General features: G+C 46.4%; 88 protein-coding genes (1 of these 88 running past the window's edge). 39 read left to right on the top strand and 49 right to left on the bottom strand.

Annotated features, from left to right (window positions below):
- The 3 genes from QUA62_RS07295 to QUA62_RS07285 form a co-directional block, all read left to right on the top strand.
- A protein-coding gene (locus QUA62_RS07295) for a tetratricopeptide repeat protein (protein ID WP_333403262.1) crosses the window boundary here: on the top strand, window positions 1-3088 show its 3' portion. It extends 68 nt beyond the left edge of the window; 3088 of the gene's 3156 nt are visible here — the last part of the coding sequence; the start codon falls outside the window, past its left edge; the stop codon is at window positions 3086-3088.
- Window positions 3089-3255: 167 nt separating this feature from the next.
- Complete coding sequence (locus QUA62_RS07290) at window positions 3256-3972, top strand: Uma2 family endonuclease (RefSeq protein ID WP_333253895.1); 717 nt, start codon at window positions 3256-3258, stop codon at window positions 3970-3972.
- 192 nt (window positions 3973-4164) lie between these two features.
- Entirely contained in the window at window positions 4165-5514 is a 1350-nt protein-coding gene (locus tag QUA62_RS07285) for a 16S rRNA (cytosine(967)-C(5))-methyltransferase (protein WP_333403261.1), read from the top strand.
- A gap of 23 nt (window positions 5515-5537) precedes the next feature.
- Here QUA62_RS07285 and QUA62_RS07280 read toward each other — a convergent pair whose 3' ends face one another.
- The 7 genes from QUA62_RS07280 to QUA62_RS07250 all read right to left on the bottom strand — a co-directional run bounded on the left by QUA62_RS07280 (window position 5538) and on the right by QUA62_RS07250 (window position 13472).
- Entirely contained in the window at window positions 5538-8174 is a 2637-nt protein-coding gene (locus QUA62_RS07280) for a penicillin-binding protein 1A (RefSeq protein ID WP_333403260.1), read from the bottom strand.
- Window positions 8175-8416: 242 nt separating this feature from the next.
- Window positions 8417-9427, bottom strand: a complete 1011-nt coding sequence (chlG, locus tag QUA62_RS07275) for a chlorophyll synthase ChlG (RefSeq protein WP_006633316.1) — start codon at window positions 9425-9427, stop codon at window positions 8417-8419.
- A gap of 291 nt (window positions 9428-9718) precedes the next feature.
- Entirely contained in the window at window positions 9719-9961 is a 243-nt protein-coding gene (locus QUA62_RS07270; protein ID WP_333403259.1) for a DUF29 domain-containing protein, read from the bottom strand.
- An 82-nt stretch (window positions 9962-10043) separates the two neighbouring features.
- Window positions 10044-10781, bottom strand: coding sequence for a helix-hairpin-helix domain-containing protein (locus QUA62_RS07265; protein ID WP_333403258.1), 738 nt, complete (start codon window positions 10779-10781; stop codon window positions 10044-10046).
- A 90-nt stretch (window positions 10782-10871) separates the two neighbouring features.
- A complete protein-coding gene (locus tag QUA62_RS07260; RefSeq protein WP_006633318.1) occupies window positions 10872-11219 on the bottom strand; it encodes an NINE protein in 348 nt (115 codons plus the stop codon).
- A gap of 95 nt (window positions 11220-11314) precedes the next feature.
- Entirely contained in the window at window positions 11315-11527 is a 213-nt protein-coding gene (locus tag QUA62_RS07255) for a hypothetical protein (RefSeq protein ID WP_333403257.1), read from the bottom strand.
- Between the two features lie 352 nt (window positions 11528-11879).
- Window positions 11880-13472 (bottom strand): type II CAAX endopeptidase family protein, encoded by a 1593-nt coding sequence (locus QUA62_RS07250; RefSeq protein WP_333403256.1) that lies wholly within the window; start codon window positions 13470-13472, stop codon window positions 11880-11882.
- A gap of 322 nt (window positions 13473-13794) precedes the next feature.
- Between QUA62_RS07250 and QUA62_RS07245 the strand changes: the two genes are divergently transcribed.
- The 4 genes from QUA62_RS07245 to QUA62_RS07230 all read left to right on the top strand — a co-directional run bounded on the left by QUA62_RS07245 (window position 13795) and on the right by QUA62_RS07230 (window position 18085).
- Window positions 13795-15156 (top strand): histidine phosphatase family protein, encoded by a 1362-nt coding sequence (locus QUA62_RS07245; protein ID WP_333403255.1) that lies wholly within the window; start codon window positions 13795-13797, stop codon window positions 15154-15156.
- 441 nt (window positions 15157-15597) lie between these two features.
- On the top strand, window positions 15598-16911 hold the full coding sequence (locus QUA62_RS07240) for a dihydroorotase (RefSeq protein WP_333403254.1): 1314 nt from the start codon (window positions 15598-15600) through the stop codon (window positions 16909-16911).
- A gap of 180 nt (window positions 16912-17091) precedes the next feature.
- On the top strand, window positions 17092-17892 hold the full coding sequence (locus tag QUA62_RS07235) for a 4'-phosphopantetheinyl transferase superfamily protein (protein ID WP_333403253.1): 801 nt from the start codon (window positions 17092-17094) through the stop codon (window positions 17890-17892).
- 52 nt (window positions 17893-17944) lie between these two features.
- Window positions 17945-18085 carry a hypothetical protein gene (locus tag QUA62_RS07230; RefSeq protein ID WP_333403252.1) on the top strand — a complete coding sequence of 47 codons (141 nt, stop codon included), beginning with the start codon at window positions 17945-17947 and terminating at the stop codon, window positions 18083-18085.
- Between the two features lie 111 nt (window positions 18086-18196).
- Here QUA62_RS07230 and QUA62_RS07225 read toward each other — a convergent pair whose 3' ends face one another.
- Together QUA62_RS07225 and QUA62_RS07220 are read right to left on the bottom strand one after the other, a co-directional pair.
- On the bottom strand, window positions 18197-18937 hold the full coding sequence (locus tag QUA62_RS07225) for a response regulator transcription factor (protein ID WP_190658712.1): 741 nt from the start codon (window positions 18935-18937) through the stop codon (window positions 18197-18199).
- A 111-nt stretch (window positions 18938-19048) separates the two neighbouring features.
- Window positions 19049-19207, bottom strand: coding sequence for a hypothetical protein (locus QUA62_RS07220; RefSeq protein ID WP_015174720.1), 159 nt, complete (start codon window positions 19205-19207; stop codon window positions 19049-19051).
- 264 nt (window positions 19208-19471) lie between these two features.
- Here QUA62_RS07220 and QUA62_RS07215 point away from each other — a divergent pair, with 264 nt between their 5' ends.
- Window positions 19472-20218, top strand: coding sequence for a creatininase family protein (locus tag QUA62_RS07215; protein WP_333403251.1), 747 nt, complete (start codon window positions 19472-19474; stop codon window positions 20216-20218).
- 153 nt (window positions 20219-20371) lie between these two features.
- Here QUA62_RS07215 and ndk read toward each other — a convergent pair whose 3' ends face one another.
- Entirely contained in the window at window positions 20372-20821 is a 450-nt protein-coding gene (ndk, locus tag QUA62_RS07210; protein ID WP_333286302.1) for a nucleoside-diphosphate kinase, read from the bottom strand.
- Between the two features lie 637 nt (window positions 20822-21458).
- Here ndk and QUA62_RS07205 point away from each other — a divergent pair.
- The gene (locus QUA62_RS07205) at window positions 21459-22217 is read left to right on the top strand and encodes a hypothetical protein (protein ID WP_333403250.1); all 759 of its coding nucleotides are present in this window, start codon (window positions 21459-21461) and stop codon (window positions 22215-22217) included.
- Window position 22218: 1 nt separating this feature from the next.
- Here the strand turns inward: QUA62_RS07205 and proB are convergent, their stop codons facing one another.
- The 7 genes from proB to QUA62_RS07170 form a co-directional block, all read right to left on the bottom strand.
- The gene (gene proB, locus QUA62_RS07200) at window positions 22219-23328 is read right to left on the bottom strand and encodes a glutamate 5-kinase (protein WP_333403249.1); all 1110 of its coding nucleotides are present in this window, start codon (window positions 23326-23328) and stop codon (window positions 22219-22221) included.
- A gap of 10 nt (window positions 23329-23338) precedes the next feature.
- Window positions 23339-23860: a YqeG family HAD IIIA-type phosphatase gene (locus tag QUA62_RS07195; protein ID WP_006633331.1), complete on the bottom strand. Its 522-nt coding sequence runs from the start codon at window positions 23858-23860 to the stop codon at window positions 23339-23341.
- Window positions 23861-24002: 142 nt separating this feature from the next.
- Complete coding sequence (gene mltG / locus QUA62_RS07190; RefSeq protein ID WP_333403248.1) at window positions 24003-25127, bottom strand: endolytic transglycosylase MltG; 1125 nt, start codon at window positions 25125-25127, stop codon at window positions 24003-24005.
- Between the two features lie 247 nt (window positions 25128-25374).
- Window positions 25375-25953 carry a DUF3727 domain-containing protein gene (locus tag QUA62_RS07185; protein WP_333286294.1) on the bottom strand — a complete coding sequence of 193 codons (579 nt, stop codon included), beginning with the start codon at window positions 25951-25953 and terminating at the stop codon, window positions 25375-25377.
- A gap of 311 nt (window positions 25954-26264) precedes the next feature.
- Window positions 26265-26723: a Holliday junction resolvase RuvX gene (gene ruvX, locus QUA62_RS07180; protein WP_333403247.1), complete on the bottom strand. Its 459-nt coding sequence runs from the start codon at window positions 26721-26723 to the stop codon at window positions 26265-26267.
- Window positions 26724-26992: 269 nt separating this feature from the next.
- Entirely contained in the window at window positions 26993-28324 is a 1332-nt protein-coding gene (locus QUA62_RS07175; RefSeq protein WP_333286290.1) for a GNAT family N-acetyltransferase, read from the bottom strand.
- Window positions 28325-28515: 191 nt separating this feature from the next.
- Window positions 28516-29697, bottom strand: a complete 1182-nt coding sequence (locus tag QUA62_RS07170; RefSeq protein WP_333403246.1) for a F420-0:Gamma-glutamyl ligase — start codon at window positions 29695-29697, stop codon at window positions 28516-28518.
- A gap of 721 nt (window positions 29698-30418) precedes the next feature.
- On the opposite strand from QUA62_RS07170, the gene QUA62_RS07165 reads away from it, so the two are divergent.
- The 5 genes from QUA62_RS07165 (at window position 30419) to QUA62_RS07145 (ending at window position 38086) form a co-directional block, all read left to right on the top strand.
- Window positions 30419-31744, top strand: coding sequence for a DUF6861 domain-containing protein (locus QUA62_RS07165; protein ID WP_333403245.1), 1326 nt, complete (start codon window positions 30419-30421; stop codon window positions 31742-31744).
- 1309 nt (window positions 31745-33053) lie between these two features.
- Window positions 33054-33227 (top strand): BrnA antitoxin family protein, encoded by a 174-nt coding sequence (locus tag QUA62_RS07160; protein ID WP_333403244.1) that lies wholly within the window; start codon window positions 33054-33056, stop codon window positions 33225-33227.
- 322 nt (window positions 33228-33549) lie between these two features.
- Window positions 33550-33687: a hypothetical protein gene (locus QUA62_RS07155; protein ID WP_333403243.1), complete on the top strand. Its 138-nt coding sequence runs from the start codon at window positions 33550-33552 to the stop codon at window positions 33685-33687.
- Between the two features lie 211 nt (window positions 33688-33898).
- Window positions 33899-36703 (top strand): ATP-binding protein, encoded by a 2805-nt coding sequence (locus QUA62_RS07150; protein ID WP_333403242.1) that lies wholly within the window; start codon window positions 33899-33901, stop codon window positions 36701-36703.
- Window positions 36704-36808: 105 nt separating this feature from the next.
- On the top strand, window positions 36809-38086 hold the full coding sequence (locus QUA62_RS07145; protein ID WP_333403241.1) for a response regulator: 1278 nt from the start codon (window positions 36809-36811) through the stop codon (window positions 38084-38086).
- A gap of 59 nt (window positions 38087-38145) precedes the next feature.
- On the opposite strand, the gene QUA62_RS07140 is transcribed toward QUA62_RS07145, so the two are convergent.
- Window positions 38146-38886: an SIMPL domain-containing protein gene (locus QUA62_RS07140; RefSeq protein ID WP_333403240.1), complete on the bottom strand. Its 741-nt coding sequence runs from the start codon at window positions 38884-38886 to the stop codon at window positions 38146-38148.
- A gap of 286 nt (window positions 38887-39172) precedes the next feature.
- Between QUA62_RS07140 and QUA62_RS07135 the strand changes: the two genes are divergently transcribed.
- The 3 genes from QUA62_RS07135 to QUA62_RS07125 all read left to right on the top strand — a co-directional run bounded on the left by QUA62_RS07135 (window position 39173) and on the right by QUA62_RS07125 (window position 42930).
- Window positions 39173-39556, top strand: coding sequence for a YkvA family protein (locus tag QUA62_RS07135; RefSeq protein ID WP_333403239.1), 384 nt, complete (start codon window positions 39173-39175; stop codon window positions 39554-39556).
- Window positions 39557-39766: 210 nt separating this feature from the next.
- The gene (gene pcrA, locus QUA62_RS07130; protein ID WP_333403238.1) at window positions 39767-42133 is read left to right on the top strand and encodes a DNA helicase PcrA; all 2367 of its coding nucleotides are present in this window, start codon (window positions 39767-39769) and stop codon (window positions 42131-42133) included.
- A gap of 191 nt (window positions 42134-42324) precedes the next feature.
- The gene (locus tag QUA62_RS07125) at window positions 42325-42930 is read left to right on the top strand and encodes a hypothetical protein (protein ID WP_333403237.1); all 606 of its coding nucleotides are present in this window, start codon (window positions 42325-42327) and stop codon (window positions 42928-42930) included.
- Window positions 42931-42932: 2 nt separating this feature from the next.
- On the opposite strand, the gene QUA62_RS07120 is transcribed toward QUA62_RS07125, so the two are convergent.
- The 4 genes from QUA62_RS07120 to QUA62_RS07105 all read right to left on the bottom strand — a co-directional run bounded on the left by QUA62_RS07120 (window position 42933) and on the right by QUA62_RS07105 (window position 49838).
- Entirely contained in the window at window positions 42933-44258 is a 1326-nt protein-coding gene (locus tag QUA62_RS07120) for an FGGY-family carbohydrate kinase (RefSeq protein ID WP_333403236.1), read from the bottom strand.
- A gap of 313 nt (window positions 44259-44571) precedes the next feature.
- Complete coding sequence (locus tag QUA62_RS07115) at window positions 44572-46122, bottom strand: serine/threonine-protein kinase (protein WP_333403235.1); 1551 nt, start codon at window positions 46120-46122, stop codon at window positions 44572-44574.
- A gap of 195 nt (window positions 46123-46317) precedes the next feature.
- Entirely contained in the window at window positions 46318-48153 is a 1836-nt protein-coding gene (gene ilvB / locus QUA62_RS07110) for a biosynthetic-type acetolactate synthase large subunit (protein ID WP_333289197.1), read from the bottom strand.
- 386 nt (window positions 48154-48539) lie between these two features.
- Window positions 48540-49838 carry an MFS transporter gene (locus tag QUA62_RS07105; protein WP_190658754.1) on the bottom strand — a complete coding sequence of 433 codons (1299 nt, stop codon included), beginning with the start codon at window positions 49836-49838 and terminating at the stop codon, window positions 48540-48542.
- A gap of 353 nt (window positions 49839-50191) precedes the next feature.
- Between QUA62_RS07105 and QUA62_RS07100 the strand changes: the two genes are divergently transcribed.
- The gene (locus tag QUA62_RS07100; protein WP_006633346.1) at window positions 50192-50530 is read left to right on the top strand and encodes a P-II family nitrogen regulator; all 339 of its coding nucleotides are present in this window, start codon (window positions 50192-50194) and stop codon (window positions 50528-50530) included.
- Between the two features lie 156 nt (window positions 50531-50686).
- Here the strand turns inward: QUA62_RS07100 and rdgB are convergent, their stop codons facing one another.
- The 7 genes from rdgB to QUA62_RS07065 all read right to left on the bottom strand — a co-directional run bounded on the left by rdgB (window position 50687) and on the right by QUA62_RS07065 (window position 58041).
- Window positions 50687-51274 carry an RdgB/HAM1 family non-canonical purine NTP pyrophosphatase gene (rdgB, locus tag QUA62_RS07095; RefSeq protein WP_333403234.1) on the bottom strand — a complete coding sequence of 196 codons (588 nt, stop codon included), beginning with the start codon at window positions 51272-51274 and terminating at the stop codon, window positions 50687-50689.
- 213 nt (window positions 51275-51487) lie between these two features.
- Window positions 51488-52912, bottom strand: coding sequence for a phosphoglucomutase/phosphomannomutase family protein (locus QUA62_RS07090; protein ID WP_333403233.1), 1425 nt, complete (start codon window positions 52910-52912; stop codon window positions 51488-51490).
- A gap of 213 nt (window positions 52913-53125) precedes the next feature.
- Entirely contained in the window at window positions 53126-53860 is a 735-nt protein-coding gene (gene folE / locus QUA62_RS07085; protein ID WP_333403232.1) for a GTP cyclohydrolase I FolE, read from the bottom strand.
- Between the two features lie 111 nt (window positions 53861-53971).
- On the bottom strand, window positions 53972-54697 hold the full coding sequence (locus QUA62_RS07080; protein ID WP_333403231.1) for an SDR family oxidoreductase: 726 nt from the start codon (window positions 54695-54697) through the stop codon (window positions 53972-53974).
- A gap of 243 nt (window positions 54698-54940) precedes the next feature.
- The gene (accA, locus tag QUA62_RS07075) at window positions 54941-55921 is read right to left on the bottom strand and encodes an acetyl-CoA carboxylase carboxyl transferase subunit alpha (RefSeq protein ID WP_333403230.1); all 981 of its coding nucleotides are present in this window, start codon (window positions 55919-55921) and stop codon (window positions 54941-54943) included.
- A 252-nt stretch (window positions 55922-56173) separates the two neighbouring features.
- Window positions 56174-57199, bottom strand: coding sequence for a long-chain acyl-[acyl-carrier-protein] reductase (locus QUA62_RS07070; protein WP_006633353.1), 1026 nt, complete (start codon window positions 57197-57199; stop codon window positions 56174-56176).
- Window positions 57200-57348: 149 nt separating this feature from the next.
- Window positions 57349-58041 carry an aldehyde oxygenase (deformylating) gene (locus QUA62_RS07065; RefSeq protein ID WP_190738253.1) on the bottom strand — a complete coding sequence of 231 codons (693 nt, stop codon included), beginning with the start codon at window positions 58039-58041 and terminating at the stop codon, window positions 57349-57351.
- Between the two features lie 70 nt (window positions 58042-58111).
- Between QUA62_RS07065 and QUA62_RS07060 the strand changes: the two genes are divergently transcribed.
- The 3 genes from QUA62_RS07060 to QUA62_RS07050 all read left to right on the top strand — a co-directional run bounded on the left by QUA62_RS07060 (window position 58112) and on the right by QUA62_RS07050 (window position 59850).
- Window positions 58112-58303: a hypothetical protein gene (locus QUA62_RS07060; protein WP_333063540.1), complete on the top strand. Its 192-nt coding sequence runs from the start codon at window positions 58112-58114 to the stop codon at window positions 58301-58303.
- 235 nt (window positions 58304-58538) lie between these two features.
- The gene (locus QUA62_RS07055; RefSeq protein ID WP_333214856.1) at window positions 58539-59357 is read left to right on the top strand and encodes a carbohydrate ABC transporter permease; all 819 of its coding nucleotides are present in this window, start codon (window positions 58539-58541) and stop codon (window positions 59355-59357) included.
- Between the two features lie 244 nt (window positions 59358-59601).
- On the top strand, window positions 59602-59850 hold the full coding sequence (locus tag QUA62_RS07050; protein WP_190658766.1) for a transporter suffix domain-containing protein: 249 nt from the start codon (window positions 59602-59604) through the stop codon (window positions 59848-59850).
- Window positions 59851-59910: 60 nt separating this feature from the next.
- Here the strand turns inward: QUA62_RS07050 and QUA62_RS07045 are convergent, their stop codons facing one another.
- Window positions 59911-60939: a hypothetical protein gene (locus QUA62_RS07045; RefSeq protein WP_006633357.1), complete on the bottom strand. Its 1029-nt coding sequence runs from the start codon at window positions 60937-60939 to the stop codon at window positions 59911-59913.
- Window positions 60940-61080: 141 nt separating this feature from the next.
- Between QUA62_RS07045 and QUA62_RS29335 the strand changes: the two genes are divergently transcribed.
- Entirely contained in the window at window positions 61081-61317 is a 237-nt protein-coding gene (locus QUA62_RS29335; RefSeq protein ID WP_445301644.1) for a hypothetical protein, read from the top strand.
- Here QUA62_RS29335 and QUA62_RS07035 read toward each other — a convergent pair.
- The 7 genes from QUA62_RS07035 to treZ all read right to left on the bottom strand — a co-directional run bounded on the left by QUA62_RS07035 (window position 61234) and on the right by treZ (window position 76082).
- Window positions 61234-64440 (bottom strand): efflux RND transporter permease subunit, encoded by a 3207-nt coding sequence (locus QUA62_RS07035; protein WP_333403228.1) that lies wholly within the window; start codon window positions 64438-64440, stop codon window positions 61234-61236. The two genes, QUA62_RS29335 and QUA62_RS07035, sit on opposite strands and share 84 nt — an antisense overlap.
- Window positions 64441-64589: 149 nt before the next feature.
- Window positions 64590-66461: an efflux RND transporter periplasmic adaptor subunit gene (locus QUA62_RS07030; RefSeq protein WP_333403227.1), complete on the bottom strand. Its 1872-nt coding sequence runs from the start codon at window positions 66459-66461 to the stop codon at window positions 64590-64592.
- Between the two features lie 268 nt (window positions 66462-66729).
- Entirely contained in the window at window positions 66730-67338 is a 609-nt protein-coding gene (locus tag QUA62_RS07025) for a PadR family transcriptional regulator (RefSeq protein ID WP_333289174.1), read from the bottom strand.
- A gap of 722 nt (window positions 67339-68060) precedes the next feature.
- Window positions 68061-68573 (bottom strand): DUF4112 domain-containing protein, encoded by a 513-nt coding sequence (locus QUA62_RS07020; protein WP_190663856.1) that lies wholly within the window; start codon window positions 68571-68573, stop codon window positions 68061-68063.
- A gap of 198 nt (window positions 68574-68771) precedes the next feature.
- Window positions 68772-70685 (bottom strand): molecular chaperone DnaK, encoded by a 1914-nt coding sequence (gene dnaK, locus QUA62_RS07015; RefSeq protein ID WP_333403226.1) that lies wholly within the window; start codon window positions 70683-70685, stop codon window positions 68772-68774.
- A gap of 544 nt (window positions 70686-71229) precedes the next feature.
- A complete protein-coding gene (treY, locus tag QUA62_RS07010; protein WP_333403225.1) occupies window positions 71230-74025 on the bottom strand; it encodes a malto-oligosyltrehalose synthase in 2796 nt (931 codons plus the stop codon).
- Window positions 74026-74252: 227 nt separating this feature from the next.
- Entirely contained in the window at window positions 74253-76082 is a 1830-nt protein-coding gene (gene treZ / locus QUA62_RS07005) for a malto-oligosyltrehalose trehalohydrolase (RefSeq protein ID WP_333403224.1), read from the bottom strand.
- Window positions 76083-76398: 316 nt separating this feature from the next.
- On the opposite strand from treZ, the gene QUA62_RS07000 reads away from it, so the two are divergent.
- Window positions 76399-78459: an amylo-alpha-1,6-glucosidase gene (locus QUA62_RS07000; protein WP_333403223.1), complete on the top strand. Its 2061-nt coding sequence runs from the start codon at window positions 76399-76401 to the stop codon at window positions 78457-78459.
- Window positions 78460-78667: 208 nt separating this feature from the next.
- Window positions 78668-79708: a glucokinase gene (locus tag QUA62_RS06995; RefSeq protein ID WP_333403222.1), complete on the top strand. Its 1041-nt coding sequence runs from the start codon at window positions 78668-78670 to the stop codon at window positions 79706-79708.
- 175 nt (window positions 79709-79883) lie between these two features.
- On the opposite strand, the gene QUA62_RS06990 is transcribed toward QUA62_RS06995, so the two are convergent.
- From QUA62_RS06990 to QUA62_RS06960, 7 genes are all read right to left on the bottom strand, one after another.
- Window positions 79884-80333, bottom strand: coding sequence for an EVE domain-containing protein (locus QUA62_RS06990; RefSeq protein ID WP_333403221.1), 450 nt, complete (start codon window positions 80331-80333; stop codon window positions 79884-79886).
- Window positions 80330-80821, bottom strand: coding sequence for an SRPBCC family protein (locus tag QUA62_RS06985; protein ID WP_333403220.1), 492 nt, complete (start codon window positions 80819-80821; stop codon window positions 80330-80332). The genes QUA62_RS06990 and QUA62_RS06985 overlap by 4 nt, the downstream gene beginning before the upstream one ends.
- Before the next feature lie 59 nt (window positions 80822-80880).
- On the bottom strand, window positions 80881-83241 hold the full coding sequence (locus QUA62_RS06980) for an FHA domain-containing protein (RefSeq protein ID WP_333403219.1): 2361 nt from the start codon (window positions 83239-83241) through the stop codon (window positions 80881-80883).
- Window positions 83242-83318: 77 nt separating this feature from the next.
- Window positions 83319-85076, bottom strand: a complete 1758-nt coding sequence (locus tag QUA62_RS06975; RefSeq protein ID WP_333403218.1) for an ABC-ATPase domain-containing protein — start codon at window positions 85074-85076, stop codon at window positions 83319-83321.
- Window positions 85077-85198: 122 nt separating this feature from the next.
- Window positions 85199-86239, bottom strand: a complete 1041-nt coding sequence (locus QUA62_RS06970; RefSeq protein ID WP_333403217.1) for a M28 family peptidase — start codon at window positions 86237-86239, stop codon at window positions 85199-85201.
- A gap of 145 nt (window positions 86240-86384) precedes the next feature.
- On the bottom strand, window positions 86385-86561 hold the full coding sequence (locus tag QUA62_RS06965) for a hypothetical protein (protein ID WP_190663867.1): 177 nt from the start codon (window positions 86559-86561) through the stop codon (window positions 86385-86387).
- Window positions 86562-86596: 35 nt separating this feature from the next.
- A complete protein-coding gene (locus QUA62_RS06960) occupies window positions 86597-87175 on the bottom strand; it encodes a hypothetical protein (protein ID WP_190663868.1) in 579 nt (192 codons plus the stop codon).
- Between the two features lie 342 nt (window positions 87176-87517).
- Between QUA62_RS06960 and QUA62_RS06955 the strand changes: the two genes are divergently transcribed.
- The 3 genes from QUA62_RS06955 to glgP all read left to right on the top strand — a co-directional run bounded on the left by QUA62_RS06955 (window position 87518) and on the right by glgP (window position 93803).
- The gene (locus QUA62_RS06955; RefSeq protein WP_333403216.1) at window positions 87518-87865 is read left to right on the top strand and encodes a hypothetical protein; all 348 of its coding nucleotides are present in this window, start codon (window positions 87518-87520) and stop codon (window positions 87863-87865) included.
- A gap of 102 nt (window positions 87866-87967) precedes the next feature.
- Window positions 87968-90865, top strand: a complete 2898-nt coding sequence (locus QUA62_RS06950; protein ID WP_333403215.1) for an EAL domain-containing protein — start codon at window positions 87968-87970, stop codon at window positions 90863-90865.
- A 379-nt stretch (window positions 90866-91244) separates the two neighbouring features.
- Entirely contained in the window at window positions 91245-93803 is a 2559-nt protein-coding gene (glgP, locus tag QUA62_RS06945; protein ID WP_333287541.1) for an alpha-glucan family phosphorylase, read from the top strand.
- Between the two features lie 671 nt (window positions 93804-94474).
- Here the strand turns inward: glgP and mnmG are convergent.
- From mnmG to QUA62_RS06930, 3 genes are all read right to left on the bottom strand, one after another.
- Window positions 94475-96391 (bottom strand): tRNA uridine-5-carboxymethylaminomethyl(34) synthesis enzyme MnmG, encoded by a 1917-nt coding sequence (gene mnmG, locus QUA62_RS06940; RefSeq protein WP_333403214.1) that lies wholly within the window; start codon window positions 96389-96391, stop codon window positions 94475-94477.
- A gap of 78 nt (window positions 96392-96469) precedes the next feature.
- Window positions 96470-96814, bottom strand: a complete 345-nt coding sequence (locus QUA62_RS06935; RefSeq protein WP_333403213.1) for a transcriptional regulator — start codon at window positions 96812-96814, stop codon at window positions 96470-96472.
- A complete protein-coding gene (locus QUA62_RS06930; RefSeq protein ID WP_190663872.1) occupies window positions 96804-97175 on the bottom strand; it encodes a type II toxin-antitoxin system RelE/ParE family toxin in 372 nt (123 codons plus the stop codon). The genes QUA62_RS06935 and QUA62_RS06930 overlap by 11 nt, the downstream gene beginning before the upstream one ends.
- A gap of 154 nt (window positions 97176-97329) precedes the next feature.
- Between QUA62_RS06930 and QUA62_RS06925 the strand changes: the two genes are divergently transcribed.
- The 8 genes from QUA62_RS06925 to QUA62_RS06890 all read left to right on the top strand — a co-directional run bounded on the left by QUA62_RS06925 (window position 97330) and on the right by QUA62_RS06890 (window position 109981).
- On the top strand, window positions 97330-97659 hold the full coding sequence (locus QUA62_RS06925) for a hypothetical protein (RefSeq protein WP_333403212.1): 330 nt from the start codon (window positions 97330-97332) through the stop codon (window positions 97657-97659).
- Window positions 97660-97857: 198 nt separating this feature from the next.
- Entirely contained in the window at window positions 97858-99387 is a 1530-nt protein-coding gene (gene psbB / locus QUA62_RS06920; RefSeq protein ID WP_333287502.1) for a photosystem II chlorophyll-binding protein CP47, read from the top strand.
- A gap of 143 nt (window positions 99388-99530) precedes the next feature.
- Window positions 99531-99626: a photosystem II reaction center protein T gene (locus QUA62_RS06915; protein WP_006635641.1), complete on the top strand. Its 96-nt coding sequence runs from the start codon at window positions 99531-99533 to the stop codon at window positions 99624-99626.
- A gap of 194 nt (window positions 99627-99820) precedes the next feature.
- Window positions 99821-100378, top strand: coding sequence for a transcriptional regulator NrdR (gene nrdR / locus QUA62_RS06910; protein ID WP_333403292.1), 558 nt, complete (start codon window positions 99821-99823; stop codon window positions 100376-100378).
- 640 nt (window positions 100379-101018) lie between these two features.
- Window positions 101019-102146 (top strand): 30S ribosomal protein S1, encoded by a 1128-nt coding sequence (locus tag QUA62_RS06905; protein ID WP_333287504.1) that lies wholly within the window; start codon window positions 101019-101021, stop codon window positions 102144-102146.
- Between the two features lie 997 nt (window positions 102147-103143).
- Window positions 103144-104553 carry an adenylate/guanylate cyclase domain-containing protein gene (locus QUA62_RS06900; protein ID WP_333403211.1) on the top strand — a complete coding sequence of 470 codons (1410 nt, stop codon included), beginning with the start codon at window positions 103144-103146 and terminating at the stop codon, window positions 104551-104553.
- Between the two features lie 225 nt (window positions 104554-104778).
- A complete protein-coding gene (locus tag QUA62_RS06895; protein WP_333403210.1) occupies window positions 104779-108999 on the top strand; it encodes a chemotaxis protein CheB in 4221 nt (1406 codons plus the stop codon).
- 241 nt (window positions 109000-109240) lie between these two features.
- Window positions 109241-109981: an HAD family hydrolase gene (locus QUA62_RS06890; protein WP_333403209.1), complete on the top strand. Its 741-nt coding sequence runs from the start codon at window positions 109241-109243 to the stop codon at window positions 109979-109981.
- A gap of 293 nt (window positions 109982-110274) precedes the next feature.
- Here QUA62_RS06890 and QUA62_RS06885 read toward each other — a convergent pair whose 3' ends face one another.
- Both QUA62_RS06885 and tsaD read right to left on the bottom strand, forming a co-directional pair.
- Entirely contained in the window at window positions 110275-110763 is a 489-nt protein-coding gene (locus QUA62_RS06885) for an N-acetyltransferase family protein (RefSeq protein WP_333287512.1), read from the bottom strand.
- Between the two features lie 109 nt (window positions 110764-110872).
- Entirely contained in the window at window positions 110873-111946 is a 1074-nt protein-coding gene (gene tsaD / locus QUA62_RS06880) for a tRNA (adenosine(37)-N6)-threonylcarbamoyltransferase complex transferase subunit TsaD (RefSeq protein WP_333403208.1), read from the bottom strand.
- Window positions 111947-112276: 330 nt separating this feature from the next.
- Here tsaD and QUA62_RS06875 point away from each other — a divergent pair, with 330 nt between their 5' ends.
- The 4 genes from QUA62_RS06875 (at window position 112277) to ilvN (ending at window position 115007) form a co-directional block, all read left to right on the top strand.
- The gene (locus tag QUA62_RS06875) at window positions 112277-112765 is read left to right on the top strand and encodes a Photosystem I reaction center subunit III (protein WP_333214796.1); all 489 of its coding nucleotides are present in this window, start codon (window positions 112277-112279) and stop codon (window positions 112763-112765) included.
- A gap of 117 nt (window positions 112766-112882) precedes the next feature.
- Complete coding sequence (gene psaJ / locus QUA62_RS06870; protein WP_106151078.1) at window positions 112883-113011, top strand: photosystem I reaction center subunit IX; 129 nt, start codon at window positions 112883-112885, stop codon at window positions 113009-113011.
- A 259-nt stretch (window positions 113012-113270) separates the two neighbouring features.
- Window positions 113271-114083 carry a carbon-nitrogen hydrolase family protein gene (locus QUA62_RS06865; RefSeq protein ID WP_333403207.1) on the top strand — a complete coding sequence of 271 codons (813 nt, stop codon included), beginning with the start codon at window positions 113271-113273 and terminating at the stop codon, window positions 114081-114083.
- A 405-nt stretch (window positions 114084-114488) separates the two neighbouring features.
- Window positions 114489-115007 (top strand): acetolactate synthase small subunit, encoded by a 519-nt coding sequence (gene ilvN, locus QUA62_RS06860; protein ID WP_039887977.1) that lies wholly within the window; start codon window positions 114489-114491, stop codon window positions 115005-115007.
- Window positions 115008-115343 lie beyond the last annotated feature (336 nt).

Raw genomic sequence — 115343 nt, 5'->3', positions numbered from 1 at the left:
AGTACAGCGTCACGCACTGGCAGAACATTTAGTAGAGCTAATTCGGGTGAGCGCCCTAACAGATAACAAGCATTTTCAACTACTAATAGGGCCGCGCGGCATTGGCAAAACGCACTTGGTTTCCCTGATTTATCATCGCGTTGGTAAGATGGAAGATTTGCGGGATAAATTGCTAATTGCGTGGCTGCAGGAAGAGGAATGGGGGATTGCATCTTTTTTGGATTTATTGCGGGGAATACTCCGGGCAATTGCTAAAGAATATTCGGCTGCATATGAAGCTGAGTTACATGATGATGTTGAAAAGCTTTATGATTTGTCGCCGGAGCAAGCTGAATTTAAGGCCGCAGAATTGCTGAGAGACTTTGTTGGCAAGCGGGTGCTGTTGTTGATTGTCGAAAATTTAGAGGACGTGTTTAGCGGCTTGGGGGTTTTCGGGCAGAAGCAGTTGAGGGCGTATATTCAAACTTATTCATTTTTGACAATTTTGGCAACATCACAAAGCTTGTTTGATGGAGTCAAGCTCTCTAATAATCCTTTTTATGCTTTTTTTCATTTACATGAATTAGATGAGTTTAAGCTCGATGATGCTGTAGCTTTATTAAATCATATTGCCAAGTTAGAAGGGAATAGTGAATTAGCATCTTTTATTCAAAGTCCAACAGGGCGCGATCGCATTAAAGTTGTGCATTACCTTTCTGGTGGCAGTCCTCGCGTCTACATTGTTTTTTCTGCTTTTCTGATGACTCCTGAATCGCTAGATAAATTGGTAGAACCGTTCATGGAAATGCTGGATAGCCTGACGCCCTACTATCAGGATCGGATGAAATATCTATCAAATCAGCAGCGAAAGATTGTTGACTTTTTGTGCGATCAAGGTGGTGCCACACCAGTCAAAGAAATTGCTAAACGCTGTTTTATTGAGCAGCGAACTGTATCTAGCCAACTTAAAGATTTGCGAGATAAGGGTTATGTCAAAACTGAGGAAATAGGACGGGAATCGTGGTATGAATTGCGGGAACCATTGATGCGTTTTTGTCTGGAGGTAAAGAAGCAGCGCAATCAACCGATTCGATTAATTGTAGATTTTATTCGGGTTTGGTATACGCGGAAAGAATTGCAGCAACGATTGGGATTGAGGATGGCGGATGTTGATTTGGCGGAGAAAGAAAGTCATTTTATGTATCGGCAAGGTTTGAAACCGATTCCACCTGATGCTGTGATGGAACGAGAATATTATACGCGGGCGCTTGAGGCTATTGAGAGAAATGAGGAAGACCCGCGTTTGAAAGCTTATTTTGATGAAATTGGAAATTGTATTGAACAGAAAGACTATGTTTCGGCTTTAGAATATGCGGAAAAATTGGTAGCAAGTCGCGGCGAGGCAAGGGATTGGTCGGAAAAGGGACGTTGCTTAAATAGGCTGGAGCGTTACGATGAAGCTTTGGAATGTTTAGACAAAGCTATTGAAATTGACTGCAATTATGCGAGGGCTTGGGCTTATGAAGCTAATGTATTTAACAGTCTTAAGCGCTATGAAGAAGCTTTAGTATTTTACGATAAGGCGATCACACTTGACGACAATGATAAGTTAGCTTGGGAGTGGCGAGGCGATGTACTCGACAACCTCAAACGCTATGAAGAAGCCTTAGTATCTTACGCTCGGGCGCTCGAACTTGATCCCAATTATCAGTGGGCTTGGGCTAAGCGAGGCGATGTACTCAACAACCTCGAACTCTATGAAGAAGCCTTAGAATCCTTTGATAGGGCGCTCGAACTTGATGCCAATTATCAGTGGGCTTGGGCTAAGCGAGGCGATGTACTCGACACACTCAAACGTTATGAAGAAGCCTTAGTATCGTTGGATAGGGCGATCGCACTTGATGCCAATTATCACTGGGCTTGGGCTGTACGAGGCAATGTACTCAAAAACCTCAAACGCTATGATGAAGCCTTAGAATCCTTTGATAGGGCTATCGAACTTGACCCCAATGATAAGTGCGATTGGGTTCAGCGAGGTCATGTACTCGACGGCCTCAAACGCTATGAAAAAGCCTTAGTATCTTACGATCGGGCGATCGAACTTGATGCCAATTATAAGTTAGGTTGGAGTTGGCGAGGCCATGTACTCAACAAACTCAAACGCTATGAAGAAGCCTTAGTATCTTATGATCGGGCGATCGAGCTTGATGCCAATTATCACTGGGCTTGGGCTGATCGAGGCCATGTACTCAACAACCTCAAACGCTATGATGAAGCCTTAGAATCCTTTGATCGGGCTATCGAACTTGATGCCAATTATCAGTTGGTTTGGTTTCTTCGAGGTCTTTTACTCGATACACTCAAACGTTATGAAGAAGCCTTAGTATCTTACGAGAGGGCGATCGAACTTGATGCCAATTATCAGTGGGCTTGGGCTAACCGAGGCGATGTACTCGACAACCTCAAACGCTATGAAGAAGCCTTAGTATCTTACGAGAGGGCGATCGAACTTGACAGCAATTATGAGTGGGCTTGGTTTAGCCGAGGCTGGACGCTGGATAATCTCGGCCGCTATGAAGAAGCTTTAATATCTTGCGACAAAGCGATCGAACTTGGTGATCAATCTTCATCTGTCTTCTTCAACCGTGCCATTGCCATTCTCGGATTGAATCGCTGGGATGAAGGCATCGCCGCCTTAGACGACGCATTCCAACGCTTTGAACCAGGCGATGAAGCTGAGGCAGATGATGCCAAGTTAATTATCAACAACCTATTCGCGATCACGCACGATAAAGCGATATGTCAGACTCGCATCACCACCCTGATTGCAGTTTACAAAAAACACCAATATCTCTCAATCTTAGGACAGGGAATTGTGCGAAACATCCCCGCGCTCATGTCAGAAATGGTCAGCGACAAAGCCGCCCGCACTTGGTTAGAATTGTGGCAAGAACCAACCAGCAACTACGAAGAATTCAAAATTCCCATCCGCCTGCTGAATGCGGCAGTCCGCTATAAGGAAACAAAGGGCGACAGACGAGTTTTGCTAGAACTCCCCATAGAAGAACGCAATTTATTAGAACCATTGGTGTCAACCAAACCCGAATAAGTAAAACAGGACTTACGCACTCCCAAAAAGAAACCGGGGTTTTTACCTAATCTTCGAGTACGAACGAAGTCTTTTCGTAAAAAAACCCGGTTTCTGGGCCCCGTGAGTAAGTCCTATAAAATAGGTATAAAATAGAAATTGATGATACTAGCAAAGGACTCATCCCCATGACCGCAACAATTCCAACTAAAACCTCAGCAGAAATCATCTACCCAGACAGCGACGGCAAACCCATGTCTGACAATACCAAACAGTTTGAACTAATTGTCACCATTCAAGGCGGAATAGATGCCTTATACAAAGACAACGAAAATGTCTTTGTAGCAGGTGATTTGCTGTGGTATCCCGTCGAAGGCGATAACAAAACTCGCCAAGCACCTGATACGATGGTAGTGTTTGGCAGACCGAAAGGTTACAGAGGTTCCTACCAACAGTGGCTTGAAGATAATATCGCCCCGCAAGTTGTCTTTGAAATCCTCTCGCCGGGAAATCGAATCGGAGCACTGTTTAAGCTGTTTAATTTCTACCAGGATTATGGAGTCGAAGAATATTATGTCTACAGTCCAGAGGATAATGAATTAATTGGTTGGCTGCGTTCTGATGGAAAACTCAACTATATTGAATTAATGGATGGTTGGGTGAGTCCGCGTTTGCAGATCCGTTTTCAAACTGCATCGGGAGACTTGGAAATTTATCGGCCTGATGGACAGAAGTTTTTGTCTTATGTGGAGTTGTCAAGACAACAGGAATCAGCACAGCGACAAATGGAACTAACACAGCAACAAATGGAACAAGAACGGCAAGATAAAGAGTTAGCACAGCAAAAAGCCGATCGCCTATCCGAGAAATTGCGAGAAATGGGCATCAATCCGGACGAAATTTGAACAAAAAAGACCGGGCGGTTAAAACCGGGTTATTTTCTTCCGTCCGCAGAGGCGGATATCGTTTGTATAGGCGCGATTTCAATCGCCGTCTTATCTTTGTTTGTATAGATGCGATTTCAATCGCCGTGATTTCTATTTTTTATTTTCAATCCTCAAACAACCTATAATAACTTGACATATCAACAATTCCCCATGCAAAATCCCCGCCAAATAGCATTTCTCGCACTCCGCGAAGTCCACCGCCGCGGTGCATTCGCAGATGCCGCACTCGATCGCGCTTTCAGCAATTCTCAACTCAACGACCTCGATCGGCGTTTAGTCACAGAATTAGTTTACGGTAGCGTCAGGAGAATGCGATCGATCGACTTCATCATCGACAAACTAGCAACAAAAAAATCCTCCCAACAACCCCCCGAACTCCGCACCATCTTACATTTAGGGTTATATCAACTCGAATATCTCAACCAGATTCCCCCCTCCGCCGCCGTCAACACCACCGTTCAACTAGCAAAAGAAAACGGATTTTCAGGACTCAGCAGTTTTGTCAACGGTTTGTTGCGCCAATACATCCGTTTAACAGATAACGACTTAAACCCATTAACGGTTACTAATTATAAATCAACCGTTGAACGCCTAGGAATTTTGCACAGCTTCCCCGAATGGCTGGTAAAATTGTGGCTCGAACAAATAGGCGAAACCGAAACCGAACAACTCTGTGAATGGTTCAACCAATCTCCCACAATCCACCTGAGAATCAATCCTTTAAAAAGCTCGATCGCTCAAATCGAAGCTGCCTTCAAAACCCACAACATATCAACTAGCAGAATCCCCAACTTGCCACAAGCATTAAGACTAAATGGCAGCATCGGCGCAATTCAAAACCTCCCCGGATACAGCGAAGGTTGGTGGACAATCCAAGACAGCAGCGCTCAATTAGTCACCCATTTACTAGGGCCCCAGCCCGGGGAAACAATCATCGACGCCTGCGCCGCACCGGGGGGAAAAACCACCCACAGCGCCGAATTAATGCAGGATGAAGGCACTATTTATGCCTGCGACAAAACCGCCAGCAGACTCAAAAAACTTAAAGAAAATGCAGACAGACTTCAGATGAAATCCATTAAAATTCATACCGGAGACAGCCGCCATTTCCCAGAGTTTGTTAACCTTGCAGACAGAGTTTTACTAGACGCACCTTGTTCTGGCCTCGGAACCCTCCACCGCCGCGCCGACGCCCGCTGGCATCACACGCCCGAAAACATTCAACAACAATCTCAACTGCAATCGGAATTGCTAGCAAATGCAGCGACATTTGTCAAGTCCGGCGGCGTATTAGTTTATGCAACTTGCACAATTCATCCCTTGGAAAATGAAACAGTTATTCGATCGTTCTTAGACAGCAATCCTCACTGGCAAATCGAACCGCCAACAATTGATTTACCCGTACAGCCATCACCCGAAGGATGGGTGAAAGTTTGGCCGCACAGACATCACATGGACGGCTTTTTTATGGTGAGGCTAAAGCACTTGAAAAAGCAGTAAAGTCCTTACTCCAAACCGATAGTTTAATATCCCGGTTCTTGATAAGCAGGTTCTTCATAAGCAGGCTCTTGATAAGCAGGTTCTTGATAAGCAGGCTCTTGATAAGCAGGCTCTTGCGGTGGGTAATACTTCGGTTCAGGATTAGGATTGTAAGGTACGATCGCACCATCCTCATTCACAATCATCCCCCGAATAATCCTCTTAGGCTCCACCGGTTTTGCCTTAATACTGCCTTTGCGGCCCTCCAACTCCGGCAACTTCGGAAACTTCTCAACCGGCATTCCCTTAACAGCTTGACTCATAAAATCGCGCCAATTGTAGGCCGCCGTACCGCTAGTTCCCCAGGTGGGATAATTGTCATCATTCCCCAACCAAACGCCAGTCACCACCTGCGGAATGTAACCAATAAACCACAAATCCCGCACGTTTTCCGAAGTACCAGTTTTGCCTGCTACAGCGCGATCGTTTAAAGCAGCAGGCCCCCCCGTACCGTCTTGCACAACGCCCTCCAACATCCAAGTAGTAATCGCAGCACTATCCTTATCCAAAACCCGCTTCGGTTTAAATTTAGCCTGATAAATCACATCTCCCCGCTGATTAATCACCCGCTTAATTCCGTGGGCTTCAATAAAATTCCCTTGCGAGGCTAAAGTACCGTAAGCATTGGTTAACTCCAGCAAGTTTACCTCCGAAGAACCCAAAGCCAGCGAATAAATCGGACTCAATTTCGACTTAATTCCCATATCGTGGGCTAATTTGATCGCTGGTTCAAAGCCCACATCCATCAACACCTTCACAGCTACGACATTCACCGAACGTGTCAAAGCATCAGACATCGATCGCCAACCGCTAAATTTTTTGCCATAATTATTCGGTTGATAGCCGTCGATAATAATTGGTTCGTCTTCGTAACCGTCATAGGGAGAAAAACCAGCCGCCATCGCCGCGGCATAAACCAACCCTTTAAACGTCGATCCTGGCTGCCGCAAAGCCTGCGTAGCGCGATTAAATTGACTTTCCTTAAAATTTCCACCTCCTACCAGGGCTTTAACTTCCCCAGTCTTAGTGTCCATAGAAACTAAAGCGGCCTGTTCAAAACCCTGACGGCTGCCATCAACTTCGATCGCATTTTTAACAACCTGTTCCGCTATTTTCTGCCACTTCAAATCCACCGTCGTCTCAACAGTCAAACCGCCAGCTTCCAAAGCATCCTGAGAAACATAGCGCGGCAATTCCTTCCGAATGTAACTAGCAAAATAAGGCGCGACTACTTTAAATCGCTTCGGCGCACTTGGTTTAACCGCAATAGGTTGCGCCATCGCCTGCTTCGCCTCAGCCTCTGTAATTACCTTCGCTTCCTGCATTTGTTGCAGCACAAGATTGCGGCGTTTTTTAGCAATATCCGGATTAACCAAAGGCGAATATTCGCTCGGTGCCGGCGGCAAACCCGCCAAAGTTGCCATCTCTGCCAAAGTTAATTTATCGACTGTTTTGCTAAAGAAAACCCAAGCCGCATCTGCCACCCCGTAAGCATCCGAACCCAAATAAACCAGATTTAAATACCGTTCTAAAACTTGGTCTTTACTCAACTCTCGCTCTATTTTCTGAGCTAAAAGAGCTTCCCGGACTTTCCGCCTAATACTTCTTTCCTGATTAAGAAAAACAACGCGAGCCAATTGTTGCGTAATTGTACTGCCACCCTGCACTACATCTCTTTCTATCAAATTAGAAACAATGGAGCGCACAATACCTTGATAATCCACCCCGCGATGTTTGTAAAAACGGCGGTCTTCTATGGCAATAAAAGCTTTAACCAACTGTTCGGGAATTTCTTTAAGTTTCAGTTTATCTCTAGTTGCAGGCCCCGACTGCAACAAAATCGTATTATCTGCTGCCTTAATTGTCAGCGTTCCGTCGCGGTTAAAGGCTGACAAATCGTTAACATCCGGCAAACCTTTGTCTAAGGCGTACAAAATCCATAAACCGTAGATTAAAGCGCCCCCGCCTATACTGACAACACCTAAACTTATCCAAAATCTAGGGCGGCGGGAGATCCGTTTTTTAGTATTTTCCTGCGGTGCGCTATTTTCCTGCGGTGTGCTAATTTCCTGCGGTGCGCTAATTTCCTGGGGTGCGCTAATTTCCTGTAGTTCCGTATGTCTCTGCAGTTCGGTGTTCTGCGATGCCCTCTTTTCCGGCAATTTGCTACGATCGGATTTTTGGGGTGATTTAGTTCCCCCCAAACTTAATCCCGGCCGCAGCAATTCTTTTCCCTTGGTTTGCAAGCTAGTAACTTGAGGTTCAATTTCCAACCAAGCGATTAAGCGCTTCAACCCTTCCCAATCGCGCTTGACTATTGGATATCGAGCGTATTCTGGCTCTAAATATTCTGAGTCAGAATATTCTGACTCCAAATATTCTGAGTCTAAATATTCTGACTCTTCTAGAGGTGCAGCATCTTCTGATACCACATACTCCGCTCGCTCATCCCTTGTCCGTGTAGAAAATTCCGCCTCCGATTCCGGCGAGTTGAGCTTATTACCCTTCGCAGCCTTCGGCGGTTCTCGATCGGAATTACCGCTTATTGCGTTAGTGACTTTGCTCAATGTATCTTTGATATTTGAGAAAAATTCTGCCACGTTCAGACCTTCAAACCTCATCAAGTCCGATTAAAAATTAAAAATTAAAAAAGGTAGCTTTCTTAAATTCTTAATTTTTAATTCGACATTTTTTCTTGAATAACACGCTGCCTTGAATTAGGTTTTTTGAATTAAAAAATTTTTAATTCACCACTCAAAATTCAAAACTTTTCTTAACAACGCTGCAGAGCTTGGTATTTTTTTGAGAAGTGAATTAGATTTTTTGAATTCAAAATTTTTTAACTCAAACCTCAAAACTCTGCTTAACTCGCATGACCCAGTGCCAAGGCTGCTACCAGCATACCCAAAACCAGGAAAGGCTGAGCACTTGCCTGATATTTAACATCATTTTCCAGGGGATTACGCAAAAAGTACATATCCTGAAAAGTAATTTGGGGAATTATCAGCAGCAGCAGAATGACAGCGTAAAGGTTTTGGTGGATGCTGATCAGGTAGCCTGCAATCCCAGCTTGAAAGATGTCGATCATTAACACGCAAATCCAAGCTGCTGTGCTGATGCCAAACATCACTGGCAAAGATTTTAACCCTAATTGCCGATCGCCTTCGACACTTTTGAAATCATTGACGATCGCAATTCCCAGCCCTGCCAAACTGTAAAACAGGGTCAAAATCATAATTGTGGGATCTAGTGTACCAAACAAAGCTTGACCAGCCCACCAAGGCAGGGCAATGTAACTAGCACCCAGGGCATAATTTCCCAACCAGCCATTCTGCTTGAGTTTCAGCGGGGGCGCAGAGTAGATATAAGCTAGAAACGCGCCGCCGAGAGTCAAAACAGTCATTATCGGGAATTCATGACCCGCCCACAAGTCTAGAGCATAAGCCACCCCAATCCCAGCGGCTAATAATACCAAAATTTGCGTTACTACTTGGGGAATCGAGATGATACCGGAGGGAATTGGACGGTAGGGCTCGTTAATGGCGTCGATGTCGCGATCGTAAAAATCGTTCAAAGTTTGAGTGTACCCGGCCAGCAACGGCCCTGACATCAACATACAAGCTGCTGCGATCAAGAAATTCTCTAGATTCCAAACATAGTTTCCAGAAGACGCAGCCCCGCACACCACGCCCCAAATTAAGGGAATCCAGGTAATCGGTTTCATCAATTGCAAGCGAATCTTCCAGATAGAAGTTTCCCCGCTAGCGGCCCCTTTCATGCCCAACAGTTGCCTAGTTTTGGCACTGCGGTTTTCGGTAGCAGCACTTTCCGGTGCAGCTTCTGGGGAGATTTGGGATGGAGGAGAGTCAGACATAATTTGATGTTAGCGGTACTGCTACTATTGTGTCGTTTTGCATTTCAATAATAATTCAGATAGCTTACCACTGATATTTAAGGTAGATTCTTGAAAACTTACCCGGGCTTGGAGTTGATGCTAGGGAAAAGTAGGAGTTTCACAATATACTGAAATATCATTTTTTTGTGAAAATGTCAAGAGGATAAATACTTTTTTTATAATTTCGCTGAGCCCGCCTTCTGGGGGAGATTTTTGCCAGCCCGTGCATTTAATGTCAATTACCAGGAGGCGCTCGAGTTTTTTGCCCTGCTACCCTTGAATCATCTCATCTGGCAGAAAATCAGAATCTAGAACCTCGACAGAAGTGTAGATACATATTTGCGGAAACGTCTCTACAAGCAATCCAGTTTCAGCAGTTGCTTGTTCTGCTGCATCCGCATAGCATTCAGCCAACACCTCTTCAAGATAGGGTTTGAGACTGGGGGAATCTTTCAAAGCTTTGCGAATGCGTCTGCGATATTCGACAATGCTGCCTTTCCAACTACCGCCCATCGGAGGTAATCTGTATCATACACTTCTTCTCGGTCAACTTCTAATTTTTTTGTCATAATTTGTTCGTACTAACAACTGCAAATTAACAAATATGGCGATAGGAATCAAAAGGCAGTCCTGTCCGCCGCTTGACTTCGACAACTGATTTGTAAGCGCCTTTTCTCTGCCTTTCTCTAACTATTTTTTCCGCCACAGTCCGATCTAAACCGCTGGCGATCAACTCTTCCGGCGAAAGAATGTTTAACCGTTTCCAAGTAAACTGCAATTCTTTTTGATAATTGTAGCTGAAGCAAATCATCGGGGCGATGCGTCTGACGTGGCTTTCGGGAACTCCGGCTATTTCTGATAACTCTTCGGCGTGGGTAAAAATGTAGCCTTCGTTTTGCAAAGATTCAATATCGTTGGCGTAGACGATCGGCAAACCCAAGATTCTGACCATATCGTCTTTGGTACACTCGTTAATATCTATTTTGCCGCGCACGTTTGCTAGTTCTTCGGCATTCGTCGCATTTGCAGGAACCAGTATACCTCTGGGTGCGGTTTTGATCAGATAGCGCTTTTTCAAACTAAAAGCAGTAACAATTTGAGCAATCCACACGATCGTACCCAAATTAGTTGAAGAAGATACCGCTAGTGCTGCTAAAGTAATTGCAACACCCCATCCCATCCAACTACGAATATTTGACTTTTGGCCTGCATAGGCGATCGCCAATCCGCCGAAGTAGGGAATAAAAGCATACCACACCCAGTTGGGAGTTTGACGCAGCCAGTATAAATCTTGAGACACTTTAATTTTATCCTTAAATAGTTGTGTTCTCACACTTTCTTATGTCACTCCCACTTTTTTAATAGTGGGCTTTCTTCTTCCTTCTTCCTTCTTCCTTCTTCCTTCTTCCTTCTTCCTTCTTAATTACAATTCTCGCAACAGTTTTTGGCGTTTTTCTTCATATTCTTCGGCCGTAATTGCGCCCATATCGTAAAGTTTTTTCAATTCGCCGATCGCCCCAGTAACATCTTTTGCGGCTCTGAGGGCATACCCAGATGGCAAAGTTCCGCCATTGTACTGTACCTGAAAAGCTTGTTCCGACATCAGCAGCAGACCGATAAAATCGAAAAATGCGATCACTGACGGAATTAATGTCCAAGAAAATAGCAAGTATAATACCCCTGCTAAGTTATTGCCCAAATAAAATTTGTGAACTCCGAAACCTCCAACAAAGAAAGCTAACACAACTGCTACGCTTTTATCTTTTACCATTTTTACTTTCCCCAGTTTTTTTATTTTAACTTTCGCGATCGACCTTTAACTCTCGACATTTAACGAGCTAGCCAAGTAATCTTACTAATTTTTACTCATTTATGTGGGTTTTTGCGAAACTTAGACATCGCAAAATACACCAGAACTATACCGACTTGAGCCTGTAGAATCACCAAGTAGCCTCTCAAGAAATAATTGAGTTCGCTGCCTGAATTGAAAGAAAATATTAAAAGACCTAAGGCTGCGTAGGGTGCGAAACGCATCCAACTCGGCGTTCCCTCTAACTTGTGGCTGTTCAAATTGCTCATGGGTTTAAGCCTCATCCTAAATTAAAATTTAGCTATAAATTAGCCGGATTGTCAACTTCCCCTTGGTGCGATCGCCCGGGTCAGTTTCTCAATCATCAGCCGACAAGATATTACTTCCATGTTAAACCCTATTTTTCCGCTAAAGTGAGGGGCCCGGGCGGGCAGATCTGGATCTGTTGCTGATATTACAGATTAGGGTGAACCCGCCCCTATAGGAATTCGGGTTATTTTACCGGGCTAGATATAAGGGGCGCACCGAACACCCTAGTGCTGTTTTTGGCAAGAGTCGATCGCCCTGACGATCGCTCTCAAAAAAAACCGATTAATTCACAATTATTAACAACCGCCCAAATTAACTCGCGCCGCCGCCCAAAAGAAACAGACTCAGGAGAGTACCGCTGTTCCAAAGACTGTGGAGAAGCATAGGAGCAAGGAGATTGCGCGATCGCGTATACACAAACCCCAAAACCGCACCCAAAGTCGCCAAAGGCAGAATCTCAGAGACACTCAAGTGAGCCACCGCAAACAAGAAAGCAGAAGCTGCGATCGCCCCCCAAACAGGCAAATAGCGAGTCAGAGAAGGCAGCAGAAAGCCTCGAAACACGATTTCCTCAAAAACCGGAGCGGCGATCGCAGCAGTGCCGAAAAACACCACCAAAGCCACGTTGTCCCTACCTTCAAGAACGATCGGCAAAATCGGATTACTGCCACCTTGTCCCTGCCAAAATTGCTGATTGATCAGCGACACCAAAACTACCAAAGGCAAAGCAACAAAATAGCCGCCAAATCCCCACAAAAACCAACTTCCCCGCCAATTAATCCGAAACCAACCTTCAGGCAAAGGCAAAAAAGACTTGACCGAAAAATACAGTACCGAAAGCCCCCCACCCGACAGCAACAAATAAGTAGCAAAGATATAAAAAGCCTTGCCGCGGGGGTCAAAACTAGCAGGATTGAGTTTTAAAACAGCCAGAGAAACAGGCAGCAACAAATAGGGAATCAAGATTTGCCCGACAAAGAAAAAGCCGACCACAAGCACCTGCCAAACAATCTCGCCGTCCCAAGGCACATCCCAAGTCAAGCTCGCATTTCGCGCCAACACCGGGCCGGAACCTGCTGTATCTAACTGCTTCCGCTGCAACAACCACTGCACGGTCAAACCAACCAGCAAAACCGTGCCAATACAAAGTGCGATCGCCGGAACGCCAACTATAATTGCCAACTTTTCTACAGCTTGCTCAGCCATTACTTGCTCTGCTGCTTGCAGCGCCGCCAGCTCTTTAGAACGTTCTTGCAGCTTGTAAAGTTGAGCTAGAGCGCGATAGCGAAACCAGCCATCCAAAGACTTTTGAATGCGCGGCTCGGCATCCGGCAGCAGTTGAGCCGGATTGCTCCAAATTCCAGTTAAAACTTGAGCAGTTACCACCGAAGAATCGTAATCTATTTGAGTTTTGTAGCGCTCAACTAAATTTGTCCAAGTTTGGAGAGCCGCCTCAGTTTTGCCACTGCTTGCCTGCAAAATTCCCAAGCGCAAGTCAAGTTCGTTTAGCACCACTGACTGTTGATCGATAGACTCTGACAAAGCCTTGTTTTGAGCCAAATTCAGAGTATTATCAGCCGACTTGGAGGCGATGGCAGACTCAATTACTTTAAATTGTGATTGAGTTGTTTCGAGAGTTTTGCGAGTCGAGTCTCGCGCTTCTCGATATTGTGTCAAAGCCGTATTTAAAGGATCTGCACCGACAATATTGTTGCGCGCCGAACTTAAATTAGCACTTTGATTATTTTCTCCTTGCCACTCCGAGGCGTGCAGCAGCAAATTTGTCTGGTAGAGTTCCAGCCGACTTTGAATTTGCGGCTGATTCCAACTAGCAAGTAAAGATAAACCGACCATGGCGATCGCGATCGCCGTTAAAATACCTAAAATAACCCGCTTCAGTGTCATTCCTGCTTTTCCGTCCCGCGCGAATCCGTGGCTAAATCTTTTCCGTCTTTAATCATAGGTTGTTGCAGACGAGAGTATCCCGACAACTGGTAAAATTTCACTGGCTCATCTTTTTGACTCGCCTCAACAAGACTTACGCCACAAATCCTCGCTCCGCCATGTATACATAAGGTTCACACCTTAGCCCAACGGTGCTTATGGCGCACCCTACACGAGTAGTGCGGCATAAACACCCGCGATGTATGAGGTAATATCCGCACGGCGCAACCGCAGCGGGGTAGCAGGCTAAATCTAAAATCTAAAATCTAAAATCTAAAATCGAATGACTCGCATTATCTTAGTCCGTCACGGCAAAAGTACCTACAATCAAGAACGCCGCATCCAAGGCCGCCTGGATAAATCGATTTTGACAGAAGCAGGCCGCAACACCGCCCTGCAAGTAGGCGACACACTCAGCAGTATCGCCTTTGATGCCGCCTATACCAGTCCCCTGCAACGAGCCAAAGAAACAGCGGAAATCATCCTGTCGCGCTTGACAAATCCGCCACCACTCCAGCCAACTGATAATTTGATGGAAATCGATTTGCCTCTGTGGGAAGGAATGCTGCGCCAAGATGCGATCGACAAATTCCCCGAAGCATATCAGCAGTGGCAAAAACAGCCAGACAAATTTTCCATGAAACTGCCATCTGCTGACGGAGAAATCGAACACTTTCCCGTATTGGCAATTTTTGCTAACGCCCGACACTTTTGGCAAGAACTTTTATCGCGCCACCAAGACGGCACAATTCTAGTAATAGGTCACAACGGAATCAACCGGGCTCTCATCGCCACCGCGTCGGAAATTACCCCGGATTACTACCAATCAATTCAACAGTCAAATTGCGGAATTAGCATCATTAATTTTGGAACTTCCCCTGTGAGTAAGGACGAAGCAGGAGAGCCAAAAAAGAAAGTTGCAGTTCAATTAGAGTCGGTGAATTTAACTTCCCATACCGGGGAAATTTTCCCCAAACCGAGGGACGGACACCAAGGCCCGCGCTTGTTGCTGGTGCGTCACGGCGAAACCGACTGGAATAAAGCAGGTAAATTTCAGGGGCAGATTGACGTGCCTCTCAACGATAACGGCCGCGAACAATCCAGGCGAGCAGCAGAATTTCTCAAGGATGTAAAATTAGATTTTGCGATCAGCAGTTCGATGCTGCGCCCGAAAGAAACTGCAGAAATTATTCTCAAATATCACGGCGGTTTGCAACTGGAACTCCGCGATGAGCTAAGAGAAATCAGCCACGGACTTTGGGAAGGAAAGTTTGAATCAGAAATAGAAGAATCCTATCCGGGTTTGCTACAGGAATGGAAAACATCTCCTGAAACAGTGCAAATGCCCGAAGGAGAGAATTTGCAGCACGTTTGGACTCGGGCGATCGCAGCTTGGCGAGAAATAGTACAATCTGTTTCTGGTACTGGGATTGTCGTTGCTCACGACGCCATTAACAAAGCTATTCTCTGCCACCTATTCGGTTTAGAACCCGAACATTTCTGGAAATTCAAACAAGGAAACGGAGCCGTTAGCGTGATTGATTATCCCCACGGCCCCGATGGTTTGCCGGTATTGCAGGCGATGAATGTGACAACTCATTTGAGTGGCGGCGTTTTTGACCAAACAGCCGCAGGAGCACTGTAATTAGTAAAGTGCTGGGCGCGAACCCGTAGATGTAGTACCCGTCTGCTGTTTGACGATTAGGCCTTCGAGCCCCCCTAGCCCCCCTTAAGAAGGGGGGAAAAGAAGCCTTCTCAAAGTCCCCCTTTTTAAGGGGGATTTAGGGGGGTCGAGACTCGTGTCAAAGCGAAATTTATCCAAGCTTTTAGGCCTAAGTTAACACCAGTGCCCACCGCTACGAGTACCCACCTGAAAAATGTTTTAATTTTTATAGCAACTGCCAAGATGGTTAGGACGTTCTTAATTACTAAAACCCTTGCTTTTATTCCTTCTTCCTTCTTCCTTCTTCCTTCTTCCTTCTTCCTTCGTGTCCTTCGCGTCTTCGCGGTTCCATCTTCCATCCGTTACATCCATTACAGAATCCGTTGCCGAACTTTCTTCTTCAATATATTTAAATCTTAAGTTATGAGCCCCGAACTGCTACAAAATGTACGAGTGCTAGATCCAGTTTCAGGGAGCGATCGCATCGCTGATATTCTGATTGCTGAAGGTGATATCAAAGCAGTTGAGGAAAAAATTGCTGAGTTTCCCGCTGACACGGAAGTGCGGGATTGCCAGGGACTGATTTTGGGGCCGGGGTTAACTGATATCTACAGTCACAGCGGAGAACCGGGTTTTGAGGAGCGGGAAACGCTCGAATCTTTGATGCAGGCTGCGGCGGCTGGGGGTTTTACGCGAGTGGCGATTTTGCCGGATACCTCGCCACCTGTTGACAATTTGGCCGGTTTAGCTTTGTTGCAGCAACATATCCGCAATTTGTCGCCCGGGCTGCCCCGCTTGTATTTTTGGGGAGCGCTGACAGCGGGCGTGAAAGGGCAGCAGATGGCCGAGTTGGGCGAGCTGGCCTCCTGTCCAGTGGTGGGTTTTGCAGACGGTTTGGCGCTGTCTAATCCCGCTCTGGTGAGGCGTTTGCTGGAGTATATCAAGCCTTTGGGCAAATCTGTGGCTTTGTGGCCGTGCGATCGAACTTTGGCAGGAAATGGCGCGGTGAGAGAGGGTGCGATGTCGGTGCGCTTGGGTTTGCCTGGAATTCCGGCGAGTGCGGAAACTGCGTCTTTGGCTGCCATTCTGGAGTTGGTGGCATCTGCAGGCACTCCGGTGCACATTATGCGCGTTTCTACGGCGCGCAGCGTGGAATTGATTCGAGATGCCAAGGCGCGGGGTTTGCCGGTGACTGCGAGTGTGACTTGGATGCACTTGCTGTTGAATGTCGGGGCAATTTCAGGAAACTCTAAAGATTCCGGCGGGAAAAATGCTCTGACTGCTTCGTTGCCCTACGACCCGAATTTACGCCTAGAACCGCCGTTGGGCAATCTCAGCGACCAATTAGCCTTGATTCAAGCTGTGAAAGATGGCGTAATTGATGCGATCGCGATCGACCACAACGCCCATACTTATGAGGAGAAAACTGTGGCTTTTGCTGATAGTCCGCCCGGGGCGATCGGCTTGGAATTAGCTTTGCCTTTACTGTGGCACGGACTGGTAGAAACAGGGGAATTTTCGGCTTTAGAACTGTGGCGAGTTTTGAGCGTCGGCCCTGCCGTTTGTCTCGGACAAACCCCCCCCATGGTTGCACGGGGAGTCTCTGCTGAGTTTATTTTGTTCGACCCGAAAATGAGTTGGACTGTTGACGGGTCAAGTCTGAAGTCGCGATCGGCAAATACGCCTTGGTTGGGACAGCAATTAGCGGGAAAAGTTGTACAAAGCTGGATTTATTAATTCTTGCCATTGAAATTCATCTGTTGTAGAACAGGCATCTTGCCTGTTTCTAAAAGTAGAACAGGCAAGATACCTGTTTCTGCAAATGCTAGATGAGGTGACTCAGAAAAGAAGATATAGCAATTCTCAATAAAATGAGGTACACACCGATCGCAACTGATGCCCTATGCCCTATGCCCTATGCCCGCCAGAGCACCTCATGTTACTGAGAAAGGCTATAAATACATGATTACTGCTTTTGATTCGTGGAATTCTCCACCGCAAGACTTGACATTGGATCTGGGCGAAATTCATGTTTGGCGAGTCTCTCTAGCTCAAACAGAATCTTGCTTGCAGAGTTTACAACAGACTCTCTCTACCGACGAGCGGACAAAAGCTGAGGGTTTTCGGTTTGCAAAAGGTCGATCGCAATTTATTGTGAGTCGTGGCGCGCTGAGAGCGATTCTGAGTCGCTATCTTAACATAAATTCTCACATTTTGCGCTTTGACTACAATCCCTACGGCAAACCCTTCCTCATCGCCGCGCAAGGGGGAAATACCGTCCGTTTCAATTTGTCTCACTCAGGGAACATGGCTCTAATTGCTATTACCAAAAATCGAGATATTGGTGTCGATATTGAAGGTATCAATCCCAACTTTCCTTGTCTGGAGATTGCAGAAAAGTTTTTTTCACCCTTAGAAAATACTGTGTTGCGTTCGCTCCCAGAACATCTCCAACCCCGCGCTTTTTTCACCTGCTGGACTCGCAAAGAAGCCTATATCAAAGCCGTCGGCAAAGGACTTTCAATTCCCCTGAATCAGTTTGATGTCAGCCTCGTCCCAGGAGAACCAGCAGCGCTGTTAAATTTTGAAAAAAGCCCCGAAGAAGCATCGAGATGGTCTTTAATTGAATTAATTCCCAGTTCAGATATGGTAGCGGCTGTTGCGGTTGCAGGAGATTCCTCGAAACTTCATTGTTGGGAGTGGACAGGGGAGTTTTGAGTTATGCTGAAATGTTGTACCATTCTCCATAAGCTTTTTATGAACAGGCAAGATGCCTGTTCCACAAGAAAATTCACTCTTTGTGGAACAGGCATCTTGCCTGTTCTTGAGAATGGTGCAAGATGTGAGTTTATACCGATCGCCAAGAGTAAAAGATCACGGCAGCGGTCGCTACAATAGGTCTACAGGTTGAGCCTTCAAGCTCTTGCATTGCACAACCTACACAGACAAATAAGGACACAAAAATGTTGTGTCCTTACGTCCCATTCGGCTGCAACTTGCAACCCTAGAACTGATTAAAAAATTAACCAAATCGATAGCCAAACCCACGTACCGTAATGATATATTCCGGTTGGCCCGGATCTATTTCCAACTTTTCGCGTAGCCAGCGGATGTGAACGTCAACTGTTTTGCTGTCTCCGATAAAATCTTGGCCCCAAATTTTTTCTAGCAACTGATCGCGAGACCAAACTCGCCGGGGATAACTCATAAATAGTTCTAGTAAGCGAAACTGTTTAGGAGAAAATTTCACTTCCAGACCCCGAACCAACACCCGGCACTCTTCAGGATACAGAGTTATGCTCTTATATTGCAGCGTCCTCGGTTCCGGTAACCGACCGAGGCGCTGGCGCCGCATCAGCGCCCGACAGCGAGCGATAAACTCCCGCATTCCAAAAGGCTTGGTCAGATAATCATCCGATCCGGCTTCGAGGTAAAAAGCGCAATTGTTGGCACTTCCTCTAGCACCGATAATCAAAATAGGGACGGGATTTCCTTGATGCCGTAACATTCGACACAGATCCAAACCGTTAATTGAATCCATAATTAACAGGTTAAAGGCCAATTCACCGTGGTATGACGAAGAAGCCTGTACAGAAGGCAGAGCGTTGCGCCCGTCGCTAGTAACCACCACCTCGTAGCCCTGTTCTTTAAGGGCTAAAGCTAGCATTTCCCGCAACAGATCTTCACCTTCCAATAACAAGATACGGCCGGCTTGTCCAACAGCCAACCTTGAAGGACTTTCGCTTAATTCAGCAGAAGACATAAATATAAGTGGGAGTGATGTTTGTATGTGGCTACCGCGAGGTACCTTCTTCAGTAGCTGAGGTACTCTCACGCTGCGATCGCTTGTACGATCGCCAGAAAGTTCGATCGCTTAGAATCTTTCGCCAGTCCATCCCACAGACACGCGCTCGACCTTTGCTACTTGCTCGTGTAAGGAATACAGCCGTAGAGCAGTTGCCGGAACTGCGCTGTCTGCCTGCGTCCAGGCCACAGAAGTTTGGTCATTTTTCGGGGTCGGTGTTAATTTCATAAAACATTGCCCGCTGTTAATTGACCACGTAACACCCAATCTAAAGGGATATGCTAGTTATACTACTCTTAAAAGGTTATTAAAAGGTAAAGTTTTGGCCATCAAATGGTTAAATTATTAACGTTAAGTAATATAACGGTAAAGGTGCGATGGCACTGTAGAGCTTTTTTTAAGAATACAATAATAAGTTTGCCGAAATTCCTTTTTCTTCCCGTGCCGGCTACGATCGACGATAGCAAGTAAAAATTCTGTAGACTGCCTATCATGTTGCTGCATTTGAGTACCTGGCCCGAGGTAGAAGCTTATCTCCAAAGCTCCCGAGGCATAATTATCCCCATCGGCTCCACCGAACAGCACGGGCCCACCGGCTTGATCGGGACTGACGCCATTGCTGCCGAGGCGATCGCCCGCGGTGTCGGCGAAGCTGCCAATGCCTTAATCGGCCCGACAATTAATGTCGGGATGGCCTTGCACCACACCAGCTTTCCCGGCACAATCAGCTTCCGACCGCAGACCCTGATATTGGTAATCAGGGACTATATCACATCTTTGGCAAAAGCGGGATTTGAGAAATATTTCTTCATTAACGGTCATGGTGGCAACATTGCGACAATGAAAGCAGCATTTTCCGAGACATACGCGCATTTGTCAGACTTAAATTTACCAAATGCCGATCGAATCCAGTGTCAAATCGGCAATTGGTTCATGTGCGGTTCAGTTTACCAACTAGCAAAAGAATTATACGGAAACCAAGAAGGTTCCCACGCCACCCCCAGCGAAGTCGCCTTAACCCAGTATCTTTATCCAGAAGCAATCAAGCAAGCTCCGCTTTCGGAAGAAGTCGGTTCCGGGCACAAAATTTACGGTGCTGCTGACTTCCGCCGCCGATTTCCCGACGGGAGAATGGGTTCAAATCCGGGCTTAGCAACCCCCGAACACGGTCAGCAATTTTACGAATTAGCAGTCAAAGAATTGACTAATAATTATTTGGAGTTTTTAAATTCCGATTAAGGTTTTTTCTTCTCATTAACAGAAATAGCTTGGTAACGAGTAAAAATGTCAAACTCTTCTATATTTTATCGTTAAGAGTGATTCAGCGACATGATATTTCATGTATCTGAGAAAAGCTATATCTCCCGATTAACCATCGGGAGAATATCAAAATTACTCCACAATCCAAGGAGTTAAACAAGGTGTCCAAGCACTCAATTCTTCTTCCTTGAACCAAAGGCTAATTTCCGCATTGGCAGTTTCCACAGCATCAGAACCATGAATAATATTGCGACCGACATTCACAGCCAAATCGCCGCGAATTGTCCCCGGTTCTGAATTCAGAGGATTTGTTGCGCCAATCATTTTCCTCGCCGAGGCCACAACGCCGTCGCCTTCCCACACCATCGCCACCATCGGCCCGGAAGTGATGAAGTCTACCAGTCCCGCAAAAAAGGGTCTTTCTTTATGTACGCCATAATGCTGTTCGGCAAGTTCGCGACTAGCCGTGATTAGCTTCATGCCAACTAGCTTAAAGCCCTTGGCTTCAAAACGACCGATAATTTCGCCGACGAGTCCGCGCTGTACGCCGTCGGGCTTAATTGCTAAAAAAGTCCGTTCCAAGATTAACTCCTATAATTGTGTTAACTGATCCAAAAGATAGAGTAACTCAGAACGCACCTAAAGGCAATTCTGAGAATTGGAAATTGTCATTTGGAGACTTATGGCCGCAGGAAGAAGGAAGAAGGAATAAGAAGAGGGAAGAGAAAAGAGGGAAGAAGCAATAAAAGCAAGGGTTAAAGAAACCGGGTTTCTCAGAAAAATTTTTGTGAGCAGCGATGAATCTCCGAATAAACCAGGTTTCGAGACTCTTATGCGTCTAGGACTAATTTGCAGAGAGCATCCCGATTCTGTTAAAAGCATTTTTTAGCAGTTCGAGCAGAATGCTCAGTTGCCTATATAAGCTAACCAGTCTTTAAGTTATCGTAAAAAAAATAATCAAACTCTTGTGGGGTGGCTTTGAGCAACGCCCGAAATATCCAATCTAAATGTAGAACATTTTATCTCTAGCGAACAAGATGCTCGAACTTCGGGCACACTATGATACAAGTCACAGTTTCCTGTGACTGCAAACACTCTTACCTATGATCTAAAATACAAATATGTATGATAATAAACACAATTATTTAGGCTCGAAAATATAGATAATTAACGGATGTATGAAGATTATCTTGACAGCAACTATTCAGGCGAAAAAAGTATGAAAGCCATTGTAGCATTCATTGAACCCAAAAAGCAAGAGTTTGCAAAATTGCCCTTGTTTGACTTTCTAGCCAATAAACACATTCACGCGAATCAACGACTAATTTTTGCACCTGTACTCGCTCCTTTGGCTGTGGGATTGATCGATTTAAATAAATATGTACTGCGAGAATCTTCTAGTAATAGCAAAGTTCAGGAACTCGTTAATAAATATACTTATAAAAAAAATTATTACTGGCACGACTATCTAGAATACCTAGAGGAACTGGGCTTAAACCAGTTAATGAGTTACGGCGATTTCAGACTGCTTTGGGGTGAAGAAACTAAAAAAACTCGATCGCTTTGTTCAGCGCTCGAACGCTACGCTTGGAAAGCGTCTCCCATTCAGAAACTGGTGTTAGTGGAAGCCCTCGAAGGAACGGCCCAAGTTTTTTTTGAAGCGGCGCTAGCAGTGGTAAAAGAATTACAGCCAATTACCCAAAAAGAATCTGTTGATTTTGGAGGAGATTATGGGGGTTTAGAAAATTATCACATTTTAAACGCGCCAGAGATGTTGCAACTTGTAGCAGAGATTAAACTTACTAATGCGGAATGCCAAGCTGCTTTAGAATTAGCACAAAATGTATTTGAACTGTTTACAGAAGCGATGAACGAGCTGTTCCGACACAGCCAAACAAATTCTTGCAAGACTGTGCTGCAAATATCCTCAATTTCTGCCTTCGCTCATTGCGCGATCGACTGTCTCGATATTTGTTAGTTTAAACAATCACTAAATTATCTCGGTGTACCGCCGTTTCTACGCCTGCATAGCCTAAAATCTCAGCAATTTTGTCGGACTTGCAGCCCTGGATTTGTCTCAATTCTAAACTGCTATAATTCACAAGTCCTCTAGCAATTTGCTTGCCAGTTGCGTCGCACAACTGCACGGAATCATCAGCTTGAAATTCTCCTTCTACTTGAGCAATACCCGCAGCTAAAAGCGATTTTCCGGCCTGGGAAATTGCCTTGACAGCACCCGCGTCTAAATATAGTTTCCCTGCCGGAATTAGCACGTTAGCTATCCAGTGTTTGCGAGCGTTTACAGGGCGCGGTTGAGGCTCAAATTGAGTGCCGATCGACTCTCCGTTGAGTATTTTCTCGATATTACCAGGAAAGCAGCCGTCAGTGATGACTGTACGCACTCCCGATGCAGTTGCGATTCTCGCCGCTTCAATTTTTGTCACCATTCCGCCGGTTCCCCAACCGCTGCGGGAATCTCCTGTTTGCACCTGAAATTCTGTGAGCTGTGCCATACTTTGGACTAGGGCGATCGGCTGCGCGTCTGGATTGCTGCGCGGATCGGCGGAATACAGCCGATCGACATCTGTGAGCACAAACAACCAATCTGCTTCTACCAAACTCGCTACTAGCGCCGAAAGCGTATCGTTATCGCCAAATTTGAGTTCGTCTACCGCTACTGTATCGTTTTCATTGACGATCGGAATCACGCCCAACCTGAGCAGTTGCTGAAAAGTATTGCAAGCGTTAACATAACCGTTACGCTGCACTAAATCGCCCCTGGTGAGCAATACTTGAGCGATCGGCTGTTGCAGAGTAGTAAACAAATCATCGTACACCCGCATCAGCCGCCCTTGGCCCACAGCCGCCACAGCCTGTTTCAAAGCCATGTTTCGCGGGCGTTCCGTCAAACCCAAGCGCGCGCAGCCAACTCCAACCGCACCCGAAGAAACCAAAACTACTCGATGGCCTTGCTGCCGCAAATCAGCTAAAATTTCGACCAATGCACCAATAGTTGAAAGAGCTAAGTTTCCCGTAGTCGATCGAGTCAGCGTCGAAGTTCCTATTTTAACAACAATAGTTTGAGTCATTTAAATCTTTCTAATTCCTGCTATCAAGAGAAGCCCCCAAAGCTTGAGAAACCCAAACTTCAAAAGAGCGCACCGGATACTTGCGAAGCGCATACCCAGCATCAACCATTGGTTCCACTAAAATAGTAAACATACCCAAACGATTGCCTGCCAAAACATCAGTAAAAAGTCGATCGCCCACCATCGCCACTTGTTCCACCGGCAAATTCATTGCATTAATAGCCTTTCGCAACTTGCGCCGCGACGGCTTAGCCGCACCCGTGATGTAGGGTAGATTCAAAGACTCAGCAATCCGACCGATCCGAGTCTGACTTAAATTATTGCTCGCCAACCACAGCGATACAACGGGTTTTATTTCTTCCACCCACAGGGTGAGTTCAGGAGAAGCATTCATTGCTGTAATGGGAACGAGAGTTTCGTCCACATCCAAAACTAATCCTTTAATATTATATTTTTGCAGAATATCAGCCGTTAACTTCATGACTGAATCGCCGAGAACTAAGTCAGGCTGTAGTATTTTACCCCAAGTCATAATGATTTTAGATTTTAGGTTTTAGATTGAGAAATAAGAAATTGGAAGTTAAAGATTAAAAAAGTAAAAAATCAAAAGTGAATAATTATTGCTTTTGCTTTGTGACTTTTGACTTTTTACTTTTGTATTAGTCATTGCCTATCTATTGAGTCGATCGCAACTGCTGGTCAACTTTAGCAATCGCAGCATCGTGTTCCGCCTGCGTGCGGCTAAAAATGTGAGTGCCGTCGTATCGAGCCATAAAGTACAGGTATTCTGTCTTTTCCGGAGTCAGAGTCGCTTCCAGACTTGCTATTCCTGGAGATGCGATCGGAGTTGGCGGCAGCCCTACATTGATATAAGTATTGTAAGGAGAAGGAGTTTCCACCTGCTTGAAAGTCAAAGGCTTTTCCTTAGTTTGCCTAATGCCGAGGGCGTATTCAACCGTCGGGTCAGAACCCAAGGGCATACCCTTATTCAGACGGTTGTTGAATACCCCAGAAATACGATTGCGCTCGCCCGCAACCACAGCCTCTTTTTCCACAATACTCGCCAGCGTCACCCACTCTTTCAAATCCAGCTTAGTATTCTTCTGATTTTTTTGATATATCGGCAAAGCCAACTCCTCGAAGCGACCGAGCATTTGCTTAATGACAGCTTGCGGGCTAATTGCATCGCCGTCTAGCTGATAAGTATCCGGGTACAAAAACCCTTCCAAGTGAGGCAGGCCGCTCGGCAGCCAAGGGTACTGAGCGTAGGGAACTTGACTCGCCACCGCCATAAAATCCTTAGCCGGGAAAAAACCTTGCGCTTCAAAATAAGCGCTCATTTGTTGCAGCGACCACCCTTCTGGAATCGTGAAACTCTGCTGTACGACTTCGCCCTTCCAAATTTTGTCAGCAACTGCACTCAGAGGCTGAGTCGGCGACAGTTTGTAAGTTCCTGCTTGAAAACCTCCCTCGCGGTTTTGCAGAGTCAGCCAGCGGGTCCACATATTCCATGCCGAGCTCGATCGAATCAACCCCGCAGCCTCTAAATCCCGCCCGATTTTTTGACTGGGAGTACCCTCCGGGATTTGAATCAAAACAGCAGCATCCTCTGGCGGAGAAGTTGACGTTTCAGCTATTTTAGGCGGGGCGGAAGCCCAGCTCCACCAAGCCCAGCCCTGCCAAGCGCAAACTCCCCAGATTGCCGGCAGCAACGCCAGATAAAACAACCATTTAGAGACTTGCGGATTACCTTTTCGGCTCTCGCGCGCGCTGCCTTTTGTCATTTGTTCTTTACTCATAGTCCGTTGTCCTGGATAAGCGGCGGTTAACTAGCGACTAATGACTGATGACCTGCGATTGATGACCGAAAAGTTAGGAATACAAGTCCTTTAAAAGACCCTATTCACGCGGCCCAATTCAAACGCCCGATCGGGAAGGCAGAAGCGGCCATCTCCAAAAAGTTCGATCGGGCGAGCAGTTTACTTTTTTATAAAATAGTAAAAAATTCTGCTTTTTGCCATCAGACCTTGTGTCTGCAATTAATCTCTAATCAAGATCGTCAAAGAACTGGTCTTCCAGCATAGGTAACATCGGTTCCAGCCTTTGGAACTCTTCTTCCGAAAGCAATTCTGGCTTGCCGTCGTCATCCATTCTAGCCAAGATAAAGAACGGGTCTAGAGGCGTATAAATGGCATATTCCTGTTCTTCGTGGTAGAAGCTGGTCAGCCACATCAGCTCCTCGAACTCGGACTCCTCATCCGGATCGGCATCGGATGCCATATCCTCTTCGGGAAATTCCGGCAATTCGCCAACCACAGTCAGCGTCACCGCCGTGCGTCGGAGCGTCAAGTTCTGCTCTTGCAGCACAACTTTAGCTGTATCAAAAATTTTGTCAATTTCGGCCTCGTCTTCTACAGGAATTGCTGCTTCGTCGTTATCGTCTCCCTGCCAAGTAAAAATTTCTACGGGCGAGTCAACCGGAAGCAGCAGAGCGTATTCTTGACCTTCTAGATTCATAGAATATTCTATGTTGCAAGTCAGCGATCGCCCAACTTCATCCGTCAGGGTGACGGACTCTTCGTTGGAATTGCCATTCTCTTTTTTGCGGTATGGGGATGAGGACATCGCGTGTATCTTATTTTCCGTCAATAATTCAGTAACGTTTGCTTGACAATGGGGAATTTTCGTGGCGATATTCTGGCTAAGTGGGCGATCGCCAGTCCACCAGCTTAAACCGCGAGACTCGCGGCCTTTTCCACAGGCGAGGAGTGCAGCGTTTAAATCTCAGTCGAGTCAGCAAGCGACACTGAGGACAAATCACGATTTTGTGCTTCTTCAGTACCGGGGTACAGCAGAATTTTCTCCAGTTTGTCAAGGGTTACAGGTGTGCGTAGCAAACTTGCACAACCAGGATATCACGCCTTTGTTACCAGCTATCAAGGATTGGGAGGGGCGCAGATATTTTGCCTCCGCTCGTCCAACCACTGCTGCAAAATCAGGGCGGCTGCTTTGCGATCGATCGCACCCTTATTTTGCGACACCGAAATCCCTTGTGTTTTCATCAATTCCTCTGCCTCAACCGAAGTCAGGCGCTCGTCTACGTATTCTAGGGGGATCTCTAAGGCTGTGGCGATGCGAGTAGCATATTTCTGCACTTGTCGGGCTTGAGTGCCTAATTCTCCGCTCAGGGAGTAGGGCAAGCCTGCAACCAAAATTTGAACTCTCCGCTCTCGCACGATTTCTCGGAGATAAGCTACGTCTCGATCGAAGGACGATCGTACCAGTGTTGTAATGCCCGTAGCTATTAAACCAGTGCCGTCACACCCGGCGATGCCGACTCGTTTGAGGCCGATATCTAATCCCAGTGCTGAAATCCATAATTTATCGTTGGACATTATCAATCAATCAATTTTAGATTTTAGATTTTAGATTTTAGATTTACTTCTTTGTTATCGGACTTTTTTTTAACGAACCGCGAAGACGCGAAGGACGCGAAGAAAGAAGAGAAGAAGAGAAGAAATTAAGAAGAAAATAGGTAATATTAAGTTGATATCAATCTAAAGCAGAAGAAATATTTGGGGAAGATGACAGAAAAAAAGTAATTTATTGAATGATTAATTCTCTTTTTTTCTGCCTTCTACCATTTACCTTCTGCTTTCACTCATTAAGAATTGAGTTCTCCCGGCCAGCCGCCGTCTAGAGGCAACTCTGGCAGATTTAAAGGCAAAATGCTGCTGCCATCAGTTGCTGCTGATTCGGAATTTTGGCCGCCCAAGGGGTTAACTTGATTCGTTTGACTGTTTCCTGAGTCAGCCAACAGAGGTTTAATCTCACAGGACGGGTGCCCTGCTGTTGCTTCCCCAGCCATCGGGCCGAGCCAGGACATCCGGCCCGGTACGGGTTTGCGAGTTGGCTGGAAGCTTTGCAGCATTTCTGATAGCTGGAGTCCTTCGAGAGAGACCAACTTGGACTCGCGCAATTTGTGCCACACCGATCGAGACATCAGCAAACTGTGTTCCACGCGCACGGCTCCAAATTGCTCTAAATAAGCTTCCCGTTCCGGCTGATAGTCAGCGGAAGCCAGTTGCAGGCTTTGAACCGGGAAATCTTGAACCAGGCGCGCCATCTGGGACAGCAGTTCTGGGTAAAGCCAAGTGTAGGCCGGGTGTACAGTCAACTGGGCGACGTGCGGTTGCTGGCCGTTGCGGGATAGCTGCACCTGAAAATAGCCGATCGCGGCTTTGCGCTGCGGTTCAAACACGTAGCCGCTGACTACCTCGGTTTTTCCCAGCCACTGTCTGACACCTTCGACTAAAGCGCCGAAAAAACTGGTTTTGAAATCTTGAATGTGGCGATCGAATACTTGGCGCACCAGGGGCGGCATAGACGCGGTATCCAGTTGGTAGAGCAACTGAGCGTCGGCGTTGCTAACAGGAAGCAGGTTGGGCAAATCTGGCGTCGAGTTGGCCATTTCTTGCAGGCGTTCTGGGGCGATCGTCCAGTATGTCATCTGGGCCAAAGGCTGAAACCCGTTCTGCCGATACAAAGCCAAGGAAGTTTTGTCGCCGACATTCACTTCCAACAGCCACGTCCGCGCCTCCCAGACTGCCTCAAAGCAGTACCGCAGCAGCATTGAACCAATTCCTTTGCTGCGGGCTTCCGGGTCTACTCCTATGCGATCGATCCGCCAAGTGCTGCGGGTGCGGTTGAAAGGAGAAATCTGAATTATGCCCTTAACGCTCCCCTCTTCTTCGGCAACGTGGGCCCGGAACAGGGACTGACAAGGGTTGGGAAACAAGCTAAAAATCTTTAGCAGTCCGTACCAGCGGCGAATCTGCTGCAACTTTCTACCCAGTACCACGTCGCAGCTTGCGCCCTTGCGATTTTCTGGCTCGTCGGCTGTTTCCGCGCACAGTTGTTCCATCACCTCGATGTCGCGATACTGAAACGGGCGAATCACAACCTGGTTTTGGTTTTGGGAGGGAAATGAAGTCATAGCATAAAAGTGGAGAATGGAAATTTAAAAATAAAAATTCAGAAAGGGGAAGAGTTAGAGAAGTTTTGAGTTTTGAATGGGTAAATTTTGAGTTCAAAACTTATAACTTTTGATTCTTCTCCCTTTCTTGCGCGATCGAAAATTAAAAATTTCAAATCATCTTTTTGAATTTTTAATTTTCTCTTTTCAACTCAAGATTTTTGTGGCAGAGGTCGAATTAGAACGACCGGTGTTCGCTCGTCACCATTCCCGGCGGGGTTGCTTCGCAAAGCTTGCTCTAAGAATGTTACCGATAAATCGGAGGTCGCTGCTAATATCTTAACTGCTTTCAAGTCATTAGCGTCTACGATCGCCGCCGCAAGCCCGGTTTCTCGTTGAATTTCTTCTACAACTTGCTGGGGATTGTCTGGGCCGAGGACAATAAATTGGTCGAAGGGAGGCAAAGTCCCGGTAACGTCGTCGATGAGCCTGGCTTGTTCCCCTGCTAGTTGGTAAAAGACTCCCGGTTTGCCAAATATTTTAGCCACAGCGCCGATCGCAAATGCTGCTACTACGCGCCAAGGGCCTACTACATCAACCAACGTCTGCATCCCGCAAGCCGTGGCCAAACTCGACGTGGGCAAGAAAAACAAGCACACTCGCTTTGCCGCCCATCCGGGTTTGACTTCGCTGGGATGGCGGTAGCGTCCCTGCATCAAGGCTAGGGGAGTTTCTGCCAGGGCGACAATATCGCCTTTGTGGGCGCGCGGCAGCACGTACCGCTTGACAATTTCGACGGGATTGTCTAGTTCCGCCAGTATGTGAGTGCGAATCGGCAAGACTTCTGCAACTCCAACATTTCTGGCGATGGGTACGGTGTCCGACTTGGGAAATTGCAGGGGAACTACTACGTTACGGACTTTGGGGATGCGCCCGCCCGGGCCGTAGGTGACGAAGTGTACTTGCACCCAAGCTGATTGCAATTTGGTTAAATCTTGCCCTTGAATGTCTACAGAAACTTTAATTTTCGTGGTTTTTTGGGCTTTAACAATATAGCCGAACCAGTAATCGTCTGCTCTGGCTGCTGCCTCTTTGTGGCAAGGAATCACCTTTGTCTCGGAAGTAACGCCATCTAAACTTCCGTCAGACAGCAGTTTCACCTGCGCCCGCACTTCCGGCAACATAATCTCAAACCGCTGTGTCAGGTTGCGGAACTCCATTTCCCCGACTAAAAGATAGCGGTTGGGTTCCGAGATGGCTAAGTGCCATTCTCCTGCTGTTAGTTCTAGTTTATTTGGACTTCCAGTCCGGCGATAGTTCAACTCTAGGCCTAACCCGCCCAATGCTAGCAGCGAACCTGCTGCTGCGACTCCTGTTGCTAAAGTCTCGATCACTCTAATTACCGCCAATAATAATTTCTGTTTACTTTAGTCGATCTCTGTCACTTCGATCGACGATCCGGTAGTAATTGAAGTTTTGGGGGTTGTTGGGGGCGATCCAACTTATGCCCAATTACACGTAAGTGCGATCGCCTCTGGTGGCTAAAGCCGTCAAGTTGCTGTTCAAAGAGCTCCTTCGTGAGTTAGATCACTCCAAAATCTGGCGTTGCTTAATCAGGGTATGAAAAAAATCAGTTGAAAATCCCCAATCTTTGTGGATACTGGTTTCTCTGACTTGCATATTTAGCCTTTCCTACCGGAAATCAGCAACGTCTACAAAACAACTCACTTAATTCAATTATTTAATAGTAGCAACTTTTTATTCAAAAAAATCTTATTATCTATTTTTTTAAACGTTAAATTATAAGCTGATACTCGACATTTTTTAGAAAATCTATTAATCATTTAATCTGTAAACAAGTATGTAGACAGGAGTCATTTTTGGATCGCTCAGCTAAGACTGTTCCAGATGTGCGATCCTCTTCGAGGGCTTCGCTAACGCGCGCCTCCAGCTTCTTCAAGGTGGAATGAACAGCGAGCCGCTAGCGCCCTAGTGGTCAGTACGTTGGAGAATCTACTTCTTAAGTAACAGTCAAAATCTAGTTCTTAGGCAGTACATTTTCTGAGAAGTATATAGTTAGCCTAGTAAATGTAGCAGTAATACCCAAGGATATCTATGACTGATAATAAACAGCCTTTTAACCAGCCTGAAGCAAATCCTGACTTCCAGGAAAAGAAAGTTGACAATAGCGAGAACCAGCAGATTCAGGCTCAGACTAACGAAAATGCAGAATCACAGGAAGATCAATCATCAGGCTCAGGCCTTGGTGCGAGGATAGCTGGAGCAGCAGTTGGTGGTATACTAGGTGCTCGCTCTGGAGGCATTATTGGTGCTGTAGCAGGCTCAGTTGCTGGCGCTATGATTGGTAAAGGTACTGCTGATACTGTTAACCGTGCTGTAGATAATTTAGGGGATGCAGCACACAGCGTAGCAGACGGTATTACACACACTGTAGAAGAGCTAGGGACAGTAGTAAAGGAAACTGCTGAGGAAGTTAAACCATCTATCAAAGCTACAGCCGAAGCAGTCAAGGAGACTGTTGAGGAAACTAAGCCTTCGATTAAAAGTATAGCCGAATCTGTCGATCAGACAGTTAAGGAAGTCAAGCCTTCTGTAGTAGATGCAGTCAAGAGCGCATCCGAGGAAGTCACACCTACGATTAGAGAAGTAAAAGATTCAGTCAAGCAGACAGTCGAAGGTGTCAAGCCTTCTATACAAAGTGCAGCGGACTCTATTAAGAGTACTGCTGATGAAGTTAAGCCTTCTGTCAAAGCTGTAGCTCAGGAAATTGAGGGTGCCACTCAGGATCTTAGATCGACTGTAAAAGATACAGCGAAGGCAGTTGAGCCATCTATAAAAAGTGCCGCCGAATCGCTTAAGTCATCTGGCCAGAGTGCCGCTGAATCAATTAAGTCATCTGCTCAAAGCGCCGCCGAATCTGCTAAAGGTGCAGCGCAGGATGTTAAGTCATCTGCCCAAAATGCTGCCGAATCTGCTAAAGGTGCAGCGCAGGATGTTAAGCAGGATGTTAAGTCATCTGCCCAAAATGCAGCTCAATCTGCTAAAGGTGCAGCGCAGGAGTTTAAGCAGGATGTTAAGTCATCTGCCCAAAATGCAACCCCATCTCCTCAAGGTACAGCGCATGATTTTAAATCATCTGCCCAAAATGCAGCCGAATCTGCTAAACCTCCAGTGCCTGATTTTAGGTCCCCTGCCCAAAATGCAACCCCATCTCCTCAAGGTGCAGCGCATGATTTTAAATCATCTGCCCAAAATGCAGCCGAATCTGCTAAACGTGCAGCGCACGATGTTAAGTCATCTGCCCAATATCTAGCCGAATCCGCCGCAGAGGAAAATAAGGATAGCGATATTCACATCTCCGGCAGTCCTGAACTCAAGGATCAAGTGGTCATTCATGACAAGAGAATCGTTAAGGACTAGGTAAAGTAAGGGCTTAACTCCAGCTTGTTAAAGCTAGCCCTAAGAAAGTTTAAGAGAGAGTGGATCTTAGAAAAGAGTCCACTCTTTTCTGTTTAGGAGGAATGCGATCGCCTAGGGTTTAACGGATAGTCTATTTATTGAGGAACTCTCCCCCTAGAAAAGGAGAGATTCCGTTCATAGTTCGTCAGGACTTACGCAACTGGCACATGGTGATGACTGCTCAGACCCTCACCCCTCACCGCAACCCGTCCTCTTAACCTACAAGTTGACAACCTGAGCAAAACATTGTAGGGATTTTCGATCGCCCGAAAGTGGGATCCTCTACGAGGGCAACGCTTACTTACACGGCTTGACAAATCGAATTCCAAGAGTGTATGTAGTCTTTCAGAGCAAATAACTGATCCGGCTGCCCCGGTCAATTGACAACAGCTATAATCAGAATATTTTAATTACAGTACCGATGAGATTTACAAAACTCAACTAATGTCAATATTTATTAAGCAGTTCTATCAGCTACACGCTAACCCATTCTTGCAGACCATTTAGAAAAAATCAGTCCTGATTTGATTAATAGGTATCTCATCCAATAAAAACTCATCCCTCAGTTGTTATGGGATAATGTGGAACCGCTGATTACAGCTCATGTTGACGCTTATTTAACCTTTTATGATACAGTTTTAGATAAAAGATACGGTGAAAATATTTAAGTGACAAGATTGAGAATATAGCGACAGTGAACATAAAGTAATTCGAGGCATAGGATTACTCAACTGTGTATATGTCAATACTTAAATTCACTCTTTTTTAGTAAAAAATTACCGGATTTATGACCTTGATGGCGACGGAAAAACCAAAATATACCATTTGTTATAAATGCTGCAATGGGTTGTCAACCAAGACGATTCTGGCTTTTAGAATAGTCTTAATAGATGCTTGCTATGCCAGTCAAAAAGTCATGCAAGGTATTGACAAGCAAGGAACTCGCATTTTCCTCGATTCCGTCGTTTATGTCTTCTTGAATTGAGAAGTCCCCGAAAGCATTGGCCAAAATTTTCTACCTCAAAATCTCCCAATTAGCGAGGCGATTGATGCACTCATCTTAGTCTCAGAAGTTTCTAAGGCCCAGGGGTGGCTCAATCAGATAATGTCTATTCCATTCAGAGGAAGGATTACTTTTTGGATGCGATCGACATTTGTAGAGAATATTGGCGAAATACGGTAGTTCGATCGACTATCCTTGATTTCTGAAAACAACCTCAACTATTCATGGGGGCGCTGTCGTACTTTCAGGCTGCGGGGGCTGTGAAAATTGGTCGATCGAACTTATCCAAAATCACACGCAAGTGCGATCGCCCGTCTGTCTCAGGCACAGGTTACATTACGCATTGACAGCGATGTATTAAAGCGGTTTAAGTTGGAAGGACGAGGTTATCAAACTCACAGCGATAATCTACTGCGAGCCGACATGGAGGCTCATCTATAAAATGTTTTTATCATTCTGAGATGGCAACGTCTCATTTTTGAAATTTCGTTTTATTCTACTTTAAGGATGCGCTCGGCAAAAAACTCTCGATCGCATTTATCTAAGACTGTTCCCTTAAGTATTGGCAGCCCACCATCAAGTATCTATTCGGCAAAACGGCTAGTATAATTACCTGATATTTATTTTCCCCTAGAGCGTGAACAACACCTATAGAACGCGCTTGCCTTAGAAATCCAGTTTTCTGATCGATCTTAGATTTAGCAGCGAAGCATCCAGAAAGGAACCGGGTTTCTAGGTTAAGAGTGTGCAAGTCCTAATTTAATTGAAAGCGTCTATTGCTGAATTTGCTTTTGCTGCGATCGAGTTTATCCAAAATTATAGAAGTGCTGCTGTGTGTGCGATCGGGCGAAATATTGAATTGGAGGGCGCCAAATATTTGCTTAAATCCTTTTTGGCTTAATATCAATATATAAACACAAATTAGGCGATTCCAAAAGAATGGGGATCGCAAGATATTTTTTTCAAAAAAAATAGATTGACCCCATGTACTCGATCGAAAATGATACCCGCCTCCCTACTTTCTTAACTTCCGGTTTTTTGGAGAATCCTGAAAGCCTAGCTGCAAATCACAGGATTACAATAGTATTTTCACGCTGCAATCGTGAGTGGCCATGTCATCATCCCAGCCTTCAATCCTCAAGAAACTGATTAGTAATGCGCCGCTGCGAACCGTTTTGATTGTTCCGTTCGTACTACAGATTATCGGTGCAGTCGGTATGGTTGGCTACTTATCCTTCCGCAACGGACAGAAAGCAGTCAACGATTTGGCATCTCAACTGCGGACTGAAGTGAGCAGCCGCATTGACCTGCATCTAGACAGCCAACTCAACACAGCCCGTCACCTTGCTCAGGTGAATGCCGATGCCTTCGACGTGGGATTGCTCGATCCCAAAGATTTAGATAAAATATCTCGTTTCTTCTGGAAACAGATGCAATTATTTAATGTGGGCTACATCAGCTTTGGCGCTCCAGGAGGCGAGTTTGCGGGTGCTGGATATCTAGAGGGAAATATTGTTTCTTCTGCCTTCATTAATCCCAAGCGACTGGGCTATCAAAATTATTACTTCTACAATTACAATACAGATAATCAGGGCAACAAAACTACGCTTATTGATATATACAAAAACTACGAGTTCCAGAAAGAGCTGTGGTACTCAAACACGGTTAAAGCTAGAAAACCCACATGGGTTTTATACCAGTGGGAAATCACGCCATATCCTCTGGCTGTTTCTGCAAATCGCCCGGTTTATGACAAGAACAATCAACTGATTGGTGTCATCGGCATCGACCAGCGCCTTTCGCAAATTAGCGATTTCTTGCGTCAAATCAAAGTCAGCAAATCCGGCAGAACGTTTATTGTGGAGCGCAGCGGGCTAATTGTTGCGAGTTCCAGCAACGAGCAACCCTTCAAACTGATTAATAACAATCCCGAACGGTTAAACGCCTTGGAAAGCAGCGATCGACTGATCCGATCGACATCTCAATATTTAGTAAAACATTTCGGCGGCTTCAACAATATCAAAGATACTCAACAGCTTGATTTCTGGCTCAATAAAGAACGGCAGTTTGTCCAAGTTTTGCCCTGGAAAGACGAATGGGGATTGGATTGGTTGGTAGTTGTTGCGGTTCCTGAATCCGATTTCATGGCACAGATTAATGCCAATAGCCGCACCACGATTCTATTTTGCCTCGGGGCTTTAGTTGTGGCAACGGTTGTTGGTTTTTACACTTCCCGCTTGATTACCGAGCCGATCGTACTCTTGAGCAATGCCTCATCCGCGATCGCCTCCGGGAAATTCGATCGCACCGTGGAAGTCTCCGGGCAGAATGAATTGGGCGTGCTTTCCCAATCCTTCAACGACATGACGAAGCAACTGCGCGACTCTTTCCGAGCTCTAGAAAACACCAACGCCGAACTCGAACAGCGCGTCGAAGAACGCACCGTGGAGCTCAAACAAGCTAAAGACATGGCAGACAGCGCCAACCGCGCCAAAAGCGAATTTTTGGCTAACATGAGCCACGAATTGCGGACTCCGCTCAACGGCATTTTAGGATACGCGCAAATTCTCCAGCGCAGCGAACCTCTGACGCACAAAGGGCGCGGCGGAGTTGATATCATATATCAGTGCGGTTCGCACCTGCTAACGCTGATTAATGATGTGTTGGATTTGTCGAAAATCGAAGCCCGAAAACTCGAACTGCATCCCGTCGCCTTTCATCTGCCTTCATTCATCCAAAGTGTTGCCGAAATCTTCACGCTTCGAGCTGAGGAAAAAGGAATTGCCTTTGATTTGCAGACTGATTCGCAACTTCCTACAGGGGTTTTGGGTGACGAAAAACGTTTGCGCCAAGTGCTGCTGAATTTGCTGGGAAATGCGGTTAAGTTTACGGAAAAAGGCAGAGTTATTTTTCAGGTTAATGTCGTCAGAATTGCTGAGTTTAGTGATTTAACTTCACAGTTAGAAAACTCAACTCAAAATTTATACAAAATTCGCTTCCAAGTCGAAGATACAGGCCCGGGAATGAGGCCAGAACAAGTTAGTAAAATCTTTTTGCCTTTTGAGCAAGTAGGTGATGTTAAAAAACAATCCGAAGGCACCGGATTGGGACTCGCGATCAGTCAAAGGATTGTGGGTTTGATGCAGAGTGAAATTGCGATCGAAAGTCGTCCAGGAGTTGGCAGTATTTTTTCCTTTGAAGTGGAACTCCCGGAGGCCCAGGATTGGGCTGATAGTTCGAGAATTATGGAACAGGGGGCTGTACTAAGCTATTTGGGCAAAAAACGCAAAATTCTGGTGGTGGATGACAGGTGGGAAAACCGGGCTGTGCTGGTGAATTTACTGGAACCATTAGGATTTGAGATGATTGAAGCTGCTGACGGCAAGGAAGGGTTCGATCGAGCTTTAGCGATGATGCCAGATTTAATCCTCACCGATTTAGCGATGCCCGTGATGGACGGGTTGGAGTTGTTGCGCCAAATCCGCGCTCATCCTCAACTGCGAGAAACGATCGTGTTGGTGACATCTGCTAGCGTGTTTGACATCGATCGCCACAAGAGTCTGGATGCAGGCAGCAATGATTTTTTGCCGAAACCAGTGCAGGCAAATTTGTTGCTGGGGTTACTTCAAAAATATTTGCAACTGGATTGGGTGTATGACGAAACAGTAGATGCGGACAAAAAAGGGCAAGAGGCGATCGGGCAAAGCAAAATGCAACTGCCTGCGATCGAGATTTTGCATTTATTAAATGAACAGGCTCAAGCTGGCGATTTGGACGGGGTAATCGAGATTGCGGATCGGATTCAAACAGCCAATCCAGAACAAGCGGTTTTTGCTCAAAAAATACTCGTTTTAGCAGAAGGATTTCAGGTCAAACAATTGCTGGCATTGATTGAGGAACATTTATCACAAGCGTAAGGCAGTTTTTGCTCGGAAAATACTCGTTTTGGTTGAAGATTTCAGGTCAAACAATTGCTGGCATTGATTGAGGAACATTTATCACAAGTGTAAGGAAAAAATATCATGTCTGATTCAGACAAAAAATTTATTTTGATAGTAGATGACAGTTCCACAAACTTGTCTGTTCTGTCGCAGGCGTTAAAAACAGCAGGCTACAAAGTGCGAGTCGCAGTAGACGGCGAATCAGCGATGGCGATGCTGGAAAAATGTGCACTAGATCAAAGAAAAACACCTTTCCCGGAACTAATATTGTTAGACGTGCAAATGCCCGGAATCAACGGCTTTGAAACCTGTCGCCAGCTCAAAGCTAACCCTGCGACAAGGGCAATTCCGGTCATTTTTATGACCGCCTTAGCAGATGCCCAAAGCAAAATAGAAGGCTTGTCATTAGGTGCAGTGGATTACATCACTAAACCCTTTGAACAAGAGGAAGTAATTGCCAGAGTTAACATTCACTGGCGGCTCAAACAGTTAACCGACAATCTTGAACAGCAAGTTACTGAACGCACCGGCGCTTTGCAACAAGCCCAAGTACAAGTAGTGCAGCAAGAAAAACTCTCGGCCTTGGGACAACTCGTTGCAGGAGTAGCCCATGAAATTAACAACCCGCTGAGTTTTATGGTCAGCAACATTGCGCCTGCCAAGGAATATCTGGCTGAGATTACAGAACTTCTTAGCCTCTATCAAAAACACTATCCTGAACCTGCATCAGATATCGCTATCAAGATTGAGGAGATAGATTTAGATTTTGTGATGGAGGATTTTTCTCACCTCTTGGATTCAATGCGAATAGGCACTGAACGCATTAAAGATATTTCGCTGGCGCTGCGGAATTTTGCGCGTTCTGATGGAGATACTGCCACTGCGATCGATCTGCACGAAACTTTAGATAGTACGCTGCTGCTGTTAAAACATCGACTGAAGAATCGAGGCCCTCGTCCCGCCATTGAAGTTATTCAAAACTACGGTGAATTGCCCCCGATTAAATGTTATCCTGGGCCGATGAACCAAGTGTTTATGAATTTGTTAGCAAATGCGATCGACGCTCTGGAAGATGCCTGGGAAAAAGACCAACGTTCCCTGAAAATTACAATTAACACGGAAGTGTTGCGCGAAAGTGCGATCGTCCGAATTGCCGATAACGGGTTGGGAATGGCGGAGGAGATTCAACAACATTTGTTTGAACCTCTGTTTACGACAAAAGGGGTGGGTAAAGGAACCGGGCTGGGATTGTCCATTGCTAAGCAGATTGTGAAAGATAAACACGGCGGTCAATTGTGCTGCAAATCTACCGCCGATGAGGGAACCGAATTTGCGATCGAACTTCCTATGCAAGTCTAAAATCTCAAATGGTATGGCTTTCTGCCAGCAATAAAAATCACTGGCAAGTGCGATCGCAATCAATATCCAAATTGCAAAGTCACAGAAGCTTCTACCTGCTGTTCCCCTCCCACCACAGGCGTTGTAGCGTCAGCAGCAGCCATGCGAGCACCAGCCACTTGCCGATACATTGGAGGCGGCGCGATCGCACCGTTGACTTGAATGCCCAGAATCTCTCCCCGCTTGAGGTTGAGGGCGCTAAAGACTGCATCCGCTTGCGCTTGAGCATCTTGAGTTGCTTTGCGGAGTGCTTGTTTTCGAGCAGATTCGATCGCACTATCGGCAGCGACAAAACTCACGCCGTCGATCCGTGTGGCTCCGGCATTCACCGCATCGTCAAGCAAAGTGCCGGCAGATGCAGTATTAATCCGAAAACTGACGGTATTGGTCGCCGTATAGCCTGTCAAGCGCTGCTGGTTGTTGTCGAAGTTATAAATGGGATTGAGGGTGATGCCGGCAGTTTCGAGTTTTTCGACTTGGCGCGATCGCAGCAACTCTACCACAGCGGACGATCGTCTCGCCGCTTCCTGCTGCACCTCGGCCGCCGTTTTCCCCTGCACCTCAACCCCCAGCCGCACTTGCGTTTGAGTTGTAGGAATCGCTTCCACACCCCGCCCAGTAACACTCAGCGTTCTGATCCGCTGTTCTTGAGCAGCCGCCGGATCTAATCCCACGAAACTGACGAGAGTTAAGGTTAAACACAACGCTGTTACCAGACTGCGGAAATTAATGCGATCGCGCGATCGTAAAGTTGAATTCATAAATTTGATTCTCCTCACATACAACAGATGCTATACTTTACCTTCCCACTGAAATTGCTAAATATCCGGGTTGTTACATTTTTAGCAACTAAAAAAATAGTCCGTACTTCTGAATAAATTATGAGTTATTATGATGTCCGCAGGACGCTCCCCTAAAAAATTGGTGTTCTGGGTAAAATAAGAGGTTTGGCAACGATAAATATAGAAATCCACCCAGTTTATGACACTCCGACGCAACTACTATTTCATTTTAAATAAAATTTAAAAATGATAAAATTGTTAAAAGATGCAATCCTTAAAACAAGTTGCCCGCCGACTCAAAAAAGAAACTTACGCTGTTTATTTAGCCAGTACAGACCCGAGAGTACCTTGGTACGCCAGAATTTTAGCAGGCCTTACGGTTGCCTACGCTTTTAGCCCGATCGACTTAATTCCTGATTTCATACCAATTCTTGGCTACTTGGACGATTTGATAATTGTACCTTTGGGAATTTGGCTGGTACTGAAGATGATTCCGCCACAGGTTTTAGCCGAATGTCGGGAAAAAGCAGCCGCAGAAATAGAGCGAGGAAAACCGATAAATCGGGCTGCCGCTGTTGTAATTATTGCCATTTGGATTGGCTTGGGAATATTAGCAGCAATGTGGCTGACACGGATATTTAAACGTTAAAAAAAATCACCTATCTAGTTATAGTGTAGGGGGCGCGCCGAGCACCTTACTTTAAACAACTCGCTTGGCAAAAAAATATTTAAAGTTCAAAAAATCACCGTTCTAGTTATAATATAGGGTGCGCTAGGCGCACCTTACCTTAAAAAAAACTCGCGGTATCGCATACCAAGTATTATTTACTCCTTAAAAAATTAAACTAACTTTCTAGCTATGACTCAAACCACTGATTTCCTCAGCCACCTCAACCCATCTCAGCGCCAAGCAGTCGCCCATTATAACGGGCCGCTGTTAGTAGTAGCGGGCGCTGGTTCCGGCAAAACCAGAGCTCTAACTTACCGAGTTGCTAACTTAGTTCGCACCCATCAAGTCGATCCTGAAAATATTCTGGCGGTGACATTTACAAATAAAGCCGCCAGGGAGATGAAAGAAAGAATTGAGAAATTGCTGGCAACTCAGCAAGCTGAAGCGGAATATGGGAAACCTTTGGTAGAGTTGGCCCCGAATGTGCAAACCAAATTGCGATCGCAAATTTACCAGAGAATTACCAAGCACATTTGGATGGGAACTTTCCACTCTTTGTGCGGCCGCATTCTCCGCTACGATATTGAAAAATACCAAGACGAAAAAGGCCGCAAGTGGCAGAAAAATTTTTCAATTTTTGATGAATCAGATGCTCAAGGTATCGTCAAACAAATCGTCACCAAAACACTGAACCTCGACGACAAGAAATTTGACCCCAGAAAAGTCCGCTATGTCATCAGCAACGCTAAAAATAAAGGCTTGTCGCCTCAAGAATACCAAGCAGCAGAACCGGATTACAGAGGTCGCGTGATTGCCGATGTTTACAGTCGCTATCAAGACGCTTTAGCAGCCAACAATGCCCTAGATTTTGACGATTTAATCCTCGTTCCCGTTAAACTTTTGAGCCAAAACGAGCAAGTATTAAGTTACTGGCATAAAAAGTTTTGCCATATTTTAGTTGACGAATACCAAGATACTAACCGCACTCAATACGATTTGATTCGGATGTTAGTGACAAATAACGCCGACCCGAAAAGCTTCGAGAAATGGCAAAACAGATCGATTTTTGTCGTGGGCGATGTCGATCAATCAATTTACAGCTTTCGGATGGCAGATTATACCATCTTGCTGGAATTTCAAGAGGATTTTGGAGATGGTTTGTCCGACGATAAAACTCGGACAATGGTAAAATTAGAGGAAAATTATCGATCGCGCGAAAACATCCTGCAAGTGGCGAACCACTTGATCGAACACAATACCGAACGCATCGAGAAAATTCTGCGCCCGACTCGCGAACCGGGAGCTCCGATTGTTGTCTGGCGGGCGGACAACGAATTAGATGAAGCGGAATTTGTAGCGGGTCAAATTCATTCATTAAAGCGCCAAAATTCCGAATACGAAAACGGCAGTAACTTTGCGATTCTCTACCGCACAAACGCTCAATCTCGCTCCTTTGAAGAAGCGTTAATGCGTTTAGACATTCCTTACAATATTGTCGGCGGCCTGAAGTTTTACGATCGCAAAGAAATCAAAGATATCCTAGCATACCTGCGGGCGCTTGCCAATCCCGACGATAGCGTCAGCCTCAAACGCATCATCAATACTCCCCGTCGCGGCATTGGGGATACCACATTTTCCAAAATCGAAGACGCTGCAACTCAGTTAGGCATTCCCCTGTGGGAAATCCTCAGCGATGAATCTTCGGTCAATACTCTAGCAGGGCGATCGGCAAAAGCTATTATTAAGTTTGCCGAAATGATTGGTCGTTGGCAATCCCAAGTTGAAACCCTGCCGGCTTCGCAAATTGTCCAAGGAATTATCGAAGATTCAGGCTACGTTCAAGATTTGAAAAATCAAGGAACCGACGAAGCCACAAATCGCATAGAAAACGTCATAGAATTGTACAATGCAGTGCTACAATTTGAAGAACAAAACGAAGAACCGACGCTGACATCATTTTTAGCAAAAGCATCTTTAGCCTCCGATTTAGATGACTTGCAGGAAGAAGATTCCCGCGTGTCGCTGATGACGCTGCACTCAGCCAAAGGGTTAGAATTTCCCGTGGTATTTTTAGTCGGAATGGAACAGGGTTTATTTCCCAATTTCCGCAGTTTGGACGACCCGAAAGCGATCGAAGAAGAACGGCGTTTGTGCTACGTCGGCATCACTCGCGCCCAGGAATTGCTATTTCTCACCCACACTCGCGAACGCCGCCTCTGGGGAGGCTTCCGGGAACACTGCACCCCTTCCCTATTCTTAGGGGAATTACCGACACATTTGTTGGCTGGAAGTGCCAAGAAAACTCCAGCGGGGAAAACGGCTGCATCTAAGGGAAAAACTAATAATTCAGCCGCTAATTCCGGGAGTTCTCAAGCGGGAACCAATGGACAATCGACGGATTGGCAAACGGGCGATCGGGTTTTTCATCATGCTTTTGGAGTTGGAGAAATTACGCACGTTTTAGGGGCGGGCGACAAAATTAATTTGGCAATTAAGTTTTCGGGTTTGGGCAGAAAAATTATCGATCCGAGAACAGCTAAGTTGCAGCGAGTGTAAGAGAAAATCCGGCGGTTTAAACCGCGTCAATACAGGCAAAACCTAGAATAGCGGCTTGAAGAAGGGGCGGTTAAAAGGCGGTAAAAATTACGTTTTTATCTTTAGTCCATGTCGGGAACCTCGTTTGTGTAGACGCGGTTTCAACCTTCGTTTTATCTAACTAAAAAGTAGAAATAAAAACCTAAACTCTTATGTCTTACAGTCAATTTACGACCATCGGCAAGGTTAAAGAAGCCTTCAATCTTACAGTAGTGGAAGGAATCAGATTTCTGCCGGAAATCGAACCCATCGCACCCGCAACAGCATTGCAGACCATGCTGGAGACAAATTTGCCTTGGGCGATCGCCACTAGCACCGAAAAAGCCCGTTCTGAAGCTATTATCAACCCTGTATTGCTGGAAGTTCGCAGGATTATGAACCAACAAATCAGCGTGTTTTCGGGTGAGGAATTTAATGTTGATGTAGCTGTTGGACTTACAGGAGTTTGCGATTTTATTATCAGCCGTTCCCCGGAACAATTAGACGTTGAGGCCCCGGTAATTGTGATGGTGGAAGCTAAAAAAGGAGATTTGAAAGTAGGTTTGGGTCAATGTATTGCTGAAATGGTGGCGGCCCAGAGATTTAATGAAGCCAAAGGGCGATCGATTTCCGTCATTTATGGCAGCGTTTCCAGCGGCACAGCTTGGCGGTTTCTCAAGCTGGAAGGGCAAATAGTGACGATCGATCTTACCGATTACCCGCTACCTCCAGTAGATAAAATATTGGGATTTTTAGTGTGGATGGTGCGCGAAAATTAGCATTATATCCCCATCGCACCCCGCATCGCCAACAGCGCCACCCCGTAAGCAGCCGCAGTATGAATCGGCGTTTCAACAGGGACTTTTAAATAACGCTTTCTAATCGCACTCCAAACCGCATTTTTTGCCCCCCCGCCAGCAGTATAAACCTTTGTCAAAGGAGTTGCACCCAATTCTTGCAATAATTGATATCCCCGCGCTTCAATCCGCGCTATGCTTTCTAGCAAACCGTGCAGAAATTCCACTGAATCAGTTGGACGCGGTTCGAGTCGGGGCGGCAAATTCGGGTCGTTAATCGGAAAGCGATCGCCCTTTTTCAACAAGGGGTAATAATCCAGCAAACTCTCTTGTGCTGGATCAATTTGTGTGCTATAATTATCCAACTCCACATCAGTAAAAAAGTGTCGCAGCACCGCACCTCCGGTATTAGAAGCACCTCCAACTAACCACAAATCGCCTAATTTATGACTGTAAATCCCGTATCTAGAATCATCTACGCGGGTATGACTTAACAGTTTGACTGCTAGTGTAGAACCGAGAGAAGTTACTGCTTCCCCTGGTAAATTGACACCGCTTGCTAAAAATGCGGCAATGCTATCGGTTGTACCAGCACAAACCATACAATCGCGCGGAAAACCGAAGCGATCGCCCACTTGAGCTCTCACTTCCCTCACAGGCGTGCCCGGTGCGACAACTTGCGGCAATTGAGGAGTTGCAGCGCCCGCAATTCCCTGTGTCAGCCAATTCGGATAGCACAAAGCATCAACATCGAAACCGAGTTTCAAAGCATTGTGATAGTCGCTAATTCCCAATTTTCCGTGCAGCAGAAATGCCAGCCAGTCAGCTTGATGCAGGAAATAAAGCTTCTCAACAACAGGCAAGATGCCTGTTCCACAACGGCTGAATTGTGTTGTGGGGTGGGCTTCTAGCCCGCCCTCCTGCCACCACAGGAGTTTTGCCAGACTGGATGTAGCGCTCAATACTGTGTGGTTATCCGGGGCGATCGCCCGCAACCTCTCTGTCACCGCTGCACCGCGCGCATCATTGTATAAAATCGGCTCGCATACTGGTATACCGTCGGTATTGCACAGCATGACAGTGGAGGATGTGCCGTCAAGGGCGATCGCCCTTACCTGACGGCGGATTGTTGGGGGAATTTGCTCGATCGAATCCCACAGCGCATTTTGCCACACCGAGGGCAATTCAGGCTGTTGTTGCCCGTTGTTGGCAAAAGTATATTCTGTCTCACAATGTATTCTACCCTGGGAGTCTATGACAGTCGATCGGGCGCCCGTGGTGCCGAAATCTATTCCCAAATAAAGATTCATTTGTTACTCCCGCGAATTTTTCTATTTTGAGTAAACCACAAAGTTTATTTACATCTTATTGTTGTTTCTAACTCCACTTCTTCAGCGAGAATATCAGCATTTATCTGCTCTTTGTCCTATTCTTTAAATAGAGGATGATTTTCTAAGGTGCGATCGCTAGTTCTGAAAAGTTTTAGGTCTTCTACAGATTTTAATAGCGCATATCTAACCTGTATATGTTTTAACATAATTGGTGCGTTACACTTCGCTAACTCACCCTAAATTTCGGAAAAATAAGGTTCGATAAAAAAGACTTGAAAAAAGGCTGAAATCGCTATAGATTACAGCTTACAACTCTCGATGCGAGAGAAGAACCCTCCCCAAATTTATCCAGACTCGTTGTAACCCACCAACCACTTGGGAGGTGTCCTTGATATGCTTGCCGATTAAAGATTAAATCATTGTAGCTTAACCACAACCCCGATCTACTTCCCCATCTAATTCGCCAACCAACGCGATCGCCTAGCTTTTTTTCAGTCTCATAATCAAGTTTACCACCAACTTCTAACCAGATTTTTTTCTGGACGCTAAAGCCAAAACTACCCTGACTATATTTTACCCAAAGTTGGTCGATCGTACGTAAATCATCGCAAGGAAAAATATCAATTGAGTACCTACTAAGATAACCTTCCTTCTCTCGTTTAGCGGCTTTCAGCATTACCTTTCCTGTTTCCTCATCTGCCTCTTTCCACTTCCCTGATACCAATAAATCCCGCAGATGAGTATAGTCAACACCCCGCGCTGATTTAAGGGAGTCTGGTGCCGATGGAGGTATTTGAGGTGATGGTTGAGGCGATGGTTGAGGCGATAGTTGAGGTAATGGTTGAGGTAATGGTTGAGGTAATGGTTGAGGTAATGGTTGAGGCGATGGTTGAGGTCGTAGTTGAGGTAATGGTTGAGGCGATGGTTGAGGTCGTAGTTGAGACGATGGTTGAGGTGATGGTTGAGGTGATTGACTACCAAGAGCCTGCAAAACTTCAGTAGCAGATTGATAACGTCGCTTACTACCAGGTTGGATCATTTTGTCTAAAATCAGACCCAGTTCCGAACTGACAGATGTTTTTAAGTGTTCTCGCCACACCCATTCAAACTCGCTATCATCGAATAAATCAATCGGTTCAACTTGAGTTAACAGACACAGACAAGTGACACCCAAACTATAAATATCACTCGAATAAATAGCTTTGCCGTTGGCTTGTTCTGGTGCCGTATATCCAGCACTTCCAATCACCGTCCCCCTTACATATAAAACACTTTGTGTAGCATATTTCGCCGCTCCAAAGTCAACTAAAACCAGTTGCCCATCTTGCCTAAGAATAATATTGTCTGGCTTGATATCCCGGTGAATGACTTGGCGGGAGTGAATGAACTCGAATACTGGCAATAAATTATTAAGCAAGTCGCGAATCTGGGTTTCGCTAAAATATCCCTGAGATTTTAATGCTTGGGCTAAATTTTCACCGTCGATGAATTCTTGGACTAAATACTGCCGTTCATCTTGACTAAAATATGCTAATAATTCGGGAATTTGAGAATGTTTACCCAAGTGTTCTAGGCGTACTGCTTCAAGATCAAATAACTCAGTGGCTTTCTGGATACTAGAAGTGCCTTGAAATTGGGGGTAAAATTGTTTAATAACGCAGGGAGGTTTTGAGGGTTTATACTCGTCAATAGCTAGAAAAGTGCGCCCAAATCCCCCTTGTCCAATAATTTTTTGGGCTCGGTAGCGATCGCCCAATAGCAGTTTATTCCCGCATTTTTGACAGAATTTTGTAGAGCCAGACGGGTTTTGGAATAGGCAATCCGGGTTTAGACACTGGCTCATAAAATATGCTTGCAGATTACAGATTAAAGCTCTCGATGCGATGCCAGCGGACATGGTGTTCCATGTGAAACAGCAGATCCGGGTAAGGACATCGCATTGCCTTTCATCGTGTCAACTTAACCAGAAAAACCGCTTAACGCGAAAGATCGGCAGGGGTTTAAACCCCTGCCAAACAAAGCATTGCCGTGTCCCTAGTTAAACTTTTGTCCCGCACTCAGGACAAAACTTATTGCTCGAAACATTCTTCGCGCCGCAACTCGGACAATAAACCAACTCCGCAGATTGCAACTTGCTGCGTTCGGGCAAACCAACCATTTGAGCGTTGCTCTTACCTGGAACTACCATCGGATAGCAGTTTTCGTCCCTCGTCACCTTCACGTTCATCAGCACCGGGCCGTCATGGGCGAGCATTTGAGCGATCGCATCTTTGAGTTCCTCCGGCCGCGAAACCAGCATCCCTCTCACCCCGTAAGCTTCAGCCAGCATCACAAAATCCGGCATCCCTACAGTCATATTCGACGACGAATAACGCTCCCCGTAGAACGCCTGCTGCCACTGCCGCACCATTCCCTGCCAGCCGTTATTTACAATAACAATCTTGACATTAATGCCGTATTGTGTTAAGGTTCCCAGCTCTTGAATATTCATTTGCACGCTAGCATCGCCAGCAATACAAATCACTTGCTCATGCGGCAGCGCCATTTTAGCGCCCATCGCCGCCGGCAGCCCGAAACCCATCGTGCCCAAACCAGCGCTAGAAATCCAGCGGCGCGGCCCGTTGTTCAAGAATTGAGCGGACCACATTTGATGTTGACCGACATCTGTTGTGTAGTAAGCATCCGGCGCTTGAGTCGCCAACTGAGAAATCACCTGTTGCGGAGACAAAATGTCGGGGTAATGAGGCACAACTAACGGATAGTCCTGTTTCCACTGATCGATCCTGTGCAGCCATTCCGCAGTCTGTCCGGTCTTCCCCGAAACTCCAGTTTCCCGACAGCGGCGCAGCAAATCGATCAAAACATGGCGGACATCTCCGACAATCGGCACATCAGGGCCGCGATTTTTGCCCACTTCCGCCGGGTCGATATCGATGTGAATCACCTTTGCGCGCGCGGCAAACTCGTCTAATTTCCCGGTCACGCGATCGTCAAACCTCGCCCCCACAGCAATCAGCAAATCGCACTCGGTAACGGCAAAATTAGCGTAAGCAGTGCCGTGCATCCCCAGCATTTTCACCGACAAAGGATGGTTTTCGTCAAAGCAACCTTTGCCCATCAGCGTTGTCGTGACCGGCAATTGGAAAAGTTCGGCCAGTTCCTTAATTTCCTCGTGGGCCCCCGCGGCGATCGCCCCGCCCCCCACATAAAGCAAAGGACGCTTCGCTTCCTTCAGCAAATGAATCGCTTGATTAATCTGGCGGGGATTGCCCTTCACCGTCGGCCGATAGCCCGGAATTCTCACCGATCCGGGTTCCACGGGCAGATAGTCAAATTCTTCTAAACCCACATCCTTGGGCACATCAACCAACACCGGCCCGGGCCGCCCTGTACTCGCGATGTGGAAAGCTTCAGCCACAATTCGCGCCATATCTCCCGGCTCGCGCACTACATAGGAATGCTTGACAATTGGCAGGGTAATCCCGTAAATATCTGTTTCCTGAAACGCATCAGTGCCGATCGCCGGACGTGGAACCTGACCGGTAATAATTACCATCGGGATCGAATCCATGTGGGCTGTCGCAATCCCCGTCACTAAATTAGTTGCGCCCGGGCCCGAAGTAGCAAAACAAACCCCAACTTGTCCGGTAGCGCGGGCGTACCCGTCGGCCGCGTGAGCAGCACCTTGCTCGTGGCGCACCAGAATATGTTTGATAGCGCCAGTTTCTTCAGCGCGGTAGAGTTCGTCGTAAAGCGGCAGAATTGCGCCGCCTGGATAACCAAAAATATGCTTGACGCCGTGGCGGATCAAGCTGTCAATCAGAGCAAATCCACCAGTTGCACGTCTGATGGTCACTTTAGTTTTTAGTTGCACAGAATTTCCTTCCTTAAACTAATTATGATTTTTAATGAAAGCTTTTATACTACTTTAATCTTAATTAATGAAACTATGAAAATTTAAGTGGTGAGATTTTACGAAAGATTTCGCGATCGGAGAGGGTTCGCCCGATCGAGACATTGTGGAACAGCAGAGGAAGAAAAGAAACAGAGCAAATCGCGGCTTCTATGCCGGTTTACCGTGATATCACCCTTTTAGAGCATTCGTGATTCGGCATTCGACAAGAAAAACAATCGTTTCAGCAATTAAGAACGTCCTAATCATCAGAGCGGTTGCTATGTTAGAGATCGATCGCGAAAAGAAAGCCCTTTTCCTTCTTCTTCCCTCTTCCTTACGTCTGCATTCTTCCTTCTTGCCAAAGTTCAGAGAACATCCTGCAAGACTTTGCGGGTATGTCGCCAAGCTACCATGCCCATCACTGAGACCAAAAAGCCCAAACTCAGTAACACGATCCGCAAGCCGAGGTCATCCGATCGGACGGCTTTGCTGACAGCATCTGTCAGCGGGCCGGTAATCGCTAAAGGCACGCTCAGAGCAATATTAATCGCATTGTTTTCCAATCCAAAGACCTTGCCCCGCATTGATTCTGGAGTTTTTTCTTGAATCAGAGCCTGCATCGGCCCGTTAATTAACGAAGCACCAAAACCGAACAGAGCACTCAATCCGAATCCCACCCACAACTGTCGGGTAAAGGCAAACATTGCTAATACAAAACCCATCATCAAGAAACCGATTAACGGCAGAGGTTTGTGGTGGAACCGACTGCCCCAGTGTCCCAAAAAGCCTGCGCCGAAGACCATTCCGACTCCTGCAGCAGCTAGCAAAAAGCCAAATTGAGTTTCTTTGAGACCTATTTTGCCTGAAAGTGCGATCGCCAGCACCTGAAGCGCCGCAAACACGGAATACAAAATCGTCAACTGCACCATCGCGTTGCTGACAAGGTGATTGTGTTTCACATACCGCAAACCTTCCTTGAGGTCTTGCCAAGGATGGACGTTTTTGGCACTGCTGCCGACATGACCTTCTTTGATCTGCATGGCATAGATCAAACCTGCTGATATCAGGTACAACCCGCCCAGCAAAAACTCTTGAGAAGCTGATCCGAAGCTGTGTTTGACCCAACTAAACAGCGGTTCGCCGATCGTCATCCCGATAATAATCCCGCCCATTGTGGACGAGGCGAACAGAGCATTTGCTGACATCAGTCCCTCTCGCCCCACGACTAGGGGGACGGCTGCCGCTTCTGCAGGAGCAAAAAATTGCGTTACGGTAGAGATCAAAAACGTCATCGTCAACAAAACCACAAAAGCTTTGGGCAAAAACGGCAAAGCTACAATCAACCCGGCTCGAATCACATTGCAGGCGATCAGCATTTGCTTTTTGGAAAAGCGGTCTACGACGATACCGGCTGCGGAACCAAAGACGATCGCCGGCACTGTGTAGGCGATCATCACCGCTGACAGCATAGAATTTCCCGAATGCTGCCAAGAAACAGGCCAGGGTAGGTAGTCGCCTGTTTTTAGTAGAATAATCAGCAATACGTAAAAGATTTTATCCGCCACTTGGGCTAATAACTGGCCCGTCCACAAGGCGAGGAAGGGGCGATTTCTCAGTAGGGCATCAAGCCCGCTGCGGTCAGGAGGAGGGCTGGCTGGGTGCATAGGAATAGTTTAACTGACCGCCTCTGGCAATTATAGTTTTCAGCAATACGTGCAAATCTGACATAGCAAAGCGGAAACTCGGAAAACTCCTGTCTCCTGCGTTCTTTTTCTGTTTTAGCAGATCGGCGGGGGACGGCTGCTGCAGTCTTCTTAACTCTACCGCGATCAGCCGGAACCGAGAACCCGCTCGCCCGGAAAATCCGAGAAGATTGTTAAAGGTTGGCGTGCATTTCATCGCGAGTACAAGATAGGGTAATATACTTGACAAAATACTTGCTGCTGGCCGTGATATTAAAAGATGTCACGCCGATTAAGTAATATAACGAAGGTACTAACTGTTAGGAGTGAGAAACTTGAAAAAGGTTGAAGCTATTATTCGCCCCTTTAAACTAGACGAAGTGAAAATCGCACTCGTCAATGCTGGTATTGTGGGGATGACTGTTTCTGAAGTTAGAGGTTTTGGCCGTCAGAAGGGCATGACAGAACGCTATCGCGGTTCTGAGTACACCGTTGAGTTTTTGCAAAAGCTCAAAGTCGAGATTGTTGTGGAAAACGATCAGGTTGACATGGTGGTTGATAAAATTATCGCGGCTTCCCGCACGGGCGAGATTGGCGACGGCAAGATTTTCATCTCTCCTGTAGAACAAATTATTCGGATTCGGACTGGGGAAAAGAACTTGGAGGCAATCTAAGATACTGGGGCATTGGGCATTGGCCAAACAGGGCATTGGTAATTGGTCATCGGTAACTGGTCATTGCCAACGAAAAACCTCTTTCCTGTTTAGTTTTGATACCTAAGTGTCAATATCCAATGCCACAGTTACCCCATGTTTTGGCTTTTTTCCGCATTACGGGTTGACAATATTAGCCATTTTTGGTAATAAAGCCTGGAATGCTCGGCCGCGGTGAGAGTGCGATCGCTTGATATCCGGTGTCATTTCGGCAAAAGTCTGTTGCTGTGCGGGTACGTAGAAAATGGGATCGTATCCGAAACCTCCCGTACCGCGAGGAGTCTCCAGGATTTCGCCCCGGCAAATTCCTTCTACTTGCAAGGCAATTGTACCGTCGGGACGGGCGATCGTGATCGCGCAAACAAATTGTGCTTCCCGGTTGTGTTCGCTTCCCAATTCTTTGAGAAGTCGAGATATCCTGTCAGCATCGGTTTTGCCGTAGCGTGCGGAGTAAATCCCAGGTTGGCCGTCGAGTGCGTCTACCATTAAACCAGAATCATCGGCGATCGACCATTTGCCCGTTGCTTTTGCCACTTCAGATGCCTTCAAGCAAGCATTAGCAATAAAAGTTTCGCCTGTTTCCTCGATTTCCAACTCTTCCGGTTTTAGTTCCAATTCCCATCCCAAATCCTGCAGATAAACTTGCATTTCCTTGAGTTTACCCGGATTGCCCGTAGCTACAACTAGCAATTTGCGATCGGTCATTATTTCAATTAAAACTTACGGATTGATATTAACAAAAAAACGTCGCACGATCGCAAATAAGTTATATGGTTTCTGGTTGGTTGGGAGTCTGTTACTTGTAGGCTGGGAAATAATGGGATTTTTTGACCGCAGATATCGGCGGATGAACACTGCTTAACGCTGATAGTATTTGAGCTATTTTTATCTGCGTTTATCTGCGGTTGAAAACTCCGATTAATTATGCGCCCACTTTTTCGCCCAGTTTAAGTTTTGCATAACTTCTTTCAATGTCGCCGCTTCTGAATACAGCCGCAACACAGGTTCGGTTCCGCTAAAGCGAATTAACAGCCAACTTCCGTCAGCTAAGCGGAATTTATATCCGTCAACTTTGTTGCAATCTACAACTGCTTTGCAGGCGATTTCTGTGAGAGGTTGATTTTCCAGCAGTCCCAGCAAACGCGACCTTTCTTCCATGTTTGCTAGGTGCAAGTCGATTCTGTCATAAGCTGAAGTAAAGCTTGTTTCTTGTTGGAGTCGGCTGTAAATCTCGCTTAAGTCTTCCCCGGATTTGACAACTGCTTCTAACAAGTACAGCGCTGACAGCAAAGCATCTCGTTCGGGGATGTGCGTACCGTAGCCAATTCCTCCCGATTCTTCGCCGCCGACTAAGACTTGGGTGGTTAACATTCGATCGGCTATATACTTGTAACCGATCGGCGTTTCAAATAAAGGCAAGTCGTACAGCTTGGCAATTTTGGGAATTATATCTGAACCGCTGACTGTTTTGATGACTTCCCCGGTCAAGCCGCGGCGTTTTGCTAAATGTTCGATTAATATGGGAACTAGGATTTGTGAACTGAGAAAGTTGCCGCTAGAGTCAACGGCTGCAATTCGATCGCTATCTCCGTCAAATACAAATCCGATCGACAAACCAGAACTTTTTCGCTGGTGAGTACGCATCACCCGAAATAACTGCGACAGGTAGCGCGGCAAAGGTTCCGGTGCACCGCCACCGAACAGCGGATCTCGATCGCTGTTGACTTCGTGCACTGTTTCTTCTAAAATTTGAGCTAATCCTCCGGCTGCGGCACCGTGCATTACATCTACAAAAACTGTAATTTTGCCGCTGGCGATCGCTTCTTTAATCGCCTCAATATCTACCATTTCCCGCAATGTTTTGCAGTAAGCCGGCCAAGGATTAAAATTCTCCAATTTCCCGGGAGTTGCTGAAAGTGCCGCCGGATTGTCGAGTTTTGCTTCTATCTGTTGAGTAACTTCCGGCGAAACTGAGCCGCCAAATCCCCCCTTGACTTTTAACCCTAAATATGCGCCGGGATTGTGGCTGGCTGTCAGGACGATCGCACCCAAAGCATTTAATTGTTTGGCAGCTAAACTGAAAGCTGGAGTAGGGGCGTAGGATTCGCTAAGCAGCACGTCAAATCCTGCGTTTTGGACGGCAACAGCCGCTGTTTTGGCAAATTCTTCAGCCAGAAACCGTCGGTCGTAACCGACAATTACGGTACCGCTGCTGCCATCGCTGCCGCCGGTTTGTGCGAGAACTTGTGCCGCTAAGGGAGCGACTAACGCTACGCGATCGAAGGTAAAATCGTCAGCAATGATGCCGCGCCAGCCATCTGTACCGAATTTAATAGGATTCATTTAGTCACAAGTCATGAGTCACCCGTCTATTTTATGGGTTTATTAGTCGATCGTCATCTGATTTTAGATTTTAGATTTTAGATTTTAGATTATGGAATTGCGACTGCGGATGAATCTGGGGGCTAGTGACCAAATTACTTGATTGCTAGCCACCAGCCAAAAAGTGATTGGCTGATGACTAATGACTAATGACTAATGATTAATGACTAATGATTAAAAGAATGCTGGTTGGTGGCGGATCAAATTCAGGAATTCTTCGCGAGTTTTCTGTTCATCTTGAAAGACGCCCAACATTGCACTCGTAACCGTCCAAGCACCGGGTTTTTGCACGCCCCGCATCGTCATGCACATATGGCTGGCTTCCATTACTACAGCTACTCCCTTCGGTTCCAATATTGTCTGAACTGCTTCGGCAATTTGGCGCGTCAAACGTTCTTGCACCTGCAACCGGCGGCTGTACATCTCGGAAATTCGGGCTAATTTGCTCAATCCCACTACTTTTTGGTTAGGAATGTAAGCAATGTGAACTCGGCCCATAAACGGCAGCATATGGTGTTCGCACATACTGAATACGCTGATGTCTCGCACCAGTACCATTTCGTTGTGACCTTCGTCAAAGATAGCGCCGTTGAGGAGTTCTTCGAGGGATTGACTGTAGCCACTGGTGAGAAACCGCATTGCTTCTGCTACCCGCTTCGGGGTTTTGAGCAATCCTTCGCGTTCGGGGTCTTCTCCTACTCCCAGCAGTATTGTGCGAACGGCCTCCATCATTTCTTCTTGGCCTACTTCTGAGGGTTTGGGCACGCTGGATTCTTGACCGTTCGAGGAATTGCGATCGGGTCGGGTTGGGATGCGCGGGGCGTTGTTTTCTGCGGTTTGTAACAGTTTCATGCTGTCAGTCGAGAGTGAGTTCGAGCCATTGGAATCGGCGGAAGATGCAATTGTCATAACAATTTGGTGTGAGGGTGAATCGATATTTCGATTTTCGATTGGGGGATATAGCTAGAGATTCAAAGATTGTTGAATTCGAGAAAAATCCAGCAGTCTAAAATCTCAAGTTCACAAAACTCCTGCGTTGGACATGAGCGTGATTTCTTCAATTACTGCACTTGCTGGCAACTGAACTGCGTGCAGAATTGATTGGGCGACGATTTCTGGGGTTAACATGGCGGTGCGATCGAAGTCGGCGTGCACGGTGTCTGTGTCCCACATGGGAGTATTGACAGAACCCGGACAGATTGCTGTTACGCGAATTCCGCGAGCCCGTTCTTCGGCGGCTAAGGTTTTAGACAAAGCCATGAGACCGAATTTGCTGACGCAGTAGGCTCCCCAGTTGGGGAAGGTTTGGCTGCCCGCGATCGAGGAAACGTTGATGATGATTCCCGATCCGCGATCGCGCATGGAGGGCAAAACTCCTAAAATGCACTGCCAAACGCTAGTCAGATTGAGGTCTAGAACGCTCTGCCACTCGGCTAGCGGCGTTTCCGTTAAAGAGCCGGTGTAGCCCATGCCAGCGCTGTTGACCAGGATATCTACGGAACCCAATTGAGATGCGATCGCGCTGATGCTGCTTTGCACTTGCTCAATTTTGGCTAAGTCTAAGGGATAAGCTTCTGCTTTCACTCCGACTTCTCGGGCTGCTGCGGCAACGGCTTCTAAGTTTTCCGACTCTCGGCTAACTAATGCCAGATTTATGCCCTCGGCGGCGAACGCTAGAGCCGTCGCTTTGCCAATACCGCTGCTGGCTCCCGTTATCAGAGCCTGCTTTGTTGTTGGATGGTTCATTCAGTGTCCTAATACTTTCGCTCGGCAACTCCCTACAGCGTTGCAGCCTTCTGAGGCAAATTAGACAACTGTCTGCTGCGGGTGATAACAGTTAATTATGAGATGAACATTAAGAACTGTTAAGCCGTGTCACCTGAGAAATTATAACACTGCTGACAGATCCGCAGAATAGTGAGTTATCAGTTATGAGTTGGAAGTTAAGAGATTGTTCACTACATAACTGATAACTCTGAATTGATCGGCTCAAGCAGAAATTTCACTGAACACACCGATATGGCGAAACTTTTGATATCGAAGCTCGCGTCGCTGCTGAGCCGTAAGCTGTGTGAGTTCTGCTAAGTTTTCCAACAAAGCTTGTTTGAGCATGGAAGCGGCTTTGAGGGGATTCGAGTGAGCGCCACCGATCGGCTCGGGTACTATTTGATCGAGAATGCCGAGGTTTTTCAAATCCCAGGAGGTGATTTTGAGGGCTTCTGCAGCCAAACTAGCTTTGCCAGAGTCTTTCCAGAGGATGGCCGCACAAGCTTCGGGGGTGGCGACGGTGTAGACAGAATGTTCCAGCATCAACAGCCGCTCGCCGACACCGATACCCAATGCGCCGCCGGAACCGCCTTCGCCGATGACTGTGCAAATAATGGGAACGTCGAGGCGAAACATTTCTCGGAGGTTGCAGGCGATCGCCTCTCCCTGTCCGAGCTGTTCTGCTTCTAAGCCCGCCCAAGCTCCGGGAGTGTCGATAAACGTGAAAATTGGCATTCCGAAGCGATCGGCGTGTTCCATCAACCGCAGGGCTTTGCGGTAGCCGCCGGGAGCAGCCATGCCGAAGTTGCGGGCGATATTGTCTTTAGTGTCACGGCCTTTTTGATGGCCGATGATGACTGTGGGACGCCCGTCTATGCGGGCAATTCCGCCGACGAGGGCCGGGTCGTCTCCGCCGCGCCGATCGCCGTGAAGCTCGATCCACTCGTCGCTAATTGCCTGAATGTAATCGAGGGTGCTGGGGCGGCGCGGGTGACGGGCGAGTTGCAGCCGCTGCATGGGGGACAAGCTGCTGAAAATCTCTTGTCGCAGTTGTGTCGAGCGAGCTTCGAGTTTGCGAATTTCGTCGGTAACATCGACGCTGTTTTCTTCGGCGAGTTCGCGGATCTGGTGAATTCGGGTTTCTAGTTCCGCCAGCGGCTTTTCAAAATCTAGGAGTAGTGGTTTGCGGTCGGGGTTTGCCACGCTGATAATTTCTATAAGGTTTTGAGGTTTTGTCGATCGACTATTTTCCGATCCTACCCTGTATGGGGATAGTAAAAAAGACGGAAAAATTGCCAACTTTGGGTTTTAAATTTTGTATGATATCAAATTTGGTCACATCATAATTATCATATAGCTATCCGGAAGCTCGCGCTGCACTCCGAAACATATTATTCCGATGCCAACGAAAGAGTCAACAGTTAAAATTTCCAATTTAACTGTTGACTCTTAACATCAAACTGACATTAATAAAGGTCGGAAACCGTGTTTGACAGAAATAAGACCGATTTGCTCCATCTTTTCCACCGTAATTTGATTCCGGCCCCAAGAAAAATTGGTATACAATTTTTCAAATTCCAGCAGCATTGATTCGGCAAAACACGCAAACAACTGTCGGCCCGGTACATCCATATTGACAATCTTCATAATTTTCCACTCAATATCGAGGGAATGCTCCACAATCCCGCCATTTAGTACGTAAATTCCGGGATGCTGAACCTGAGTTGCCAAATTTTTCGGATAGCCACCGTCAATCAATAAACAGGGTTGCTTCAATGTCTTAGGGTCAATTTCTACTCCCTTTGGCATACTGGCTACCCACACTACAATATCCGCTTGGGGCAGGGCTTCTTCCAAATCCATGATTTTGCCTCGCCCCAATTCTGATTGCAAATCTTGCAATCGTTCTTTGTCGCGGGCAATGAGCAACAATTCTGCTACATTTGTTTTAACATTCAGCCAGCGACAGACAGCACTGCCAATATCGCCAGTAGCACCGCAAACGGCTACAGTGGCTTTTGAAAGTTCAATCCCCAATTTGGGGGCTGCTTCTTCTACTTGGCGGCAGAGGATATAAGCCGTGTGAGTGTTACCAGTGGTGAAGCGCTCGAACTCCAACTTGAGATTGCGAATTTGCTTAATTTGCTGCAAGTTGAAAGTCTCAAAAATGATCGAAGAAAAGCCGCCTAAAGCAGTGATGTTAATCCCGTGTTTTTGAGCGTGTGCCATCGCATTAAGGATTTTGCGAGTGGCTGCTTTAATCCGGCGAGTGGCGAGCATTTCTGGCAGAAAACAGGACTCCACATAGTGGCCTTCTATTTTTTGTCCAGTGATGCTTGTTACCGTGATATGATCAACTATTTGGGGCGGTGCGCTGCACCAAAAATCGAGACCTTGATCGGCATATTCTGGATAGCCCAGCTCGTTAGCTACTGATTGGGCGTGTTCTAAGCTGGTTAAGTGACCGATTAGACCAAACATTAAGTTGTCAAATGAAGGAAGATGGAAGGTGGAAGATGAAAGATGGAAGATGGAAGATGGGAAGATTAAAAATTTATATTTTAAAATGAGTTATCCCATTTTTATTTTTAAATTTTTAAATTTTTTCCCATTCCTTATTTCCGAATTAACTAGGCTGCGAGGCCTTGTGCTGACATCCGCATGATATCGCGGTTGTTAAAGCCTATGTTGCCTAGAGCTTCGCCGTAGGCAATCATAAAGTCTTCGATTAAAGCGTCTTTTTCCATTCCCAAGACGCGGGCATCGTCTGCGACAGCGTTTAGCAGTTTCCAGATGATGGGCAGGTTTTGGCGGTTGGCGGCTTCTAGTTCAGCTTTGGATTCCTCAAAGTGAGCTTGCAGCCAGACTTCCCCAAAGTTGAGGTGGCTGTATTCTTCTTTGACGACGCCTTCGGTGATTTTGCGAGCAAAGTCATCGGCGACGGGGATGTAGATGTTGTAAGCTGCGATCGCAAAACACTCGATAATTAGCGATTGAATCAACAAGCAAGTTACAATCTGACCTTGGGCCGCTGCCGTCTGGAAGTTTTTGTGCAGTTCCGAAAAGAACTCTTTGGCAAATGCCATGTCGGGCGTGACTTTAAGATTCCGGCCACAAGCTTGGAAGCCTTTCATGTGGCGGTTCTCCATCTTGGACAAGCCAACTAACTCTGCTTTTTTGTCCGCCAACAGTTCGGCCAGTGTCAGGTAATTGTCGTGAGCTTCTTGTTCGCCTTCTATCACAATGGCGTTGATGCGGCTGTAAGCATCTTTGTAAGTTTCGGTTTGAAAGTCAATTGTTGGGCTGGCCTCAAGCTGGGGCATAGATATGTATTCTCCTCATATAAGCTTGTGGGATGTTTGGAAACCCCTTTAAAATTGGGGGTCAGTGACAGTGCACTTTACCTTTTTTGAACGCACCCCATCTAAATCAGAGATTATAGCTGAGGATTCTTTCGACAAAGAACTTTTCTTTGACGTTCCGGGAAAAACTGGCGTCCTCAGCGTGTTGGCCGGACTTTTGCCGTCGAACACTCCAGAAAGACTATCGCTAGAATGCTATCTATTTACTAATTACTTGAATTAGTCGTTAGTCGATCTTGTGCCCGGAAATAGATGATAGAAATACGGTCTATGTCTCCACCTTTAAGGGTTTTACAGTACCAACTCTATCTGTAACATTATATCCTAACCACAACTTTCTCGCTTGGTACTCCTTCTTTCCCTCTACGACATATTATGTTGTTGTATGGGAATCCTCTGGGAGGCGATCGGGTTGTAGAACCTCACAGGCTTATTATTTTAGGTTAATTCACAAATTTATGGGTAAATCCTTTGACAGGTCTCAATCGCTGGAACTGCTGAGTTTTATTTTGTTGCTGGCGGGGGCTGCGCTGGTGCTGCTGCCGCTGGCTGCTGTATTTTTGGTTTCGCTGTCACCATCTGGTGTTGGTGTCAAGGCCACAGGCTTGACTTTGGCGAACTATCAGGAGGCTTGGCGACGGGGCAATTTTTTGTTGGCATTCCTTAATTCTACTCTAGTGGCGCTGGCAGTGACGGGTTTTCAGGTTGTGACTTCTGCTTTGGCCGGTTATGCTTTGGCCAGGCTGAAGTTTCGGGGGCGACAGGCGATTGTTTTGGGGGTTTTGGCGACGCTGGTAATTCCGTTTCAGCTTTTGGTGATTCCCATTTTCATGGTTTTGAAGTGGGGCCATCTGCTGAATACCTACGGGGCGCTGATTTTGCCTACGGCGGCTAACGGTTTTGGGATTTTTCTGCTGCGTCAGTATTTTATGACTGTTCCGGTGGAGTTGGAGGAGGCTGCAATGCTGGATGGGGCTAACCGCTGGCAGGTTTTGTGGCAGGTGATGTTACCTTTGGCCCGCCCTGCTTTGGTGACGCTGTTTTTGTTTACTTTTATCGGGGAGTGGAACGATTTGTTTAAGCCGCTGGTGTTTACGACGCGACCGGAGTTGCGGACTGTGCAGTTGGTTCTGGCGGAATTTCAGGAACAGTTTACTAGCAGTTGGCAGTTGTTGATGGCGGCGGTGGTAATTGGAACTGTGCCGGTGGTGTTGCTGTTTTTGGCCGGTCAACGGCAGTTTATTAGAGGGATTGCGGCGACGGGGATTAAGAATTGAGGTGGAGATGCTTGGCAATTAAGTTTGTAGTCATTTGTGGAACCATTCTCAAGAACAGGCAAGATGCCTGTTCCACAAGAACATTTAGTATTTGTGGAACAGGCATCTTGCCTGTTGCTGACATTGGTACAAGATGTGAATTTGTAGTCACTCGGCGATTGAACTCGCTACTATACAAACGAAGTTCACTCCAAGTGGACTAAGAGATAAAGGGAATATCAAAGCTGTATTATTATGTGTATCTATGCAAAAGCTCGGTTTGTTTTTATTTGTCATATCTTTTTTGCCGTGGCTGGCAATCTTTTTGGTTGTGCCATTCCTGCCGCTGGACATTACCCAAAAAACTACTTTATCTGTCGTTCTGGCTGTTGGGGCGGAAGTTTGTTTTTGGATTAGCGTAGTGCTGTTGGGGAAAGAAGTAGTTACCAAATATCGGCGTTATTTGCATCCCCGCTATCTTTGGAAAAAACTCAGAAATTTTAACCGCAGATGAACAGGGTTCGACGCAGATAATGAGCCTGGATGTTGGCGCTTATCTGCGGTCAAGGTTGAGCTATTCGCTAAAAATTTGCAAGCGAATAGAGCGTTCTCCGTCTCCGAAATCCACTTCAATCTTTTCTCCCGAAAGAGTGTCCAAGCATCCCAAAAGCAACCGCAAATTGGGTGTGCTTGCTCCTGTATCCACGTACAATCTATCTGCCAAACTGCCTAAACGCTTCCAAATCGTGTATAGTTTGACTACGGTTTGTTCGAGCTGGGCGGCTTGTTTTACAACGTCGGCGGTAGTTCCCAAACAGCCTACTCGCAAAGATTCTTCTAAGGCCATTTCCATGTCTAAATGAGACTGATTGAGAGCTTGCACTTGGGCAGCGGCGTCGAGATATTTTGATAAGTTCTTGGCGTCGGATGTTAGCTGTTTGACAGTATCTACGTCGGGATTTTCTGCTACTTCTTTTTGAATTTCGCTTTGGTGAGATGGGGAGAGTTTCTCCATTTCTTTGACTAAAGGAGCGAGGTAGCGGGAAGGGAGAGAACCGGTAGATGCTTTTTCTTTGACTTCTTCTGGCAATAAATCTGAGTTCATTGCCATCCATTCGTCGGATAGTTGTTTGACTTCGCGGCGGGTGATGCGATCGCCATTTGCTGCTGCATCTGTTACCATTTGCTGGACTTCGGGAGATGCTTTGGCGGTTTCTACAAAGGCTCTTTTGCTGAAGTTTCTAATGGAATCTGGGTCTAAATCTCCTTGCTGGATCAGAGTATCGGCACTATTAGCTAATTCTATCAAAGAATAGGCTTGACTTTTGCCAATTTCTCTTTCTTTGAGCCAGTTCAAAAAGCCTGTGCCGCGTCCTTCGCCGCCTTTTTTTTCTCTGTCTCGGACTGTTCGGAGAATGCGTCCCCGCCAAATGTCGGTTTGCAAGTCGAAGCGATCGCACACTTTCCAGGCATTGTCAACCTGATTTTCAAAATCAAACTCTGGTATTTGTTCGTCTTCGGGGTCTGGCAATTGGAAATTGATATCGGTAAAGCCGTTGAGGGCTTCTGCAAGTTCTGCGGGATTTAGGGGGACTTCAGCCATTAGGAAAAAATTGTGTAGTGCAACAGCCGGTTTAATTTGGAACTTGCACGGGTTGACAGTTGAGACGCTATATGTAGCGGTAAGGTAGGCAAGATTTACCTACTAATAGAGTTTTTGTGCAAGTCATATTATTATTGCACGATGGAGCGCGATCGGGCGATCGCTACCTGCACAAAAAATATTCTCCGAGATTGGCCGCACAGCGTCGCAACAATCAAAAAGTCGGTAACACAGATAGTCGGCTATTTTGAAGAAAGAGCCACTAACGGGATAGTTAAAGGAACTAATTACCAACTAAAACGGCGATACTTTATCGCGTTCAACCTCCTCGCCTGCCGTCGTTTTTCCATTCAAAATTATTGTGCCATCATTGGGTAGATTGTCTAATCCATCGCGCTTCCTAAAGCGATCGCGAGCCGAGACAACCACCACATACAGAACCGGCACCATAAACAAACTCAAGACAGTAGAAACAACCATCCCCCCCGCGATCGCATTCCCTAGCGATCGGCGGCTCGCTGCACCCGCACCTTCTGGGTTAACCAGAGGAGCAATACCCAAAACGAAAGCCAGAGAAGTCATCAAAATCGGTCGTAAACGCTCTTGAGAAGCCTCAACTGCCGCCTTAGCAATTGAATATCCCTGCTCCCGTAACTGGTTAGCAAACTCCACGATTAAAATCGCATTTTTACTAGCCAACCCAATCAACATCACCAAACCAATCTGGCAATAAACATCATTCGCCAAACCCCGCAACGACTGAGCTAAAAGAGCACCTAAAATCGCCAGAGGCACCGATAGCAAAATAATGAAAGGATCGACATAATTTTCGTACTGAGCCGCCAACACCAAAAATACAAAAATCAGCCCCAAACCGAAAATAATCGGTGCTTGACCGCCCGACTCAATTTCTTCTAAAGAACTCCCCGACCATTCATAGCCAAAACCCGACGGCAAAACTTCAGCCGACACCTTTTCCATCGATTTTAGCGCCTGTCCAGAACTCGCTCCCGGAGCCGGAGTGCCAGTAATTTCAATTGACCTATATAAATTGTAGTGGTTAACACTTTGCGCCCCCACCACCGGAGTGATCTTCACCAAATTGCTCAAAGAAATCATTTCATTCTTTCCAGAACGCACATACAATTTCCCAATATCTTCAGGGTTATCACGAAACTGTTTATCCGCCTGAACATACACCCGATAATTGCGCTGCTGGAGATTAAAATCATTCACATACTGAGCCCCCAGAGCCGTTTGTAGCGTACTGAAAACATCATTAATGGGAATATCTAGAGCCTTAGCTCGATTGCGGTCAACCTCCACAATTAATTGAGGCGTATTCGCAGCAAACGTACTAAATACCGCTTGCAATCCCGGTGTCTGATTTGCCTGCTTTAAAATCCCGCCCATAGTCTGGACTAAGCCATTTAAACCGCTGTTACCTTTGCGGTCTTGCAATTGATATTGGAAACCCCCAAATTGACCTAAACCTTGAATTGCAGGCGGATTCACGGGGAAAATTCTCGCTTCGGGAATCGAGAAAAACTTACCCCGCAACTTACCAATAATCGCTTGTACAGTTTGATCTTCTCCGTGACGTTCTTCCCAGCCTTTAAGTGTAGTAAATATAATCCCCTGGTTGGAACTGTTACCACTAAAACCAAAGCCACCTACAGAAAAAGTCCCCACAACTTCAGGAACTTTGAGGATTTCTTGTTCAACTTTGTCCATCACCTGCTGGGTGTATTGCAGCGAAACGCCTTGAGGCCCTTGAATAATTGTCAGAAAATAGCCCTGGTCTTCCTCTGGGATAAATGCTGTCGGTACTGCTAAATAAAGCCAAGCTGTGAATCCCAGAGAAGCGATAAACAACAGGGTAACAATGGTTTTAAATCGTGTTAAGAATATTAAGGAATCTCTATATTTCTTTTGCGTCCAATCCAGAAAAATATTAATCCGGTTAAACACCCAACCCAACGGGCCGCCAAACTTCTTACCTGGGCGCAGTAATATAGCGGCAAGTGAGGGAGTAAGAGTAACCGCCATAAAGGTAGAAAGCAGAACGGAAAAAGCAATTGTCAGGGCAAATTGTTTATAGAGTGCTCCCGTTGTCCCTGGGAAAAATGCCACTGGTACGAACACGGCCATCAATACTAAGGAAGTGGCAATTACAGCACTAAAAAGTTCCCGCATTGACTCGGAAGCTGCTTGGCGGGCATTCATACCTTGGCGGACTAGACGGTCAATATTTTCGACTACGATGATAGCGTCATCAACCACTAAACCTGTTGCTAAGGTAAGACCAAATAGAGACAAACTGTTAATCGTAAACCCGAAAGCTTTGATAAAGGCAAATGTCCCTATCAAGGAAATGGGAATTGTGAGGGTGGGAATAATCGTAGTGCGCCAATCTTGCAGGAAAACAAAAATAACTATCACCACTAGCAAGACTGCTTCAAACAGAGTTTTGACTACTTCTGCCATTGACTCTTGGACAAATTGAGTCGTATCTAGTGCGGTTCTATGTATCACCCCGGGAGGGAAGTTTTTAGCTAATTTTGCCATTTCTGCTCTGACGGCCTGGGCAACATTTAGAGCATTACTTCCTGGCAATTGGTAAATCCCTAAACCCACCGCGTCATTACCTCGGAATCGCAGGAAAGAGTTATAATTTTCTGCTCCTAATTCTGCTCTTCCGACATCTTTTAACTTAATTAAAGTGCCATTTGCTTCGCTTTTAATAACTATGTCTTCAAATTCTGTAGGGCTTTTGAGACGACTTTCTGCACTCAAATCAATCTGATACATTTGCCCCTCTGGAGCTGGTTCTTGGCCAATTCGTCCTACACCAACTTGCAAGTTTTGTTCATTAATTGCTCTTGTTACATCTTGCATTGTTAGATTACGAGCAGCTAATTTATTGGGGTCGATCCACAGGCGCATAGCATAGCGTCTTTCCCCAAAAATCCGCACGTCGCCCACGCCTTTTACTCTCTTTAAAGTATCTGCTAAATAGAGGTCGGCGTAGTTGCTTAAAAATATGGTATCGTATTCTTTATTTTCGGTGAATAATCCTATAGCCAGCAGCAGGCTGTTAGATTGTTTTGTAACTGTAACTCCTGTGCGTTGTACGACATCTGGCAATTGTGGTTGAGCAACTGCAACTCGATTTTGCACATCGACGGCGGCGATATCTTTGTTGCGGGAAGTATCAAAGGTGGCTGTAATGGTGCTAGTTCCACTGTTGGTGCTACTGGAAGTTAGATATTTCAGTCCTTCAATGCCGTTGATTTGCCTTTCTAGGATGTTTGTTACCGCATTTTCGACAACTTCAGCATTCGCACCGCTATAGTTGGCTGTGACGTTGATTTGGGTGGGGCTGATGTCGGGGAAGCGTTCGATCGGCAATGTGGGAATGCTGATTGCGCCTATCAAAACAATAATAAAGGCGCAGACGCTAGCAAAGACAGGTCGTTTAATAAAGAAATCTGCAAACATTATTTGGGTAATGGGTAGTTGCGGATGGCTAATGAGTAATTGCTAATGGTGTTCGGGATTTAAGGATTTAAGGATGAACAGGATTAATTTTAGTCACCCTCTATTTAATCCTGTAAATCTTGAAAATCTTGTTCATCCTGATTCAGTTATTAATTTTTGCTACCCACTGGTAATTTGGTCTTTTTCCCTTCTGGTACCTCTGGCTGTTGAGCCATAATCGGAACACCGTCTGTGAGGTTAAGGATGCCTGCGGTAACAATTTTTTCGCCTGCTTGCAAACCTTCGATAACTTGATAATTATTCCCCTCAATGGCTCCCAATTTCACGGACTTTTGCCGTGCTATTAAAGGTGGCGCTCCAGGTTGTGGCTGTTCTGGCTTTTGAGCTGTGAAGACAAAAGTTTCTCCACCTAAGCGAGTGACTGCTGTTACTGGAACTAAAATTCCGGGGTTCTGTTTCCAGATGACTTTAGCTTTTACAAACTGGAGATTAAGCAGTTCGCCGGTGGGGTTGGGAAAGGTGGCTTTAGCTAAAATTGTTTGGGAATTGGCGCTGACGTTGGGAGAGATAAAGCTGATTTGACCTTGGGCGATCGCCTTACCTTGAGCGTCGAGCATTTGTACTGGCAGCCCTAAGCGTAATTGAGGCTGCCTTTCCAAAGGAATTGATAACCGCAAGTCTAGCAATTGGTTCTCTGTCAAGGTGGCAATGGCGTTACCTTTTTGCAAGTAATCACCTACTTTCACTGGTATGTCGCCGATGACTCCCGCGAAGGGCGCGATGACAGCAGTTTCTTGCAGTTGTACTTCAAAGCCGCGCACTTGAGCGGCGGCCTCGGCAACTTGCGCTTGGGCTTGATCGATCTGTTCTTGGCGAGTACCGTTGGCTAACTGCGCCAATCTGCTCTTGGCTTGTGCGACTTCTGCTTCGGCTTTGGCTATTTCCTCTGGGCGCGAACCGTTTTGCAATTGTCGCAAAGCTTGCCGCTGCTGTTGCAAGGCTGCTGTCCGGCGCTCGATCTCGGCTTGTCTGTTCTTTTGCCGCTGCTCGAACCGCCTTTGAGCTTCTCGGAGATTGGCTTTGGCGGTGCCTTCTTTTTGGGTGTATTGTTCGAGGGTGTTGGCGGATTCTGCGCCTTCTTTTGCCAATGCCTGATATCTGGCAAGCTGCTGGCTGGCTAATTTTGCTTCGGCTGTGCTTGCCTCTATTTGCGCTCTGGCTTGGGCGATGTCTTCTAAGAGGCTACCTGTTTGGGCGTCGGCGAGGTCGGCTTCAGCTTGGCTAACGCGGGCTTGGGCTTGACCAATTTCTTCTGGCCGAGAGCCCGATCGCAGTTGGGCGAGGTTGGCTTGGGCTTGGGCGACTTGGGCTTGAGCTTGGGCGATTTCTTCGGGCCTGGCTCCTGCTTGCAATTCGGCTAAATGGGATTGAGCGCGAATCAGGTTGGCTTGGGATTGCCTCAAGTCAGCTTGGGCGCTGTCGCTTTTCATGCGGGCGATGGCTTGCCCTTTGTTTATGAAGTCCCCGGATTTGACAAAAATCTCCGTGACTAGCCCTTCTACTTCGGGTTTGATTTCTACCGAACGCTTGGCTTCTAAGCTGCTGACAAATTCCGAGGAATCTTGGACTGAGCTGGTTTGTACGGCTGCGAGCTTGACTGGTATGCCTGGGGGTTGGGCTGCTGCTGCCGGTTGCTGTGCGCGATTATGACCCGATTGCCACGAGTACCAGCCGAAACCTGCTGCGCCTGTGGCGATCGCGAGCGCGGCAATTAGGGGCCAGCGCGATCGTCGTTTAGCAACAGGTTCGGGGCGATCGGCAAGGGGGGCAAAATCCTGCGGTAGATCGCTGTCTGCATCGGTTGGGTGAAGTTCCGGTGTGGCAACAGGTTGGGGGCGATCGGCAAGGGGGACCAAATCCTGCGCTCGATCGCTGTCTGCATCGGTTGGGTGCAGTTCCGGTCTGGCAGATTTTTGCTCTTCAGCTTCAACGACGGATTCTGGGGATTTAGAATAACTCATTGGCAGCACCACTTAGATTTTTTTTAACTTCTGACTTACTGAGACTTGGGCGGAATATTTGATTCTCCGGCGCCCCCTCAAACATGGGGGAATAAGGACAAGGGATTTTAAACAGGATGGAATCGGGAAAGTACCTTTTTAATGAGGTTGGGGTATGTGCAGGGCTTTACTCCGATCGCAGTTAGCAAAGCCAGGGAGTGATTCTTTTTAGGAAAGCGTCTTGTTATTTCTCAAAAGTTACGATGGCAGGAATGATTACACATCCTTCTTATGACTCACCTGAATGGGTGAGTTGGAAGCGTTTTTCCTTGGAGTCGGCGGATTCAGCGAAGGTGAGGGAGTCACGCACTCCGGAGATCGCGCTTCTTTCCTTGGCTAGTTGCTCGGTTAACCACTCTATCTCTGACGCCAGCACTGACTTGCAGCGATCGCCAGAGGCGAATTGATAGTCGTCGGTTAGTGGATATTCGCTTTTGAGGCTTTCGATGTAGTCTTGCCGGGTGTAACAGGCTCGCAAGCGGTGTTCCAATAGCTTCAGCCGTTCTTCGGGTTCTAAGTTACCAAAAAAGAAAAACTTAATTCGGAACCGGGAACCACTGTTAACCCAGCTTTCTTGAGGGTGTTCGAGCATTTTTTGCCGCCAGAGTTCGCGCCCTTTGGCGGTAATTCCGTAGATTTTGCGCGGACAGCCCGCATCTCCGGCTTCTTCGGCTATTACCGAAATCTCCCCTCGCTCTTCCAAGCGCTTCAGCAGCGGGTAAATCGCTCCGTAGTTGACGCTGATGCAACTGCTCATAAACAGCTCCAGTTGTTGCTTTAACCGATAGCCGTGGAGGGGTTGCAACTGTAGCAGCCCAAGGGCTGATAATTCAAGCATTTATATCAATTTGATATTATAGTCTGGATTATATCACTATATCGGACTCAAGGGCGATCGGGTCAATACCGAGTTTAAAATAAAATTTATAGCTCATATCATATTAAGTAATATTTGTCAATCTTTTTAAGATATATTTTTTGAGTTCAACAAAGGGCGATCGCTTTACTTTTTATTATAAAACCCATTTGAGATATAACAAGAGTGGGGATTCACCTCGATTTCGGTCAAAGACCAGACAGCATCTCAGTTGTTTCAAAAGTGAGATGCTGTCTGGTCTTTGATGTCTCATAAGTGCTTTAATAAACTTTGCTCAACAGAGCCGATTTCTGCCACATATCTCTTCTTGGTAAGAGGTTCCGAACTTTTCTTAATATGGGTTGATTGAACTTTAAAACGCTGACACATTTTAGTATGTATTGAAGATTGCTCGCACCCCCTGTTTTTTGGTAGCTGATACTGATATTATTTTTCTCAAGTATTGCAGCAAAAAAGTCTTGGGCTTGTTTCCACTCGCCCTGTTTGTAATGTACGGATATGTAAAATTATCGCTCTTTGTTTAGGAATAAAAAAAAGCAACGCAGCCTACGGGTAGTTAAACTCAGATTTTTTCCCTGCTATTAATCATCCTCAAAGAGGGTTTTTTAAGGAATAGTTTCCCCGATTATATGCTATTAATATGACACAAAGAGAGTGCTTTATCTTCAGAATCAAACCAAAGATTAACGCCCTGTAATTACTTGAAATAGCCACCCAAAAAGCATCACGCTCAAGAAAATCACGCCTCCGACAATTAACATCAAACCCAAAAGCAGCCCCGCCACAAATAGCCAATCGGCTTTTTTCCCAGGTTCAGGGGAACCTAAATGAGCGTCCAGCAATTCTATATTTTTGACATTAGCTTTCCAAGTAACATCCAACAAGTCTCCGGCAACGGGTACAGTACCGGCAAATGTATCAAACACGATGTTAGCAGCCATTTGTACTAAAGTCTCTCGCGGCACTCCCATTTGAGCAGACTTCAAGACGACATAGCCGGCAAAAATTGAACTGATTAAATCGCCGCCGCCCGGTATTAGTCCTAATATTGGATCGAGTCCAATGCGGTATTTTGTGCCAGGAATCGGAATTGCATTGTCTAGTAAATGGCTGATCCGGCGGATTCGGCGCAAGGATGCAACATGAGATTGGCTGGGAGTATTTGCGGAGGAATTTTGTATAGGAGAACGTGACATTTAATTACTCTCGGTTGCGCTATTACTGCTAGTTGATGAGATTTATTAAAGCATATTCTAGTTTTGTCTATATGCCTCAAGCAAGATTTTTAGTAATTTTAGCCGATCGGCTTTTGTTTGTTTTTGAATGAACAGAAACCCGGTTTCTGTTCAAAACCGGGTTTCTTGCTTCTAGCTACGGGCTTTTAGTTTAGCCTTCTATTTGCCTTCTGTGAAGTCGGCGTCAATCACGTCGTCGCCGCCGCCAGTGGGGCCGCCGTCTCCATAGCCACCAGGGCCGCCAGGGCCGCCAGGGCCATCAGTTGGGCCGCCTGCTTGCTGGTACAGGTTGCTGCTGACAGCGTAGAATGCTTGCTGCAACTCTGTTGTCAAGGTTTTGATCCGATCGTCATCTTCACTGGTGATGGCCTCGCGCAAGTCTTTGAGCAACCCTTCAATCTTAGTTTTGTCAGCAGCGGGAACTTTATCACCCAATTCTGCCAACTGCTTCTCGATTTGATAGGCTTGAGAATCAGCTTGGTTTTTGCGATCGATCCTTTCGCGACGTTCCTTGTCAGCAGAAGCATTCGATTCGGCTTCCTTCACCATGCGCTCGACTTCATTGCTGGGCAAAGTAGAAGCACCAGTAATGCTAATCGATTGCTCCTTACCAGTACCTTTATCCTTAGCAGCTACATTCAAAATACCGTTAGCATCGATATCGAAAGTAACTTCAATTTGAGGTACGCCACGGGGGGCTGGTGGAACTCCATCTAAGCGGAAGGTTCCCAAATCCTTGTTATCATTCGCCATTTCCCGTTCGCCTTGCAAAACGTGAATTTCCACGTTTGTTTGGCCGTCTACAGCAGTCGAGAAAGTTTCCGACTTCTTGGTAGGAATAGTGGTGTTGCGGGGAATGATTTTGGTCATCACGCCACCCAAGGTTTCGACGCCCAGAGACAGCGGGGTAACGTCGAGCAACAAGATGTCTTTGACTTCGCCAGAGAGTACGCCGGCTTGAATTGCTGCACCGACTGCGACCACTTCATCCGGGTTTACCGTTTGGTTGGGGTCTTTGCCGAGGAGTTTTTTGACCAGTTCTTGCACCGCAGGAATCCGCGTCGAACCACCAACTAAGACGACTTCATTAATTGCCGATTTGTCTAATTTGGCGTCGCGGATCGCGTTTTCTACCGGGATGCGAGAGCGATCGATCAAATCCGAGCACAGTTCTTCAAACTTGCCCCGCGTCAAAGTCGTGTCCAAGTGTTTTGGCCCGTCTTGAGTCGCGGTAATAAACGGCAGGTTGATTTCTGCTTGGGTAACGCTCGAAAGCTCAATCTTGGCTTTTTCTGCTGCTTCCGTCAGGCGTTGCAGTGCTTGTTTGTCTTTGCGGAGGTCAATGCCTTCGGCTCTTTGGAATTCGCTAGCAATGTAATCGACGATTTTTTTGTCGAAGTCGTCACCGCCTAGGTGAGTGTCTCCAGAAGTTGCTAGCACTTCAAATACGCCGTCGCCTACTTCGAGAATAGATACGTCGAAAGTACCGCCACCTAAGTCAAATACGAGGATGGTTTCGTTGCTCTTTTTATCTAACCCGTAAGCTAAAGCTGCTGCTGTAGGTTCGTTAATAATCCGCAGCACTTCTATACCGGCAATTTTTCCCGCGTCTTTCGTAGCTTGGCGCTGGGAGTCGTTGAAGTAAGCGGGAACAGTAATTACCGCTTGGGTAACTGTTTCGCCGAGGTATTTGCTGGCGTCTTCTACGAGTTTGCGGAGAACTTGTGCAGAAATTTCTTCTGGTGCAAATTGCTTGCCGCGGGCGGGACAGTCTAGTTTAAGGCTGTTGCCAACTTTGAGGACTTTGTAGGAAACTTCAGTCGTTTCATGGGCTACTTCATCAACCCGACGCCCGATAAACCGTTTTACTGAGTAAAAGGTGTTTTCGGCGTTCATCACGGCTTGACGCTTGGCGATTTGTCCGACAAGTTGATCGCCATTTTTAGCATATGCTACTACAGAAGGTGTGGTGCGACCCCCTTCGGCGTTGGCTATGACGGTGGGTTTGCCGCCTTCCATAACTGCGACGCAGGAGTTTGTCGTACCTAAGTCAATTCCAACTACTTTTCCCATAGGGGTGTTCCGGCTCCAATCTCTACAAAATTTTGGTGTTTTATCTGTGCGATAGTCTGGTTATTCAGGACTGCGATTTTACCTCGCGGTTTACGGGTAGTGAGTCCTGCTTTAATACAGTCTTCGATAGGGTGCTGATCTCTATACTGCGGGCGGTAGACCTTGCGATGAAGGGGTATTTACCGAACCTGTTGGGGGACGGTTGCATCCGTGAGGCTTGCACCGCTACAGTTGTTGACTGCTTTGCTTTTCTTTACTCTTCCCAATGTACGGTGTGCGATCCATTCGGGTATTGTGGCAAACCGTATACGTTGTGTTGTATTTGCCGTCTTTGTTGTATAAATTTTGTTTGGTTGGTAGGCGCGATCGGTTTTTTGGCTTCAAATCAGGTTTAATATCAATTCTGAAAAGGGACACGGCAATGCCCTGTCCCTATCAGTTTACTTCCAGGCTGTGCCTGGGAAGGAATATATTATTGAGGGAGAGCCTCAAGTCCCCCTCCTGGGAATCTCGGAAAATTCTTGAATTTTCCAGCTTTTCATTGCTATTTTTCACCGATCAGCAGAGCTGCAGGAAAGTAACTCAGAGCTTCACCAATTGCCAACGTACCGTTACTTTCTACCGCCTGATTTGTAATTGCATCTTTCCAAACCGACGGCATTTGCTCGGATAATTTCAAATTAGTATCTTTCCAGACTTGTTTGCCGATCGGCAATTCTTCCGGTTTGACAATTCCCGTGAAAAACCGGGGAGCAATGACAATAACTGTAGTATCTTCAAAGCTTCTGGCAAAGGCAACAACGTTATCTTTAAACGTGCCAACTGCTTGCAGGGGCAGATAATCGCCTGATTGAAAAACTTGCAAGTATTTTTTTCGGGCTTCTAGCACTCTTGTCGTCAAAAATAACTTAATTCTCGCGTCTTCTCGCGTCGCAATCAAATCTTCAACCAGTTGCAAAATATCCGTCTGAGCTTGCTCTTTAATTTCCCGCAAAACCTCGATTCTGCGGTCAAAATCAACGGGACGGCGGTTATCCGGATCGACGTGGCTTAAATCCCAGAATTCCGTCCCTTGATAAATGTCTGGAACGCCCGGAGCAGCGAGTTTCAGCAGCGTTTGAGATAAAGAATTGAAAATTCCGTAATTAGCTACTTTTTTGCAGAAAGGTATAAATTTGCTGAGAAACTGATTTTGTTCCGAAGGTTCGAGAACACTATCGATAAAGGTCATAAAACCAGCTTCGTAGTCGTTATCCGGTCTCAGCCAAGCCGTATAAACTTTGGCTTCGCGGACGGCTTTAATGGCATAATCTTTCAGGCGATCGACATAATCAGTGTTTTCAATTCCCTCAAAGGGAAAAGTGCCGATCATAGTTTGGTACAAGAAGTATTCGTCGTTAGTACTGGGAACCATTCGATTCACAAAGTTGACTTTCTTAGAAGAGTTTAGCTCTCTCCAAGACTTGACTTGCTGTTCCCATTCATCGGGAATTTCGGACAAAACGTTAATTCGAGCTCGCACATCTTCGCCGCGTTTGGTATCGTGGGTAGCTGTAGCATTCATTTTGTGCGGCCAAGCGACTTGCTGCTTTTTGTTGAACTCGTGAAAATCTACCAGCGACACGCCGAACTGACTGGGGTTTCCTCCCACTTCGTTGAGCGATAAAAGCCGATAGTAGACGTATAAAAGCGTGTCTTCAACGCCTTTGGCCATCAAAGGCCCTGTCAACTGCTGGAGTTTCATTACAAAGTGCCGGCGCTGCTCTTTTTGTTCGGTTGTTAGGGTTTCTTCTTCTTCCAGCAACAGCACCGTTTCGATAAATTTAAGTTCCTTGAGAAGTCGCGGTACTTGTTCTTTCGCGTGAGCGATCGCATATTTTACATAAGTGCGATCGGACTCTCTCAAACCATCTTGATTGATGTAAGTCCGGTAGACTGGAAAAATCGTCAAAACAGCCGCCAATGCTTTTTCTAAACCGGGACGAGTAAAGTCATTTCCCTGTCTCGATTGACCGGAGATATTCTTCAAAAGTTGAGCTAGATTGTCTACATCTCCCGCCAAGTTTTTCTCAACAATCAGCCCTTTTTTATCTAAAAACAACTGTTCGTAGGGAACGGTCAAGCGAGTAAATCTATGATATATTTCGCTAAATTGCTGTTCGCGATCGCACCGACAAAAAACGCCGTTTACGTAATTCAAAAAGTCGTAGCCGCTAGTTCCCTCAATCGGCCAATATGACGGCAAATCTTCTTCGTGTTCCAGAATCTTTTCAACAGTAATGTAAGTGTCTCCGGTTTTCTCCCGGAGCCGTTTCAAATATTCTGTGGGGTCGTACAGTCCGTCGATGTGGTCGATTCTCAATCCGGTAAACTTTCCCTCATCAACCATGTCGAAGATCAGAGCATGGTTTTTGTGAAAAACTTTAACCTCTTCAACTTTTACCGAAATAAGTTCGTTGACTGTAAAAAACCTTCGGTAGTTAATTTCTTCGGCACCCACTTTCCAGAAAGCCAGACGGTAAAACTGCTCGGAAAGCAATTCGTCTAGCAAATTAAAGCTTTCGGCATTTCCCTTTTCTCCGTTAAAAACTTTGATATTTTCATCGATGAATTCCTGTACAAGGGGATTTTGATTGTAGAGTTCCCAGAGCAGTCCTTTGACAAAAGCTATCTGATCGTATCGGGTTTTACCTTTAGTTTCTGAAGGTGTATTTTTAATCAAATAAAGAATCCCCAAAAACTTGATAAAATCTGGATGGCGTCTGCCTAATTCCCTGGCTAAATGCCCCAAATTATGGCTGATAAATTTAGCATAAGATTCAATTCTTACTGGCAATTGTAAGCTATAATAATTGATGCTCAGCCCATTTTCGCTGTATTTGAGTTGAATCTCGCCATTTTCCAGACACTCTCCATAAAAATTGCCCAGCAGCGGAGCCAGAACTCGACCTCTGAGATGTTCGTAAGCGTGATTCCATTCAATATCGAAGTAATCGAAATAGTCGGAATCCGGCCCGTGTTCCAACACGTCTAACAGCAGCAAGTTTTGAGTGTCGTAAGCCATGTGGTTTGGGACAATATCTTGCAGCCATCCCATGTTCCGTTTCTTGATTTCGTATGTGAGGGCTTCAAAATTTTCTGATGTTCCCAATTCGGGATTGAGCAGATTTGAGTCAACGACATCGTATCCGTGAGAGCTGCCTTTTCTGGCTTTAAATATCGGTGAAGCGTAAACGTCGGTAATTCCTAAATCTTCCAGATAGCTCAGGATTTGTTTGGCGGCTTCAAAGTTAAAACCTGCATGAAATTGAAGCCGGTAAGTGGTTGTGGGAATTCTCATCTTAATTTTACTCCTAATTAATTAGTTGGTTGGGTTTGTTGTTTAAAATTAGAAATAGTAGGTTGAGTGGAAAACGAACCCTCCGTTTCACTCCGCCCAAACCCATCAATTTGAGATTTAAGTGAGATTTGAGATTTTTGCTCCCATCTAAAATCTCAAATCGCCAATCTAAAATCAGTTGTTGGGTTGAGCGGCAGCGAACCCTACGCTTCGCTCCGCCCAACCTACTATTTCTGTATTATTTCGTAGAGTGCGAAACTCTGGGGTTTAACAGTCAACTCTTGCTCTGAATTTATCTTGTCAGGCAAGCTAGAACCTGAACCCATCCATTTTTCATCAGCAGAGTCTAAAATTTTGTTCCAGTTGCCTTGGGGAAGTGCAGCCGTAAAAGCTACCTCTTGCCTGTTGAAGTTTAGAATGCAGAATATCTGGCTGTCATCTGTCCATCGGCGTAGAAATAATATTTTTTCGGCTTCAATGCTGGACACTTCTAGACTGTTTTTGTCGAGTTTTTTAAGGGCTGGTATTGTCCGCCGCAGTTGAATCAAATGTTGGTGCCATTCCCAAAGGATTTTGTGTTTGCCTTCGGTTTGTTTTTCCCAGTTTAACTTACACTTATTGAAAGTCTCAGGACTCTGGGGGTCATTAAACTCGCCTCGACCTTCAAAGATTTTAAATTCTTGTTGTTTGTCTTTGCGGACAGCTTCAATTAAGTTTTCGTCCGAGTGGGAAATGAAGTAAAAAAACGGTGCTTCTTCTCCATACTCTTCTCCCATAAAAAAGAATGGAATGTAGGGAGAAATTAAGACTGTGCCGGCTGCAAGTTTCAATCCTTCCAAGTCAACTAATTTGGAGAGTCTGTCTCCCAAAATGCGGTTGCCGATTTGGTCGTGGGTTTGGGCAAACACCAGAAATTTATGACCCGGTTCATCCTTAACAGAATTGCCGTGTCTCCGCTTTCTGTGGGGGGCGTACTGGCCGGAGTAAACAAAGCTTTCTTTGAAGGCTTTTTCTAAGTGTTCGCACTTGCCGAAATCTTGGTAGTATCGGTCGTCTTCTCCAGTGAGCAAGGCGTGCAGTGCGTGGTGGAAATCATCGCACCATTGGGCGTCTAATCCGAAGCCCCCCTGTTCTTTAGGACGTATAGTGCGGACATCATTTAAGTCACTTTCGGCTATTAAGTAAAGTTGCCGTCCTAGTTCTTGGGAAATATCGGCTGTGGCATCGGATAGTTCTTGTAAAAGCGGTCTTGCACTTACTTCAAATATTGCTTGAATTGCATCTAATCTCAGGGCGTCGATGTGATAGTCTCGAAACCAGTAAAGGGCGTTTTCAATAAAGTAGTTACGCACGCCGTCGCTGTAGGCATCGTCGAAGTTGAGGGGATCTCCCCAAACTGAGCCGTATTTTGATGTAAAGTAAGGGCCGAAGTCACGGAGGTAGTTTCCTTCGGGGCCGAGGTGGTTGAAAACTACATCAAGAATTACTGAAATGCCGTGTTCGTGGCAGGCGTTGACGAGTGTTTTGAAGCCTTCGGGGCCGCCGTAGGAGTTTTGAACGGCGTAGGGATATACGCCGTCATATCCCCAGTTTCGCTCGCCGGGGAATTGGGCTACTGGCATTATTTCGATGGCATTGATTCCCAATTCTTTAAGTTGTTTTAGCTGGGGAATTATTGCTTCAAATGTTCCGGCTTGGGTGAATGTGCCGACGTGCAGTTCGTAAATAATCATTTCGGCTAGCGGCACGCCTTGCCAATTTGTGTCAGTCCAAGTAAAAATATTTTCATCTATTACTTGCGACGGAGCGTGTACGCCTTGGGGTTGATATTTTGAGGCTGGGTCTGGTCGGTCGGTTTTTCCTTCGATTTGGTAGGTGTAAAGGGTTCCTGGTTCGATGTCTGTAGCTGTGGTTTCCCAATAACCTTCTGCGGATTGTTGCATCGGTATCAGGCGTTTTGTTGGGGAAACAATTTGGACTGCTATTTGTTTGATTGTGGGCGCCCAAACGGTAAATTTACATTGGTTGTTGCCGAGGTAATTTGCTCCTATCTTCACTTTGAGTTGTTCTCCTTATAAAATAGGTTGGTAGTTCGATCGCCCGACGCGCTATCAAATGCTTGCCCTTAACGTTCAGCGCCTGTTTAGACGGTAATATTACTTAATATCACAAACAACTAACTTTAGACAGAGGCATCAAAGGCTAAAATTGTGTAGTGGGCAAAATTAGCGGTTGGTTATGTCTAAATTAGAGCAGGAATCGGCACGGGGGCGATCGCCAAATTAACGGTCTGGAAGCGTTAATATTTCTGGTTGATATCATGTCGAAAATCTACCTAAAGGTAGGTCAAAAATCAGCGAGAGTGTGGATTTTATGGTTATGGCTTTTGGACGGGAAATCTGCTGCAATCTCGACTCGGCGGAGTCTCGGGAGTGGTTGGTCACAAACGGGATCGGCGGTTACGCTAGCGGGACGATCGCAAATCTCCTCACCCGCCGCTATCACGGCCTGCTGGTAGCCGCCCTCAAACCCCCGCTGGGACGCACTTTGATGCTCGCCAAGCTGGACGAGACGGCTGTGTATGACGATCGCGCCTATCCGCTTTATACAAACCGCTGGGCCGACGCGGCGATCGAACCCCACGGCTACAACTACATCGAAAGCTTTCACCTCGAAGGCACGACGCCTGTTTGGAAGTTTGCTCTCGGCGACGCTATCCTGGAAAAGCGGATTTGGATGCAGCAAGGTGCTAACACAACATATATTCAATACCGCTTGCACCGTGCCTCACAACCGATCGCCCTCGCTGTCAAAGCCCTAGTCAACTACCGCGACTACCACCACACGACGAGCGCCTGCGACTGGCACATGAGCCTACAAACCTTGGAACGTGGGGTTTGCGTGACTGCATTTCCCAAGGCGGCGCCGCTGTACCTGCTGACAGATGCCGCACCAGAAGCTACATTCCGAGTCTCTGCGCCCTTATACAATTGGTACTACGGATTTGACTTGGCAGCAGAAAAGCGGCGCGGATTGGATTACTGCGAGGATCACTTGCACGCGGCGACTTTTCACATGACGATCGCACCGGGAAGTTCTCTCACATTGATAGCTAGCACCGAGAAAAATCCCGAACTCAACGGCGGTACAGCTTTAGAATGGCGTCACACTTATGACCAACAACTGCTGCACAACTGGTCAAAAGTGAGCGAATCTCCCGACTGGATCAATACCTTAGTGCTCGCCGCCGACCAATTTATCGTCAGCCGCCCTCTACCGGAGGAACCCCAAGGCAAAACGATCATCGCCGGATATCCCTGGTTCAGCGACTGGGGGCGCGACACGACGATCGCCCTACCCGGCCTCACAATCTGTACCGGGCGATGGGAAATTGCGCGATCGATTTTGCGGACATTTGCGCGGTATGTCGATCGGGGGATGCTGCCGAACCGCTTCCCGGATGCGGGCGGCGAACCGGAATACAACACCGCAGACGCCACGCTGTGGTACTTTGAGGCAATTCGCGCTTATATCGATGCCACGGGAGACGACGAACTTTTGACCGAACTCTGGCCGGTGTTATGTGAGATTGTTGACTGGCACTTGCAGGCTACTCGGTATAACATCCGCGTCGATCCCGATGACGGTTTAGTCTACGCGGGCGAAACCGGCGTGCAACTGACTTGGATGGATGCGAAAATCGGCGAGTGGGTGGTGACACCCCGGATTGGTAAGCCGATCGAACTCAGCGCGCTTTGGTACAATGCTATACAAGCTATGGCAAGTTTTGCTCGAAAACTGGGCAAGCCTCACAATGAATACCAGCAATTGGGCGATCGAACAGCCGCCGGATTCCCTCGCTTCTGGAACGCCTCAACCGGTTACTGTTACGACGTTCTCGACGGCCCCGACGGACACGATAGCTCCCTGCGGCCCAACCAGATATTCGCCGTTTCCCTGCCCCTAGACTCGATTCCTCCTCACTCTGCCAACTCCTTGTCAGCGGGGATGCGCCAAGAAACCCGCTATACACCGTTACTGACGCCCATCCAGCAGCGTGGCGTGGTGGACGCCTGCGCTCAACAGCTTCTAACTTCTGTCGGCCTCCGCAGCCTCTCGCCGCAGCACCCGCAATATCGCGGCGCATACGGAGGCGACCAATTGCAGCGCGACAGCGCCTACCACCAGGGCACAGTTTGGGGCTGGCTGATTGGCCCATTTGTCTTGGCGCACTTACACGTATACAAAAACCCAGGACAAGCTCGCGAATTCCTCGAACCGATGGCACATCATATAAGGGGCGGCGGAGTTGGCAGTCTGGGCGAAATTTTTGAGGGCGACGCCCCTCACTCGCCTCGGGGCTGCACGGCTCAAGCTTGGACTGTGGCTGAGGTGCTGCGGGCTTGGTTGGCAATTAATACTGTGGGTGTTTAAATTAGTAGTGTTATCAATCAGTTGGTAATATCGCAAATTCAAGCCCTCAAGAGAATCTCTCTTTCTCTGTCTGTTCTCTTTCTCTGCGTCAAGAGCACCTCTGCGGTTCGTTTAAAAAAAGAGTTCACCAATCTGCCTATCATTGCTATAAACTAGGTGGGTTATTCGGCAACAAAATCAAGACAACTACTAATTAAATAGGAGATTTATGGCATTATTATTAGCGGGCGATATTGGCGGAACTAAGACAATTTTGCGGTTAGTGGAAAGGACTGTTAACGGTGAAATGAACGCTCTTTACGAGTTTCGCTATCCGAGCGGGGAGTTTCCCGATTTAGTGCCGATGGTGCAGCAGTTTTTGAGGGAAGCTGCTACGAAATTGGATTTGGCGCCATTGCCTGAAAAAGCTTGTTTTGCGATCGCAGGCCCGGTGGTTAACAACACTGCCAAACTGACGAATTTGCCTTGGATGCTGGATGCGAAGCGTCTGGAACAGGAATTAGGAATATCACACGTTAGTTTAATTAATGATTTTGTCGCGGTTGGCTACGGCGTGTGGGCTTTGGACGATAAAGATTTGCACACTTTGCAAGTTGGAAAACCCCGCCAATACGACCCAATTGCTGTGATTGGTGCGGGTACTGGTTTGGGAAATTGTTTTGGAATTCCCGAGGCAAATGGCATCAGGGTTTTTTCTTCGGAAGGGGGGCACGGTGACTTTGCTCCTCGTTCGGAGTTGGAGTTTCAATTGCTGAAATATTTGTTAGCAAAACACGACATTTCCCGAATATCGATCGAGCGTGTAGTTTCGGGACAAGGGATTGTTTCAATTTACCAGTTTTTGCGGGACAGAAAGTTTGCTCCTGAATCGCCGGAGATAGGGGAAGTTATCAAAAAATGGGAGTCAGAAATCGGTAAAAGCGAGAAGAGTGTCGATCCGGGGGCGACAATTGCACAGGCGGCACTCAAAAAGTGCGATCGGCTTTCGGAACAAACAATGCAAATGTTTGTAGAAGCTTACGGTGCGGTGGCCGGAAATTTGGCTCTGACACTGTTACCTTACGGCGGTTTGTACGTAGCTGGCGGCATTGCTGCTAAGATTATGCCGCTGATTCTAGAAGGGGGTTTTATGCGAGCGTTTACGCACAAAGGTCGGATGGATTCGCTGTTAGAAATGATGCCTGTTCGATTGGTTTTGAATCCCAATGTAGGGTTAATTGGTGCGGCTGTTTGTGCGGCCGGTCTTTAGGAGATTGAAAATTTGACCGCCCCAATCCCCAGCAGTAGGCGGCGTCAGCCTTGAAATTCACAATTAGCACGAAAAGTATCATGCTGACGCACCGATTTTTACCCGGTGCGTCAGTTCTAAAATTATGGGCTTGTGGCGCAAATAAAAGTAGCTGACGCACCCTACTTAGCTATAGTTATCTCATCTTCAAAATCTTCTCAGCAGCACCTTCAGACACCGGCATCACCGATAACCGATTGCCTTTTCTCACCAGCAAAATTTCATCAGCACTAAACTTTTTTTTCAGTTCATCCAAAGATATTAACTTAGGAAACTCCTCAACAAACTCCACTTTCACAGTTTGCCAGCGAGGAGCATTTAACTGCGATTTAGGATCATAATATTCGCTATTCATATCGAACTGGCTTGGGTCAGCAATTCCAGTTTCAACGACGCGCACTAAGCCGACAATTCCCGGTATTTGAGTATTAGAATGGTAAAAAAATACTAAATCTCCCCGACTCATTTCTCGCATAAAATTGCGCGCTTGATAGTTGCGAACACCATCCCAAATGGAAGTGCGATCGTGCTTCAAATTCGCAATGCTATAAACATCTGGTTCCGACTTCATTAGCCAATAATTCATACAATCTCTTCGCTTGGGTTAGCCAAATATTCTTGAATATTATCTAAACACTGCTGCATAGCTTTTTGCATAAAAACCTGAACTAGCAACAACCCAAGCGGATAGAATACCGGAGAAGTCAGCATAAAATAAAACTCCCAATCAATCCGAGTTCCCTTTGCTGTAGCAGTGAAATTCCAATCTCCGCCACCCGACTCAATGAGTAGAGAAATCGGAAACTTAAACCCTCTAACCAGTCGGTAGGTTTGTCTTTCTGGTTTTTTGAAAGTAATGATTTCTTCATCAATCACCGAAGTGTCGGAATTTTCTATCCGCCGCACGCCGCCTTCACGCATCTCTCCTCCATCTGCCATTTCAGCTTTAATAATTGCTGGAATTGGGCCATATCCGCGAAAGACTTTGGGTAGATTTGACAGGGAGGTAACAAAATCAAAGACTACTTCAGGCGATGCAGCGATTTCTACTAATGCGTTGGTTTTAACTAACATTTATTCCTCCCCCCATCTGATTTGATAATGAACTGTGAGTTAAAAGTGCGTAATTTTAATTATAAAATATCCTTCCGCTTCTGCAACCACAGAGTCAACATCAAATAAACGAAAATATGGACGCACAAAATACCCCAATTTAAACTCAAATTCTCCCAAGTTGGATCGTAAACAGGAGTAGGCTCAAACGGCTGAGGAAGCGTACTCCCGTCCGGTAATGTGGTAGGCGCGGGAACCATCCCATTCACATTAACTAAAGAGCCGTAAGCACCCACAGACCAGCGGCTTAACATCAGCCAAGAAAATGTGCTCGCCGCACCTTCCATCTTAAACAAAACTCCCGAAAAAATAATCTGAGGCAGCAATAAGAGAGGCAAAGCGCTATTAGCTTGAGAGCTATTTTTAACAATCGCGGAAACGACTAATCCAAGGCTTAAGCAGCTCATTAAAGTTAGGAATGTGGTAATACTTGCTCCCACTGGCCAGGAGATAAAACTCGGTTCGGGGGATTTAAAAGCAATCAGAATAACTCCTACCATTAACAGCGTTTGCAATACTGCCAAACCAGAAAGTATAAAAATTTTTGAACCTAAATAAGCGAACAATCCTAAGTTGACCAAACGTTCGCGCAGATAAATAGCAGATTCCTTAACAATTTCTTGCAGAGAAGTTGCCAGTCCTACCCAAATCGCCGCGCAGGTAAATACAAATAAAACTCTGAGCGCTAAAGGTGCTAAAGTTGCCTCCGGCGCTCCAATTAACGGGTCTTTATCTCTGACGGCCAGCCGCAGCAAACTAATGCCAATCGGCGCTGTCAAAAGAGCTAAACTCAAGTTAACTAAGTCGCGGGAAATAAGCTGAAAATAGCGCTGGGCTAGCAGAACGAGTTGTTTGACAAAAGATACAGATTTTGGCACAGAAGGTGCAGAGGGTGTTTTTCCACCGGGGTTGCCGATGCTGAAGTGGTTGACTATATAGCGCTGATAGTAGGGAGATTTATTAAACTTTTCTGCCCAGCTTTGAACGTTGGTTTCTCCTGTTTCTAATTCGTTGTAAATGTCTGCAAAATCGCCAGTTTTGACATCGAAAAAATCGAGGGCTTCCCTAGGCGGGCCGAAGTAACAAAGGCGTCCGCCGCGACCCATAAAAACAATACGATCGCACATCGTGATATTTGCCGTCGCGTGAGTCACCAGAATCACCGTCCGGCCTTGATTTGCCAACTTTCGCAGCAGTTGCATCATCTTCTTATCCAAACCCGGATCGAGTCCTGAAGTCGGTTCGTCTAAAAAGAAAAGTTTCGGATCTGCTAACAGTTCAACTCCGATGCTGACCCGCTTCCGCTGTCCGCCGCTAAGCTGTTTTACCAAAGCCTTGCGGCGGTGAGTCATTTCAATATCTTCTAAAGTTTTTGCGACTACCTGCTTGACATCTGTATCGGGAGGTAAGCGCAATTTAGCTGCATAACTCAAGACTTCTTCAACTGTCAAATCTGCGTGCACAATATCATCTTGAGGCACGTAACCGATTTGATTGCGGTAAATATTGAAGTTTTGGCGTAGGTTGTCGCCATTGAGAAACACAGCGCCGTTAGTAGTTTTTTCGATGCCTAAAAGCGTCCGCATTAAAGTAGATTTACCCGCACCGCTACCGCCGACTAAAGCCACAAACTGCCCCGGTTCGATCGCCAAAGTGATGTTATCCAAACGCTTCGGAATCACCAGACTGTCAGCATCCAAACGAATTTGATGGCCCGAGTCTTGCATCTGCAACTCACCGCTGCGGTAAGTTAGAGTAAACGGGCCGATCCGAATTGCATCTCCCTCGGACAACTGTACAGAATTTGTCACTCGCTGACCGTTAACAAAAACCCCGTTAACGCTGTGGTCTCGCAAAATATAATTACCGCGACTGTCTTGGTCGATTGTGGCGTGGCGTCTAGAAACAAGTGGCGCATCTAATTGCAGCGAAGCGTTTGGATCGCGGCCCAACAAAACCGACCGATTCTTAAGAAGAATTGACTGCTTGCTAGGGGCAGCAACCTGATTCGCCAGCGGATTAAAATAACTCAGCAAAACTTGATTTTGAGGATCGAGACCGATTTTAATTTCTGTGCCGTTTTTCAGACAATAACCGTCATTGGGAGTGATGCGAGTGCGATCGACAAATAAGCCATTAGTGCTCGGCCGCTGCCCGTCACCGTCGTAAATCCAGTAATTATCCCCTATTTGGCGCAAAACAGCGTGAACGCCGGAAACTGCGCGCCAGGGTTCGGGAATGACTAAATCAGCACGAGTGCGATCGCGCCCCAATACGTGCTGCTGCTGTTTTAACTCTAACTGTAAAACCTCGCCTTGATTGCTTAATACTATATATGGTCGATCGCTTAAAGCAGTCAGTTGTCCTATATTGCCTGTCATACTTCAATCGCGGTTTTTGCACTCACTTTTGTCAGCATATCAAAAGTAAGGCAACAATCCACTTATATTAAGCAAGTCTACTTAGCAACAACCGACAAACTACGAAGCCGATTAATTGCCGCCGCCAATTCAAACCGTCGAAACATGGCAAAATCCCCTTCAGGAAAAGGCGATAAAATATCCATCCCCTGCGCGTCAATATCGGCCATCACCAAATCTATGATTTCCGACAAAGTGCGTTTTCCGTCCATGTATTGCTGCTTAGCATAAACCATTGCCGCAGCGATCGCCCTTAACTGTCCGCTGTCCACAATTTGTTCAACAGCACCCAAATCAATATCCTCAGTTCCGAAAGCCAATTCATCAACATCCCGCACCTTCACCCGCACATCTCGCCGTCCCCGACTCGGATCTAAACTAGCAGGAAGCGGCACTCTTGAAGTAATCTCACCAAAATTTTCTCCCCCTTCAGCAGCGCGGCTAATCGAGTAATTTTTAGCAATCTCTTTAGCTTTTGCCGTCACATTATATGCTTGAAAATTTTCCATTGCAATCACAGTATCCGCCACATCAAAATAATCGCCACTTCCGCCCATGACTAAAATAGTCGATACGCCATAATCTGCATACAATTCTCTCACTTTATCAATAAACGGCGTAATCGGTTCCTTATCCTTAGCGATGAGTTCCTGCATTCGGCGATCGCGAATCATAAAATTCGTCGCCGCCGTATCCTCATCAACTAATAAAACAGGCACTAAATCCTCTTTTGAAGAAGCCACTAATTCCAAAGCCTCAATAATATTAGCAGCTTGCGACGTGCTACCGCTCGCATTTTCAGTATAAAATTGTGCAGTATCTCTACCTTGTGGCAAGTGGTTAATAAAAGGCGAAATATCAACTCCTGCCACACTTCTGCCATCTTCCGCTCTAATTTTCACCGCCGCCGGATTAGTCACCACAAATTCCCGACCATCTCCCGGAATTCGGTTGTAAACTCCCAACTCGATCGCCCTGAGTAAAGTTGATTTTCCGTGATAGCCACCGCCAACAATCAAAGTAATGCCAGCGGGAATACCCATACCCGAAATCAAACCGCGATTCGGACAATTAAACTCAACTTTTAACGACGGCGGCGACTGAAAAGCCACAGCATTATTTAACAAAGGACTGTTGTCAACACCGCTGCGGCGGGGTAATATAGAACCCTCAGCAACAAACGCAACTAATCCTTTTTCAGCTAACTGCTGCCGCAGCCAGTCAGCATCTTCTACCGTTTCAACGTGACGGCGACATTCCGCAGCATTTAAGTGAGAATATTTGAGAGATTTGCTGACAATTTCCGGGATATCTTCGCACAGCATTTCAGCAGCTTGTCGCCCTAAAATACTGCGCCCGCTCGCTGGAAGTCCGACGGCAAATCGCAGTTCAACTCCTCCTAAATCTTCGATATCGGATGTATTTGAGGAAATGATAAATGCGGAAGTTCGCTCTAAAACTTCTTGTCCGAAGCGAGTCACTGCAATCATACCGCTTTTGCCAGTACCCCGTTTGCTGCTGATGCTGTGTGCTGCTCGGTCAAACTGGCGAGTTAGGTAATCTCGCAAGGCTATTTCTCGACTGCGAGAATTGAAAACTTCGCGGGGAATTTGAGCAATGTTTGGCGGAACTATGACTCTAAATTTACTGGGAGAAGCAAACGGATCTCCCTGCACGTAATCAATAATTAATGTGAATTCATAAAAGTCGTAATTACCTTGAATGTCTTTGTAGGCTTTGTAGCCTCGATTGTCTAGTTGCAGTAAATGCCGTTGCAGGCTTTCTTTGTTAGTCATTAGTCATTAGTTATTAGTTGGCAGTTGGCAGTTGGCACTATCAATAACAGTCATCATGCCCAATGCCCCATGCCCGATGCCCCATCCCCAATTCCCAATTCCCCATGCTCAATTCCCAATTACTAATTACCTAATTCCAATAATTTAGCCACGGCATTAACAACAATTTGAGCAGAACCAGCGAAAAAAGGTTGATCGATAGTTGCTAATGTATCGCTAGATTGGTGATAGTGGGGCGAGCGCAAATTTGCAGTATCCGTCACCAACACAGCACCAATTCCTTTATACCAAAAAGGCGCGTGGTCGCTCCGCAAAACATCGGGAGTCAGCAACCCTTTCAGGGGAACCGGCAGCGCCACCACCGGCGGCAAATCGGCTTTTCCAGACTCCGCAAAACTTTTCAATAGCAGCGGATGTTCCGCATCCCCAATCACAGCGATAAACTCGCCTTTGTCGGGAGAAGTTACCCCCGATGCTTCTAGAAAAGGTTGCGCTGTCAATCCTTCGGGATATTGCTGGCATCCGGGCGTGCGGCAGGCATAACCTACCATATCTAGGACGATCGCTCCCTGCAAATTTTTTAACCGCGCGTCGCTACCTGTAAACGCTAAACTGCCTAAAAGTCCGAGTTCTTCCCTGTCGAAAAATGCTACTTGCAATGTCCGAGGCGTGGGGCGAGAACCCAGCAATCTTGCTACTTCTAAAACTACTGCAACTCCCGTCGCATTGTCGTCAGCGCCTGGGGAGTTTGGTACAGTATCGTAGTGTGCTGCCACTAAAATTGCACCTGCGTTTGAGTCAGTGCCTTTTCTCTCAGCAAAGACGTTGATTCCGCGATCGAACGGCTGCAACTCTGCGGAAAATCCTAATGTTTGCAATTGCTGGGAAATGTAGTCTCTCGTAAAAGAGCGAGATTGTTCTCCATCCCGTTCTCCTGCTAAACTATCGACGTGTTTCCACAAGCGCGACGGGTCAATTTTGGGCTGAAAAAAAGTATTTTTTTCAGCAGGAAGCGGTAAGGGAGACGGGTTTTGGGAAGTGTGGATATTGCGATCGATCCCTAATTCGGGTACACCCGACAACCGCTGCCACGAGTCAGAACGCCAACCCACAGCCGCCACCGCAACTAGAATAAATAGCGCTATCCAAATCAATTTTTTCATCAGTAAGTCTATTTGAGATTTTAGACAGGGCTTACGCACTCCTCGCTCTCATCAACCGTTTTTTTGAGCAGGAGAGAGGACTGCAACGAAGTCTTTTCGTACAAGCCGGTTTATCTGTCTAGGAGTGTTAGATTTTAGATTTATCTTAATACCCGAGTTCAAAATAAACCTGTTTCCAAAAATGAAACTCAAAACTCTTAATATTAGCTGTGGATGAGGCAGTTTTGTGCTTTTTTTTACCTACTAATAAACCAGGTAAAATTATTTGAATGTCGCCGTCAAAGGTTTCTTGCTTATTCGAGTATTCGACGGCGACATTCACCTTAATAATTTACCTTTAACCTTCACAACTCAAAACTACTTTTTTTCCCACTCAATCTCCTTATTCTCCAAAATCAAGCCACTGCTGCTGGGAAAAGCATAAGGAATAGTTTTTGCCGAAAATTCAACTATTTGAGTTGGTTGTTGAAACCACTCGGAATAACTCGGGTTGAGTTGGTCGTACAGTGCTTTCAAAGCTTGGATTTCTGTCTCTAGCTGCGCTGCTGCTTGATTGATTCTGCGAGCTTGTGCTTGCAAGCGTTTTTCCCCGGTTTGAACGTTGTTTTCTACTTCTTGCCAGTGCTGTCCGGCAACCAATTTTTCTAGTTCACCTTGTTTGTAATTGAGTAAAGCCTGTTTTTGTTCCAGTTGCTTTTCAATATTTTTAGTCTCTCGGTCAATTTCCTGGACTTGCTGCAACCACTGCTCCCCAAAAGCAGCAGTTTGCTGGTGGAACTCAGCAATGGCTTCAGGAGTATTATTTTTGGGAAAACTGACTGCCACTCGGCACTCAGAGCGCTGTACGCCAAGTTTTTCCCGCGACTCTTGCAGGGCGGTAATTTCTGCTTGCAGCGCGCGGACTTCTTTTTGGAGTTCTGGGATGGTCTGACTCATGGGTTCAATTAGTGGACCTCTGCATCGATTTTAAGCTAATTGTTTATTTTTCTAACAAATCCCGGTCGCCTCTTTGCGGGAATTATCTAATTTTAGCGCGCTCTCACCCGGTGTCTAGGCAGAATGACGGATAATTTGTGGCACAATGGCTGATGACACATTTTAAATTAAGATTAAAATTATAATTAGTTATAAAGCTAAATTATTAGCTTAGGAGAATTTTATTTACAAATCCACATAAATTAAGGTTGGCTCCGTTTTGCTATGACACCTCAAGTTCTGTGCAATTTTTTTATATTTTTGATGGCAAAAGCATCTTTTTAAAATTAGGATCAGGGGGAAATGAAAATTATCTATGGATTAATTTTGGGATCTTTAACTGCTGCTATTTTTGGTGGGGAATGTTGCATTAATGCAAAAATATTGTTGGCAAGTGTAGGGGATGGAAACGGCAATCGCGCTTTAGGAGCAATTTTGGTGGCGCCTGAGAAATTTAGCTATTGGCGATCGACATCTCGCCCTCCTGCCTCTGCAAGCGCCGACTTATTGTTGGATAAATTATCCCACATAGAGTCAGTAAATTTACCGAGTGACAATTTTATACAATCTGAGGAAATCCCGGAGAAAGAGGGGGCTTTTAGGTTAAAAATAATCGGTTCTTATCTGGCTTTTATTTCTGTAGTAATCTAATTATTGATCAAAACGAACACAGTAAATATTTTATCCCAGGGGTTCTGGTTCATCAAAGCCAAGTCTGAAACAGGGAAGAACAAGTTACCAGAAGGAGAAAAAGTGTTGTATCCAAAAAAAGAACAGGATATCTGGGATACTATTGCCCAAATGACCCAAGATTTGCAGCAAACTGCCGAATATGCCCTGGATATTTGCGAGGAAATGAACGTCTCAATAATTGCGACTACCCCGGGCGGTCATATCCTGTCGTTAAACCAAGCTACCTGTCAACTTTTGGGATACTCTAAAAAAGAGTTGTTAGGGAAACCAATAGACGAACTTTTTAAGAAAACTGAATTACCACCACCCGAGTTAGACTTAGCCAGTTTAGCAGCCGAAGGTTCTGTCCGCAACGTCGAAAAAGTCTACCTTTCTAAACAGCGAAAAAAAATAATTGTACTGCTTTCTATTTCAATTATTCGCGACGGTCAAGGCAAGGTCAGCGGCAAGTTATACATAGCACAAGATATTACTGATAGCAAGCGGGCTGAAATAAATTTGCGGCGCAGTGAAAAAAAGTTTCGGCAACTGATAGAAACTGTGAATGCTGTGGCATTTATCTATCACCGCCGACAGTTTCGCTATGTCAATGCTCAGACAGAAGCTCTGACAGGATATACTCGCGAAGAATTGCTAGCATTGGATTTATACGACTTAATCCATCGAGATTTTCTAGAAATAGTTAAAGAATGGGGTAAATCCAGCCACGCGCGCTCAAGTGCCGGCTCAAAATATGAAGTAATAATTCTCACGAAAACCGGAGAAATGCGCTGGATTGAAGCAACTGTAGATATTATTAAATTTGAGAGAAAAGCGTCAATATTAATCACAGCTTTTGACATCAGCGATCGCAAATTAGCAGAGTTAGAACTAGAAACATCTCTTTCGTTGCTTCAAGCAACCATTGAATCTACTGCTGACGGTATTCTGGCGGTTGACAGTACAGGAAAAGTTCTTACCTTTAACCGCAAGTTTGCCGAAATGTGGCAGTTGCCGGCTTTCCTGCTGGATTCGAGAGATAACAATCTAATTTGGGGGTTTGGAATCAACCAGTTAAAATACCCGGAAATATTTCTCAACCGCGCTAAAGAATTGTCCGATCGCCCCACAGAAGAAAGTTACGATCTCATCGAGTTGACAGATGGCAGGATCTTTGAGCGCTACTCGTTGCCCCAGCGCACCGGAGGCAAAATTACTGGTCGAGTATTCAGTTTTCGGGATGTAACGGAACGGGTGCAATCCGAAGAAAAACTACGCAAAAGCGAAGAACGCTTTCACCTGCTGACGCGGGCGACAAATGATGCCGTATGGGATTTTGATTTATTAAAAAATGAGTATTGGTTAAGCGAAGAATTTGAAAAAGTTTTTGGCTACAAACTCAATGAGACTCAGACGATAGAATTAGAATCTTGGTGGCTAAATATTCATCCCGAAGAACGGGAAAGAGTGATGTTAAGCTTCAACGAAGCAATGAATTCAAACGCTCAATGTTGGTCGGAAGAATACAGCTTTCACCGTGCAGATGGGGGATACATTTTTGTGCTCGATCGCGGCTATATCATCCGTAATGAAAGTGGCAAAGCAGTAAGGGCTATCGGCACTATGATGGACATCACTCAGCGCAAGCAAGCTGAAGAAATTATTCGCTATCAAGCTGTTTATGACCAACTCACAGGTTTACCGAACCGGATACTTTTTAACGAGCGGCTGCTGGCGTCATTAAGAGAAGCTAAAAAAACAAAAAAAATGCTAGCTGTGATGTTTTTAGACTTGGACAGGTTCAAAAAGATTAATGATACACTAGGTCACGCTGCGGGCGATCGCCTGTTAGAAGGTTTTGCCGGACGCATCAGCGACAGTTTGCGATCGACTGATACGGTAGCCCGCTGGGGAGGCGACGAATTTACCATACTGCTTCCCGACATCAATTGCTTAGAAGATGCAGTTAAAACAGCTCAAAGAATATTCAACAATTTAAAGCCACCATTTAAACTAGAAGGACAACCGTTTCACGTCAGCAGCAGCATCGGCATTGCCCTTTATCCCGATGACGGTGAAGATGCCGAAACTTTAGTCAAAAATGCCGATGCCGCCTTGTACCGCGCTAAAGAAATGGGAAGAAATAACTATCAGTTATATACTTCAACGATTAATCCCCAAGACAGCCAGTTACTAACTATAGAACACAGACTGCACGAGGCTTTAGAACAGGGAGAATTTGAGGTTTTCTACCAGCCAAAAGTCAACATTACTACTTGGAAAATTCAGGGCATGGAAGCCCTGCTGCGCTGGCAACATCCACAATTAGGTTTAGTTACTCCCGCTACATTTATTCCGATCGCCGAAGAGAACGGGCTCATTGTAGCTATTGGGGAATGGGTGCTGCAAACAGCCTGCACTCAAAATAAAGCTTGGCAGGATGCTTTGCAGCCAGATTTGCGGGTAGCAGTCAACGTTTCGGCTCGGCAGTTCCAGCAATTTAATTTATTAGAAATGGTAGCGAAATGCTTGGAAAAAAGCGGTTTAGCACCCAAGTATTTAGAGTTAGAAATTACCGAGACTACAGCAATGCAAGATGTGGATTATACCACAAAAGTTCTCAGGGAGCTGCAGAACATGGGAGTGCAGATTGTGCTGGACGATTTCGGCACGGGTTATTGTTCTCTAAATTATCTCAAAAAGTTTCCCTTGAATATCTTAAAAATAGATAAATCCTTTGTCAGCGGACTGACGACCGATCCGTGCGAACGGGCGATCGCCAAGGCTGTAGCGACGCTGGGGCGAGATTTGAACTTGAGCGTAGTAGCCGAAGGAGTAGAAACTAAAGAGCAGTTGGAGTGTTTGCGCGAACTCCACTGTCAAGAAATTCAGGGTTATTATTTCAGCCCTGCCCTCTCGGCTGGCGATGCTAGCAAACTGTTGGTAAATTCTCAGTTGAGTAAAGTGAAAATTGCTTAATTAGTCATTAGTTATTAGTTATGGTTCTTGACCCCGAATCTTAGTCTCGCGACTTATTTTCCTCCGCTACACCCCCAACATCATCACTGCTAAAGCGCTGCGGCGGGTCTAAGTTGTCGGGCAATTCGTTAAGATTCTTGCCCCAAGGGTGATACAGCGCTTTAACTTGAGAAATTTTCAGCTCAGGGGCATCAAGTCCTAAATCCCGCCACGGCAGTTAAAAGCTTAGCTAGGTTAGGGACACGGCACGGCTTCGCGTGCTTAATGATGGTCATCGCGATCGCCCCCGCTTGTTAAAACTTAAAATAGTGTGCAGAATAACCCACTTGCGGCTAAAGACAGAGGAAAATATCGCTACTCCAACATAAAGGCTTTGTCTATGCAGCCGATTCGCACATTTAACGTTTCCCCCTCGCTACCGACAATTCTCGAACCCCTACGCAAGCTTGCCTATAACTTGCACTGGGATTGGAACGTCGATACTAAAGACCTTTTCCGCCGCCTCGATCGAGACCTGTGGGACTCCAGCAACCAAAACCCGGTGCTGATGCTCGGAACCATATCTCAAGAGCGACTGCAAGAAATGGCAGAAGACGAAGGCTTCATTGCCCAAATGAACCGAGCAGCCCAGCAGTTAGACGATTATCTCAAAAATCGCGCCTGGTACCGCAAACAGCGCGGCACCGAGCAGCAAGAATGCTACGCTTACTTTTCGATGGAATTCGGCTTGGTTAAAGCCCTACCAATCTATTCGGGCGGTTTGGGCGTGCTCGCAGGCGACCACCTCAAATCAGCTAGCGATTTGGGCTTGCCCTTAGTCGGTGTCGGCCTGCTCTACCAAGAAGGTTATTTTTCGCAGTATCTCAACGCCGACGGCTGGCAGCAAGAACGCTATCCGCTCAATGATTTCTACAATATGCCGCTCCACCCAGAACGCAATCCCGACGGTTCGGAATTGCGGATTGAGGTAGACTATCCCGGCCGCAAGGTTTACGCGCGGATTTGGCGGGTACAAGTGGGTACGGTTCCTTTGTACCTGATGGATACAAATATTGCACCTAACAGCCCCTACGACCAAGATATTACCGACCAACTCTACGGCGGCGATAAAACTCTGCGGATGCACCAAGAAATCATGCTGGGCATCGGCGGCGTAAAAATGCTCAAGGCCCTGGGGCTGACAGTTACGGCTTATCACATGAATGAAGGCCACGCGGCTTTCATGGCTTTGGAACGGATACGGATGCTGATGGAGGAATATCACCTGAGTTTTGTGGAAGCGGAACAGGTGGTGGTTTCGAGCAGTATGTTTACGACTCACACGCCGGTGCCTGCTGGGTTTGACTTGTTCGAGCCGGATATGGTGATGCACTATCTGAGTCATTATGCCAAGATATTTGGCTTGTCGCAAAATGAGTTTTTGGGATTGGGCCGCGAGAATACTGGCGATTTGTCCGCACCTCTAAATATGGCAATTTTGGCAATTAAAATGTCGAGTTTTGTCAACGGGGTGGCGGCTTTGCACGGTGTGGTGTCGCGCCCGATGTTTCAGGGTTTGTGGCCGGGTTTGCCGCAGGAAGAAGTGCCGATTACTTCGATTACCAACGGGGTGCACGCTCGCAGTTGTGTGGCGAAGTCAACTCAGGAGTTGTACGATCGCTACCTCGGCCCGGATTGGGAAATGACTCGCAAGGACGATCGTCTCTGGGACAGGATGTCGTCGATTCCTGATGAGGAACTATGGCGCAATCACGAACGCTGTCGCTCGGAGTTGGTGGTGTTCGCCCGGGAGTGGCTGCAAAAGACTTTGCGCGAGCGCGGTGCGGCCCAAACGGAAATCGAACACGCGCGGGAGGCCCTCAATCCCAAGGTGCTGACGATCGGGTTTGCCCGCCGCTTTGCTACTTACAAGCGGGCGACGCTGTTTTTGCGCGATGTCGATCGAATCATGCGGATCATGCGCGATCAAAATCGCCCGGTGCAGTTTGTGATTGCTGGGAAGGCTCACCCGATGGATATTCCGGGTAAGGAATTGATTCGGGATATCGTTCACTTCATCCGCGAGCACGAGACGATGAGCTCGATGGTGTTTTTACCGAACTACGACATTAACGTTGCTCGGATGATGGTTTCTGGCTGCGATGTGTGGCTGAATACGCCGCGCCGCCCCCGGGAAGCTTCCGGGACTTCGGGGATGAAAGCTTCGATGAATGGTTTACCGAATCTCAGCATCCTCGACGGATGGTGGGATGAGGCTGATTATGTTCGTACCGGTTGGCCGATCGGACATGGGGAGTTTTACGAAGATACTAAGTATCAGGATGAGGTCGAGGCGAATGCTTTGTACGACTTGATGGAAAAGGAAGTTGTACCCCTATTTTACAACCGGGATGCTGATGGAATTCCCCGCGGTTGGACGGCGAAAATGAAGGATTCGATTCGCTTGAATTGTCCTTTCTTCAATACTGCTCGGATGGTGAAGGATTACGCGCGGCGGGCTTATTTCCCGGTGAGCGATCGATTCTTCACGATGACTTCGGATAATTGTGCTCCCGCCAAGGAGTTGTCTCACTGGAAGAAGCAGGTTCTCGCGAAGTGGAAGGATATTAAGATTGAGGCTGTTGATATTTCCCAGGATAAGGAAGTTAAGGTCAATCAGTCGATCTCTGTTAAATCTCGGATTAATCTGATGGGATTGACGCCTGCAGACGTGCAAGTTGAACTTTATCAAGGTTCGGTTGATGCTAACGGAGATATTGTCGGCGGCGTGCCGGTGGTGATGGAGTATTTGGGAGAAGATGCTAACAATGCTAGCCTTTATACGGCTGACATTACTTATACTTCTAGTGGTTTGCAAGGTTTGTCGTTGCGGGTTTTGCCGAAGCACGATAATCTCAGCAGTCCTTATGAAGCTGGCGTGATTCTCTGGGCACATTAAAGGAAGTTCGGCAACGGATTCTGTAACGGATGTAACGGATGTAACGGATGCAAGGAAGAGGGAATCAGGAATCAGGAAGATTTTACCTATTCTCCCCCTCTCCCACTCTCCCACTCTCCTGCTCTTTTTATCGAAGTTCGGGAATGACTATGTAGCCGATTGTGCAACGATCGCCCAATACCACATTCCGCTCTATTTCCTAGTACCACCAGTGAACCCGTATATAAGCGTACAGCAAGGCATCTAGCTGGTCTTCTAAGGCTTTGAGGGTGGCAACACTGGTCTGGATTTCGGGGAGATTTGAACCACCGATGAACGCTGATTCTTATGGAGGATGTTTGCGAAATTCAGAGTTGGTTCGAGGAGCGATCGATATCTACAACATACTGGCAGAATTTCATCAATTATAGTTGACATTCTGCCAGTTTTCCTTTTTTGTCGCGTTGCTGAATACAGGTATAAATTCAAGATTTCGGAATTTTTCTAAGCCCAGTCGGGTGAGTTTTGTAACTTCCGATAAAAGTTGATTCATACCGTGAATCAGGAAAGCCCAAAATTTATATCCATCACTATGAAAGCCGCCGAACAAAATAGTGGTGCCACAATAGTCACACTTTTCATACTGCTATTTCATAGAATTCAAGGGAGCCTTGAGACACCTCTAGTTTAGGTTATTTACCTACACCCGCTGGCTGCTGACGGTTTCGCACTTCCAGAAAAATCAACAAAGCATTAACATCAGCCGGATTTACCCCACCAATTCTGGCAGCTTGGCCAATCGTCAGCGGTTTCACCTTAGCCAACTTTTCCCGCGATTCTTTGGAGAGAGTTGTAATTGCCATGTAATCCAAATCTGCCGGCAATTGTCGGCGTTCGTGTTTGGCAATGTCATCAATTTGATTTTGCTGTCTTTGCAGGTAGCCGGAATATTTGATGTCAATTTCTGCACCATCCTTCTCAGCCAACTTCAGACTAGAATTGCCTAAATTGTAGCGTTCCAAATCCACATAATGAAAACCAGGACGACGCAACAAATCAGCGAGAGTAATTGAACCTTTAATCACTTGTTGAGTATCAGCCAAAATTGCCTTGCCAACTTCCTCGTGCTCTTTCACCCGCGTCGAGTACAAGCGTTCCTTCTCTGCCACAATATTAGCTTGTTTGCGATCGAACAACTTCCAGCGGCGATCGTCAATCAAACCAATTTCCCGTCCCAGCGGCGTCAAGCGTTGGTCAGCATTGTCCGATCGCAATAATAGCCGATATTCCGATCGCGAAGTCAACATCCGGTAAGGTTCCCGCAAATCCTTCGTACACAAATCATCGATCAAAGTGCCGATATAACTTTGCTCGCGAGGAAACACAATCATCTCCTGATTTTTCGCAAACCGAGCTGCATTAATCCCCGCCACAATCCCCTGTGCAGCCGCCTCCTCATATCCCGTTGTACCGTTCACCTGACCCGCGCAAAACAGCCCTTCTATCTTCTTAGTCATCAGCGTTGGAAAGCACTGAGTAGCCGGCAAATAATCGTACTCCACAGCATAAGCAGGGCGCATCATCTCGCACTTTTCCAAACCCGGAAGAGTCCGCAGCATTTGCAATTGCAAATTTTCCGGTAAACCCGTAGAAAATCCTTGGATATAAAGTTCAGGAATATCTCTACCTTCCGGTTCAATAAAAATCTGGTGACTTTCCTTATCCGCAAACCGCACAATCTTATCTTCAATACTCGGACAATAGCGCGGCCCCTTCGCATCAACCCAGCCGCCGTAGACTGGAGAAAGATGCAAATTGTCTCTAATTAACTGATGAGTAGCTGGCGTAGTTCGAGTTAAATAACAAGACATTTGTTCCCGTTCGATCCAAACTTCTGGATCGAAACTAAACCAGCGAACCTCTGCATCTCCCGGCTGCGGTTCCAGGTTGGTATAATCCAGAGTACGCTTGTCAACTCTTGCGGGAGTTCCTGTTTTTAACCTCCCTGTTTCAAAGCCCAAACGATTGAGAGTTTCCGTCAAGCCAACGGCGGCAAATTCTCCGGCGCGTCCGGCGGGCATTGACTTATTACCTACCCAAATTGTGCCACCTAAAAAAGTGCCTGTGGTCAGAATGACTGCTTTACATTCAAAAGCGACGCCGAAGTATGTTTCTACTCCGATTACTTCTTCGTTTTTGCCCAAAACTAAGTCTGTTACCATCGCTTCGCGGATGGTCAAATTCTCTTGATTTTCGACAATATTATTCATTACAGCGGCGTATTCCCGCTTGTCAGTTTGTGCTCGCAGCGCCCACACTGCGGGACCTCTCGAAGAGTTGAGGATGCGCTTTTGTAAGTAGGTGCGATCGGCCATTTTGCCAATTTCCCCGCCTAACGCATCTACTTCGTTAGTAAGTTGGGTTTTAGCCGGGCCGCCGACAGCGGGATTGCAAGGTTGCCACGCAATTTTGTCGATGTTGAGGGTGAGGAGAAGGGTGCGACAGCCGAGGCGAGAAGTAGCGAGGGCGGCTTCGCAGCCGGAGTGTCCGCCACCTACTACGATGATGTCGAAACTGTCTTGGAATTCTACGGGTGTTTGTGCGGTCATTCGATTTTAGATTTTAGATTTTAGATTGAATAATAGACATCTGGCAAAATTAGGTTTTAGTTTCCTCAATTAAAACTATTACTCTCCATTAGTGTAGCTGCTTTCTTCAAACATCGATGTTAATCCAGTAATTTTAACGGGGGGTCGATCTTTGAATTCTACGACAAATGACAACTCGCCACCCATTGCGGCGATATAACTTTGCAAAGTAGATACCAACAAATCCGCACGGCGTTCGAGTCGCGAGACATTTTCTTGACGCATATTTAATAATTCTGCCATGCGAATCTGAGTAAATTTCCTTGCTTTTCGTAAGTCTTGCAAGGTCATTTCTTCAGCCATTAATTCAACCGATCGTTTTTCGACTATTGCTCGTTGTTCGGGAGGCAAATTCTCCATAATAGTCTTCAGGCTAATTGTCATCTGTTTCTTGCTCCATTAACTTATTCAAATGGCCGGTAAATCTACTATCTGCTATCTTAATTAGTTGCTTGTAAAATCGCTTCTCACTACTACCAGATTTGTCGCCAGCTACCAACAGAATCGCAGATCGGCGGGGGTCAAATGCAAAAGCGACTCGCCAAACTCCACCAGCCGCCTGAAACCTAAGTTCCTTCATATTGGTGTAGGTAGAACCATTGAGAGTATCGACGTGAGGACGCTTGAGGTTTGGGCCAAATTCTTGTAACAGTGTGAGTTTTGCTAAAAGCTCTAATCTGACATCAGTGGGGAATTCGGTAAACTCAGAGTAAAAATCAAAGTGAAACTCAATGTTCCATGTCATTTGGAGCAATTATGCCTTACATAGCATATTATAGGCAATAGTCGATCGAATAACAATATTTATATGCACCCTTCGCGTCTTCACGGTTCAATAATTCCGTACAATTGCAGTTTTGCGCTATGTTAGACAAAAAAATCTCAACAAGCGTACACAAGTGAAATACTTCTTCTTATCCGACGGCTGGAAAGTTGGGCGCGTCTGGGGCGTAGGTGGCGAGTGGAGTCACGCCGCCTGGAGGCGGTCGCCGGACATCCAACAGCTAAACCTCTGTCTTGTCGATCGCAACGAAAAAATGTGGCTCTACCGCGTAGAAGACGCCGTACTCATGGTAGAAGTCCAACCAGCAGTCCGTCCCGATCCCGCCGATCCCGCCAAAAATATCGGCAACGTCACCCTCACCAGACTGATCGATGCCGAGCAAGTCCTCGAACGCCTCGGGACGATCGCCGCCCGCTGCGAAATGGGCAACCCGCAACTAATGTAATGTCCAACATATTGCAATCGGTTCTAACACTCGATACACTTCTTTAAATAACTTTCATTTTTATGCCTCCACCTTTGAAGGTAGATGGCAGTCGGCAAAAGGCAGAGTTTAAACCCTGCAGGTAACTGCTGGGGATTGAGAATCTGATTTTTCCGTAAAAATAGACATCATCACTTACACCTTGGAGAACCGCAGTCAATGGGACTACCCTGGTATCGCGTACACACAGTCGTCTTAAATGACCCAGGCCGATTGATTTCTGTACACTTAATGCACACAGCCCTCGTGGCAGGTTGGGCCGGCTCAATGGCCCTTTATGAACTAGCAGTTTTTGATCCGACAGACCCAGTTCTGAACCCAATGTGGCGTCAAGGGATGTTCGTGTTGCCCTTCATGACTCGCTTGGGAGTTACGGGTTCTTGGGGCGGTTGGAGCATCACGGGCGAAGGTAACGTCGATCCGGGCTTCTGGTCCTTTGAAGGCGTGGCCGCCGCTCACATCGTCCTCTCGGGCCTGCTGTTCTTAGCAGCAGTTTGGCACTGGGTATTTTGGGACTTAGAACTTTTCAGAGACCCTCGCACCGGTGAACCAGCCCTCGACTTGCCAAAAATGTTTGGCATTCACCTGTTCCTCTCCGGCTTGCTCTGCTTCGGCTTCGGCGCATTTCACCTTTCGGGACTTTTTGGCCCGGGAATGTGGGTGTCCGACCCCTACGGCCTGACCGGTCACGTCCAACCAGTGGCGCCTTCTTGGGGCCCTGAAGGCTTCGACCCGTATAATCCGGGCGGCATCGTGGCTCACCACATTGCAGCGGGCGTAGTCGGCGTAATTGCCGGTTTGTTCCACTTGACAGTGCGGCCGCCAGAACGTCTTTACAAAGCCCTGCGGATGGGGAATATCGAAACTGTACTTTCTAGCAGTATCGCTGCCGTGTTCTTCGCAGCCTTTGTCGTTGCGGGTACGATGTGGTACGGTTCTGCTGCTACTCCGATCGAACTTTTTGGCCCGACTCGCTATCAGTGGGACAGCGGCTATTTCGGACAAGAAATCGATCGCAGAGCTCAAGCTAGCTTGGCCGGGGGCCAAAGCTTCCAAGAAGCTTACGAACAAATTCCCGAAAAATTGGCTTTCTACGACTACGTGGGCAACTCTCCTGCTAAAGGCGGTTTGTTCCGCGCCGGCGCGATGGTCAACGGCGACGGTATTGCTAAATCTTGGCTGGGCCATCCAGTATTTACTGATAGCGAAGGTCGGGTATTGTCGGTTCGCCGCCTCCCCAACTTCTTTGAAACTTTCCCAGTAATTTTGACGGACAAAGATGGGGTCGTCCGCGCTGACATCCCCTTCCGCCGTGCTGAATCAAAATACAGCTTTGAACAAAGCGGAGTTACCGTCAGCTTCTACGGTGGCGAACTTAACGGTCAAACCTTTGATAATCCTCAGGATGTTAAAAAGTTTGCTCGCGATGCTCAAAAAGGTGAAGTGTTTGAATTCGATCGTGAAACCTTGAACTCAGACGGGGTGTTCCGCACTTCGACTCGCGGTTGGTTCACTTTCGGACACGTTTGCTTTGCTTTGCTATTCTTCTTCGGCCATATCTGGCACGGTTCTCGGACTATTTTCCGCGATGTGTTTGCTGGAGTTGAGGCTGACTTGGAAGAACAAGTCGAGTGGGGCCTGTTCCAAAAGGTGGGCGACGTAACCACAAGAAGAGAAGAATCTATCTAGGTTTCGCCAGCCTCTGGGTACGTGGGAAACTTCCCCGCTACACAAAAACCCGGTTTCTTGAAGAAACCGGGTTTTTTTAGTTAATAATAAAACCAACAATTAAGATAAAATAATACGGCAAGGGAAGATAGGGAAAATTTAACATGGAAAGTGTTGCTTACATTTTGATTCTGGCTTTAGCCATAGGCGTACTATTTTTTGCGATCGCCTTTCGGGAACCTCCCCGGATTGGCAAATAATTAGCTATACGCCTCCAGCAAGTCCAAAATATCTTGAACCCGACTGCGGTTAGCCCGCATCATAGGAATCTAATTTGATGCGGGACTATTTCACCGCTGTGTGCTAAGTGATTTTTCTAGTCCAGCCATTCATCAGACCCCAGGCGGTTAGATGAATGGCAATTTGCTGGCAACGCCTGTTAAAATCAGCAATCATGCGCTGTACCTCCTGCCAACACACAAATAGCCGCGTTCTAGAATCGCGTTCAGCCGAATCAGGTCAAAGCATCCGTCGGCGGCGCGAGTGTTTGAGCTGCCAGCACCGCTTCACAACTTACGAACGCATAGAATTTGTGCCGATTACGGTGATCAAGCGGGACGGCAAGCGCGAATCTTTTGACAGGTCAAAATTAGTCAGGGGATTGATTCGGGCCTGCGAAAAAACCGGTTTGTCTTCCGGGCATCTCGAAACTCTGGCCGAAGAAATCGAGGCCCAACTCCAAGGTCGATCGCTCCGAGAAATCGCCAGCTCAGAAATAGGGGAACTGGTGCTGTTGCACCTGCGGCCGCTCAGCGAAGTCGCTTATGTCCGTTTTGCCTCCGTATATCGGCAATTTCGAGGCATCCGAGATTTTGTAGATACCCTAAATCACCTTCAGAATCCCCTCAACGAAGTTGAAGATGCAGAAACTAGACCGAATTTTGACGCAGATTTGCCGGATTCGGAATCAGTCGATCGAGAAAGCCCAGCATCCTGCGCTAGTCCCAGCTAAGCTCGCTTAAATTAATTTATAGAAATATTCGCTTGAGATTGAAAACCGTGTCGCGAGGAAGGCCCGGAGGAATAGCGACTCAAGGGACTCTCATTCGAGCGAGTGTTCTTTTTTCTCAGTAAGAGTGCTGGGTGTGATATGATCGTCATCGGTCTAAAATAGAGTATAACTAGACAACGTAAAAACTTAACTGGATTAGTTGAGTGCGTAGTCACACCTAACGGTGTTGCAGTTTAGGAAAGCTCGGATTTGAACAAAACCTAACTAAAGATCGGTGACTAATTAAATACGGTAGGGCATACCGAAATTTACGCTTCTGGAGAAACCGACCTCTACTTAGACTGGAGTCATCCTGTCGCCAGCAAGTCGGCTCGTTGAATGAAGAATCTCAGTTTATTTATACCTGAGAGTGTCAAAATAGTCTACTTGACTCGGAATGTTAAGATTAAACGTTTTAACACAGAGTATGGAGTAACAGTAATGGCAAGCGCTGGTGTGCAGTTGCACCCGGCAAAAGTTAGCAAAAACTGACTTTAGTAAAAGATTTGGAAAAAAGTTAATCGCTTTTTCACCAACATCTCTAATATCTGCCGGCACAAACGAAAAACATGAAGGAGAGAAATCCTAGGAAACTATTCGCATGGTCAATCTCAAAACCACAGTCAAAGACATCGGCTTTACTCACGAAGATTTTGCAGCCCTACTTGATAAATATGACTATCACTTTAGCCCGGGCGATGTAGTAGCGGGTACAGTTTTTAGTATAGAACCGAGGGGCGCTCTGATTGATATCGGTGCTAAAACAGCAGCGTACATTCCCATTCAGGAAATGTCGATCAATCGAGTCGAAACCCCTGAAGAGGTATTGCAATCAAACGAAACTAGAGAATTTTTCATCCTCACCGATGAAAATGAAGACGGACAATTAACCCTGTCCATCCGGCGCATCGAGTATATGCGGGCGTGGGAAAGAGTGCGACAACTGCAAGCAGAAGATGCCACAGTACGATCGCAAGTATTTGCCACCAACCGTGGCGGCGCACTCGTGAGAATAGAAGGCTTGCGAGGCTTTATTCCCGGTTCTCATATAAGTACCCGCAAACCGAAGGAAGAATTAGTCGCCGAAGAATTACCATTAAAATTCTTAGAGGTAGACGAAGACCGCAACCGCCTAGTGTTGAGTCATCGTCGCGCCTTAGTTGAGCGCAAGATGAACCGCCTCGAAGTCGGGGAAGTCGTCATCGGTACAGTACGCGGTATCAAGCCTTACGGTGCCTTTATCGACATCGGCGGCGTCAGCGGCTTGCTGCACATCTCGGAAATTTCACACGATCACATCGATACGCCTCATAGCGTCTTCAATGTCAACGACGAAGTGAAAGTGATGATCATTGACTTGGATGCCGAGAGGGGCCGGATTTCTCTCTCCACCAAGCAGTTGGAACCGGAACCGGGCGCGATGGTCAAAAATCGCGAATTGGTGTACGAAAAAGCTGAGGAAATGGCAGCTAAGTTCCGGGAGAAAATGCTCGCTCAAAAGCAAGCTAAAGCAGGCATAGACGTTCCTGTAGACTCAACTGATGCTGATGATGACTTCTCCGACGAACTCGAAGATGTGCCCTCAGCAATGGAAGAGGATCTGCCGGAAGTAGCACCCGAAGTAGCACCCGAAGCAGCACCCGAAGCAGCACCCGAAGCAGCACCCGAAGCAGCACCCGAAGCAGTATTAGATGTAGAGGAAGAAATCCCTCCTGCGACGGAAGAATAATATCGTAGTTAGTGTGATTAAAAGAGGGAATTTTCCCTCTTTTTTTTTTGAGTTAGTCATTAATTATTATATCAATTCCGGTTGCACCGGAATTATTGTTGACTGTTGACTGTTGACTGTTGACTGTTGACCGAAAGCATCCAGGATACAAGCCCCTGGATTCATCCGTGGAGAAATAAAAAACGTGTCTCCGATAAACAAGTCCCCGAATTTATCCGTGGGCTCAATGCTTCAATTCTTTAATCTTTAATCTTTAATCTTTAATCTAAAATCGATTGACTGTTGACCGAAAGCATTCAGGATACAAGCCCCTGGATTCATCCGTGGAGAAATAAAAAACGTGTCTCCGATAAACAAGTCCCCGAATTTATCCGTGGGCTCAATGCTTCAATTCTTTAATCTTTAATCTTTAATCTTTAATCTAAAATCGATTGACTGTTGACCGAAAGCATCCAGCATACAAGCCCCTGGATTCATCCGTGGAGAAATAAAAAACTTGTCTCCGATAAACAAGCGCCCGAATTTATCCGTGGGGTCAATGCTTCAATTATTTAATCTAAAATCTAATATCATTTCCGGTTACACCGGAATGAGGTTGACTGTTGACGGGCGGGTCGCAAAACTGAATGGTTGAGTGTTAACTGTTGACTCGATTTTATTATTCCGATGCCACCGGAAACGATATTAGTCGCTGCTGGGCGGTTGAAAATTCCCAATTCCCAATTCCCAATTCCCAATTCTTAATTACCGAGATTTAAGATATTTCTGTAGACCGATGCAGCGATCGCACTTTGAATTAAAACAAATGACAGCGCGATCAATCTGCCTAAATAGGCATGGCCTTCATGGTGCTAATTTGTTAAGATTTATCAAGGGCAGAGAAATCCGCACAGGTGCAAACTCATCAAAATTCTCACGCCAGAACCAACCAGACGAGCAAAGTATACAACAAAATTCTTATAAATTTCTTGCCCTGAGGCTCAAAGGCAAGTGGATCATGAACATCGAACTATTAAAAGAAAAATTAGAACAGCTAAAAAAACGTCCCAATGCTAGCAAAGGAACGATCGACCAAATCGGAAATTGGTTAACCGGTTCCCACATTTTGCAGAGATTGAGAATTAATCCTTACTACGTAGCAGGGGATACAGTCAAGAATGTTAAAAAAATTACTTCCGAATTTCTGCACGGAGTGAAAGCCGGTGCCTTCGACTTGCACTGGGATATTCACTGCCCGCACTGCAACATGATTACAGACGAATTCAAGGATTTGGCAGACACATCAGAATTGTCTTTTTGCCCGATGTGCGAGCGCGAGTTTAAAATTGATTTGCTCGATCGCGTCGAAGTTACTTTTTCTCTAAACAAAGAAATCGAAGACCCGCAACTGCGACCCGTCTGCGCTCCCCCTCCCGTACTCCAGAGCAAACTGCAACTGGTAACGCCTTTATACTGCACTGAATCGGAGATAGTTACCTTAGAAAACGGTCGATATCGGTACTGCTGTCCCCTCACTTTAGCTAAAGGGATTTTAAAGGTTGAAGGCGAAAAAACAGAAGCCATACAAGAAATTCAACTCAAGCAGTTAGCCGGCCCAGATTTTGACAAAACAGAGCTAGCCGTGCGTCCGGGAAAAGTTAAGCTCGAACTAACTAATACCGATCACAATTTATCGGGGCTGATTTTGCATTCAGATGAATTGCCCCAGGAACTGAGATTAGAACAACTGCCCCTGCGGCTATCAGGAATCCACCTGCTTCATCACCCAGATTATAAGCGTTTGTTCGGCGATCAAGTAATCTCGGAAAGAGAGCGAGTCAAGATTCGGGCGATTACTATTATGTTTACCGATATTACCGGTTCTACCAGAATGTACGAAACGCTGGGAGATACTAAAGCTTACAATATTGTGCGCGATCATTTTGAAATTTTCTTTGAGTCGATCGAGAAAGTTGGCGGTAAAGTCATTAAAACCATCGGCGATGCCGTCATGGCTTCATTTATCAGCAACGAACAAGCAATTATGGCAGCGGCCGCTGCTGTGATCCGTTTCAGAGAGTACAATTTAACTCGCCCGCAAGCAGAGTGGATTCAAGTCAGAATTGGCATTCACCGAAATACGGCTTTACTCGTAAATCTTAATAACTCGCTAGACTATTTTGGTTCCACAGTCAACAAAGCCGCCCGCCTGCAAAATCTTTCTAAAAGTGGCGAAGTTTCGTTTTCCGAAGATGTTTACAGCGACCAAGCATTTTTAACAGCATTAAAAGCTGCTGGAGTGTCCGAAATTCAAAAACGTGTTGAAGATTTAAAGGGCATACAAGGCCCACAAGTCGCCTATACTGCTAGAATTAATACGGAATCAGTAATCGCGCTGTCTCCTACACTGGTAGCTGAAAGAAATTAAGTACGTAAGCAGATATACCTGGTTATTGCCAGTCTCTTCTTATAATCGCTACCAGAGTTCTTCGATCGCGCTCAGATAATGACCTCAACAGTGTAGATCATCCTTAATGGAGGTTCATAATGCCGATAACTTACGTAAGCTCTGACAAAAATAGTCGGAATTAATCAGCGGCATCCTTACCAGAGATGTTGGCCGCTCAATAACTGAAGTCGAGGACTTCTCATCATGACTTCTCCTCAATTATCTCTAGAAAATACACCCGCATCGATCGCAGCAGCCGCCCTCGACAGCGAAGAATCAGCCGTCACCGACGCCCCCTTTCCCATCGTTGGGATTGCCGCCTCAGCAGGAGGGTTGGAAGCATTCACGGGGTTACTCAGCCATTTAGCGATCGATACGGGTATGGCGTTTGTGCTGATTCAGCATTTAGCGCCCGATCACAAAAGCCTGCTCACCGAGATTCTCGCCAGAACGACGCAAATGCCTGTGAATGAGGTACAAGACGGCGTAGCTGTAGAGCCAAATCAAGTCTACGTTATTCCGCCCAACACCAAGATGGTGGTATGTAAAGGCTTGCTGCAACTATCCCCTCGCGAGAAGATTTATGGCAAATATATGCCGGGAGATGCCTTTTTTACATCATTGGCGCTCGATCGCGGCCACAAAGCAATCGCCGTAGTATTATCCGGGGGAGACGGAGACGGTTCAGAGGGGCTCAAGGCAATCAAAGCAGCCGGAGGCATGACTTTTGCTCAATCCCAAGACACGGCAAAATTCGATGGTATGCCGACTACCGCTGTTGCTACAGGGAATGTCGATTTTGTTCTGACGCCGGAAAAAATTGCCGAGGAACTGGCAAACTATAGTCACAGTCCCCTTCTCACTGACCCGATTTCCCTAGCAAAAGTTGAGGAATCGCCCCAACCGGGAGATGCCCTGGCAACTATTTTTGCACTGCTGAAATCGACCACAGGCGTTGATTTTAGCCACTACAAACCCACCACGATCGCTCGACGCATCCAGCGGCGGATGGTATTGTACAAGCTGGAGAGCTTGGATGATTACGCCACACACCTTCAACAACATTCGGCTGAAGTCACAGCTTTGTATGAAGAAATCCTGATCCACGTTACCAGTTTCTTCCGCGATCCCGAAGCCTTTGAAAAGTTAAAAGAGGTGGTTTTCCCCACGATTACCCAAAATAAATCGGCAAATGCTCCGATTCGGATTTGGGTGGCGGGATGTTCCACAGGTGAAGAAGTTTATTCGATCGCCATTTGCTTGTTAGAGTTTTTGGGCGATCGAGTTATCCCGCCCCCGATCCAGATTTTTGCCACGGATATCAGCGAGGCGGCGATCGGCAAAGCCCGGTCTGGTTTCTACTTAGAAAACCAGATGGTAGACGTTTCACCAGAACGGCGTACTCGCTTCTTTATTCGCCCCGAAGCAGGAGGTGGTTATAGAATCCGCAAGGCCGTCCGCGAACTGTGTATATTTGCCCGACAAGACTTAGGTAGCGACCCGCCTTTTTCCAATCTCGATTTAGTTAGCTGTCGCAATGTGCTGATCTACTTGGGAGAGTCATTGCAAAAAAAAGTGATGCCGATTTTTCATTACAGTCTTAACCCAACAGGCTTTCTCCTGTTAGGCACTTCTGAGAGCACCGGAAAATTTTCATCATTATTTACTACAGTCGATAAAAAAAATAAAATTTATGCCAAAAAGTTGACCGCGACTCGTCCCACTTTTTCGTTTACCCCGAGTTCCTATCCCGTCGTTAAAGCTGCTCAACAACAGGAAATGAATGAAGAAACTTTGATAAATAGCTGGGACTTGCAGCGAGAAACTGAGCAACTGATTTTGAATCGCTATGCCCCAGCCAGTGTGCTTGTTAACGAGGAGATGAAAATCCTGCAAGTGCGGGGAGACATCGATCCTTACTTGAGAGTGGCAGCCGGAACGCCGGACTTAAACTTGCTGACAATGGCAAGGCCAGGCTTGCTTGTTGAGCTTCGCACCGCAATTTATCAGGCCCAGACGCAGAACGTAACCGTTAGGAAAGAAAGGGTTGTTGTGGAATCGGGCGGACGATCGACTATCGTCAATATTGAGGTGATGCCGTTCCAGCCGCACACCTTCACAGCACGCTATTTTTTACTGCTACTTGAAGAGGTTTTACCGCCAGTGCTCAATTTCCGCATCGTCACTTCTGAAAGCTGCGATCAAGATGATTTAGCTTCTGAAAATAAGTGCCTGAAGCAGGCACTTGCCACCGCTAACCAAGAAAAAACTGATGCTCAAGTGCACCTGCAATCGCTGATCCAGGATCAGGAAAATCTCAACCAAGACCTCAAAATTGCGAACGAAGAAATCCTATCGAGCAACGAGGAGTTGCAAAGCACCAACGAAGAATTAGAAACTGCCAAAGAAGAGATTCAAGCCACTAACGAGGAACTCACCACCACTAACGAGGAACTTCGCAGTCGAAATATTGAACAAAGCCTGGTCAATAACGATCTCACAAATTTGCTTGCTAGTATCAATATCCCTGTCTTAATGCTGGCCAACGATTTACAGATTCGACGCTTTACGCCAACGGCGCAGGCACTTTTTAATCTGATTCCCACAGATATTGGACGACCTTTTAGCGACATCCGATCGACTCTTGACGTTCCTGACTTGGAACAGATGATTTGGGAGGTGATTGATACTCTCCAGACACAAGAACAAGAAGTTCAAACTTTATCGGGATATTGGTACAATCTCCGCATTCGTCCCTACCGCACAACGGAAAACCAGATTGATGGTGTGGTGATGGTTTTGATCGATATTGATTCTCTAAAACGCAGTGCCAGAACCTTGGAGCAAGCCCGAAATTACGCTGAAATTATCGTGGAAACTGTGCAAACGCCTTTAGTCGCGCTCGATGCTAATTTCCGGGTGAATAAAGCAAATCGCTCGTTCTATGAAACCTTTCAGGTTTCATCCTCAGAAACAGCGCAATCTTCGCTGTTTGAGCTAGGAAACGGGCAGTGGAATATCCCTCAATTGCGATCGATATTGGAAGATATTCTGGTTAGTGATATTCAGCTTCAAAACTTTGAGTTGGAGCACCTATTTGAGCACATCGGGCCCAAAACCATGCTGCTTAATGCTTGTAAACTTCAACGAGAAGATGGAGCTTTAATGATTCTGTTGTCGATCGAGGATATCACCGAGCGCAAGCAGTTGGAGATACTACGAGCGCAGTTATTGGAGCATGAACAGTTTGCCCGCCAACAAGCAGAAAGTGCTAACCGTGCTAAAGATGAATTTCTCGCCAATCTCTCCCACGAGCTCCGCAATCCCCTGACTCCGATCCTGGGATGGGCACAAATCCTGCGCTCCGGCGTGCTTAAGGAAGCAGCGGCTAATCGCGCTCTAGAAGTGATCGAGCGCAGCGCTAGGACGCAATCTCAGTTAATCGAAGATCTCCTAGATATTGCCAGGATTACGAGCGGCAAGCTCGCTCTTGATAGCAGTTTGATGGATTTTGTTTTGGTGGTGCAAGCTGCGCTGGATGGGGTTCAATTATCAGCAGATGCCAAAAATATTCAAGTTGTTTCGCAGTTGAGTTCTGCCAGTGTTTTAGGCGATGCTGATAGATTGCAACAAGTTGTGTGGAATCTTCTGTCTAATGCAATTAAGTTTACTCCGGCGGGAGGAGGAGTGGAAGTAACGCTGTCGGCGATCGAGAATTACGCTCAACTTCGAGTTAGCGACACGGGAAAAGGCATTCGGGCAGACTTTTTGCCGTATATTTTCGATCGTTTCCATCAAGGCGATTCCAGCAGCGTCAAGGGTAATAAAGGGCTAGGATTGGGTTTGTCGATCGTGTGTCATCTGGTAGAATTGCACGGAGGAACGGTGGAAGCGGATAGTCCGGGTGAGGGACAAGGAAGTACAATGACTCTGAAATTGCCGCTGGTAGCCTTGCCTCAAAAGTTGACATCGGCTATCAATTTAAAAACAATTGCTTTGGCTGCGCCTTTGAAAGCCTCTACCGATATTGTCCCCTCTCTCGAAGGCTTGCACGTTTTAGTTGTAGACGATCGGAGCGATACGCGCGAACTCTTAGCATTTGTGCTAGAAAGCTACGGGGCTGAGGTTTTGACGGTTGCATCTGGCAGAAGTGCGATCGCTGCTTTGACTGAAAATCCCGGCAAATATGACGTGTTAATATCTGATATCGGAATGCCAGAGGGAGATGGGTATTTCTTAATTCGAGAAGTGCGAACTCTTGCTGCAGAAGCCGGAGGAGAAATCCCAGCGGTTGCGCTGACTGCTTATGCGAGCGATAAAGAACGCGAAAGGGCGATCGAAGCGGGTTTTCAAACGCATATTTCCAAACCCGTGCAGCCCGTTCAACTAGCATTAATGGTTGCCAATTTAGCGGGACGGTTTTAATTTATTGATTGTAGGGACAAAACAATGTTGTGTCCTAAATTTGTAGGGACACAACAAGAGTCATCTCCAAAAAAGCCTGTTGTGAACAGGCAAGAGGGCTGTTCCAAAATAATTATTGGAGATGTCTAATGTTGTATCAGGATTTTGTAGTAACACAACGATTGCGGGCAATTAAGAATTGCCAAAAATAGCGCAATATGGGAAAATAGAAAAAAATATAAAAATTACGGAGTTCAGATTCTTGGTAAATATTAAATGTCGGGGTATTACCTTCTCAAATATCGAAGCCGTAATCTTTGACAAAGACGGCACTCTAGAGGATTCTCAAGAATTTTTGAGACTGTTGGGGATTAAGCGATCGCGCCTCGCAGACGCTCAAATTCCGGGCGTTGGAGAGCCTTTACAAATGGCTTTCGGTATCGAAGGCTGCAGCATTGACCCTACGGGCTTGCTAGCAGTCGGTAGTCGCAGGGAAAATGAGATTGTTGCAGCGGGATACATCGCGGAAACCGGCAGGGGATGGCTGGAATCTTTAACTATTGCGCGCCGCGCTTTTGACGAAGCTGACGAAATGTTTAAAAATAGTGCTGTTTCTCCTTTATTTGTCGGCAGTCTGGAGGTGCTGAAATATCTTTCGGAAGCGGGTTTAAAACTGGGAATTCTTTCGGCTGCTACGACGGAGGTTGTGCAGAAATTTGTGAAACACCACGCATTAGGTGACTACATTCAGTTAGAAATGGGAGTTGATTCAACGGTTCACAAACCCGATCCGAAATTGTTTTTGGAAGCTTGTGAGAAACTCGGAGTAAATCCCGCAGCAACTTTGATGGTGGGAGATTCAGCGGGCGATATTCAGATGGGTAAAAATGCGGGCGCGGCTGGGTGTATCGGGATTTGTTGGGGGAAGGCCCAGGTTAGTCATTTGGAAAATGCGGATGTGGCGATCGCATCTTTGGATGAAATTAAAATTTTAGCAGATTGAGCAAACATCACATCGCCGGGGCAGGTTTTGCTGGGGAAAATCTCGCTTGTAGCTGAGTCCAGATCCCCCCTAACCCCCCTTAAGAAGGGGGGGACAAGAGTGTTCAAAGTCTCCCTTTTTAACGGGGAAGAGTCTTCTGTTTCGTCCCGTTAAGAATGGGGGACAAGAAAGAGCATTCAAAGTCCCCCTTCTTAAGGGGGATTTAGGGGGATCTGGCCTCGGCTATAAGCGAGAGATACAAAGGTTTTTAATCTTAAGTTAACACGATAAAAAGCATTGCCGTTTCCCTACAGCTAACAACGCAAACCGAGAATTACGACATCTCTTTCAACGCCGTCAAGTTCGGCAACTTGCGGCAGATATCCCCACCGCTGAAAGCCAAATTTCTCAAACAATCTTACACTCGGCTGATTGTGAGCAAAAATTATTCCTATGAGAGTTTTAAGCTTCAATTCTGGACTCCGCACAATTGCCGATTGCAATAAATTTTGTCCGATTCCGCAGCGTTGGCGATCGGGTGCGACGTAGATGCTAACTTCTGCTGTATGCTGATAGGCGGCGCGTCCGTAGAAAAGCTGAAAACTCAGCCAGCCAACAATATTTTGTTCTGATTCCATTACCAAAATCGGCCAGGAAGTGGGGCAGTGTTCTCTGTACCAAGGGAGGCGGCTTTCGACTGAGACTGGTTTTAAATCTGCTGTGGCCATTCTGCCCGGGATTGCTGCGTTATATATTCCGACAATTGCTGGCAAATCGCTGTCTTCTGCGTCGCGGATTTTCATCGTTGGGTTGAGGGTTGACTGTTGGCTGTTGGCTGTTGGCTTTTGACTGTTGGCTTTTGACTGTTGGCTGTTGACTGTTAACTGTTAACTGTTAACTAATGACTAATAACTAATGACTCTTGTACAGTTCCATAATATCGCTGAGGGCCATCCGCGAATTTGCTCCCAAAGTCAGCGGCGATGTGTGTCCTCGCTGCAAGTGTTCTGCCGCCGCACAGCCGATCATTGCTGCGTTGTCTGTACAATATTTTAACGGCGGAAACAATACTCGCAAGTTGTGTTTTGTGGCTGCTGCTTGTAAATTTTTTCGCAGTCCGCTGTTTGCTGCAACTCCGCCCCCCACTACAATAGTGGTAAGCCCGAAATTTACGGCGCAGTCGATCGCTCTTTTTGTTAAACCCTTGGCTACTGTTTCCTGAAAGCTGGCCGCAATATCATTAATTGTAGAGGCAGGCAAGACGCCTTCGGCACCCCCATTGTTATTTTGTTTCTTGAGTTTCTGTACTAATTGCAAAACTGCGGTTTTCAAGCCGCTAAAACTGCTGTCGTAAGGATGGTAGCCGCCACCAGGCAAGGAAATTCTGCCTTCTGGTAGAGGGTATGCTTGGGGATTGCCAAGGGCGGCCAATTTGTCAATCAGCGGCCCGCCGGGATATCCTAGCTGCAACAGTCTTGCAACTTTATCAAAAGCTTCGCCGGCAGCGTCGTCGCGCGTGTGTCCTACAGTTTCATAAACGCCGCAATCTTTGACATAAATAAAGCTAGTGTGTCCTCCGGAAACTAACAAACACAAAAACGGTGGCTGCAAGTCGGGTTCGGTAAGGTAAGAAGCGTAGATGTGCCCTTCGAGGTGGTGGACGCCTAAAAAAGGTTTTTGATGGACTATTGCCAAGCTTTTCGCCGCTGTCAGCCCGACTAACAATGCACCTACTAAACCGGGGGCACAAGTCGCTGCAATGCCGTCAATTTCTGACCAACTCAGGTTTGCTTCGCCGAGACACTGGGCAATTACCTGATTGAGCATTTCTAGGTGACTCCGCGAAGCGACTTCCGGCACTACCCCGCCAAACTCCTCGTGGATTTTAATTTGCGATGCTACAACATTGCTGCAAACTTGACGATTCTTAACAATTGCTGCGGCTGTTTCGTCACAACTTGTTTCGATTGCGAAAATGGTTGCCATTAACTGGTAATTTTATTTGATAGGTTAGTTATTGCTAGCTTAACTAATTCGGCGCAAGTCCCCCGCTCTACCTGTACTCAGGTTATTGTTAAGGGATTTTTGCCCGATCGACAGGTAAGGCCATCATCTGATGCAATGAAGGAATATCCTCGCGGCATTGCTAGCTCAGCATTGACCTATCAAAACGCGAATCCCTCATTCTATTGGGATTTGCCGCATCAATGATGGATACTTTACACTGTCAACAAACACGGTAATCTGGGTTCCAGATTGGCAAGTTGAAATGCTTGTACAAAAACTTATTGTTTTGTAACAAAAGGAAACAATTCCATGCGACGATTGTTTGCTGCAATTTTAGTGTTGAGTGTCTGGTTCAGTTTTGCTCCAGTTGCTTCGGCTTACAATTTAGTGCCGTGCAAAGACTCTCCCGAATTCCAGGAACTGGCTAAAAATGCGCGTTCTACGAATGGCGACCCGGCATCTGCGAAAGCAAGATTCGATCGCTATTCTCAAGCTATGTGCGGCCCGGAAGGATACCCGCACTTAATCGTAGACGGCAACTTGAGCAGAGCAGGGGACTTTTTGATTCCTAGCATACTGTTCTTGTATATGGCAGGTTGGATTGGTTGGGTGGGCCGTTCTTATCTGCAAGTTACCAAAAAATCAGCAACACCAGAGGAAAAAGAGATTATTATCGACGTTCCTTTGGCAATCAAATGTATGCTGAGCGGCGTTTTATGGCCTCTGGCAGCTATCACATCAATCACCAGCGGTGAAATGTTTGCCAAGGAAGACGAAATTACTGTTTCCCCCCGCTAAAATTGGGAAATGGACAAGAGCTAATAGCTAACAGTTAAGTAATTAACTGCAAAGTAGCAATTAGGCGTAGACCGATCGGCAATTACCAACTGTCTCGAATTTTCAGGAGCAGAATTCATGCAATACTTTGTCAAGTTTCTTTCGACCGCACCAGTATTGGCTATCCTTTGGCTATCTATTCAAGGCGCGGCTTTAATTGAATTTAACCGCTTTTTCCCCGACCTGCTTTTCCATCCGATGCCTTAAGATTTGAGGGAAATTAGGTTGCAAAACCTAGGAGTTAAAAGTTGAGAGTTTTGATTTTTGAATGATGAGTTACAAGTTAATTTAAAACTCAAATATCAAAACTCTCAAACCATACCCGTTCATGCTAGACAGCGCATAAATAGGTAAAATCCAAGGATATCAACTATTTAGTTATCAAATTAGTTACCAATGACTAATGATTAATGACTAATGATTAATGACTAATGACTAAATGACTAATGACTAATATTGTGAATCGATGAAGTCTTATATCGCCGCAGCAATTCAAATGACTAGCTTGCCTGACCTGCAAAAAAATTTGGTTCAGGCAGAGGAATTAATCGACCTGGCAGTGCGTCGGGGTGCGGAGTTAGTTTCCTTACCAGAAAATTTCTCGTTTATGGGAGAAGAGGAGGAAAAGATTGCTTCAGCAGAGGCGATCGGACTCGAAAGCGAAAAATTCCTCAAAACGATGGCCCAACGGTTCCAGGTAACGATTCTGGGCGGCGGATTTCCAGTGCCGACTGCAGGGGGGAAGGTATACAATACTTGTTTGCTGGTAGACCCAAACGGCACTGAAGTGGCAAGGTACAGAAAAGTACATTTGTTCGATGTGGATGTTCCCGACGGCATTACTTACAGGGAATCGAACACTGTGAAAGCTGGTGAAGATTTGCCGTCGGTTTATGTGTCGCCGGAGTTGGGGACGCTGGGACTTTCGGTGTGCTATGACGTGCGGTTCCCGGAAGTGTACAGGCATTTGTCGTACAAGGGGGCTGATATTTTGTTCGTGCCCGCGGCGTTTACTGCTTACACTGGCAAGGATCACTGGAAGGTTTTGTTGCAAGCTAGGGCGATCGAGAATACTTGTTATATGATTGCCCCGGCACAAACTGGCCGCCACTACGGCCGCCGTCAAACACACGGTCACGCGATGATTATAGACCCTTGGGGTACGGTTTTGGCGGATGCTGGAGAGGAACCGGGTGTGGCGATCGCAGAAATTAATCCCGATCGACTAGAACAAGTCCGCCGCCAGATGCCATCTCTGCAACACCGGGTTTTTATTTGAAGGAATTTGGAGATTAATTAATCTCCAAATTTCAGTCCCCGTCAACGACAAGACCTGAAAAGTTTTTATTCGAGCGAGGAATTGTGTCGGTTCGTACACAAAAAAACTTAGATCGTGTGCGCCCAGAACTGAGTTGGGGCGGGTTTACGGTTGAGATAAAGCCGATCCCCCCTAACCCCCCTTAAGAAGGGGGGGACAGGAGTGTTATCAAAGTCCCCCTTCTTAAGGGGGATTTAGGGGGATCGAGACGGGTAAAAGCGAAATTGATCGAGGGTTTTTTTCCCAGGAGATGAACGGCCAATAACTCACGATAAAATATCTAATGCAGGTTCAATGGGCGTGCACTTCTGCTAAAAGGCGAATTGGCGAAAGTAGAATTGCACGAAATGCGTCTTTTTGGGATAAATGAAACACACTCTTTCGGTTTTAGTTGAAGATGAAGCGGGTGTCCTCACTCGAATTGCTGGTTTGTTTGCCCGTCGGGGTTTTAATATTGAAAGTCTGGCCGTTGGCCCGGCGGAACAAGGGGGAGTGTCTCGGATTACGATGGTTGTACCGGGAGATGACCAAATTATCGAGCAGTTGACAAAGCAACTGTACAAGTTGATTAACGTGCTTAAAGTTCAGGATATAACGGAAATTCCCTGTGTGGAACGGGAGTTGATGTTGCTGAAAGTTAATGCTGCTAGCGGGACGCGATCGGAGATAATTGAGTTAGCTCAAATTTTTAGAGCGCGAGTTGTGGATATTGGTGATGATACGCTGACATTGGAAGTTGTGGGAGATCCCGGTAAAATGGTGGCGATCGTCCAGGTTCTGAATAGATTTGGGATTAAGGAAATTGCTCGTACTGGGAAAATTGCCCTGACGCGAGAGTCGGGAGTCAATACTGAGTTTCTCAAGTCTTTGGAAGCGAAACTTTAAGGAAGTTGACGGTTGACTGTTGACTGTTGACTGTTCACTGTTGACGGTTGACGGTTGACTGTTCACGGTTAACTTGTATGGGTTATTAATTAATTGTTGGCTATTAATTATTTAAACGGAACTTACCCCTCACGCTTGATCGCGAGAGTTTTCAAACCCCCTGGCAGCGGTCGAACTGGGTGAGAACCCTCACCCCATACATGACTACAAAGTCAGGGAAACCCCGAGTAAATCGAAAGCTTTTTGCTGTAAAGGACTGGGTATCGTCAGCTTATCAAAGCTAACTGAAACACCCCCCAATTTAGGTTGCACCCGGTTTTTAGTAATTGTCGCCAA

It is taken from the genome of Microcoleus sp. MON1_C1, from assembly GCF_036701945.1.
Classification (GTDB): Bacteria; Cyanobacteriota; Cyanobacteriia; order Cyanobacteriales; family Microcoleaceae; genus Microcoleus.
The sequence above is the reverse complement of the archived record's forward strand: the minus strand, read 5'-3'. Positions and strand labels throughout refer to the sequence as shown.

What these genes read in the sequence shown, in the direction of transcription:
- QUA62_RS07290 (WP_333253895.1), top strand. Translation starts at nt 3,256, where the DNA reads ATGACCGCAACAATTCCAACTAAAACCTCAGCAGAAATCATCTACCCA.
- QUA62_RS07285 (WP_333403261.1), top strand. Translation starts at nt 4,165, where the DNA reads ATGCAAAATCCCCGCCAAATAGCATTTCTCGCACTCCGCGAAGTCCAC.
- QUA62_RS07280 (WP_333403260.1), bottom strand. Translation starts at nt 8,174, where the DNA reads ATGAGGTTTGAAGGTCTGAACGTGGCAGAATTTTTCTCAAATATCAAA.
- chlG (WP_006633316.1), bottom strand. Translation starts at nt 9,427, where the DNA reads ATGTCTGACTCTCCTCCATCCCAAATCTCCCCAGAAGCTGCACCGGAA.
- QUA62_RS07270 (WP_333403259.1), bottom strand. Translation starts at nt 9,961, where the DNA reads ATGGGCGGTAGTTGGAAAGGCAGCATTGTCGAATATCGCAGACGCATT.
- QUA62_RS07260 (WP_006633318.1), bottom strand. Translation starts at nt 11,219, where the DNA reads ATGGTAAAAGATAAAAGCGTAGCAGTTGTGTTAGCTTTCTTTGTTGGA.
- QUA62_RS07255 (WP_333403257.1), bottom strand. Translation starts at nt 11,527, where the DNA reads ATGAGCAATTTGAACAGCCACAAGTTAGAGGGAACGCCGAGTTGGATG.
- QUA62_RS07250 (WP_333403256.1), bottom strand. Translation starts at nt 13,472, where the DNA reads ATGACACTGAAGCGGGTTATTTTAGGTATTTTAACGGCGATCGCGATC.
- QUA62_RS07245 (WP_333403255.1), top strand. Translation starts at nt 13,795, where the DNA reads ATGACTCGCATTATCTTAGTCCGTCACGGCAAAAGTACCTACAATCAA.
- QUA62_RS07240 (WP_333403254.1), top strand. Translation starts at nt 15,598, where the DNA reads ATGAGCCCCGAACTGCTACAAAATGTACGAGTGCTAGATCCAGTTTCA.
- QUA62_RS07235 (WP_333403253.1), top strand. Translation starts at nt 17,092, where the DNA reads ATGCCCGCCAGAGCACCTCATGTTACTGAGAAAGGCTATAAATACATG.
- QUA62_RS07230 (WP_333403252.1), top strand. Translation starts at nt 17,945, where the DNA reads ATGCCTGTTCCACAAGAAAATTCACTCTTTGTGGAACAGGCATCTTGC.
- QUA62_RS07225 (WP_190658712.1), bottom strand. Translation starts at nt 18,937, where the DNA reads ATGTCTTCTGCTGAATTAAGCGAAAGTCCTTCAAGGTTGGCTGTTGGA.
- QUA62_RS07220 (WP_015174720.1), bottom strand. Translation starts at nt 19,207, where the DNA reads ATGAAATTAACACCGACCCCGAAAAATGACCAAACTTCTGTGGCCTGG.
- QUA62_RS07215 (WP_333403251.1), top strand. Translation starts at nt 19,472, where the DNA reads ATGTTGCTGCATTTGAGTACCTGGCCCGAGGTAGAAGCTTATCTCCAA.
- QUA62_RS07205 (WP_333403250.1), top strand. Translation starts at nt 21,459, where the DNA reads ATGAAAGCCATTGTAGCATTCATTGAACCCAAAAAGCAAGAGTTTGCA.
- proB (WP_333403249.1), bottom strand. Translation starts at nt 23,328, where the DNA reads ATGACTCAAACTATTGTTGTTAAAATAGGAACTTCGACGCTGACTCGA.
- QUA62_RS07195 (WP_006633331.1), bottom strand. Translation starts at nt 23,860, where the DNA reads ATGACTTGGGGTAAAATACTACAGCCTGACTTAGTTCTCGGCGATTCA.
- mltG (WP_333403248.1), bottom strand. Translation starts at nt 25,127, where the DNA reads ATGAGTAAAGAACAAATGACAAAAGGCAGCGCGCGCGAGAGCCGAAAA.
- QUA62_RS07185 (WP_333286294.1), bottom strand. Translation starts at nt 25,953, where the DNA reads ATGTCCTCATCCCCATACCGCAAAAAAGAGAATGGCAATTCCAACGAA.
- ruvX (WP_333403247.1), bottom strand. Translation starts at nt 26,723, where the DNA reads ATGTCCAACGATAAATTATGGATTTCAGCACTGGGATTAGATATCGGC.
- QUA62_RS07175 (WP_333286290.1), bottom strand. Translation starts at nt 28,324, where the DNA reads ATGACTTCATTTCCCTCCCAAAACCAAAACCAGGTTGTGATTCGCCCG.
- QUA62_RS07165 (WP_333403245.1), top strand. Translation starts at nt 30,419, where the DNA reads ATGACTGATAATAAACAGCCTTTTAACCAGCCTGAAGCAAATCCTGAC.
- QUA62_RS07150 (WP_333403242.1), top strand. Translation starts at nt 33,899, where the DNA reads ATGTCATCATCCCAGCCTTCAATCCTCAAGAAACTGATTAGTAATGCG.
- QUA62_RS07145 (WP_333403241.1), top strand. Translation starts at nt 36,809, where the DNA reads ATGTCTGATTCAGACAAAAAATTTATTTTGATAGTAGATGACAGTTCC.
- QUA62_RS07140 (WP_333403240.1), bottom strand. Translation starts at nt 38,886, where the DNA reads ATGAATTCAACTTTACGATCGCGCGATCGCATTAATTTCCGCAGTCTG.
- QUA62_RS07135 (WP_333403239.1), top strand. Translation starts at nt 39,173, where the DNA reads ATGCAATCCTTAAAACAAGTTGCCCGCCGACTCAAAAAAGAAACTTAC.
- pcrA (WP_333403238.1), top strand. Translation starts at nt 39,767, where the DNA reads ATGACTCAAACCACTGATTTCCTCAGCCACCTCAACCCATCTCAGCGC.
- QUA62_RS07125 (WP_333403237.1), top strand. Translation starts at nt 42,325, where the DNA reads ATGTCTTACAGTCAATTTACGACCATCGGCAAGGTTAAAGAAGCCTTC.
- QUA62_RS07120 (WP_333403236.1), bottom strand. Translation starts at nt 44,258, where the DNA reads ATGAATCTTTATTTGGGAATAGATTTCGGCACCACGGGCGCCCGATCG.
- QUA62_RS07115 (WP_333403235.1), bottom strand. Translation starts at nt 46,122, where the DNA reads ATGAGCCAGTGTCTAAACCCGGATTGCCTATTCCAAAACCCGTCTGGC.
- QUA62_RS07105 (WP_190658754.1), bottom strand. Translation starts at nt 49,838, where the DNA reads ATGCACCCAGCCAGCCCTCCTCCTGACCGCAGCGGGCTTGATGCCCTA.
- rdgB (WP_333403234.1), bottom strand. Translation starts at nt 51,274, where the DNA reads ATGACCGATCGCAAATTGCTAGTTGTAGCTACGGGCAATCCGGGTAAA.
- QUA62_RS07090 (WP_333403233.1), bottom strand. Translation starts at nt 52,912, where the DNA reads ATGAATCCTATTAAATTCGGTACAGATGGCTGGCGCGGCATCATTGCT.
- folE (WP_333403232.1), bottom strand. Translation starts at nt 53,860, where the DNA reads ATGACAATTGCATCTTCCGCCGATTCCAATGGCTCGAACTCACTCTCG.
- QUA62_RS07080 (WP_333403231.1), bottom strand. Translation starts at nt 54,697, where the DNA reads ATGAACCATCCAACAACAAAGCAGGCTCTGATAACGGGAGCCAGCAGC.
- QUA62_RS07070 (WP_006633353.1), bottom strand. Translation starts at nt 57,199, where the DNA reads ATGTTTGGTCTAATCGGTCACTTAACCAGCTTAGAACACGCCCAATCA.
- QUA62_RS07065 (WP_190738253.1), bottom strand. Translation starts at nt 58,041, where the DNA reads ATGCCCCAGCTTGAGGCCAGCCCAACAATTGACTTTCAAACCGAAACT.
- QUA62_RS07055 (WP_333214856.1), top strand. Translation starts at nt 58,539, where the DNA reads ATGGGTAAATCCTTTGACAGGTCTCAATCGCTGGAACTGCTGAGTTTT.
- QUA62_RS07050 (WP_190658766.1), top strand. Translation starts at nt 59,602, where the DNA reads ATGCAAAAGCTCGGTTTGTTTTTATTTGTCATATCTTTTTTGCCGTGG.
- QUA62_RS07045 (WP_006633357.1), bottom strand. Translation starts at nt 60,939, where the DNA reads ATGGCTGAAGTCCCCCTAAATCCCGCAGAACTTGCAGAAGCCCTCAAC.
- QUA62_RS29335 (WP_445301644.1), top strand. Translation starts at nt 61,081, where the DNA reads ATGGAGCGCGATCGGGCGATCGCTACCTGCACAAAAAATATTCTCCGA.
- QUA62_RS07035 (WP_333403228.1), bottom strand. Translation starts at nt 64,440, where the DNA reads ATGTTTGCAGATTTCTTTATTAAACGACCTGTCTTTGCTAGCGTCTGC.
- QUA62_RS07030 (WP_333403227.1), bottom strand. Translation starts at nt 66,461, where the DNA reads ATGAGTTATTCTAAATCCCCAGAATCCGTCGTTGAAGCTGAAGAGCAA.
- QUA62_RS07025 (WP_333289174.1), bottom strand. Translation starts at nt 67,338, where the DNA reads ATGCTTGAATTATCAGCCCTTGGGCTGCTACAGTTGCAACCCCTCCAC.
- QUA62_RS07020 (WP_190663856.1), bottom strand. Translation starts at nt 68,573, where the DNA reads ATGTCACGTTCTCCTATACAAAATTCCTCCGCAAATACTCCCAGCCAA.
- dnaK (WP_333403226.1), bottom strand. Translation starts at nt 70,685, where the DNA reads ATGGGAAAAGTAGTTGGAATTGACTTAGGTACGACAAACTCCTGCGTC.
- treY (WP_333403225.1), bottom strand. Translation starts at nt 74,025, where the DNA reads ATGAGAATTCCCACAACCACTTACCGGCTTCAATTTCATGCAGGTTTT.
- QUA62_RS07000 (WP_333403223.1), top strand. Translation starts at nt 76,399, where the DNA reads ATGGTTATGGCTTTTGGACGGGAAATCTGCTGCAATCTCGACTCGGCG.
- QUA62_RS06995 (WP_333403222.1), top strand. Translation starts at nt 78,668, where the DNA reads ATGGCATTATTATTAGCGGGCGATATTGGCGGAACTAAGACAATTTTG.
- QUA62_RS06990 (WP_333403221.1), bottom strand. Translation starts at nt 80,333, where the DNA reads ATGAATTATTGGCTAATGAAGTCGGAACCAGATGTTTATAGCATTGCG.
- QUA62_RS06985 (WP_333403220.1), bottom strand. Translation starts at nt 80,821, where the DNA reads ATGTTAGTTAAAACCAACGCATTAGTAGAAATCGCTGCATCGCCTGAA.
- QUA62_RS06980 (WP_333403219.1), bottom strand. Translation starts at nt 83,241, where the DNA reads ATGACAGGCAATATAGGACAACTGACTGCTTTAAGCGATCGACCATAT.
- QUA62_RS06975 (WP_333403218.1), bottom strand. Translation starts at nt 85,076, where the DNA reads ATGACTAACAAAGAAAGCCTGCAACGGCATTTACTGCAACTAGACAAT.
- QUA62_RS06970 (WP_333403217.1), bottom strand. Translation starts at nt 86,239, where the DNA reads ATGAAAAAATTGATTTGGATAGCGCTATTTATTCTAGTTGCGGTGGCG.
- QUA62_RS06960 (WP_190663868.1), bottom strand. Translation starts at nt 87,175, where the DNA reads ATGAGTCAGACCATCCCAGAACTCCAAAAAGAAGTCCGCGCGCTGCAA.
- QUA62_RS06955 (WP_333403216.1), top strand. Translation starts at nt 87,518, where the DNA reads ATGAAAATTATCTATGGATTAATTTTGGGATCTTTAACTGCTGCTATT.
- glgP (WP_333287541.1), top strand. Translation starts at nt 91,245, where the DNA reads ATGCAGCCGATTCGCACATTTAACGTTTCCCCCTCGCTACCGACAATT.
- mnmG (WP_333403214.1), bottom strand. Translation starts at nt 96,391, where the DNA reads ATGACCGCACAAACACCCGTAGAATTCCAAGACAGTTTCGACATCATC.
- QUA62_RS06935 (WP_333403213.1), bottom strand. Translation starts at nt 96,814, where the DNA reads ATGACAATTAGCCTGAAGACTATTATGGAGAATTTGCCTCCCGAACAA.
- QUA62_RS06930 (WP_190663872.1), bottom strand. Translation starts at nt 97,175, where the DNA reads ATGACATGGAACATTGAGTTTCACTTTGATTTTTACTCTGAGTTTACC.
- psbB (WP_333287502.1), top strand. Translation starts at nt 97,858, where the DNA reads ATGGGACTACCCTGGTATCGCGTACACACAGTCGTCTTAAATGACCCA.
- QUA62_RS06915 (WP_006635641.1), top strand. Translation starts at nt 99,531, where the DNA reads ATGGAAAGTGTTGCTTACATTTTGATTCTGGCTTTAGCCATAGGCGTA.
- nrdR (WP_333403292.1), top strand. Translation starts at nt 99,821, where the DNA reads ATGCGCTGTACCTCCTGCCAACACACAAATAGCCGCGTTCTAGAATCG.
- QUA62_RS06905 (WP_333287504.1), top strand. Translation starts at nt 101,019, where the DNA reads ATGGTCAATCTCAAAACCACAGTCAAAGACATCGGCTTTACTCACGAA.
- QUA62_RS06900 (WP_333403211.1), top strand. Translation starts at nt 103,144, where the DNA reads ATGAACATCGAACTATTAAAAGAAAAATTAGAACAGCTAAAAAAACGT.
- QUA62_RS06895 (WP_333403210.1), top strand. Translation starts at nt 104,779, where the DNA reads ATGACTTCTCCTCAATTATCTCTAGAAAATACACCCGCATCGATCGCA.
- QUA62_RS06885 (WP_333287512.1), bottom strand. Translation starts at nt 110,763, where the DNA reads ATGAAAATCCGCGACGCAGAAGACAGCGATTTGCCAGCAATTGTCGGA.
- tsaD (WP_333403208.1), bottom strand. Translation starts at nt 111,946, where the DNA reads ATGGCAACCATTTTCGCAATCGAAACAAGTTGTGACGAAACAGCCGCA.
- QUA62_RS06875 (WP_333214796.1), top strand. Translation starts at nt 112,277, where the DNA reads ATGCGACGATTGTTTGCTGCAATTTTAGTGTTGAGTGTCTGGTTCAGT.
- psaJ (WP_106151078.1), top strand. Translation starts at nt 112,883, where the DNA reads ATGCAATACTTTGTCAAGTTTCTTTCGACCGCACCAGTATTGGCTATC.
- QUA62_RS06865 (WP_333403207.1), top strand. Translation starts at nt 113,271, where the DNA reads ATGAAGTCTTATATCGCCGCAGCAATTCAAATGACTAGCTTGCCTGAC.
- ilvN (WP_039887977.1), top strand. Translation starts at nt 114,489, where the DNA reads ATGAAACACACTCTTTCGGTTTTAGTTGAAGATGAAGCGGGTGTCCTC.